The 115343-nt window shown below is 71.1% G+C and carries 100 protein-coding genes and 1 other RNA gene (2 of these 101 cut by a window edge); 51 read left to right on the top strand and 50 right to left on the bottom strand.

The window, feature by feature from the left end:
- The 3 genes in view from ABZ857_RS00735 to ABZ857_RS00725 are tightly spaced (at most 59 nt apart) and all read right to left on the bottom strand, a layout consistent with a single transcriptional unit that may run on beyond the window.
- Positions 1-626, bottom strand: partial view of a response regulator transcription factor gene (locus ABZ857_RS00735; protein WP_357035257.1) — the 5' portion only. Its footprint begins 40 nt before the window's first position; only the first 626 of its 666 coding nucleotides appear in the window; it begins with the start codon at positions 624-626; the stop codon falls past the left edge of the window.
- Positions 623-1849, bottom strand: a complete 1227-nt coding sequence (locus ABZ857_RS00730) for a histidine kinase (RefSeq protein WP_357035254.1) — start codon at positions 1847-1849, stop codon at positions 623-625. The genes ABZ857_RS00735 and ABZ857_RS00730 overlap by 4 nt, the downstream gene beginning before the upstream one ends.
- A 59-nt stretch (positions 1850-1908) precedes the next feature.
- Positions 1909-2241: a MerR family transcriptional regulator gene (locus ABZ857_RS00725; protein WP_357035251.1), complete on the bottom strand. Its 333-nt coding sequence runs from the start codon at positions 2239-2241 to the stop codon at positions 1909-1911.
- Between the two features lie 168 nt (positions 2242-2409).
- On the opposite strand from ABZ857_RS00725, the gene ahcY reads away from it, so the two are divergent.
- Together ahcY and ABZ857_RS00715 are read left to right on the top strand one after the other, a co-directional pair.
- The gene (gene ahcY / locus ABZ857_RS00720) at positions 2410-3837 is read left to right on the top strand and encodes an adenosylhomocysteinase (protein ID WP_357035248.1); all 1428 of its coding nucleotides are present in this window, start codon (positions 2410-2412) and stop codon (positions 3835-3837) included.
- A gap of 75 nt (positions 3838-3912) precedes the next feature.
- The gene (locus ABZ857_RS00715) at positions 3913-5154 is read left to right on the top strand and encodes an adenosylhomocysteinase (RefSeq protein ID WP_357036203.1); all 1242 of its coding nucleotides are present in this window, start codon (positions 3913-3915) and stop codon (positions 5152-5154) included.
- Between the two features lie 14 nt (positions 5155-5168).
- Here ABZ857_RS00715 and ABZ857_RS00710 read toward each other — a convergent pair whose 3' ends face one another.
- Positions 5169-6647 carry a hypothetical protein gene (locus ABZ857_RS00710; RefSeq protein WP_357035246.1) on the bottom strand — a complete coding sequence of 493 codons (1479 nt, stop codon included), beginning with the start codon at positions 6645-6647 and terminating at the stop codon, positions 5169-5171.
- Positions 6648-6732: 85 nt separating this feature from the next.
- On the opposite strand from ABZ857_RS00710, the gene ABZ857_RS00705 reads away from it, so the two are divergent.
- Both ABZ857_RS00705 and ABZ857_RS00700 read left to right on the top strand, forming a co-directional pair.
- Positions 6733-7893: an ATP-binding protein gene (locus ABZ857_RS00705; protein ID WP_357035243.1), complete on the top strand. Its 1161-nt coding sequence runs from the start codon at positions 6733-6735 to the stop codon at positions 7891-7893.
- Positions 7890-8546 (top strand): response regulator transcription factor, encoded by a 657-nt coding sequence (locus ABZ857_RS00700; RefSeq protein ID WP_357035240.1) that lies wholly within the window; start codon positions 7890-7892, stop codon positions 8544-8546. The genes ABZ857_RS00705 and ABZ857_RS00700 overlap by 4 nt, the downstream gene beginning before the upstream one ends.
- 140 nt (positions 8547-8686) lie before the next feature.
- Here ABZ857_RS00700 and ABZ857_RS00695 read toward each other — a convergent pair whose 3' ends face one another.
- Complete coding sequence (locus ABZ857_RS00695) at positions 8687-9598, bottom strand: RDD family protein (RefSeq protein ID WP_357035238.1); 912 nt, start codon at positions 9596-9598, stop codon at positions 8687-8689.
- A 150-nt stretch (positions 9599-9748) separates the two neighbouring features.
- Here ABZ857_RS00695 and ABZ857_RS00690 point away from each other — a divergent pair, with 150 nt between their 5' ends.
- Positions 9749-10741: a stage II sporulation protein M gene (locus tag ABZ857_RS00690; protein ID WP_357035235.1), complete on the top strand. Its 993-nt coding sequence runs from the start codon at positions 9749-9751 to the stop codon at positions 10739-10741.
- Between the two features lie 16 nt (positions 10742-10757).
- Here ABZ857_RS00690 and ABZ857_RS00685 read toward each other — a convergent pair whose 3' ends face one another.
- From ABZ857_RS00685 to ABZ857_RS00665, 5 genes are read right to left on the bottom strand one after another with little or no spacing between them, the layout of a single operon-like run.
- A complete protein-coding gene (locus ABZ857_RS00685) occupies positions 10758-12095 on the bottom strand; it encodes a DUF58 domain-containing protein (protein WP_357035232.1) in 1338 nt (445 codons plus the stop codon).
- A 7-nt stretch (positions 12096-12102) separates the two neighbouring features.
- A complete protein-coding gene (locus ABZ857_RS00680; RefSeq protein ID WP_357035229.1) occupies positions 12103-13068 on the bottom strand; it encodes a MoxR family ATPase in 966 nt (321 codons plus the stop codon).
- Positions 13065-14222: a DUF4350 domain-containing protein gene (locus ABZ857_RS00675; protein WP_357035226.1), complete on the bottom strand. Its 1158-nt coding sequence runs from the start codon at positions 14220-14222 to the stop codon at positions 13065-13067. The genes ABZ857_RS00680 and ABZ857_RS00675 overlap by 4 nt, the downstream gene beginning before the upstream one ends.
- Positions 14219-14857, bottom strand: coding sequence for a DUF4129 domain-containing protein (locus ABZ857_RS00670; protein ID WP_357035222.1), 639 nt, complete (start codon positions 14855-14857; stop codon positions 14219-14221). Before ABZ857_RS00670 ends, ABZ857_RS00675 begins: the two co-directional genes overlap by 4 nt.
- Positions 14854-16176, bottom strand: coding sequence for a glycerophosphoryl diester phosphodiesterase membrane domain-containing protein (locus ABZ857_RS00665; RefSeq protein ID WP_357035219.1), 1323 nt, complete (start codon positions 16174-16176; stop codon positions 14854-14856). The genes ABZ857_RS00670 and ABZ857_RS00665 overlap by 4 nt, the downstream gene beginning before the upstream one ends.
- Before the next feature lie 282 nt (positions 16177-16458).
- Here ABZ857_RS00665 and mtrA point away from each other — a divergent pair, with 282 nt between their 5' ends.
- The 6 genes from mtrA to ABZ857_RS00635 all read left to right on the top strand — a co-directional run bounded on the left by mtrA (position 16459) and on the right by ABZ857_RS00635 (position 23503).
- On the top strand, positions 16459-17136 hold the full coding sequence (mtrA, locus tag ABZ857_RS00660) for an MtrAB system response regulator MtrA (RefSeq protein WP_030509347.1): 678 nt from the start codon (positions 16459-16461) through the stop codon (positions 17134-17136).
- Between the two features lie 16 nt (positions 17137-17152).
- The gene (mtrB, locus tag ABZ857_RS00655; protein ID WP_357035216.1) at positions 17153-18898 is read left to right on the top strand and encodes an MtrAB system histidine kinase MtrB; all 1746 of its coding nucleotides are present in this window, start codon (positions 17153-17155) and stop codon (positions 18896-18898) included.
- Positions 18888-20654 carry an LpqB family beta-propeller domain-containing protein gene (locus ABZ857_RS00650; RefSeq protein ID WP_357035213.1) on the top strand — a complete coding sequence of 589 codons (1767 nt, stop codon included), beginning with the start codon at positions 18888-18890 and terminating at the stop codon, positions 20652-20654. The genes mtrB and ABZ857_RS00650 overlap by 11 nt, the downstream gene beginning before the upstream one ends.
- 53 nt (positions 20655-20707) lie before the next feature.
- Positions 20708-21445, top strand: a complete 738-nt coding sequence (locus tag ABZ857_RS00645; RefSeq protein WP_357035210.1) for a phosphoribosyltransferase family protein — start codon at positions 20708-20710, stop codon at positions 21443-21445.
- A gap of 526 nt (positions 21446-21971) precedes the next feature.
- Positions 21972-22637 (top strand): ribosome-associated translation inhibitor RaiA, encoded by a 666-nt coding sequence (gene raiA / locus ABZ857_RS00640; protein WP_357035207.1) that lies wholly within the window; start codon positions 21972-21974, stop codon positions 22635-22637.
- 161 nt (positions 22638-22798) lie between these two features.
- The gene (locus ABZ857_RS00635; protein WP_142623623.1) at positions 22799-23503 is read left to right on the top strand and encodes a response regulator transcription factor; all 705 of its coding nucleotides are present in this window, start codon (positions 22799-22801) and stop codon (positions 23501-23503) included.
- A 4-nt stretch (positions 23504-23507) separates the two neighbouring features.
- Here the strand turns inward: ABZ857_RS00635 and ABZ857_RS00630 are convergent, their stop codons facing one another.
- On the bottom strand, positions 23508-24719 hold the full coding sequence (locus ABZ857_RS00630) for a crosslink repair DNA glycosylase YcaQ family protein (RefSeq protein ID WP_357035204.1): 1212 nt from the start codon (positions 24717-24719) through the stop codon (positions 23508-23510).
- Positions 24720-24784: 65 nt separating this feature from the next.
- Entirely contained in the window at positions 24785-25057 is a 273-nt protein-coding gene (locus tag ABZ857_RS00625; protein ID WP_357035201.1) for an HGxxPAAW family protein, read from the bottom strand.
- Positions 25058-25275: 218 nt separating this feature from the next.
- Here ABZ857_RS00625 and secA point away from each other — a divergent pair, with 218 nt between their 5' ends.
- Entirely contained in the window at positions 25276-28077 is a 2802-nt protein-coding gene (secA, locus tag ABZ857_RS00620; RefSeq protein WP_357035198.1) for a preprotein translocase subunit SecA, read from the top strand.
- A 52-nt stretch (positions 28078-28129) separates the two neighbouring features.
- On the opposite strand, the gene ABZ857_RS00615 is transcribed toward secA, so the two are convergent.
- The 3 genes from ABZ857_RS00615 to ABZ857_RS00605 form a co-directional block, all read right to left on the bottom strand.
- Positions 28130-28585: an Rv3235 family protein gene (locus ABZ857_RS00615; RefSeq protein WP_357035195.1), complete on the bottom strand. Its 456-nt coding sequence runs from the start codon at positions 28583-28585 to the stop codon at positions 28130-28132.
- Positions 28586-28846: 261 nt separating this feature from the next.
- Complete coding sequence (locus ABZ857_RS00610) at positions 28847-30181, bottom strand: PTS transporter subunit EIIC (protein WP_357035192.1); 1335 nt, start codon at positions 30179-30181, stop codon at positions 28847-28849.
- 42 nt (positions 30182-30223) lie between these two features.
- Entirely contained in the window at positions 30224-30964 is a 741-nt protein-coding gene (locus tag ABZ857_RS00605; RefSeq protein ID WP_193202539.1) for a GntR family transcriptional regulator, read from the bottom strand.
- Between the two features lie 153 nt (positions 30965-31117).
- Here ABZ857_RS00605 and ABZ857_RS00600 point away from each other — a divergent pair, with 153 nt between their 5' ends.
- The 10 genes from ABZ857_RS00600 (at position 31118) to ABZ857_RS00555 (ending at position 38992) form a co-directional block, all read left to right on the top strand.
- Entirely contained in the window at positions 31118-32152 is a 1035-nt protein-coding gene (locus ABZ857_RS00600) for an SIS domain-containing protein (protein WP_357035189.1), read from the top strand.
- A gap of 33 nt (positions 32153-32185) precedes the next feature.
- Positions 32186-32422, top strand: coding sequence for a PTS glucose/sucrose transporter subunit IIB (locus tag ABZ857_RS00595; RefSeq protein WP_079313268.1), 237 nt, complete (start codon positions 32186-32188; stop codon positions 32420-32422).
- 80 nt (positions 32423-32502) lie between these two features.
- Complete coding sequence (locus ABZ857_RS00590) at positions 32503-32949, top strand: PTS glucose transporter subunit IIA (RefSeq protein WP_357035185.1); 447 nt, start codon at positions 32503-32505, stop codon at positions 32947-32949.
- Between the two features lie 9 nt (positions 32950-32958).
- Positions 32959-33594, top strand: coding sequence for an HAD family phosphatase (locus ABZ857_RS00585; protein ID WP_357035182.1), 636 nt, complete (start codon positions 32959-32961; stop codon positions 33592-33594).
- A 24-nt stretch (positions 33595-33618) separates the two neighbouring features.
- Entirely contained in the window at positions 33619-33876 is a 258-nt protein-coding gene (locus tag ABZ857_RS00580) for an HPr family phosphocarrier protein (RefSeq protein WP_357035179.1), read from the top strand.
- An 89-nt stretch (positions 33877-33965) separates the two neighbouring features.
- A complete protein-coding gene (gene ptsP, locus ABZ857_RS00575) occupies positions 33966-35642 on the top strand; it encodes a phosphoenolpyruvate--protein phosphotransferase (protein WP_357036200.1) in 1677 nt (558 codons plus the stop codon).
- A 68-nt stretch (positions 35643-35710) separates the two neighbouring features.
- Positions 35711-37036 carry a glycoside hydrolase family 3 protein gene (locus ABZ857_RS00570; protein ID WP_357035176.1) on the top strand — a complete coding sequence of 442 codons (1326 nt, stop codon included), beginning with the start codon at positions 35711-35713 and terminating at the stop codon, positions 37034-37036.
- A 61-nt stretch (positions 37037-37097) separates the two neighbouring features.
- Positions 37098-37772: an HAD family phosphatase gene (locus ABZ857_RS00565; RefSeq protein ID WP_357035173.1), complete on the top strand. Its 675-nt coding sequence runs from the start codon at positions 37098-37100 to the stop codon at positions 37770-37772.
- 30 nt (positions 37773-37802) lie between these two features.
- Positions 37803-38309 (top strand): hypothetical protein, encoded by a 507-nt coding sequence (locus tag ABZ857_RS00560; RefSeq protein ID WP_357035170.1) that lies wholly within the window; start codon positions 37803-37805, stop codon positions 38307-38309.
- 50 nt (positions 38310-38359) lie between these two features.
- The gene (locus ABZ857_RS00555; RefSeq protein ID WP_357035168.1) at positions 38360-38992 is read left to right on the top strand and encodes an HAD family hydrolase; all 633 of its coding nucleotides are present in this window, start codon (positions 38360-38362) and stop codon (positions 38990-38992) included.
- Here the strand turns inward: ABZ857_RS00555 and ABZ857_RS00550 are convergent, their stop codons facing one another.
- The 3 genes from ABZ857_RS00550 to ABZ857_RS00540 all read right to left on the bottom strand — a co-directional run bounded on the left by ABZ857_RS00550 (position 38993) and on the right by ABZ857_RS00540 (position 49814).
- The gene (locus tag ABZ857_RS00550; RefSeq protein WP_357035165.1) at positions 38993-39415 is read right to left on the bottom strand and encodes a hypothetical protein; all 423 of its coding nucleotides are present in this window, start codon (positions 39413-39415) and stop codon (positions 38993-38995) included.
- Positions 39408-45617 (bottom strand): RHS repeat-associated core domain-containing protein, encoded by a 6210-nt coding sequence (locus ABZ857_RS00545; RefSeq protein WP_357035162.1) that lies wholly within the window; start codon positions 45615-45617, stop codon positions 39408-39410. Before ABZ857_RS00545 ends, ABZ857_RS00550 begins: the two co-directional genes overlap by 8 nt.
- A gap of 66 nt (positions 45618-45683) precedes the next feature.
- A complete protein-coding gene (locus tag ABZ857_RS00540; RefSeq protein ID WP_357035159.1) occupies positions 45684-49814 on the bottom strand; it encodes a LamG-like jellyroll fold domain-containing protein in 4131 nt (1376 codons plus the stop codon).
- A gap of 411 nt (positions 49815-50225) precedes the next feature.
- On the opposite strand from ABZ857_RS00540, the gene ABZ857_RS00535 reads away from it, so the two are divergent.
- Positions 50226-50945 carry a haloacid dehalogenase-like hydrolase gene (locus tag ABZ857_RS00535; protein WP_357036197.1) on the top strand — a complete coding sequence of 240 codons (720 nt, stop codon included), beginning with the start codon at positions 50226-50228 and terminating at the stop codon, positions 50943-50945.
- A 22-nt stretch (positions 50946-50967) separates the two neighbouring features.
- Here the strand turns inward: ABZ857_RS00535 and ABZ857_RS00530 are convergent, their stop codons facing one another.
- Positions 50968-51387, bottom strand: a complete 420-nt coding sequence (locus ABZ857_RS00530; RefSeq protein WP_357035156.1) for a nuclear transport factor 2 family protein — start codon at positions 51385-51387, stop codon at positions 50968-50970.
- Positions 51388-51694: 307 nt separating this feature from the next.
- Here ABZ857_RS00530 and ABZ857_RS00525 point away from each other — a divergent pair, with 307 nt between their 5' ends.
- Positions 51695-54481, top strand: coding sequence for a DUF222 domain-containing protein (locus tag ABZ857_RS00525; protein WP_357035153.1), 2787 nt, complete (start codon positions 51695-51697; stop codon positions 54479-54481).
- Between the two features lie 15 nt (positions 54482-54496).
- Here ABZ857_RS00525 and ABZ857_RS00520 read toward each other — a convergent pair whose 3' ends face one another.
- Complete coding sequence (locus ABZ857_RS00520; RefSeq protein WP_357035150.1) at positions 54497-56044, bottom strand: penicillin-binding transpeptidase domain-containing protein; 1548 nt, start codon at positions 56042-56044, stop codon at positions 54497-54499.
- Between the two features lie 108 nt (positions 56045-56152).
- On the opposite strand from ABZ857_RS00520, the gene ABZ857_RS00515 reads away from it, so the two are divergent.
- From ABZ857_RS00515 to ABZ857_RS00505, 3 genes are all read left to right on the top strand, one after another.
- Positions 56153-57100 (top strand): LysR substrate-binding domain-containing protein, encoded by a 948-nt coding sequence (locus tag ABZ857_RS00515; protein WP_357035147.1) that lies wholly within the window; start codon positions 56153-56155, stop codon positions 57098-57100.
- Complete coding sequence (locus ABZ857_RS00510; RefSeq protein ID WP_357035144.1) at positions 57097-58020, top strand: serine hydrolase; 924 nt, start codon at positions 57097-57099, stop codon at positions 58018-58020. The genes ABZ857_RS00515 and ABZ857_RS00510 overlap by 4 nt, the downstream gene beginning before the upstream one ends.
- A gap of 62 nt (positions 58021-58082) precedes the next feature.
- Positions 58083-60020 (top strand): acetoacetate--CoA ligase, encoded by a 1938-nt coding sequence (locus ABZ857_RS00505; RefSeq protein ID WP_357036194.1) that lies wholly within the window; start codon positions 58083-58085, stop codon positions 60018-60020.
- A 168-nt stretch (positions 60021-60188) separates the two neighbouring features.
- Here the strand turns inward: ABZ857_RS00505 and ABZ857_RS00500 are convergent, their stop codons facing one another.
- A complete protein-coding gene (locus ABZ857_RS00500) occupies positions 60189-60686 on the bottom strand; it encodes a helix-turn-helix domain-containing protein (RefSeq protein ID WP_357035141.1) in 498 nt (165 codons plus the stop codon).
- An 88-nt stretch (positions 60687-60774) separates the two neighbouring features.
- Between ABZ857_RS00500 and ABZ857_RS00495 the strand changes: the two genes are divergently transcribed.
- The 3 genes from ABZ857_RS00495 (at position 60775) to ABZ857_RS00485 (ending at position 65465) form a co-directional block, all read left to right on the top strand.
- Positions 60775-61419, top strand: a complete 645-nt coding sequence (locus tag ABZ857_RS00495; RefSeq protein WP_357035138.1) for a dihydrofolate reductase family protein — start codon at positions 60775-60777, stop codon at positions 61417-61419.
- A 22-nt stretch (positions 61420-61441) separates the two neighbouring features.
- Entirely contained in the window at positions 61442-62233 is a 792-nt protein-coding gene (locus ABZ857_RS00490; RefSeq protein WP_357035135.1) for an alpha/beta hydrolase, read from the top strand.
- A gap of 61 nt (positions 62234-62294) precedes the next feature.
- Positions 62295-65465 (top strand): AAA family ATPase, encoded by a 3171-nt coding sequence (locus ABZ857_RS00485; protein WP_357035131.1) that lies wholly within the window; start codon positions 62295-62297, stop codon positions 65463-65465.
- A 1-nt stretch (position 65466) separates the two neighbouring features.
- Here ABZ857_RS00485 and ABZ857_RS00480 read toward each other — a convergent pair whose 3' ends face one another.
- Both ABZ857_RS00480 and ABZ857_RS00475 read right to left on the bottom strand, forming a co-directional pair.
- Positions 65467-66312 carry an ABC transporter permease gene (locus ABZ857_RS00480; protein ID WP_357035128.1) on the bottom strand — a complete coding sequence of 282 codons (846 nt, stop codon included), beginning with the start codon at positions 66310-66312 and terminating at the stop codon, positions 65467-65469.
- Positions 66309-67295, bottom strand: a complete 987-nt coding sequence (locus ABZ857_RS00475; RefSeq protein WP_357035125.1) for an ATP-binding cassette domain-containing protein — start codon at positions 67293-67295, stop codon at positions 66309-66311. Before ABZ857_RS00475 ends, ABZ857_RS00480 begins: the two co-directional genes overlap by 4 nt.
- 202 nt (positions 67296-67497) lie before the next feature.
- Here ABZ857_RS00475 and ABZ857_RS00470 point away from each other — a divergent pair, with 202 nt between their 5' ends.
- The 4 genes from ABZ857_RS00470 to ABZ857_RS00455 are packed head-to-tail and all read left to right on the top strand — an operon-like array spanning position 67498 to position 70892.
- Positions 67498-68409 (top strand): ABC transporter ATP-binding protein, encoded by a 912-nt coding sequence (locus tag ABZ857_RS00470; RefSeq protein ID WP_357035123.1) that lies wholly within the window; start codon positions 67498-67500, stop codon positions 68407-68409.
- Entirely contained in the window at positions 68406-69119 is a 714-nt protein-coding gene (locus tag ABZ857_RS00465; RefSeq protein WP_357035120.1) for an ABC transporter permease, read from the top strand. Before ABZ857_RS00470 ends, ABZ857_RS00465 begins: the two co-directional genes overlap by 4 nt.
- Positions 69120-69129: 10 nt before the next feature.
- Entirely contained in the window at positions 69130-70290 is a 1161-nt protein-coding gene (locus ABZ857_RS00460) for a histidine kinase (protein ID WP_357035117.1), read from the top strand.
- Complete coding sequence (locus ABZ857_RS00455) at positions 70287-70892, top strand: response regulator transcription factor (RefSeq protein WP_357035114.1); 606 nt, start codon at positions 70287-70289, stop codon at positions 70890-70892. Before ABZ857_RS00460 ends, ABZ857_RS00455 begins: the two co-directional genes overlap by 4 nt.
- 51 nt (positions 70893-70943) lie before the next feature.
- Here ABZ857_RS00455 and ABZ857_RS00450 read toward each other — a convergent pair whose 3' ends face one another.
- Positions 70944-71579 (bottom strand): DUF4328 domain-containing protein, encoded by a 636-nt coding sequence (locus ABZ857_RS00450; protein ID WP_357036191.1) that lies wholly within the window; start codon positions 71577-71579, stop codon positions 70944-70946.
- Between the two features lie 214 nt (positions 71580-71793).
- On the opposite strand from ABZ857_RS00450, the gene ABZ857_RS00445 reads away from it, so the two are divergent.
- Entirely contained in the window at positions 71794-72594 is an 801-nt protein-coding gene (locus ABZ857_RS00445) for an alpha/beta hydrolase (protein ID WP_357035111.1), read from the top strand.
- Between the two features lie 13 nt (positions 72595-72607).
- Here the strand turns inward: ABZ857_RS00445 and ABZ857_RS00440 are convergent, their stop codons facing one another.
- Positions 72608-73132, bottom strand: a complete 525-nt coding sequence (locus ABZ857_RS00440; RefSeq protein ID WP_357035108.1) for a GNAT family protein — start codon at positions 73130-73132, stop codon at positions 72608-72610.
- Between the two features lie 94 nt (positions 73133-73226).
- Here ABZ857_RS00440 and ABZ857_RS00435 point away from each other — a divergent pair, with 94 nt between their 5' ends.
- Entirely contained in the window at positions 73227-73556 is a 330-nt protein-coding gene (locus ABZ857_RS00435; protein ID WP_357035105.1) for a prevent-host-death protein, read from the top strand.
- Between the two features lie 21 nt (positions 73557-73577).
- Here ABZ857_RS00435 and ABZ857_RS00430 read toward each other — a convergent pair whose 3' ends face one another.
- From ABZ857_RS00430 to ABZ857_RS00410, 5 genes are all read right to left on the bottom strand, one after another.
- The gene (locus ABZ857_RS00430; RefSeq protein WP_357035102.1) at positions 73578-73826 is read right to left on the bottom strand and encodes a hypothetical protein; all 249 of its coding nucleotides are present in this window, start codon (positions 73824-73826) and stop codon (positions 73578-73580) included.
- A gap of 53 nt (positions 73827-73879) precedes the next feature.
- Complete coding sequence (locus tag ABZ857_RS00425) at positions 73880-74299, bottom strand: hypothetical protein (protein ID WP_357035098.1); 420 nt, start codon at positions 74297-74299, stop codon at positions 73880-73882.
- Between the two features lie 61 nt (positions 74300-74360).
- The gene (locus tag ABZ857_RS00420; protein ID WP_079315603.1) at positions 74361-74573 is read right to left on the bottom strand and encodes a DUF397 domain-containing protein; all 213 of its coding nucleotides are present in this window, start codon (positions 74571-74573) and stop codon (positions 74361-74363) included.
- Between the two features lie 62 nt (positions 74574-74635).
- Positions 74636-74929: a hypothetical protein gene (locus ABZ857_RS00415; protein ID WP_357035095.1), complete on the bottom strand. Its 294-nt coding sequence runs from the start codon at positions 74927-74929 to the stop codon at positions 74636-74638.
- A gap of 50 nt (positions 74930-74979) precedes the next feature.
- Positions 74980-75201, bottom strand: coding sequence for a hypothetical protein (locus tag ABZ857_RS00410; RefSeq protein ID WP_357035093.1), 222 nt, complete (start codon positions 75199-75201; stop codon positions 74980-74982).
- Between the two features lie 205 nt (positions 75202-75406).
- Between ABZ857_RS00410 and ABZ857_RS00405 the strand changes: the two genes are divergently transcribed.
- A complete protein-coding gene (locus tag ABZ857_RS00405; RefSeq protein WP_357035090.1) occupies positions 75407-76066 on the top strand; it encodes a DUF5919 domain-containing protein in 660 nt (219 codons plus the stop codon).
- Between the two features lie 56 nt (positions 76067-76122).
- On the opposite strand, the gene ABZ857_RS00400 is transcribed toward ABZ857_RS00405, so the two are convergent.
- The gene (locus ABZ857_RS00400) at positions 76123-77028 is read right to left on the bottom strand and encodes a YDG/SRA domain-containing protein (RefSeq protein ID WP_357035087.1); all 906 of its coding nucleotides are present in this window, start codon (positions 77026-77028) and stop codon (positions 76123-76125) included.
- Positions 77029-77301: 273 nt separating this feature from the next.
- Between ABZ857_RS00400 and ABZ857_RS00395 the strand changes: the two genes are divergently transcribed.
- Both ABZ857_RS00395 and ABZ857_RS00390 read left to right on the top strand, forming a co-directional pair.
- Entirely contained in the window at positions 77302-77985 is a 684-nt protein-coding gene (locus tag ABZ857_RS00395; protein WP_357035084.1) for a hypothetical protein, read from the top strand.
- Positions 77982-78659 carry a DUF4166 domain-containing protein gene (locus tag ABZ857_RS00390; RefSeq protein ID WP_357035081.1) on the top strand — a complete coding sequence of 226 codons (678 nt, stop codon included), beginning with the start codon at positions 77982-77984 and terminating at the stop codon, positions 78657-78659. Before ABZ857_RS00395 ends, ABZ857_RS00390 begins: the two co-directional genes overlap by 4 nt.
- A 2-nt stretch (positions 78660-78661) precedes the next feature.
- Here the strand turns inward: ABZ857_RS00390 and ABZ857_RS00385 are convergent, their stop codons facing one another.
- The gene (locus tag ABZ857_RS00385; RefSeq protein WP_357035078.1) at positions 78662-80713 is read right to left on the bottom strand and encodes a glycoside hydrolase family 6 protein; all 2052 of its coding nucleotides are present in this window, start codon (positions 80711-80713) and stop codon (positions 78662-78664) included.
- Between the two features lie 200 nt (positions 80714-80913).
- On the opposite strand from ABZ857_RS00385, the gene ABZ857_RS00380 reads away from it, so the two are divergent.
- Positions 80914-81549 (top strand): TetR/AcrR family transcriptional regulator, encoded by a 636-nt coding sequence (locus ABZ857_RS00380; protein WP_357035075.1) that lies wholly within the window; start codon positions 80914-80916, stop codon positions 81547-81549.
- A 1-nt stretch (position 81550) separates the two neighbouring features.
- On the opposite strand, the gene ABZ857_RS00375 is transcribed toward ABZ857_RS00380, so the two are convergent.
- From ABZ857_RS00375 to ABZ857_RS00360, 4 genes are all read right to left on the bottom strand, one after another.
- Entirely contained in the window at positions 81551-83764 is a 2214-nt protein-coding gene (locus tag ABZ857_RS00375; RefSeq protein ID WP_357035072.1) for a glycoside hydrolase family 6 protein, read from the bottom strand.
- 321 nt (positions 83765-84085) lie between these two features.
- Positions 84086-84577 carry a hypothetical protein gene (locus ABZ857_RS00370; RefSeq protein WP_357035069.1) on the bottom strand — a complete coding sequence of 164 codons (492 nt, stop codon included), beginning with the start codon at positions 84575-84577 and terminating at the stop codon, positions 84086-84088.
- Positions 84578-84828: 251 nt separating this feature from the next.
- Positions 84829-85395, bottom strand: coding sequence for a hypothetical protein (locus tag ABZ857_RS00365; RefSeq protein WP_357035066.1), 567 nt, complete (start codon positions 85393-85395; stop codon positions 84829-84831).
- Positions 85396-85944: 549 nt separating this feature from the next.
- The gene (locus ABZ857_RS00360; protein WP_357035063.1) at positions 85945-86793 is read right to left on the bottom strand and encodes an SDR family oxidoreductase; all 849 of its coding nucleotides are present in this window, start codon (positions 86791-86793) and stop codon (positions 85945-85947) included.
- 85 nt (positions 86794-86878) lie between these two features.
- Between ABZ857_RS00360 and ABZ857_RS00355 the strand changes: the two genes are divergently transcribed.
- Complete coding sequence (locus tag ABZ857_RS00355; RefSeq protein WP_357035059.1) at positions 86879-87601, top strand: TetR/AcrR family transcriptional regulator; 723 nt, start codon at positions 86879-86881, stop codon at positions 87599-87601.
- A 22-nt stretch (positions 87602-87623) separates the two neighbouring features.
- Here ABZ857_RS00355 and ABZ857_RS00350 read toward each other — a convergent pair whose 3' ends face one another.
- The 10 genes from ABZ857_RS00350 to ABZ857_RS00305 form a co-directional block, all read right to left on the bottom strand.
- Positions 87624-89651, bottom strand: a complete 2028-nt coding sequence (locus ABZ857_RS00350) for a polyprenyl synthetase family protein (RefSeq protein WP_357035056.1) — start codon at positions 89649-89651, stop codon at positions 87624-87626.
- Positions 89652-89670: 19 nt separating this feature from the next.
- Positions 89671-90459, bottom strand: coding sequence for an ABC transporter permease (locus ABZ857_RS00345; protein ID WP_357035053.1), 789 nt, complete (start codon positions 90457-90459; stop codon positions 89671-89673).
- Positions 90456-91124 (bottom strand): ABC transporter ATP-binding protein, encoded by a 669-nt coding sequence (locus tag ABZ857_RS00340; protein ID WP_357035050.1) that lies wholly within the window; start codon positions 91122-91124, stop codon positions 90456-90458. Before ABZ857_RS00340 ends, ABZ857_RS00345 begins: the two co-directional genes overlap by 4 nt.
- Before the next feature lie 32 nt (positions 91125-91156).
- Entirely contained in the window at positions 91157-91804 is a 648-nt protein-coding gene (locus tag ABZ857_RS00335; protein WP_357035048.1) for a hypothetical protein, read from the bottom strand.
- Positions 91805-91989: 185 nt separating this feature from the next.
- Entirely contained in the window at positions 91990-92724 is a 735-nt protein-coding gene (locus tag ABZ857_RS00330; protein WP_357035045.1) for a GNAT family N-acetyltransferase, read from the bottom strand.
- Between the two features lie 45 nt (positions 92725-92769).
- Positions 92770-92988, bottom strand: a complete 219-nt coding sequence (locus tag ABZ857_RS00325) for a helix-turn-helix transcriptional regulator (RefSeq protein WP_357035042.1) — start codon at positions 92986-92988, stop codon at positions 92770-92772.
- The gene (locus ABZ857_RS00320) at positions 92988-93485 is read right to left on the bottom strand and encodes a DUF2975 domain-containing protein (protein ID WP_357035039.1); all 498 of its coding nucleotides are present in this window, start codon (positions 93483-93485) and stop codon (positions 92988-92990) included. Before ABZ857_RS00320 ends, ABZ857_RS00325 begins: the two co-directional genes overlap by 1 nt.
- A 95-nt stretch (positions 93486-93580) precedes the next feature.
- Entirely contained in the window at positions 93581-95041 is a 1461-nt protein-coding gene (locus tag ABZ857_RS00315; protein ID WP_357035036.1) for an FAD-binding oxidoreductase, read from the bottom strand.
- 150 nt (positions 95042-95191) lie between these two features.
- Positions 95192-97423 carry a bifunctional polysaccharide deacetylase/glycosyltransferase family 2 protein gene (locus ABZ857_RS00310; RefSeq protein WP_357035033.1) on the bottom strand — a complete coding sequence of 744 codons (2232 nt, stop codon included), beginning with the start codon at positions 97421-97423 and terminating at the stop codon, positions 95192-95194.
- A 7-nt stretch (positions 97424-97430) separates the two neighbouring features.
- A complete protein-coding gene (locus ABZ857_RS00305) occupies positions 97431-98027 on the bottom strand; it encodes a hypothetical protein (protein WP_357035030.1) in 597 nt (198 codons plus the stop codon).
- A 662-nt stretch (positions 98028-98689) separates the two neighbouring features.
- Between ABZ857_RS00305 and ABZ857_RS00300 the strand changes: the two genes are divergently transcribed.
- Together ABZ857_RS00300 and ABZ857_RS00295 are read left to right on the top strand one after the other, a co-directional pair.
- On the top strand, positions 98690-99511 hold the full coding sequence (locus tag ABZ857_RS00300; RefSeq protein WP_357035027.1) for a tryptophan 2,3-dioxygenase family protein: 822 nt from the start codon (positions 98690-98692) through the stop codon (positions 99509-99511).
- Positions 99512-99537: 26 nt separating this feature from the next.
- Entirely contained in the window at positions 99538-104511 is a 4974-nt protein-coding gene (locus ABZ857_RS00295; RefSeq protein ID WP_357035024.1) for an NAD-glutamate dehydrogenase, read from the top strand.
- Between the two features lie 13 nt (positions 104512-104524).
- Here ABZ857_RS00295 and ABZ857_RS00290 read toward each other — a convergent pair whose 3' ends face one another.
- On the bottom strand, positions 104525-105607 hold the full coding sequence (locus ABZ857_RS00290; protein WP_357035021.1) for a hypothetical protein: 1083 nt from the start codon (positions 105605-105607) through the stop codon (positions 104525-104527).
- A gap of 83 nt (positions 105608-105690) precedes the next feature.
- Here ABZ857_RS00290 and prfB point away from each other — a divergent pair, with 83 nt between their 5' ends.
- A complete protein-coding gene (gene prfB, locus ABZ857_RS00285; protein WP_357035018.1) occupies positions 105691-106809 on the top strand; it encodes a peptide chain release factor 2 in 1119 nt (372 codons plus the stop codon).
- Here prfB and ABZ857_RS00280 read toward each other — a convergent pair.
- Complete coding sequence (locus tag ABZ857_RS00280; protein ID WP_030509253.1) at positions 106803-106991, bottom strand: hypothetical protein; 189 nt, start codon at positions 106989-106991, stop codon at positions 106803-106805. The genes prfB and ABZ857_RS00280 overlap by 7 nt on opposite strands.
- A gap of 179 nt (positions 106992-107170) precedes the next feature.
- Here ABZ857_RS00280 and ftsE point away from each other — a divergent pair, with 179 nt between their 5' ends.
- The 6 genes from ftsE to ABZ857_RS00250 all read left to right on the top strand — a co-directional run bounded on the left by ftsE (position 107171) and on the right by ABZ857_RS00250 (position 112696).
- On the top strand, positions 107171-107860 hold the full coding sequence (ftsE, locus tag ABZ857_RS00275) for a cell division ATP-binding protein FtsE (RefSeq protein WP_079315626.1): 690 nt from the start codon (positions 107171-107173) through the stop codon (positions 107858-107860).
- A gap of 14 nt (positions 107861-107874) precedes the next feature.
- On the top strand, positions 107875-108774 hold the full coding sequence (gene ftsX, locus ABZ857_RS00270) for a permease-like cell division protein FtsX (protein ID WP_357035015.1): 900 nt from the start codon (positions 107875-107877) through the stop codon (positions 108772-108774).
- A gap of 57 nt (positions 108775-108831) precedes the next feature.
- Positions 108832-109314: an SsrA-binding protein SmpB gene (gene smpB / locus ABZ857_RS00265; protein ID WP_142562969.1), complete on the top strand. Its 483-nt coding sequence runs from the start codon at positions 108832-108834 to the stop codon at positions 109312-109314.
- Positions 109315-109317: 3 nt separating this feature from the next.
- Complete coding sequence (locus ABZ857_RS00260) at positions 109318-111225, top strand: penicillin-binding transpeptidase domain-containing protein (RefSeq protein WP_357035011.1); 1908 nt, start codon at positions 109318-109320, stop codon at positions 111223-111225.
- 315 nt (positions 111226-111540) lie between these two features.
- Positions 111541-111926: a transfer-messenger RNA gene (ssrA, locus tag ABZ857_RS00255) on the top strand.
- A gap of 215 nt (positions 111927-112141) precedes the next feature.
- Positions 112142-112696 carry a UTRA domain-containing protein gene (locus ABZ857_RS00250; protein ID WP_357035008.1) on the top strand — a complete coding sequence of 185 codons (555 nt, stop codon included), beginning with the start codon at positions 112142-112144 and terminating at the stop codon, positions 112694-112696.
- On the opposite strand, the gene ABZ857_RS00245 is transcribed toward ABZ857_RS00250, so the two are convergent.
- Together ABZ857_RS00245 and ABZ857_RS00240 are read right to left on the bottom strand one after the other, a co-directional pair.
- On the bottom strand, positions 112669-113709 hold the full coding sequence (locus ABZ857_RS00245; protein WP_357035005.1) for an adenosine deaminase: 1041 nt from the start codon (positions 113707-113709) through the stop codon (positions 112669-112671). The two genes, ABZ857_RS00250 and ABZ857_RS00245, sit on opposite strands and share 28 nt — an antisense overlap.
- A 78-nt stretch (positions 113710-113787) precedes the next feature.
- Positions 113788-114870 carry a trypsin-like peptidase domain-containing protein gene (locus tag ABZ857_RS00240; protein ID WP_357035002.1) on the bottom strand — a complete coding sequence of 361 codons (1083 nt, stop codon included), beginning with the start codon at positions 114868-114870 and terminating at the stop codon, positions 113788-113790.
- A 187-nt stretch (positions 114871-115057) separates the two neighbouring features.
- Here ABZ857_RS00240 and ABZ857_RS00235 point away from each other — a divergent pair, with 187 nt between their 5' ends.
- A protein-coding gene (locus ABZ857_RS00235; RefSeq protein WP_357034999.1) for an acyl-CoA dehydrogenase crosses the window boundary here: on the top strand, positions 115058-115343 show its beginning. The gene runs 1922 nt beyond the window's last position; the window shows 286 of its 2208 coding nt (coding positions 1-286); it begins with the start codon at positions 115058-115060; the stop codon falls past the right edge of the window.

The following is a 115343-nucleotide window of genomic DNA, read 5'->3' as shown; positions in this document are numbered from 1 at the left end:
GCGTGGACGACGGCCTGGGTGCGATCGCGCAGGCCGAGCTTCGCGAGCAGCCGGGCGACATGTGTTTTCACCGTGTGTTCTGTCACCACCAGGACCGCCGCGATCTCGGCGTTGGACAGCCCCCGGGCGATGAGCCGCAGCACCTCGGACTCGCGCGCGGTCAGCGGCGCCCGCGCCTGTCGCGGTCCGGCCGGCGGGGGCTCGGCGGCCCGCCGCCGGGTGAACTCCGCGATGATCCGCCGGGTGACCTTGGGGGCGAGCAGGGCGTCACCGCGAGCGATGACCCGTACGGATTCGGCCAGTTCCCCGGCCCGGACGTCCTTCAACAGGAAGCCGCTCGCCCCCGCGAGGAGCGCCTGGTAGACGTACTCGTCCAGGTCGAAGGTAGTGATCATCAGAGCCTTGACGCCGATCTCGGTGACGGCCCGGGCGGCCTCGATGCCGTTGAGCAGCGGCATCCGGATGTCGAGCACGGCGACGTCCGGCCGCTCGGCCCGGGCCAGCCGTACGGCCTCCCGGCCGTCGGCGGCGGCGCCGACGACCTCGATGTCCGGCTGGGCGGCCAGCACGGCGGCGAACCCCCTGAGCACCACCGGCTGGTCGTCGGCCACGAGCACTCTGATCATTCGGTTGGCAGCCCCGCCCGGATGAGGAAGCCGCCGTCCGGGCCCGGCCCGGCGACGAACCACCCGCCCAGGGCCGTGGCGCGCTCGCGCATGCCGATCAGCCCGTGTCCGCCGTTCGCGTCGCCGGACGCCTTTCCCGCCGGTGTCTGCTCCGCCGGTGTCCTCTCCACCGGTGTCCTCTCCGCCGTAGCCGGGCCTGGCCCGTCGTCGGCGATGCGGAGCGCGAGCAGCGCCGGCCGGTAGGCGATCTCGATCGACACGCGGGCGCCCGGCGCGTGCTGCCTGGCGTTCGTCAGGGCCTCCTGGATGATCCGGTACGCCGAGACGTCCACGGCCTGCGGGAGCTCCCGCTCGACCCCGACCATGTCGAGGTCGACCTCGCCGCCGTGCCGCTCGATCAGCTCCGGCAGCCGTGCCAGGCCCGGTTGCGGCGCGGTCTCCGGCGGCGCGTCGGCCCGCAGGACGCCGAGGAGCCGGCGCATCTCGGTGAGCGTGCCGCGGGCCGTCGCGGCGATCTCCGCGAACTCCTTCCTGCCGTCGTCGCCCAGGTCGGCGATGGTGTACGGCGCGGTCTCCGCCTGGACGGCGATCATCGAGATCGAGTGCGCCACGATGTCGTGCATCTCCCTGGCGATGCGGGCCCGCTCCGCCATGGCCGCCTGCTCGCGCAGCGCCTCCAGGTTGTCCACCCGGGCTTCGCGCACCTCGTTCCGGCTCCGCCGCAGGTCGGCGAGGAGCGTCGTCGCGGCCGGCAGCGCCGCCCCGGCCAGGGCGAGGTCGATCCGGTGCGGGCCCAGGTACCAGACGACGAGGAAGGCTCCGGCCGACGAGGCCGCCCCGAGGAGCCAGGCGGTCCTCCGGCCGGCCACGCGGAAGACCGTGTACGCGGACAGCAGCCCCGACACGTACACGGGATAGCCGAGGCCGAAGATGTTCCCGCTGACGCTGCGCTCGAAGAACAGCAGGGTGATCGCACCGATGGCGGTCAGGGTCACCGTCTCGACCGGATGACGGCGGCGCAGGGTGTGCGGCAGCGTCGCGAGCCCGACGGCGAGCATCCCGATGGGACCGAGGTCACCGCGGAACGCGCCGAGCTGGACCAGCGCGAAGAAGAACAGGCCGAGGCCGAGGGCGACGTCGAGGAGCGGGGAGTCGAGGGCTCTGCGGACGTCGAAGGCCGCCACCCGCCGCTCCATCGTTCCGAGCTTCGAAGTGATGTCCACGGGGAGAGTCTGACTCCGATCGGAGGGGAGATCGTCACTCCCAGGAGTGAACTCCCGGTTCACCGACCTCTCAGCAGGCGCAGGGCCTTCTCCTTCTCGAAGTCCAGCGCCCGGCGCGGCGCCTGGATACGCCCGATGCGCACGCCGAGGTCGCGTACGGCCTGGGCCACCGCGGGCTCGGACAGCGCCCGCAGCGCGAAGGCCAGTTCGGCGGGCGAGACGTCGAACCGCCGCTCCAGTTCCATCGCCTGGCGCACCGCCTCCAGCTCGTCGGGCCCGAAGCGCCGATGGGCGCCCTTGTCCCGTACGGGCGGCAGCAGGCCGAGGGCCTCCCGGTAGCGCAGCATCCGGGGGGACATGCCGAGCCGCCTGGCCGCCTCGGTGATGCGCATCGTGCCTCCGGTCCCCGTTCCTGGGGTCCACGCTAGACAGTCCGGCGGCCCTCCGGCACCCGTCGGCGAGCGAATCTCACATTCTTGTGTCAGGTTCGCGAGCCTGCGTATGCGCGCGTGCGTCGGCGACGCCTAAACTCGCACCGACGGACAACGGAGGAGACACTCATGGACTTCAAGGTCGCCGACCTTTCGCTTGCGGAATTCGGCCGCAAAGAGATCCGCCTCGCGGAGCACGAGATGCCGGGCCTCATGGCGACCCGCAAGGAGTACGCCGCGGCGCAGCCGCTGCGCGGCGCGAAGATCATGGGCTCGCTGCACATGACGATTCAGACCGCCGTGCTGATCGAGACGCTGGTCGCGCTCGGCGCCGACGTCCGCTGGGTGAGCTGCAACATCTTCTCCACCCAGGACCACGCGGCCGCCGCGGTCGTCGTCGGCCCGGACGGCACGGTGGACAACCCCTCCGGTGTGCCGGTCTTCGCCTGGAAGGGCGAGACGCTGGAGGAGTACTGGTGGTGCACCGAGCAGGCCCTCCGCTGGCCCGACGGCTCCGGCCCCAACATGATCCTGGACGACGGCGGCGACGCCACGCTGCTCGTGCACAAGGGCGTTGAGTTCGAGAAGGCCGGCGCCGTGCCGGTCGCCGGTGAGGACGACCCCGAGGAGTGGGCGGTCATCCTCGACACGCTCCGCCGTACGGTCTCCGAGGACAAGTGGTGGACCCGCGTGGCCGAGGACATCAAGGGCGTCACCGAGGAGACCACGACCGGCGTGCACCGCCTCTACGAGATGCACAAGTCCGGCACGCTCCTCTTCCCGGCGATCAACGTCAACGACTCGGTGACCAAGTCGAAGTTCGACAACAAGTACGGCTGCCGCCACTCGGTGATCGACGGCCTCAACCGCGCCACCGACGTGCTGATCGGCGGCAAGGTCGCCGTGGTCTGCGGCTACGGAGACGTCGGCAAGGGCTGCGCCGACGCGCTGCGCGGCCAGGGCGCCCGGGTCATCGTCACCGAGATCGACCCGATCTGCGCGCTCCAGGCCGCCATGGACGGCTTCCAGGTCACCACCCTGGAGGAGGTCGTCGGCATCGCGGACATCTTCGTCACCTGCACCGGCAACTACGGCATCATCAGCGCCGAGCACATGGCGCAGATGAAGCACCAGGCGATCGTGTCCAACATCGGCCACTTCGACAACGAGATCGACATGGCCGGCCTGGGCCGCATCCCGGGCATCAAGAAGGTCAACATCAAGCCGCAGGTCGACGAGTGGGTGTTCCCCGACGGGCACTCGATCATCGTGCTCGCCGAGGGCCGCCTGATGAACCTCGGCTGCGCCACCGGCCACCCGTCGTTCGTCATGTCGAACTCGTTCACCAACCAGGTCATCGCCCAGATCGAGCTGTTCACGAAGACCGACGAGTACCCGACCGGCGTGTACGTGCTGCCCAAGCACCTCGACGAGAAGGTCGCCCGCCTCCACCTCGACGCGCTCGGCGTGAAGCTGACCAAGCTCAGCAAGAAGCAGGCGGAGTACATCGGCGTCGACGTCGAGGGCCCGTACAAGCCGGACCACTACCGCTACTGAGGCGGGTCGCACGACAGGGGCGCGGGCCGGGCCCGCGCCCCTCGCCAGGAGGCAGACGGCGTGATTCAGCCGGACATGGCGGCGGACATCGCGGAGGCCGGAGAGCGGCGCATCGGGTGGGCGGCCCGGTCGATGCCGGTCCTCCGGGCGGTCGGCGCCGGTTTCGCCGCCGACCGGCCGCTCGACGGCCTGCGTATCGCCGCCTGCATGCACGTGACCGCCGAGACGGCGGTGCTGATGGGGGCGCTGCGGGAGGGCGGCGCCGAGATCGCCCTGGCCGCGTCCAACCCTCTTTCGACACAGGACGACGTCGCCGAGGCGCTGCGAACGTACGGCATCACCGTGCACGCCCGCGCCGGGGTGGACAAGGCGACCTACTACCGGCACATCCACCAGGCGCTCGACGTCGCGCCGAACGTCGTGCTCGACGACGGGTGCGACCTCGTCAACACCCTGCACACCGAGCGGGTCGAACTCCTCGACGGCGTGATCGGCGGCTGCGAGGAGACCACGACCGGGATCATCCGGCTGCGCCAGATGGCCGCGGAGAACGCGCTGCGCTTCCCGATGGTCGCGGTGAACGACACCCGGACCAAGCGGATGTTCGACAACCGTTACGGCACCGGCCAGTCGACGCTCGACGGCATCATGCGGGCCACCAACGTCCTGCTGGCGGGCCGCACCGTGGTCGTGGCGGGCTTCGGCTTCTGCGGCCGGGGCGTCGCGGAGCGGGCCAAGGGCCTCGGCGCGCGGGTCATCGTCACCGAGATCGACCCGGTCAAGGCCCTCGACGCCGCCCTGCAGGGCTACGACGTACGGCCGATGAGCCTGGCCGCCGAGACCGGCGACGTGTTCGTGACCGTCACCGGCAACCGCGACGTCATCCGCGCCGAGCACCTGGCCGTCATGAAGGACGGCGCGATCCTCGCGAACGCGGGCCACTTCGACGTCGAGATCGACGTACGGGCGCTGGAGGAGATGGCGCGCGAGGTGCGCTTCGGGATCCGGCCCAACACCGACGAGTACGTCCTGGAGGACGGCCGCAGGCTGCTGCTGCTCGCCGAGGGGCGCCTGGTGAACCTGACCGCCGCCGAGGGCCACCCGGCCGCCGTGATGGACATGTCGTTCTCCGCCCAGGCGCTCGCCGTCGCGTGGCTCGTCCGGGAGTCGGCGCGGCTGACGCCCGGCGTGTACGACGTCCCGGCGGGCATCGACACCGAGGTGGCCCGCCTGAAGCTCGACGCCGCCGGGATCTCGATCGACGCGCTCACCGACGAGCAGGAGGAGTATCTCCACTCCTGGCGCCTCGGGTCCTGAGGCCACCGCGGCCGTCACATCGGCTGGTCGCCCTGACCGCGCTTCACGGCCGACCACATGACCGGCAGCGTGTACGCGCACAACACGGCGAAGCCGGCCCAGCCGGGGAGCGGGAAATACCCGGCGGACGGCGCGTAGTGGGCGACCACCTGCGGATATTCCACCGCCGTCTGCTGCACGGCGAAGCCCGCCGCCGGGGTGAGCCGCAGCAGCCATTGCGACACGACGTCGGGCAGGAACGGGAACGCGGTCACCGTGTAGGGCACGGCGACGAGCGACAGCGCGAGAATGACGGCCGCCCAGCCGCGGCGCAGCAGGACGCCCAGCCCATACGCCAGGACGGCGCAGAGGGCGAGCACCGTCGCGGTCCCGACGACGACCCTGCCGCCGGTCAGCGGGGAAACCGGCTGCACGGGGACCCCGTTGCCGCTCAGGATCGCGACGCCGACCGGCAGGACCACGCCGACGGCGGCGAGCCCGGTCACGAAGGTCGCGGCGCCGACCACCACGGCTCGGGCGGCCAGAGCCCGGTGAGACACCGCCGGGTCCGGCCGGGCGCCGAATCGGGAGGCCAGGACGATGACGATGATCAGCATGATCACCAGACCGGGCAGCGTCCTCTCGACGGTGACGGCGCCCTCGCTTCCGCTCGGGCCGATGTCGCCGGTGCCGCTCACGGTGACGACGCCGTCCTTCTCGACCGCGCCGGAGGGGTTGTGGTTCTTCTCCCAGTCGGTGTGGTTCATCTCGCCGACGGCCTCGCTGCGCCACGCGCCGGCGGCCGCCCCCACCACGGCGACGTGGTCGAAGACACCGGTGGCCTGAGTGAAGCGGCTCTCCTCGACCGCTCCGCCGAGTCCGACCTTCCGTAGTGTGAGGTCGCCGGGGGATGTGGCGAACAGCCCGACCTGCGCCGTTGCCGGGAGACCGGCCAGTCTCACCGTCCCGACGGTGTTCCAGCGCCGGCCGTCGGCCGACTCGGAACCGGTGACGGTGTCGCCGGACCGGGTCAGGCGCAACCAGCGCGGGAACCGCGGCGTCAGGCCGCCCTCACTCGCGGCGATGTCGTGCCGGTAGTCGTACTGCATCCGCACTCCGCGGCCGCCGGTCATCATGAGCGCCGCGTAGGAGGAGCCCTGCCGGACGCCGTCCTTGATGATGATCCCGGCCTTGGCCCACGGCACCACGCCGGAGACGATCTGGTCGTGGCCGGGCGGAGGATAGGTGATCGTGCCGGTCATCGAGGTCATCCGCACGGTGATGGCGCCCTCGGGGCCGAGGTCACGGTGCAGGAACCAGAACCGGTCGCTGACGATCGAGCCGTCCGCGGCGGTCGGATCGGCCGGGCAGGGCCCCTGGCAGGACACCCGGCTTCCGAAGGCGTAGAGCAGGCCGGCGGCGATCACGACGAGGGCCGCCGTGGCCAGGGCGATCAGCCGGGCGGGACGGCGGAAGGCCGTCCATTCCCGGTGAAGGAGTTCTCCGGTGTGCATGCCGTCGTTCTACGGGCGCGGGCCCAACACCGCCCGAACCGCCCCTGTCACCCTGTTGTTAGGTCCGGCCGGGCATCCTGGAGGCGTGATCAGGCTGCGCAACGGGACCGTGGGGCTCCGGTTCACGATCTTGTACGCCGGAGTGTTCCTCCTGTCCGGAATCGGGCTGCTGGCTCTCACCTTCCTGCTCGCCGGCGGGGGAAGTTCCAGCGCCCCCGCGGGCGGGCGACCATCCGCCGACGGCGACCCCGACGGGATACACCAGCAGGTTCGCCATCTGCGGGAGCAACTGGCCGAGGTGAACGCGCAGCACTCCCGGCAGCTGCTGATCGGCTCCCTGCTCGCGCTGACGGTGATGGCGGTCGTCTCCGTGCTGGCCGGCAGGGTGCTCGCCCGCCGGGTGCTGCGCCCGCTGCGGGTGATCACCGCGGCGACCCGGCGTATCTCCGCCGACAACCTGGACCAGCGGCTCGCCGTCAGTGGCCCGGTGGACGAGGTGAAGGACCTGGCCGACACCATCGACGGCCTGTTGGAGCGGCTGGAGGCGTCCTTCGCCGCCCAGCGCCGGTTCGTCGCCAACGCCTCGCACGAGCTGCGGACCCCGTTGGCGACCATGCGGGCGTCACTGGACGTCGCGGTGGCCAAGCCCGGCGTGGCGCCGCAGACGCTCGCCCTGGGCGACCGGCTGCGTACGCAGCTGGACCGCGTGGATCAGCTGCTCGACGGCTTCCTCGTGCTGGCCCGCGCGCAGCACGGCACGCTCGGCGCCGCCGAGGTCGACGTGGCCAGGCTGGCCGCGCAGGCGGTGAGCGACCGCGGCGCCGGGATCGCGGCGAAACGGCTGAGCGTGACAGAGGATCTGCGGACCGGCACGCTCACCAGGGGCGATACCGCCCTGCTCTTCCGGATGGTGGAGAACGTGGTCGACAACGCCGTGGCGCACAACGAGGAGGACGGCTGGATCCAGGTGGAGACCTTCCGGGAGGGCGCCGAGGTCCGGCTCGTCGTGCAGACCGGCGGACGCGTCCTCGACCAGCGGGACGTGGACCGGCTCGCGCGGCCCTTCGAGCGGCTCGGCGCGGATCGAACCGGATCCGAGAACGGCTCCGGTCTCGGGCTGTCCATCGTGGCGGCGATCGCGGCGGCTCACGGCGGGCGGCTCGAACTGCTCGCTCGGCCGGGGGGCGGCCTGCGAGTGTCGATCGCGCTGCCGTACGTCCCGGTCCCGGCCGAGGTGCGGCCGTGAGGATCCTGGTCGTCGAGGACGAGCGGTCGCTCGCCGAGGTCGTCGCCGAGGGCCTGCGCGACCAGGGGATGGCCGTCGACATCAGTCACGACGGGCTGTCCGCCACCGCCAAACTCGACCTCACGGCGTACGACGTGGTGGTCCTGGACCGCGACCTGCCCGGCCTGCACGGCGACACGCTGTGCCAGATGATCACCGAGCGGCCGGACCGCCCGATGGTGCTGATGCTGACCGCGGCCGGGACACCCGACGACCGCGTCAGCGGCCTGACCCTGGGCGCGGACGACTACCTCGCCAAGCCGTTCCACTTCCCGGAGTTGATCCTGCGTATCCAGGCGCTGGCCCGCCGCAAGCCGAACGCGCGTCCGCGGACCCTGCGCGCCGCCGGGATCGAGCTGGACCCGGTGCGCCGGACCGCGGTGCGCGACGGCCGGCAGCTGAACCTCTCCGTGAAGGAGTTCGCCCTGCTGGAGGCGCTGATGCGGGCGAGTCCCGGCTTCCTCAGCACCGAGGCTCTGCTGGAGCAGGTTTGGGACGAGAACGCGGATCCGTTCACCAACACGGTGACCGTGACGATGGGGCGGTTGCGCCGCAAGCTCGGCGAGCCACCGGTCGTCACGACGACACCGGGCGTGGGATACCGGCTCGCCTGAGCCTTGTACAGACAGAAGGAGGCGGGCATCTCCGGTGCGGCCTCTCCCTCAACGCGCCGGCGATGCCCGCCTCAACCCCACTGCAGGTATGCCCCATGACCTGCAATGGCCACAAGTGCCCCGCAAATCGGGGTCTACACCTAAACCGGCGGAACAAATCCTCCCGATGTCGTCGGAGCCTCTCCACGCGGCGGTTCCGCCTCCCTCGGCGGGGGCGGCGCCGGCACGCCGTACCCCTGCGGGCCGTGTTCCCGCGGGCTCGGGCCCTGCGGCCTGTACCCCTGCGGGCCGTAGGGCGGGGGCGTGGAGCGGGCCCGGGCGAGCCGCATCTCCTCCCGGCGCCTGCGTTCGGCCAGTACGGCGGCCAGATAGGCGTACGGCGGAACGCCGGGCGGGGGCGGCGGCGCCACCTGCGCGCCGATCTGCCCGGCGATGCGCAGCCCCATCTCGTCCCGCATCCGCGGGCTGAGCTGCTGCCACCGGGACAGATACTGCCGGGCGGTGTTGGCCAGGTCGTCGGACAGCCCGGACAGCTCCAGCGTCGCGGCCCACGACGCGAGCGGCGGGGGCATCTCCGGCGGCGGGGCCTGGTGCGGCGAACGCTCCCCGATGACGGTCGTCCCGGCGAACACGTCCCCGAGCCGTTTACCACGCTGGTTGAGCAGCGACGTGATGAGCGCGGGGGCGCCGAGGAACGTCCAGAACTCCAGGAACCCGGCGAGCCCGCGGAACAGCGCCTGCCGGAAGCGCTCCGGCCCGCCGTCGTCGCTCACCACGCGCAGGCCGAGGGCGAGCTTGCCCAGCGAGCGGCCCCTGCTGATCGTCTCGAACGCGACCGGGTAGCCCACCGTGACCAGCACGACGAACAGGATGAGCAGACCGGTGGCCAGCGACTCGTCGGTCACCAGGGACGCCTGCGCGACCAGCACGGCGGCCAGGATGATCACGGCCCACTGGACGGCCCAGTCGATGAGGAAGGCCAGGGCGCGGCTGGGGAGCTGGGCGACGCGAACCTCTACGACGACCGCCTCGCCGGTCACGACTTCGGACACACTGCGCACCCTACTGTGTTTGATCGCCGTGCCTCCGGCGCGGCGGCTCGGGCGCCTGCGGGCCCCGAGGTCGTGCCGAAGCGCGCGCGATGCGTGCTTCCCTCGGTCGCGGCCGTGCACCTCGCGGCTGCCGCCGATAGGGTCCGGTCCGTGGACATCGATGCGTTCGTCGCCGCGAGCAAGCCGTCCTGGGACCGGTTGGACGATCTCGTGCGGCGGCAGCGCAGGCTGCGCGGCGCGGAGGTCGACGAGCTGGTCGAGCTCTACCAGCGGACGGCGACCCACCTGTCCATCGTGCGGTCGGGGTCGTCCGACGCCCTTCTCGTCGGACGCCTGTCGTCGCTGGTGGCGAGGGCGCGCTCGGCCGTCACGGGCGCGCACAGCCCGGCCTGGCGGGAGGTCGCCCGGTTCTTCACGGTGTCGTTCCCCGTGGTGGCCTACCGGGCGCGCCGGTGGTGGATCGGCGTCACGGTGGCCTCACTCGCGGTCGCGTACGTCGTGGGCGTGTGGGTGGCGCGCGATCCCGCCGTGCAGAGCCTCCTCGGCACGCCCGAGGAGATCCGGCAGATCGTCGAGCACGATTTCGCCGACTACTACTCCGAGAACCCGGCGGTGTCGTTCGCCGGTCACGTGTGGCTGAACAACGCCTGGCTGTCCGTGCAGGTCGTGGTCTCGGCGATCCTGCTCGGCCTGCCCATCCCGTGGATCCTGTTCCAGAACGCGGCCAACGTGGGCCTGCTGGGCGGCCTGATGCACTCGCACGGCAGGGCGGACGTGTTCTGGGGCATGATCCTTCCGCACGGGATGCTGGAGCTGACCGCGGTCTTCCTGGCGGCGGCCGTGGGGTTGCGGCTGGGCTGGACCGTCGTCGACCCCGGCCCGAGGCGGCGCGCGGAGGCGCTGGCCGAGCAGGGCAGGGCCGTGATGAGCGTCGCGCTCGGCCTGGTCGTGGTGCTGCTCGTCTCCGGGCTCATCGAGGCGGGGGTCACCCCGTCGGGCCTGCCGACCTGGGCGCGCATCTCGATCGGCGCGCTCGCGGAGGTGCTCTTCCTCGCGTACGTGACCGTCTTCGGCCGCCGGGCGGAGCGCGCCAACGAGACGGGGGACATCGAGCACGCCCCCGACCTCGCCCCGACCGCCTGAGACCACCGCATAAGACTCAGAGCCGGCCGGCGGCCTTCAAGGCGAGATACGCGTCGGCGAGCGCCGGGGCGACGTCCTCGGGCAGGGCGTCCACGACCTCCACTCCGTGGCGGCGCAGCACCGCGGTGATCTCGCGCCGCTCGCCGCGCAGCCGCTCGGCCGCGGCGGCGTCGTAGACGGCCTCGGCGGTGCCGCGCCCGGCCGCCATGCCCGCCACCCGGGGATCGGCGACCGAGGCCACCAGGACCATGTGCCGGGACGACAGGCTGGGCAGCACGGGCAGCAGGCCCTCCTCCATGGCCGCCGCGTTCAGGTCGGTCAGCAGCACCACCAGGCAGCGCCGCCTGGCCCTGGACAGCACGGCCGCCACCATCCCGGCGGCGTCGGCCTCGACCAGCTCCGCCTCGATCGACGCCATCACCTCCACCAGCGACGACAGCAGCTCGGTCCGCGACGCGCCGGACACCTGGGCCCGTACGGCCCGGTCGTAGGCGAGGAAGTCGACGCGGTCGCCGGCCCGCGCGGCGAGCGCGGCGAGCAGCAGCGCGGCGTCCATCGACCAGTCCAGCCGGGGCCAGCCGGAGGGCCCGTCACCCTGCGCGCCGGATGGGACCGGGGCCACGCCGACCCGGCCCGCCGAGGTGCGGCCCGTGTCGAGCACGATCAGCACGCGGCGGTCGCGCTCGGGCCGCCAGGTGCGCACGACGACGTCGCTGCGCCGGGCGCTCGCCCGCCAGTCGATCGAGCGGACGTCGTCGCCCACGACGTACTCGCGCAGCGAGTCGAACTCGGTGCCCTGGCCGCGCACCAGCGCGGGATGCCGTCCGTCGAGCTCGCGCAGCCGGGCCAGCCGCGACGGCAGATGCCTGCGGCTGAGGAACGGCGGCAGCACCCGGACGGTCCACGGCACGTGGAACGTCCGCTGCCGCGCCGCCAGGCCCAACGGCCCGACCGAGCGGACCGTCACGGCGACGGCCTCCCGGTCGCCCCTGCGGGCGGGGGTCAGGGTCGTGACCAGCCGCCGCCGCTCGCGGGACGGCACGTCGAGCGTCACCCGCCGCGGAGTCGCCCCGGCCGAGGGCTGCCAGGCGTCGCGCAGCACGCCCCGGACCCGCCGCCGGCCCGGGTTGTCCACGACGAGGCCGATCGCGGCCGACTGCCCGAGCCGCACCCGCCGTTCGCCGTCGCGCTGGAACCGCAGCCCGCGTACGGCGCCCGCGAGCAGCAGGTCGGCCGTCACGAGCACGGCGAGCACGAGCGCGGCGGCCAGCACGACCAGGCCGGGCTCGGGGGCGAGGAGCACGACGACCGCGGCGAGGGCGGCGAGCAGTCCCGCGCGTCCGGTCAGCGCCACGAGGCCCTCACCGGGGAACGGGGACGGCGGCCAGGATGCCCTCCAGGATGCCGTCGGGAGTGGCGCCCTCCAGTTCGGCCTCCGGGCGCAGCCCCACCCGGTGGCGCAGGGCGGGCCGCGCCAGGGCCTTCACGTCGTCCGGCGTGACGTACGACCGTCCCGACAGCCACGCCCACGCCCGCGCGGCGGCCAGCAGCGCGGTGGCCCCGCGGGGCGAGACGCCGAGCTGGAGCGAGGGCGACTGCCGGGTGGCCCGTGCGACGTCCACGATGTAGCCGAGCACCTCGGAACCCACGTGGACCTGCGCGACCGCCCGGCGTCCCGCCGCGAGGTCGGCCGCGGACGCCACGGGCTTGATCTCCGTCAGGTCGCGGGGGTCGAAGCCGAGCGCGTGCCGTTCGAGGACGGCGATCTCCTGCTCGCGCGGCGGCAGCGGCACGGTCAGCTTGAGCAGGAACCGGTCGAGCTGCGCCTCGGGAAGCTGGTAGGTGCCCTCGTACTCCACGGGGTTCTGCGTCGCCACGACGATGAACGGGTCGGGCAGCGGGCGGGCCGCTCCCTCGACGCTGACCTGCCGCTCCTCCATGGCCTCCAGCAGGGCGGCCTGCGTCTTCGGCGGCGTGCGGTTGACCTCGTCGGCGAGCAGCAGGTTGGTGAAGACCGGCCCCTCGCGGAACTCGAACTCCGCCGTCCTGGCGTCGTAGACCAGCGACCCCGTGACGTCGCCCGGCATCAGGTCGGGGGTGAACTGCACCCGCTTGAAGTCCAGCGCGAGCGTGGCCGACAGCGTGCGTACGAGCAGGGTCTTGGCCACGCCGGGCACGCCTTCGAGCAGCACGTGACCCCGGCACAGCAGCGCGATGACCAGGCCGGTGACGACCGGGTCCTGGCCCACGACCGCCTTGGCCACCTCCGCCCGCAGCGCCGCGAGCGCCTCGCGGGCGGCGTCCGCGTCCGATTCAGGTGTGGTCACGAGTCACGTACCTGCCTTTCGAGTGTGTCCAGGTGGGCGGCGAGGGTCACCAGCGCGGTGTCGTCCCCGGGCGGTGGGCCGCACAGCAGCGCCAGCACCGGCTCCGGGTTCTGGCCGGTGCGCGCGGCCGCGGCGACGGCGACCTCCTCCGGGGTCGCGGTGCGGGGCAGTCCGAGGCGGGGAGCGAGCCGGTCGGCCGCGGCGGCCCGCAGCGCGAGGGCGGCCCTGTCCCTGGCCCGGCGGGACCGGTACAGGCGTCCACGCCCCTCCACGGTCTCCGCGGCCCGCACGACCACGGGCAGGCGCTCGACCACGACGGGCCCGAGCCTGCGTCCCCGCCAGAGGGCGGCCAGGGCCACCGCGACGGCGAGTTGGAGGACCGCCCACTTCACGCCGCCGGGGACGAGGTCGCCGAGCGAGCGGGCCTCCCCGTCCGTCCCGGCGCCGGGGCCGCCCGCCTCGGCTGCCTCGTCGGGGTCGTCGGGCTCGGCGAGCCAGACCAGTTTCTGCCGTGCCCCGGCCAGGTTCAGCGCGAGGGCCGCGTTGCCGTCCTCGGCGAGACGCAGGTTGGTCATGAACGACGCGTCGCCCAGCACGGTCACCGTGTGCCCGTCCGCGGTGTAGCGGACCAGAGAGCGCCCGTCGCCGGCCGGGTAGCAGCCCGTGGACCCCGGCGGCCCCGTGAAGGACGTGCCGCCGGTGTAGGCGTCGCCCGCCCGCACCGCCTCCCGCAGCGCGCACTCCGGGGCCCGGGACCGGGTGCGCACGGGGCCCTGGGAGCGTACGCCCGAGGCGAGCACGTCGAGGTGCGGCACGGCGCCCGCCAGGAGCCGGTCTCCGGGGGCCTCGGCGATGCGGCGGGCGGCGTCGCGGTTCAGGAAGCTCGCCTCGGTGACCAGCAGCAGGGTCTGCGGCCCGGCGGCGGCCACCGCCGCGCCGGGAGTCTCCACCCGGACCACCTCCACCCCGTGCGCCTCCAGCAGCCGGGCGAGTGCGGCGCTGCCGTTCAGCGAGGTGTCGGCGGGATCGAGGGCGCGGCCGCCGGTCCTTCCCCCCGTCAGCAGCAGGGGCAGCACCGCCGTGACCAGCACGAGCACCACCAGCGACGTGACCCAGGCCGCCTGCCGCACGCGCCCCGGCGTCCTGGCGGTCATGCGGTCACGCCCGTGCGGGCCGACCGCAGCCGCTCGTCCAGGGCGGTGAGCGTCAGGTAGCCCTCCCGGGTGCCGCCCGCCCCGCCGTAGGTCACGTCGTCGAACAGGCGTGCCGCCGCGCGCAGGTCCGCCGCGTGGGGTCGCAGCGCCTGCCCGGCGACCTCGGCCAGTTCCACGGCGGTGCGGCCCGGCATGGGGCTGACGACGGCGCGTTCCTCCAGTTCGCGGGCTATCGCGCGCAGCCGCTCCTGGATGGCCCCCGCCCAGCCGCCCTCGGCCGCCAGGCGTTCGGCCTCGGCGCGATGCTCGGCCGCCGTCCGCTCGCTCTGCCCGAACACCACACCGCTTTCCGTACGCCGGCCGCCGGAGAAACGGCGCAGGGCCCACAGGAGCAGCACGGCCAGGACGGCGAGGACGACGGCGATCACGACGAGCGACGCCACGCCGCCCCCGCCCGACCCGCCGCCGTTCATGAGGTCGCCGAGGAACTGGGAGATCTCCCGCTGCAGCCGGTCGAGCAGCGGCTCGTGCTGGTAGCCCGCCCCGGACAGCTCGCGTGCGGCCTCCCGCGCGGCCTGGTCGCGGCCGACGTCGGCGGGCGAGGCCAGCAGCAGCGCCGCCCGCGCGGTCGTCACGCCTGCGGGCCGTACGGTCCGTACGGCCCGTGCGGCGGAGCCCCGTGGTAGGGCGCGGAGCCCGGTCCCGTCCCGGCGGCGTAGCTCGGGTGCCACAGGTCGTCGACCCCGGCGTGGACCCAGCCCTGCGACTGGTTCTGCGCCGCCGCCGTCTGCAGCACGAGGTCGAACGCCTCGGCCCGCATCCGCCGGTCGGCGTACAGCAGCCCGGTCACGCCCGCCTGGAAGGGGTAAGCGATCATGGCGGCGAGGGCCTGGCCGACCGCCAGGAGGAGCGCCGCGATCGTGGTCCCACCGGCGGTGCCGCCGCTCAGCATCCCGAGAATCGAGCCGCCGAACGTGAACGGGATCGCCAGCACGCTGCTGATGATGGCCGCGAGTATGGCGGTGAGCAGCAGGATGCCGAGCACCCGCCAGCTGTCGCCCTTCACCAGCCGCCACGACCGGCTCATGGCGTCGGTGACCCCGCGGCCCTCCAGTACGATCGCGGGGGCCGCCAGCGACAGGCGCGTGTAGAAGAACAGCAGGTATGGGACGTAGGCCACGAGGAACAGCAGAACGACGAGGACCAGGGCCCCCGCGGTGGTGTCGCCCGCGCCGCCGAACGCGTCGGCCGCCGCGAGGCTCACGAACACCGCGAGAAGCGCCAGCAGCGGCAGCATGAGGATGAGCGCCTGCAGCAGCACCAGCCCGAACAACGCGGGCAGCCGCGACCGCGCCAGGCGCCACGCCTCGCCCACGGTGATGCGCCCGCCGAACACCGCGCGGCCGAGCACCCGGGTGAGGACCCCCGTGAGGACCGTCGTGCCCACGAACGTCATGACGTAGCCGATGATCGAGCCGATGAGCTGTGCGGCCTCTCCGGCGAGGGACGCGTCCGCGGTGTAGGCGTACGGGTCGGCCATGATCTCGCCGAGAGAGCCGAAGGAGAGGGCCTGTCCGACGGCGGTCGGGATCGCGGTGATCGCCGCCACGATCGCCGACAGGCCGAGCGTGGCCTTGGGGTTCGACCGGATCAGCTTGATCGTGCCGTCGAGGATGTCGCCGAGCGTCAACGGGCGCAGCGGGATGATGCCCGGCCGCGGCGCGTCCGGCGGCCGGTATCCGTACGGCCCGCCCGCGTACGGCCCGCCCGCGTACGGCCCGCCCGCGTAGGGCGGCGGCGGAACGGGCGGAACGGGGGGCACCGTGGGACCTCCCGGCGCGCCGGGGGAGGCCCAGGAGGATCCGCTTGCCCCGGTGGCCCCGCCGTACGGGGGAGGTTGCTCGGCCGCCCAGCCGGAGGGCATGTCGGGGGTGGAGCCGGGGCCGTCTGTCATGTCCCAATCCTGGCATGATGTACGCGCGCGCCGCGCGGTCGTACAGGAGGGCTCTGGGGGATGGCCGGAACGGGGGGTGCGGGCGCACACTTGGAACGTGACCGCACCACGGGATTCCCGCCGGTGTGACCGCATCTGGTCAGATAATCGCGCGCTTCGTCTGCTGCGCCTAAACTCCATCCACTGTCATGGTCGTGTAACACCAAAGCGGTGGCCACGGTAGCCTGCGGGGGAACCTGTGACAAACGCCCAAATCTCCCATACGCGTACGAATGAGGGGCCATGAAAGGACGCGTGCTGGTCGTCGACGACGACGCCGCTCTCGCCGAGATGCTCGGCATCGTCTTGCGCGGGGAGGGTTTTGAGCCGTCGTTCGTGTCCGATGGCGACAAGGCGCTCGACGCCTTCAGGGACACCCGGCCGGACCTCGTCCTGCTCGACCTGATGCTCCCCGGCGCCGACGGCATCGACGTCTGCCGCCGCATCCGCGCCGAGTCCGGGGTCCCGATCGTGATGCTCACGGCCAAGAGCGACACCATCGACGTGGTGCTCGGCCTGGAGTCCGGTGCCGACGACTACATCGTCAAGCCGTTCAAGCCCAAGGAGCTCGTCGCCCGTGTGCGCGCCCGCCTGCGCCGCACCGACGAGCCCACGCCCGAGATCCTGCAGATCGGCGACATCACCATCGACGTGGCCGGCCACTCGGTCAAGCGCGGCGAGGAGACCATCAACCTCACGCCGCTGGAGTTCGACCTGCTGGTCGCGCTGGCCCGCAAGCCCCGCCAGGTCTTCACCCGCGAGGTGCTGCTGGAGCAGGTCTGGGGCTACCGGCACGCCGCGGACACCCGCCTGGTGAACGTCCACGTCCAGCGCCTGCGCGCGAAGATCGAGAAGGACCCCGAGCACCCGGAGATCGTCGTCACCGTCCGGGGTGTGGGCTACAAGGCCGGCCCGGCGTAAGCCGCATATCACCGCCATGCCGGTCTCCGCGAGGAAACCCCGTCGCCGGACCCCGGGCCAGATCGCCCGTGGGGTCCGCAGACGCGCGCGCCGCCTCGCGGGCCGGCTGCGGCACGCCTGGCGGCGCTCGCTCCAGCTTCGCGTCGTTACCAGCACGCTGGTGCTGTCGATGGCCGTCGTGGTCGTCCTCGGCGTCTTCCTGATGCAGTCGATCAGCACGTCGGTGCTGACCTCCAGCGAGGTGGCCGCGGTCGAGGAGTCGCGGGCGAACGTCGCGACCGCGAGCGGCTACCTCACGCAGCCCGCGGACGTGACCGACATCGCCCAGGGCGCCACGGCTCAGGGGCAGACGGTCAACCCCGTCGACGCGGCGGCCAGGGCCCTGACCGAGCGCTCCGGCGGCCGCTACGACGTCGTCATCTTCAACGAGAGCTCGGTCGGCGAGGGCCGGGCCTCCGGGCAGGTCGACTGGACGAGCATCCCCGAGTCCCTGCGGGCGAAGGTCCAGAGCACCGAGGAGCAGTCGCTCTACAAGGAGATCGCGACGATCAGGTACATCGGCGCCAAGCAGCCCGAGAGCGGCCTGGTGGTCGGTGCCCGCGTGAACGGCGCCTACGAGATCTACCACGTCTTCCCGCTCGGCGACGAGGAGAAGACGCTGCTCACGGTCCAGCAGATGGTCTTCGGGGCGGGAGCCGCGCTCGTGCTGCTGCTCGCCGGAGTCGCCTCGCTGGTCACCCGGCAGGTGGTCACCCCCGTACGGCTCGCCCGCCAGGCGGCGGAGCGGCTCGCCGCCGGCCGGCTGGAGGAGCGGCTCAAGGTGCGCGGGGAGGACGACCTCGCCCGGCTGGCGACCTCGTTCAACGAGATGGCGTCCAACCTCGCCGTGAAGATCCACCAGTTGGAGGAGCTCTCCCAGGTGCAGCGGCAGTTCGTCTCCGACGTCTCGCACGAGCTGCGCACGCCGCTGACGACCGTCCGCATGGCCGCCGACCTGCTGTACGAGGGCCGCGAGGACTTCGACCCCGCCTCGGCCCGGGCGGCCGAGCTCATGCAGAACCAGCTCGAACGCTTCGAGTCGATGCTCGCCGACCTGCTGGAGATCAGCCGGTACGACGCGGGGGCGGCCACCCTCGACCTGGAGCCCGTCGACATGCGCGACGTGGTCCTGCGCGCGGTGGGCGACTCGGAGACGCTCGCCGAGCGGCAGGCCACCCGGTTCGAGCTGCGCCTGCCCAACGAGCCGTGCATGGCCGAGGTGGACAGCCGCAGGGTCGAGCGCATCCTGCGCAACCTGCTCTTCAACGCCATCGAGCACGGCGAGGGCGAGGACATCGTCGTCACGCTCGGCGCCGACCGCGACGCGGTGGCCGTGGCCGTACGCGACCACGGGGTCGGCCTCAAGCCGGGCGAGGAGACGATGGTGTTCGACCGCTTCTGGCGGGCCGACCCCTCGCGCGCCCGGACCATCGGCGGCACCGGGCTCGGCCTGGCGATCTCGCGGGAGGACGCCATGCTGCACGGCGGCTGGCTCCAGGCCTGGGGCGCGCCGGGCGAGGGCAGCCAGTTCCGCCTGTCGCTCCCGCGCGTGGCGGGCGCCCCGCTGCGCGGGTCGCCGCTTCCGCTCGTGCCGCCGGAGGTCGAGATGCGGCGCACGTGGCGCGGTCACGCCACACCGGTCCTGACCCCGGCAACCGGAATCGTGCCGGAGGCGCCGCGGGCGCGGGAGAACGTGGACGCGGGGGCCTTCGATGCGGAGTGAGCGGCTCGGCGCCCGCCGTCTCACCGCGGCCGCGGGCGCGGCGCTCGTCCTGGTGTCCGGCGGGGCGGGGTGCGCCACCGTGCCCACGAGCAGCAGCCCCCGCCCGGCCCAGGAGGACCACGGCAAGGACACGCTCAGCCAGCCGTACGTGCGGCTCATCGCGACCCCGCCGAGGAAGGGGGCCCCGCCCGAGGACATCGTGAAGGGCTTCCAGGCCGCCATGGCGGCCTTCGACGACCGCGAGCTGCACGTCGCCCGTCAGTACCTCACCCCGGACGCGGCCAGTCGCTGGAACCCGTGGCGGCAGACCCGGATCTACGAGGGCAAGATCGAGTCGGACCACACGCAGAACCTCCAGGAGGCCACGCGGACGACGGTGACGCTGAAGGGCACGGCGGTCGCCGCGATCGACCCGGAGGGCAGGTCCACCCCGGCCTCGGGCAACCTCGTCGAGCCGTTCACCCTGGTCAAGCTGAACGGCGAGTGGCGGGTCGACGTGACGCCCGACGGCCGTCTGCTGTCGTACGACGACCTGTGGCGCGCCTACCGCAAGGTGGACCTGTACTACCCGCCCGCCACCCGGGAGACCGGCCTCGTGGCCGACCGGGTGTGGGTGCCGATCGAGCCCGGCAGGGGCGTGCCCGAGACCCTGGTCCGCCGCCTGCTCGCCGGGCCGACCTCGTCCATCAGGAACGCCGTGAGCAGCGCGTTCCCGCCGGGCACCGAGCTCCACCGGATCACCGTCGAGGGCGACACGGTCGTGCTCGACTTCTCCTCGGAGCTGGAGTCGGTGCCCTCCGACCGCCTCGACGCGCTGAAGGCCCAGCTCGTGTGGACGCTCGGCGAGCTGGTCACCGGCCGGACCGTCGAGATCCGCGTGAACGGCGGCTCCGGAGTGCGGTTCCGGCCCGCCGACTACGCCAGGTACGACCCGAACGTGCTGGCCGGCTCCGCGCAGGCGTACTACGTGCAGGGCGGCAGGCTGCTGCAGCTCAAGGAGAAGGGCGACGGCACGCCGGTGCCCGGCGCGGCCGGCGAGCAGGCCGTGAAGTTCTCCCAGCCGGCCGTCTCCAACGTCAACGAGTTCCCGCCCCTCGTGGCCGCACTGGTCAACGGCGACGGCGTCTACGTCGCGCCGATGACCCCGGGAAGCCAGTGGCAGCGGTGGATCGCGGGCCGGGACATGAGCCCGCCCTCCTGGGACCGCTACGGGGCCGTCTGGTCGGCGGAGACGGTGAACGTGCACGAGAGCCGGGTCTGGACGGCCGAGAACGGCCGGGCCCGCCGCGTGGACGTCGGCGACGAGCTGTCGTACGGGCGGATCGTCAAGCTGCGGGTCTCCCGCGACGGGGCCAGGATCGCCGCGATCACCGACGACGGCCTCGGCACCTCCGTGAAGATCGGGACGATCGTCCGCAACGGCCAGCAGACGCGGATCGAGTCCGTACGGACGCTCATCGACCCGCGCGACGCGCAGAAGATCAAGGACATCGCCTGGCAGGACGCCGCCGATCTGCTCGTGCTGTCGGAGGGCAAGAGCGGCCAGGAACTGGCCACCTGGTCGGTGATGGAGGGCGTGGTCCCCAACGACGGCCCCATCAAGCTCGACTCGAAGATCAAGTCGGTCGCCGCCGTACCCGACCACGTCCTCGCGGCGGCCGACGAGGGCCAGGTGCTCACCTACAGCGTGGACAAGCACGCCTGGACTCCGCGCGCCGACAACGGCGCCACCAACCCCGTCTATCCCCTCGGCTGAGCCGGCCGGAGCGACCGGGGTGAACTGTCGGTGGCGGGCGGCATGCTGAGGGCGTGCCGCCCGCCCTGCTCGACCTGATCCTCCCGCCCCGCTGCGCCGGATGCGGCGCACCGGGCGCTCCGGCCTGCCCGTCCTGTACGGCGGAGTTGCTGCGGGAGCCGGCTCCCCGGCCGCCGGACCCGCCGCCACCGGGCCTGCCCGACTGCTGGTCGGCCACCGCCTACGACGGCGCGGCCCGCAGGATGATCCTCGCCTGCAAGGAACGCGGCCGTACGGCCCTGGTGCCGGTCCTGGCGGCCTCGGTGAGCGCCTGTGTGGCCGCATGGGCGGCCGGTCGGCCGGCGGGCGGGGGAGCGCGCCGCGAGGAGGTGTGGCTGGTGCCGGTTCCGAGCGCTCGTGCCGCGTCCCGTCGCCGGGGGCACGACCCCGTCCGCGCCGTCGCCGCGGCGGCCGCCCGCGAGCTGTGCCGGCGAGGCCGGCCCGCCGCCCTCGCGCCCCTGCTGCGGCAGGGCCGGCGCGTGGCCGACCAGGCGGGGCTGGGATCGGCGGAGCGGGCCGTCAACCTGTCCGGGGCGTTCGAGGTCGTGCCGGGCTCGGCGGCGCGGCTACGGCCGTCTGGCCGCGGTCCGGGGGCCGTCGCCGTGGTCCTGGTGGACGACGTCGTCACGACCGGGACGACGCTGGCGGAGGCCGCCAGGGCGCTGCGCGCCGCGGGCGCGGAGCCCTCCGCGGCCGTGACGGTCGCCGCGACACGCCGGAGACGCCGGATTGGTGATTATCACGGACAGTAAAGACTTGGGTAAGCGCGGGGCTTGCCGCCGGGGAGCGACCGCCCGCCGACTTCTCGACGACTTCCCTGCTCAATGCAGGTGTGGACGCCGCGGTTGCGGGGATTTCCAGAATATGACCGCGAATTTTCCGACGGCGAGACGGCAACCGGGATCACGCAAAGTGATCGTTTAGCCGATCTCCTGGCTGACATTCGAGGCGGTAGCGACTAGCGTTCAGTCATGGCACCCGTTCGGGTCCGTGGTTGCGCCGGGCCGACCCCCTCGCGGGGTCCGGCCTGGCTAGCCGATGCCAGCCGCAGGCGAAACGGCCCACGTAAGGCGACTCTTGGTCGACCGATCACGGTGCGGCTTAGAGGTAAGTCCTGCCCTCCCGGGGGTCCAGATGTCCCCCGTAAGAGGAGAAGGGCAGTAGTGGCGAGTGAGCTGCGAACCCCTCAGCAGGCGGATGTGGGGACGAAGACCAGGTCGGCCGGACGGGTGTCCAGGAGCGCGTGCACCACCGTCGATGTGCGAAGGGGGGCTTTGCGTGGAAATCATCGTCAAGGGACGGCACACCACTGTGGGTGACCGGTTCCGCGATCAAGTGACGTCCAAGCTGGCCAGAATCCAGAAGCTCAACAACAAGCTGATCCAGATCGACGTAGAGGTCTCAAAGGAACCCAACCACCGGCAGAGCGGGCAGCGTGAACGGGTGGAGCTGACGATCCACTCGCGGGGCCCCGCCATCCGCGCGGAGGCCTGCGCGGACGACCGGTTCTCGGCGTTGGACATCGCCATCGGCAAGCTGGAGGAGCGGCTGAGGCGGCTCGCCGACCGCCGCAAGATCCATCACGGGAAGAACTGCCCTCCCTCGATGGCAGAGCTCACCGCGGTGACGGAGAACGCGCAGGGGGTGGTCACGACCGTCCGGGAGGAGCCGGAGCCGGTCGCCGAGATCCCGGCGGAGACCGCGGGAGGGCGGACCGAGAGTTCCGAGCCCATCGTGCCCATCGAGATGGACGGCGAGGGACCGCTGATCGTACGCGAGAAGTTCCACAAGGCCGACCCCATGACGATCGACCAGGCGCTCCTGGAAATGGAGCTCGTGGGTCACGACTTCTACCTCTTCCGCGACAAGGAGGGGGGCCAGCCGAGCGTCGTCTATCGGCGGCGCGGCTACGACTACGGAGTCCTCAGGCTCGTAGAGAGCTAGCCCTCTCGGCGCCCCGGCCCGGACACTCCGGGCCGGGGCGCCGCACGATCCGGTAGGAACCGGGAGGAGATGGACGGGCCGGCGCGACGAAGATCCCTAACCACCCTGGAACCCGTGTAATGATGGCGATCCAGCGTCCTTGGCCCCCGCAAGGAGGTTCCGTGACCCGACCCGACGAGGCGGCCCGAGCAGCCGGTCGAAGCGAGCCGATCCGTGTGCTGATCGTCGACGATCACGCGCTGATCCGCCGCAGCCTGGAGCTCGCGCTGGCCGCGGAGGCGGACATCGAGGTGGTAGGCGAGGCGAGCGACGGCCAGGAGGCCGTCGAGCTCGCGGACCGGCTGATGCCGGACGTGGTCCTGATGGACGTCCGCATGCCGAGGCTGGACGGCATCGGGGCGACCCGGAAGATCAAGGAGTCGGTGCCGAGCACCCGGATCATCATGCTGACCGTCAGCGACGAGGAGGAGGACCTCTTCGAAGCGATCAAGGCGGGTGCGACGGGTTACCTGCTCAAGGACGTCCAGATCGACGAGGTGCCCGACGCCGTGCGCGGCGTCCACGAGGGACAGTCGCTCATCAACCCCGCCATGGCCGCCAAGTTGATCAGCGAGTTCGCGAACATGAGCCGCAAGGAGGCCGAGCGGCCCCCCCAGCTCCCGGTTCCCCGCCTGACCGACCGGGAGATGGAGGTCCTGCGCCTCGTCGCGAAGGGCATGAACAACCGCGAGATCGCCAAGGACCTGTTCATCTCCGAGAACACGGTGAAGAACCACGTCCGCAACATCCTGGAGAAGCTCCAGCTCCACTCGCGCATGGAGGCCGTGGTCTACGCCGTGCGCGAGCGGCTGCTGGAGATCACCTAGGTCGTTACGAACGAGGGCCGCGGGCCACCGCGGCGCGTAACTGGGCCTCCAGGTCCGGCGCGCCGACGCGCTCCACCCGCACGTCGGCGCAGCCGACCCAGCTCGCGGCCTCCCACAGGGCGTCGCTCATCGCCTCCACGGCCTTGGCACGGCCGCCGCCCGGCTCGAATCCGACCTGCCGGGCGACCAGCGTGGCGCCCTCGCGGGCCGGGTCGACCCGGCCGATGATCCGCCCGCCGGCGAGCACCGGCATCGCGAAGTAGCCGTGCACCCGCTTGTCCTTCGGGACGTACGCCTCCAGGCGGTGGTTGAGGCCGAACACGCGCTCGGCCCGCGCCCGCTCCCAGATGAGCGAGTCGAACGGCGACAGCGGCGTGGTGCGGTGCCGCCCGCGCGGCTCGCTCTCCAGCGCGGCGGGGTCCGCCCAGGCGTTCGGCCCGTCCGCGTCCGCGCCGCGCCGCGCGGGCCAGCCCGACACGCGTACGGGCACGAGGCCGGCGGCGCCGCTCAGCAGCGCCTCGTCGAGCATGGCGGCGTGCGCGCCCTTGACCCGGGTGAAGTCGACCAGGTCCGCCCTGGTCGCCACGCCGAGCGACCGCCCGGCGATCGCGGTCAGCCGGGTCACGCACTCGTCGTCGGGCAGGTCCTGGGCGAGCAGGTCCGCCGGGACCGCGCGCTCGGCGAGCTCGTAGACGCGCCGCCAGCCGACGCGGCGGGTGCAGACGACCTCACCGATGTCGAGCAGGAACTCGATGGCGATCTTGGTGTCCGACCAGTCCCACCACGGGCCTCCATTCTTGGCGCCGCCGATGTCGGCCGTGGTGAGCGGGCCGTCCGAGCGCACCTGCTCCAGGACCTTGTCGACCACGGGCGGCACCTCGTGCCAGCGGTAGCGCCGCTCCCGATAGGCGCGGCGGCGGAAGGCGTACAGCGGCCACTGCTCGATGGGCAGGACGCAGGCGGCGTGGCACCAGTACTCGAAGGCGCGGGCGGGGTCGTCCCAGTAGGCCCGCTCGACCACGGAGCGGCCGACCGGCCCGAGCCGCGCGTACGCGACGAGCTCGTGGGAGCGGGCGAGGACGGAGATGGTGTCGAGCTGGACGGCGCCGACGCGCCGCAGCATGGCGGGGACGCCGCCGCCGCGGGCGGTGGCGCCGAGGAAACCCTGGGCCCGGAGGATGATCCTGCGGGCCTCGTCGGCGGTCAGGTCGGTCACAGCCGGAGATGCTAGACGCTGTGACCGACAAAACGCTTACGGTGGTTCGGGCGCGGGCCCGGATCTCAGGAGCTGATGGACCGGTGCTCGAACGGCGAGTGGTGCTCCTGGACCGGAACCTGCCGGGGGGCGTCCACGATCACGTCCGAGAAGATGTCGAACGCGAGCGCGAGCAGCCCGCCGACCGCGCAGATGCCCACGCCGATCCAGACGAAGAGCCAGTTCGGGCCGAGGGTCAGCGCCACACCCCCGAACGTGAAGCCGATGAGGATGACGATGACGGCAAGCCAAGATTTGGCGCTTCCCGCGTGGCTGCCCTGGTGTCCGCTCTGTGCCATACCCCGTTTTCTACCTGATGGCAGAGGTGGTCGGAACATCGGGGGAACCTTGGCGCCGGTTTTCCCTTATGAGATATGCGATTGTGCCGCGGCGCTCCGTCGATTGCAGGTGGGTGTGTCTGGTACGGGAACCGCCTACGATGGCTAGCGGGGAAGTATGTCTCGTCCTCACACCCCGGTGATCGGCCGGGGTAGACCTGCGAGGAGCTTTACTAAAAGTGCCAGCCATTCTCGACAAGATCCTTCGCGCCGGCGAAGGCAAGACTCTGCGGAAGCTCAAGCGCATCGCCGAGCAGGTCAACTCCATCGAAGAGGACTTCAAGAGCCTGTCCGACGCCGAGCTCCGCGCGCTGACCGCCGAGTACAAGCAGCGTCACGCCGAGGGTGAGTCCCTTGACGACCTGCTGCCGGAGGCGTTCGCGACCGTCCGCGAGGCCGCCCGCAGGGTCCTCGGGCAGCGCCACTTCGACGTGCAGCTCATGGGTGGCGCCAACCTGCACATGGGCAACATCTCCGAGATGCGCACCGGTGAGGGCAAGACGCTCACCTGTACGCTTCCCGCCTACCTCAACGCGATCTCGGGCAAGGGCGTCCACGTCGTCACGGTCAACGACTACCTGGCCAAGCGCGACGCCGAGACCATGGGCCGCGTCCACCGCTTCCTCGGCCTGGAGGTCGGGGTCATCCTGGCGAACATGTCGCCGGAGGAGCGCCGCAAGCAGTACAACGCCGATATCACGTACGGCACGAACAACGAGTTCGGCTTCGACTACCTCCGCGACAACATGGCGTGGTCGATCGAGGAGTGCGTCCAGCGCGGCCACAACTTCGCCATCGTGGACGAGGTCGACTCGATCCTGATCGACGAGGCCAGGACCCCGCTCATCATCTCCGGCCCGGGCGAGCAGTCGGGCAAGTGGTACCAGGAGTTCGCCAAGATCGTGCCGAGGCTGCGGCGCGGCACCGAGGGCAAGGACGGCGAGGAGAGCACCGGCGACTACGTCGTCGACGAGAAGAAGCGCACCGTGGGCATCCTCGAGGCGGGCGTGGAGAAGGTCGAGGACTGGCTCGGCATCGACAACCTCTACAAGCCCGAGCACACCCACCTCGTGCAGTTCCTCAACAACGCCCTCAAGGCCAAGGAACTGTTCAAGAAGGACAAGGACTACATCGTCGTCGACGGCGAGGTCCTGATCGTCGACGAGTTCACCGGGCGCGTGCTGCACGGCCGCCGCTACAACGAGGGCATGCACCAGGCCATCGAGGCCAAGGAAGGCGTGAAGATCAAGGACGAGAACCAGACTCTCGCCACGATCACCCTGCAGAACTACTTCCGCCTCTACGAGAAGCTCGCCGGCATGACCGGTACGGCCGCCACGGAGGCCAACGAGTTCCACCAGACGTACAAGCTGGGCGTCGTCCCGATCCCGACCAACCGGCCGATGATCCGCAAGGACCAGGCCGACGTCGTCTACAAGACCGAGGACGCCAAGTTCCAGGCGTGCGTCGAGGACATCAAGGAGCGCTACGAGAAGGGCCAGCCGGTCCTCGTCGGCACCACCAGCGTCGAGAAGTCCGAGAAGCTGTCGCGGATGCTCAAGCGCCAGGGCGTACCGCACGAGGTGCTGAACGCGAAGAACCACGCCCGTGAGGCCGCGATCGTCGCCGAGGCGGGCCGCAAGGGCGCGGTCACCGTGGCGACCAACATGGCCGGTCGAGGCACCGACATCATGCTCGGCGGCAACCCCGAGTTCCGTGCCGACCTGGAGCTGCAGCAGCGCGGCCTGTCGCCGTCCGAGACTCCGGAGGAGTACGAGAAGGCCTACCCGGAGGCGCTGGAGAAGGCCAAGGAGGCCGTCAAGGCCGAGCACGAGGAGGTCACCGAGCTCGGCGGGCTCTACGTGCTGGGCACCGAGCGGCACGAGTCGCGGCGTATCGACAACCAGCTCCGCGGTCGTTCCGGCCGTCAGGGCGACCCCGGCGAGTCGCGCTTCTACCTCTCGCTCGAGGACGACCTCATGCGGCTGTTCAACTCGGCCAGGGTCGAGATGATCATGACGCGGCTCAACATCCCGGACGACGTGCCGATCGAGTCGGGCATGGTGTCCAAGGCCATCGCGTCCGCGCAGCACCAGGTCGAGCAGCAGAACTTCGAGATCCGTAAGAACGTCCTGAAGTACGACGAGGTGATGAACCGCCAGCGCACGGTGATCTACGCCGAGCGGCGGCGGGTGCTGGAGGGCGCCGACCTGCACGAGCAGGTGCGCGGCTTCGTCGGCGACGTCGTCGACGACTACGTGAAGGGCGCCACCGCCGAGGGCTTCGCCGAGGAGTGGGACCTCGACAAGCTGTGGAAGGCGTTCGGCCAGCTCTACCCGATCTCCTTCACCGTCGACGAGCTCATCGAGCAGGTCGGCGGCGACCGGGAGGAGCTGACGGCGGAGCTCATCGCCGAGAAGGTCAAGGAGGACGCGTTCGCGGCCTACGACCGCCGCGAGGAGGAGCTCGGCTCCGAGGCGATGCGCGAGCTGGAGCGCCGGGTCATCCTCTCGGTGCTCGACCGCAAGTGGCGCGAGCACCTGTACGAGATGGACTACCTCCAGGAGGGCATCGGGATGCGCGCCTATGCCCAGAAGGACCCGCTGATCGAGTACCAGCGCGAGGGCTACGAGATGTTCTCCGCGATGCTCGACGGCATCAAGGAGGAGTCGGTCGGCTACCTGTTCAACCTCGAGGTCGAGGTGCAGGCCAACCCGATCGTCGAGGAGAACGCCGAGGAGGACACGGCGCTCGCCGAGACCGGCTCGATCATCGCCAGGGCGCTGCGGCAGCCGTCGCGGCCGACCGAGATGGTCTACACCGCGCCGGGCGAGAGCGGCGACGTGGAGGTCAGCCGGGTGCGGTCGACCCCCGAGCAGCGCGCCGCGTACGGCGACACCGAGCGCAACGCGCCCTGCCCCTGCGGCTCGGGCAAGAAGTACAAGCGCTGCCACGGTGACCCGCGCAACCAGCAGGCGTGAGATGACCTGAGACGGACCCCGCCGGGCCAGGCCCGGCGGGGTCCGTCGCGTATCACGCGGTCTCGAACTCGGTGACCAGCCACTGCACGCCCTGCCGCTCCAGCCGTACGGCGAGCACGCGGCTGCGCGGCCCGCAGTGGACGAGCAGGCACATCTCGATCACCCCGTCGCAGGGCCGTTGCACGTGGGGAAGGCCCGTCAGGGGCGGCCGCTCGGCGTCGATCATCTTCCCGGCCCGGACCAGTTCGCGGTAGGCCCGCTCGGTGAGCCGGTCCTGCACGGTCTCCGGCGGTCTGCGGCCCGCCAGGATCTCCGCGAGCGCCTGGCCGAGCCCCCGCAGGCGGCGCTCGTCCGTGGGCGTCCCCGTACGGCGCGGGCTGGGGGCCAGGGCGAGCGCGCCGTACGTGCCGGGACGTGTTGTGACATGGCCGCCGCCGTCACGCTCGTCGTAGGGAGGATCGGCAGGGGGGACGGACGCGAGCCGTGGCAGGGGGACGGGCTTGGGCATCGGGGACTCCGCTCTCGTTCGGGACCTGACGCCTAATAGAGGTTGCGGTCACCAGTCCTGATACGGGAAACGCCAACTTTGCCGAGTCGCGAGCCTTTGTGCCGCCGTTCGTCCGGGAAGATTCCTTCGGGTTGGCGTGACCAGCCGCGAATTCGCGCACGGGCTGATCGGCAATTAGCGGCATCCGCAATGGCGGGAAACACAACAGGGGCGCCCGGGATCACCGGGCGCCCCTGCTCCCTGAGAGGGGGACCTGACGCGTCAGGCGCGAGCACGCGCCGTGTCGGCGCTCTCCCCGGAGTCCACGTCGGGCTCCGGTTCGCGACCGGGCGTCATGATGTTCAGCTTCTTGATGAGGAAGCTGAAGACCACGTAGTACAGGAAGAAGTAGACGACGCCGATCAGCATGATCAGCCAGAAGTTGTGCGTGTTGTCCTTCGTCGCGTTCAGGGCGGCGTCGATCGCACCCGCGGAGAACCCGAAGCCGAGGCGTCCGTCGAGGGCCGCGACCACGGCCATCGAGACGCCGGTGAGCAGCGCGTGCGCCGCGAACAGGACCGGGGCCACGAAGATGAACGCGAACTCGATCGGCTCGGTGATGCCGGTGACGAACGAGATCAGGGCCGTGGAGATCATGATGCTGCCGATGGCGGCGCGGCGGTTCGGCGGCGCCGCCCGCCACATGGCGATCGCGGCGGCCGGCAGGCCGAACATCATGACGGGGAAGAAGCCCGCCATGAACGCGCCGGCGCCGTCCTGCCCGGCGAAGTAGCAGTTCAGGTCGCCCGTGGCGTGGGTCGCGCCGACGGTGCACTCCGGCACGGTGAACCAGACGATCGAGTTGACGAAGTGGTGCAGGCCGAAGGGAATGAGACCGCGGTTGACGATGCCGTAGATGCCCGCGCCGACCGTGGAGTTGCTGGCGAGCCAGTCGCCGAAGTTGGTCAGGCCCTGCCCGATCGGCTGCCAGACCAGGCCGAAGACGACGCCGAGGACGAGCCCGGCCAGCGCGGTGAGGATCGGCACGAAGCGGCGGCCGCCGAAGAAGGCTAGGTAGGCGGGCAGCTTCGTCCGGTAGTACCGCTGCCACAGGACGGCCGCGACGAGACCCATGAGGATACCGCCGAGCACTCCGGTCGGGTTGGCCGCCGCGAGGTTGAGCGCCTCCGCCGGCTTGCCGTCCGCCCCCACGAGCGTCTGGGCCACCTTCTTGTGCACCGCCGCGTCCGCGGAGGCGTCGAAGAACATCAGGTGCGTGACCCGGTCCCAGACGAGGTAGCCGACCACGGCCGCCAGTGCGGTCGAGCCGTCGGCCCGCCGGGCGAAGCCGACCGCGACGCCGATCGCGAACAGCAGCGGCAGCGCGTCGAACAGGGCGCCGCCCGCGCCACCGACGACCTGTGCGATCTTGTCGAGTGTCGCGTTGTCCGTACGGCCGAGCAGGTCGTCCTGGCCGATCCGGAGAAGGAGGGCCGCGGCGGGCAGCGCCGCGATCGGGAGCATCAGGGAACGGCCGATGCGGGACAGCGCGGTCATCACCGCGTTCTGGTTAGAGGGTGCGGCGGGCAGGCCCGCGTCGGCGGAGGTGGAACTCATCGGGTGTTCCTCCAGGGGGGTGGGGGAGAACAGGGAGGAGTGTCAGAGTCTTCTGGCCGGGGCTCCGAGGAGCGTCCGGAGCTGGTAGCGGTCGGCGCGATAGGTGGAGACGCCGAGTTCGGCGCACACCCCGCCGGCGAAGGACCGGCGCTGCAGCAGCAGCACGGCCCCGCCCCGGGGCAGTTTGAGCAGGTCGGCGTCGCTCGGATCGGCGAGCCCGCCGTCGATGGTCAGCTCCCCGGCGTCCATCACGAGCCCGTAGCGCGACTCGAGCAGGGCGTACAGGGATCGTCCGGTCAGGTCGTAGGCATCGAGATCGGGTGCGAGCGCGACCGGGATGTGGGCGCGCTCGATGCTCAGCGGTTCCCCGTCCGCCGTGCGCAGCCGCTCGATGAAGTGGACGGCGTCTCCCGGCTGGATGCCGAGCTGCCGTGCGAGGTGGGCACTGGCCCGGACCACCCGCCGGTCCAGGTCGCGGGAGCCCGGCTCCATGCCGCGCGCCCGCATGTCGTCGGTGAAGGAGGTGAGTTGGAGTGCCAGCTCGATCTTCGGGCGGGCCACGAACGTGCCCTTGCCGGGGACCCGGTGCAACCGGCCCTCGGACACCAGGTGGTCGACGGCCTGCCGTACCGTCATACGGGACAGGTCGAAGCGCTGGCTCAGGTCACGTTCGGAGGGGATCGCCGCGCCGATCGGCAGCTCGTTGTTCTCGATGAGGTCGAGCAGGATTTCCCGTAGCTGGAAGTACTTGGGCACCGGGCTGGCCGGATCGATCTGGGCCACTGATCCCTCCCCTCTCGCTCTGGATCGTCCGAATAAGTTAAGGTTCTTACTGGTCTAGTCCGGACTAGACCACAGCCGGGAAATGTGTGTCAATGTATGGGCCGGCGACGGATCGATAACGGACAAATCTCGCCAAGCAGAGGATGATCATCGATGACGACCAGGATGCGCGGTGAGATCGCCGAGCAGCCCGCGGCGATCCGGGCGACGCTGGACGCCCTCCTTCCGAGGACGGGCGAAGTCGAGGCGGTCGCGCGCGGCACCCGCCACCTGCTGTTCGTCGCCCGCGGGACCTCGGACAACGCGGCGGTCTACGGCCGCTACCTGATCGAGGCGCGCGCGGGCCGGATGGCGGCGATGGGCGCCCCCTCGGTCGCCACCACCTACCGCTGCAGGCTCGACCTCGACGGGGTGCTGGCCGTGGGCCTGTCCCAGTCCGGCCGTACGGAGGAGATCGTCGAGACCCTCCAGTGGGCGAAGGACTGCGGGGCGAAGACCGTCGCGATCACCAACGGCGGCGAGGAGTCGCCGCTGGCCCAGGCCGCCGACCTCGCGCTGTGCACGCTCGCCGGCGAGGAGAAGGCCGTCCCGGCCACGAAGACCTACACGACGCAGCTCGCCGCGCTGGCCGTGCTCGCCATCGGCCTCGGCGCCGACGTGGACCCCGACGACCTGCGCAGGGTGCCGGACGCGGTGGAGAAGCTGATCTCCGACCCCGGCGACCTGGACGCCGTGGTCGAGGGCCTGGCCGACAAGCCCGGCGTCGTCGTGTCCGGCCGCGGCCTGGCGTTCTCGACCGCGCTGGAGCTCGCGCTCAAGCTCAAGGAGGCGTGCTACCTGCACGCCATGGGCCTGTCGTACGCCGACCTGCTGCACGGCCCGATCGCGGTCGTGGACGCCGAGACCCCGGCGATCCTGGTGGCGGCGGGTCAGGGCCCGACCCTGGCGGGCACGGTCGCGCTGGCCGAACGCGTCACCGGCGCGGGCGCCGCCGCCTTCGGCGTCGGGGGCGGCGAACGGCTCGCCTCCGCCTCGACCGCCGCCCTGAACGGTCCGGACCTGCCCGAGTGGGTGGCTCCGCTGGGACTCATCGTCCCCGGGCAGTTGCTCACCGAGGCGCTCGCGCGCAGGCTCGGTATCGACCCCGATTCCCCCCGCGGTCTGAAGAAGGTCACGCAGACCGACTGAACGACAGACCGGCTCAACTACAGGAGGACCCCCATGGCTGCAGACGCCGAGGCGATCATCGCCGGGCTCGGTGGCGCCGACAACATCATCGAAGTGGAGCCGTGCATCACCCGGCTGCGTACCGAGGTGCACGACGCCTCGAAGGTGGACCAGGCCGCGCTCAGGGCGGCGGGCGCTCACGGAGTGATGGCGGCGGGCAACGTCGTCCAGGTCGTGGTGGGCCCGGAGGCCGACACCATCGCCAGCGACATCGAGGACATCATCGGCTGAACCGGGAGGTCGCCGCGGGTCCGCCGCTCTCGGGCGGACCTGTGACGACGCCTGCCCGGATCTCAGGGAAGGGCTCTTCATTGACGACTGTTCTCGCGCCGGTCGCGGGGGCGGCCATCGGCCTGGCCGCCGTGCCGGACCCCGTGTTCTCACAGGCGATGGTCGGCCCGGGGACCGCGATCGATCCCCTCAGGGAGCCCGTCGAGGCCCTGGCCCCGATCAGCGGCACGATCGTGAAGCTGCACCCGCACGCGTACGTCGTGGTGGGGGACGACGGCAGGGGCGTGCTGGTGCATCTCGGCATCGACACCGTGCAGCTCAAGGGCGAGGGCTTCCGCCTGCTCGCGGCCGAGGGGGACCGCGTGAGCGCCGGGCAGCCCGTCGTGGGCTGGGACCCGGCGGCGGTCGAGGCCGGCGGGCGATCGCCGGTCTGCCCGGTGGTGGCGCTCGACGCCGTGGCCGGCTCGGTGGGCGAGGTCGCCGAGGGCGGCGTGCACGCCGGCGACCCGCTGTTCGAGTGGTCGTGAGCTCAGGTGATGGAGGCCGCGCTCTTCGACCTCGACGGCACCCTGGTCAACACCGAGATCCGCAGCCGCGCCCTGTGGCGGATGTTCCTGGACGACCACGGCATCACCTACGACGAGACGCTGTTGCGCCGCGTCATGGGCCGCCGCGGGGTGGACGTCATCCCCGAGGTGCTGCCCGGCATGGATCCTGAGGTCGTGATGGAGGAGATCCGCTCCTACTACGACCATCCGGACCTGCCCGACATCGTGCCGGTCCCGGGGGCGGCAGAGCTGGTGTCTCAGGTCGCGGAGCAGGGGGCTCCGCTGGCCCTGGTCACCTCGGCCCAGCGATGGTGGGCGGTGGAGCGGCTCACCGAGATCGGCGTCGTGGAGGTGGTACGGACCATCGTCTCCGCGGAGGACGTGGCCGTCGGGAAGCCCGACCCGTCCGGCTATCTCATGGCGGCCGGCCTGCTCGCGGTGGACCCTGCCAAGTGCGTGGTGTTCGAGGACTCGCTCGCCGGGATAGCGGCGGCTCGGGCCGCGGGTATGACCTGCGTTGCGGTGGCCACCACACATCATCCGGATGAACTGTCGCACGCGGATCTGGTAATACCCGATATGTCGGGTATTGACTGGCCCTTGACGGAACTACCGGCGGTCTAGACCACCGCCGCAGGAGGAGGAAACGTGGCCGAACGCACAGTCAGCGTCGCGTCCGAGGTCGGGCTGCACGCCCGCCCGGCGGCGACGTTCGTGCAGACCGCGGCGAAGGCGCCCTTCGACGTCACCATCGCGAAGGCGGGCGGCTCGCCGGTGAGCGCGAAGAGCATCCTGTCGGTTCTGGCGCTCGACGTACGGCAGGGGGAGTCGATCGTCATCAGCGCGGAGGGCGAGGGCGCCGAAGAGCTGCTCGACGAGCTCGCCCAGATCGCCTCGGCCTCCTGACGCCAGTGGACGGGCAGGAGAAGACGGGGACGACGGCGGGGGACGACAACGGCGCGCGGTCGCTGGCGGGCACTGTGCTTGCCGGTACTGTGCTTGCCGGTACTGGGGTCAGCCCCGGCGCCGGGTACGGCCCCGCCCATGTGCTCGCGGGTGAGATCCCCGAGCCCGACAAGGAGGCGCGCCACGACGGCGACGCCGCCGCCGAACGGGCCCGCGCCGAGCGGGCGGTCGAGGAGGTGGCGGCCGACCTGGAGGCGCGCGGCGCCAGGGCGGGCGGCGAGGCCCGGGAGGTGCTCGGCGCGCAGGCGCTGATGGCCCGCGACCCCAGCCTGGCCGTGGAGGTCGGCGAGCTCATCGACCGGGGCGTGGCCGCGCCGCGCGCCGTCTTCGACGCCTTCGGCAAGTATCGGGACCTGCTCGCGGCGGCCGGCGGTTACCTGGCCGAACGCGTGGCGGACCTCGACGACATCCGCGACCGGGTGATCGCCGTGCTCACCGGCCTGCCCATGCCCGGCGTGCCGGCCAGCGCCGCCGAGCCGTTCGTGCTCGTCGCCAAGGACCTCGCCCCGGCCGACACCGCGCTGCTGTCGAAGGACGTGGTCGCCGCGTTCGTCACCGAGCAGGGCGGGCCGACCAGCCACACGGCGATCCTCGCCCGCTCGATGGGCGTGCCCGCCGTCGTCGGCTGCGCCGGCGCGACAGCGATCGCCCCCGGCACCCCCGTGCTGGTCGACGGCGCGTCCGGGCAGGTGCTGCTCGCGCCGGACCCGGCCCGCGTGGCCGAGGCGCGCGCCGCCGACGAGGCGCGGCGGGCGGTGCTGTCGGCGGCCACCGGCCCCGGCGCGACCGCCGACGGCCACCCCGTTCCCCTGCTCGCCAACGTCGGCGGGCCCCGCGACCTGGAGAGCGCGCTGGCCAACGGCGCCGAGGGCGTCGGCCTCTATCGCACCGAGTTCCTCTTCCTCGACCGCGAGACCGCGCCGTCGGGAAGCGAGCAGGAGGAGGCCTACCGGGCGGTGTTCGAGGCGTTCCCGGAGGGCCGCGTGGTGGTACGCACGCTCGACTCCGGAGCCGACAAGCCGCTGGCGTTCCTGCCGCCGCCGGAGGAGGAGCCGAACCCGGCGCTCGGAGAGCGCGGCCTGCGCATGTTCCGTCGCTATCCGGAGATCATGACGGCCCAGCTGGGCGCGCTGGCCCGGGCCGCCGCGGGCGTGCCGGCCAAGGTCCAGGTCATGGCGCCGATGGTGGCCACCGTCGAGGAGGCCGAGTGGTTCGCCGAGGCCTGCCGTACGGCGGGGCTCGACGGCGCGGGGATCATGATCGAGGTGCCGTCGGCGGCGCTGCGGGCGGCGGACCTCATCCGGGCCGTCGACTTCTTCTCGATCGGGACCAACGACCTCACGCAGTATGCCCTCGCGGCCGACCGCCAGGTCAGCGCCGTCGCCGGGCTGCAGGACCCGTGGCATCCGGCCGTGCTCGACCTGATCGCGATGGCGGCCTCGGCCGCCTCCGGGGCGGGCAAGGGCTGCGGGGTCTGCGGCGAGGCCGCGGCCGACCCGGTGCTCGCCTGCGTGCTCGTCGGCATGGGGGTCACCTCGCTGTCCATGGGCGCCCCCGCGCTGCCCTGGGTGCGCGCCGCCCTGTCGCGGCACACGCTCGCGCAGTGCCGCGCGGCCGCCGCCGCGGCGCGCTCGGTCACCTCGGCGAACGCCGCGAAGGCCGCCGCCCGCGCGGAACTGCCGGGCCTGGACGCGCTCGCGCTCTGACAGCGCACAGCAGGGCCGTGACCGGGTTCCTGGCCCGGTCACGGCTGGGCACGGTTACGGTAAAGAACGTGCCACGAATCAGACACGGTGCCGTCATGCTGGCCCTCCTCGTGACCGGATGCTCGTCCGGCATCGGTGCCGAGAGCCCGGCGCCCTCGCCGCGCGCGTCCGCGCCGGCGTCTCCAGTGGCGTCCCCGTCCCTGCCCCTGTCGCCGTCCCCGTCGCCGCCGCCGTCGGCCCGGCCCTCCGGTGGCCAGGCCGAGCGGACGCTCGCGGCGATGAGCCTGCGCGACAAGGTCGCGCAGCTCTTCACCATCGTGGTGTGGGGCCAGAAGGCCGGGGCGGCGAGCAACGAGAACGAGGCGCGGTACGGCGTGGGGACGCCGGCGCAGGTCGTGGAGAAGTTCCGCCCCGGCGGGGTGATCCTGTTCGACTGGGCGGGCAACGTCTCCGGCGCGGACCAGGTGGCCGCGCTCACCACCGGCCTGCGCGAGGCGGCGGCCAGGTCCGGCGAGGCGCCGCTCATGATCGGCGTGGACCAGGAGAACGGCCTCGTCTCCCGGCTCAAGCCTCTCGTCACCAGGTTTCCCGGCGCGTCGCAGATCGGCGCGACCGGCAAGACGGCGAACGCGCGCGACGTCGCCAGGGCGACCGGTGAGGAACTGCGCGACCTCGGCATCTCGCTCGACTTCGCGCCGGTCGCAGACGTCAACATCAACCCCCGCAACCCCGTGATCGGCCCCCGCGCGTACGGCTCCGACCCGGGGAAGGTGGCCGAGATGGTCGGGGCGGCCGTCGACGGCTTCCACGCGGCGGGCGTGGCCTCCGTCGCCAAGCACTTCCCCGGCCACGGAGACACCTCGGTCGACAGCCACACGGGCCTGCCGGTCATCACGCACTCGAAGACGCAGTGGCGGGAGCTGGACGCGCCGCCGTTCCGCGCGGCGATCGAGCACGGCGTGGACGCGATCATGTCGGCCCACGTGGTGATGCCGAGGCTCGACCCCTCGGGCGACCCCGCGACGCTGTCCCACCGCATCCTCACCGGCCTGCTCCGCGAGGAGCTCGGCTTCGACGGCGTGATCAGCACCGACGCGCTCGACATGGCCGGGGTGCGGAAGAAGTACGGCGACGCCGAGGTCGCCGTGCGGGCCGTCCTCGCCGGGGCCGACATGCTCCTCATGCCGCCGAACCTGCCCAAGGCGTACGACGCCGTCCTCGACGCGGTGAAGTCGGGCCGGATCACCGAACGCAGGATCGACGAGTCGGTGCTGCGGATCCTGCGGCTGAAGGACAAGCGCGGCCTCTTCGGGCCGATCAGCACCGACCCCGGCGCGCTGAAGTCCGCCGCGCACCTCAAGGTCGCGGAGCGCGTCTTCGCCGCGGTCAGGTGAGGCGCGGCGGGCCGGACGGGCCGGGCGGCCTATATTTGAGGCACGTCGGCTGGGAGGCGCGGTGCTCAAGGGTGTGCTGATCGACTGGGGCGGGGTTCTGACGACGAGCCTGGCCGAGTCCGTCGCGGAGTGGATCGAGGCGGACCGGATCGACCCCCGGCACTACCGCGAGGTCATGCGCGCTCTGGTCACGCAGGCGTACCGGGCGGGCGCCGAGCCCGGCGCGGAGAACCCGATCCACGCGCTGGAGCGGGGTGAGATCCCGGTCTTCGAGTTCGAGCGCGCCCTGGCGGCCCGGCTGGTGACCCTCGACGGCGGACCGCCGGAGGCGGACGGCCTGCTGGCCCGGATGTTCGCCGGTTTCCGGCCGGTCGAGGAGATGAACGAGATGCTGCGCCTGGCCCGCGCGGCCGGTTTCGGCACCTGCCTGGTGTCCAACTCGTGGGGCGACCACTACTCGCGTGAGGGCTGGGAGGTCCTCTTCGACGCGGTCGTCATCTCGGGCGAGGTCGGCATGCGCAAGCCCGAGGAGCGGATTTTCCGGCACGCGCTCGGCCTGCTGGGGCTGGAGCCGGGGCAGTGCGTGTTCGTCGACGACATCGAGGCGAACATCCTGGCGGCCCGCACGCTCGGCCTGGTCGGCGTGCACCACACCGGCCCCTCGGAGACCATCGCCGAGATGGAGCGCCTGTTGGGCCTGTCTTTCCGCGAGCCCGGCGCCGCCGCCCGTCTGTAGCCTGAACCAGAGATCGAAGTCGAGGAACGCATGCGCGTGTATCTGCCGTCCACGATTCCCGCGCTGGCGCGCGTCGTCGCCGCAGGGGAGCTGGGCCCGGCCCCGCTGACCGGCTTCGCGGTCACCCCCGCGTTGATCGAGTGGTATGTCTCGGGTGACACCGAGGAGCTGGAGTACGTCGCGCTGACCGAGGCCGCCCGGGCCTCCCTGCGCATGCTCGCCGCCGACCGCGAGGACGGCGTCGAGGTGGCCGCCCGGCGGGTCGTGATCGCGGCCGAGGTGCCCGACGAGACCGTGAAGACCGGCGCCGACCTGGAGGAGCGCGCCCGCGTGCGGGTGCTTGAGCCGATCCCCATGCGGCTGGTCGCCGCGGTCCACGTGGACGACGACGGCGCCGCGCCCGACGTGGAGGCGGCGATCGCCGCGCTGCCCGCCGCCGACGGCGGTGACGACGACGCGCGGTTCGTCGTGGACGGCGCGGAGGACCACGAACTGCTGTGGTACGCCACGCAGGAGATCCCGGATCTGCTCACCTGACCCGCGGAGTTCATGGAGTTGTCACGCCCGGCGTCTAAGCTGGAGGCGAGATGACACACATTGTTTGGGACTGGAACGGGACGCTCTTCCACGACATCGACGCCGTCGTCGGCGCGACCAACGAGCTCTTCCAGCCGTACGGCCTGGGGCCGTACGACGCGGAGGGCTTCCGCGAGGTGTACACCCGCCCCATCTGGGTGGCGTACGAGCGGATGCTCGGCCGGCCGCTCAGGGAGGGCGAATGGGAACTGCTCGACGCGGGCTTCCACGAGCACTACCACCGGCTGATGGAGGCGTGCAGCCTCGCCGAGGGGGCGCTGTCGAGCCTGCGGGCCTGGGACGAGTCGGGCCGCACGCAGTCGCTGCTGTCCATGTGGGGCCACGAACGGCTGGTCCGCAAGACCGGCGAGTTCGGCATCGACGGCCACTTCACCCGGATCGACGGCTCGCGATCGGCGACCGGCGGCCACAAGGCCGAGCACATGGTGGAGCACCTGCGCGCGCTCGGCCTCGACTCGGCGAAGGTCGTCGTCATCGGTGACAGCGTGGACGACGCCCACGCGGCCCAGCACGTCGGCGCCCGCGCCATCCTCTACACCGGCGGCATGACCAGGCGGGCGGAGCTGGAGGGCGTCGGGGTCCCGGTGGTGGACTCGCTGGCCGACGCCCTCGACCTCGTCTGATCAGCGGGCCTGGCGTTCCTCCTCCTCGCGTTCCATCTCCCGCAGCCACCGGGGCTTGGCCCTGCGCGGCGGCCGGTAGAGCCGCTTGACCGCCACAGCCCCGAAGACGAACGACGCGAAGAGGAACAGGCCCATGATCGCGTCCCAGGTCTCCTGGCCGGAGACCCGGGTGTAGGCGAGCATCACGGCCCACATCGCGAGCATGACGGCCCCGGGGAGCTGCGCGAACGGCAGGTTGCGCAGTTCCTTCGGGCTGTCGGTGTCGAAGTAGCGTGCCGCCCAGGTGCCGCCTGGCCCGCTGCGTACGAACCTGACGTGGTTGACGAAGCCGAGGATCGCGAGCAGGGCGGTGGCGAGCACCGCCCACACCGGCGCGTGCGGGTAGCCCACGACCTCGGCCGCGTAGGTCACGGCACTAGCCAAAGAGACTCTTCCATCCCTTCTTGATACCCGACCCGATCGACTTGACGGTGTTCACCACCGGCTTGCGCATGTGGTCGTACGCGGCGATCGCGGTGTCGCCGACGACGCCGCCGACCATACCGCCGATGTACGCGCCCGCGGCACCGCAGACGGCGGCGAGCACGACGCCGGGGCTGCACGCCGCCGCGCCGATCGTGGCGCCCGCGTAGGCGCCGCCCGCCACGGCCGCGCCGCGGATGCCCGCCCGCGCGACCTTCTCACCGGTGTTGATGTCCTTGCCCGCGTCGTTGTTCCACTGGGTGAGCGCGCCGTCGGCGAAGGTGGCGACGACCCCGAACCTGCCGACGAACTTGCCCGCCTTGCCGAGCCGGCCGCCCCACTTGATGCCGCGCGCCTCGACCCGGTTGGCCTTGGCGTCGTACCACTTGCCGAGCCCCTGCCACAGCCACTTGGTCAGCCAGTTGCCCTCCGGATAACTGACCGACTTGAGCTTGTAGATGCCGGCCATGACGCGGCGGCTCTCCTTGAAGTTCTCACCCCAGGTCGTGAGCATGTCGGCGGGGCCGCCCAGTCCGTACGCCAGCCAGCCCAGGGCGGTGAACTTGCGTGGGTCGACGCTGGCCAAAGTGTTGCTCTTGACCGTGGAGCCGAAGCTCGGGCCTGAGCGGTGCGGAGCGCCGCCACCACCGCCACCGCCACCGCCGCCACCACCGGTGTAGCCGCCGCCACCGCCGTGGCTCCCGCCGCCGCCGTGGTTGAGGATGGCCAGCAGGGCCCGCAGGAGCGCCAGCAGGATCGCCAGCCAGCTGCCCCAGAACTTGCCGTCGGGGTCGGTGAACGTGACGGGGTTGTTGCCTGCGTAGGCGTAGCCGTTCATCTGCTGCGGGTCGTGCGGGTCGATGATCGGGTCGACGCTGACGAACCTGCCGGTGGCGGGGTCGTACTCGCGGGCCCCGAGATGGGTGAGCCCGGTCGACTCGTCCACGGTGCCGCCGACGAAGCCCTTCTCGCCCGGCCAGGAGCCGGGGGGCGATCCCCGCAGCTGGCCGAAGGGCTTGTACCTGCGTTGCGTCAGCGACTGGTTCGCCGCGTCGATCGCCAGCTCCGCCGTGCCGTTCTGGTCGGCGGCCAGGAACTTCACGCCCGAGGTGGTGCGCACCGCGACCGTCACGGTGTCGTGGGTGTAGTACCTGGTCGCCTGCACCTTGGCGGTGGCCTTGTCCAGGCGCAGCTCCATGCCCGGGAGGTAGAGCGTGGTGCCGCCGGGGTCGCGCCTGATGAGCCGGTTGCCGTCGGCGTCGTACAGGTAGGAGGTGACCTTCGTGCCCTCGGTGACCTTGGCCAGGTGGCCCTCGACGTCCCACTCCAGACTCTGGGCCGTGGCACCGATCGTGCGGCCGGTCGTGTTGCCGGTGTCGTCGTAGGCGTAGGACTCGGTGCGGGCGCCCGCACCGCCGGTCTGGGTCACGCCGGACAGCGCGTGCGGGTGCGGCGAGCCGGGGGCCGGGTAGTCGTAGGTCCGCGTCGTGTCGGCCGCGCCGCCGACGCCGTGCTCGACCTCCTTCGTACGGTTGCCGGTCACGTCGTATCCGAACGACTGCCAGTAGGGCGCCACGCCGCCGATGACGCTCGCGCTCGGCGACCCCGCGCACGACTGGGTGCCCTGCGTCCAGGCCTCGGTGAGACGGCGTAGGTAGTCGTAGGCGAAGCACTGGGTGTCGGTGCCGCTGCGGGACACGTCGGAGATCGAGACGACGTTGCCCACCGCGTCGTAGGTGTAGGTGGCGTTGCGGTCCACGCCCGCCACGTCCTCGCGGTCCACTCGCGACGACCGCAGGCGCTGGGTGCCGTACTCGTAGGAGTAGGTGAACCACGTCTTCTTGCCGCCGGTCGACAGCTCGTACTGCTCGGGCTTGCCGGTGAGGCTGTGGATCGAGTCGGTGACGTACGGCGACAGGCCCGACATGGTGGTGGGCCGGCGCAGGTCGTCGTAGGAGTAGACGACGGTCTCGGCCGGCAGGCCGCCCGCGTCGGGGTAGGTGGCCGACTGGACGGTGCCGTCCAGCTTGTAGCGCGTGTCGAACACGTAGCTGCCCGCGAGCGCGCCCTCGGCGGACGGGATCGTCACGGTCGTGCGGATGGCCCGGTAGAGGTTGTCGTAGGCGTTGAACGTGGTCGTGTACGCCTGGCCGTCGGCGTACCTGGTGGCGCTGGACGCCTGTCCCTTGCGCACGGTGTCGTAGGTCCACGACGCCAGCAGCGGGCCGGTCGCGGAGCCCTCCCGGGTCTCCGTCCTGCGGCCCATCGGGTCGTACACGTTGAAGATCGTCTTGCCGCGTGCGTCGGTGGTGGTCAGCACGTGGTCGAGGTCGTCGTACGTCGTCTTCGTCGTCCCCTTGTCGGGGTCGCGCACCTCGATCTCCCGGCCGCGCAGGTCGTAGAAGTGCGCCCAGACGTTGCCCGCCGGGTCCTTGACGGTCGAGAGCTTGCCGGCGGGCGTGTAGGTGTAGGTCGTCCTGTCGTAGTCGCCGGTGGGGGAGTCGCCCCTGTACTGGCGCAGTTCGACGATCTGGTCGCGCGCGTCGGTCAGCGTCGTCACCGGCGTGTCACCGGTCGGCGGGTCCACGGTGACCCTGCCGCCGCCGTAGCTCGTGACCGTGCGCCACTTCTCCTTGGTCTCGCCGTTGCCGACGAGGAACCGTTCGAGTGTCACCCGGTTGCGGCCGTCGTAGTCGAACACCTTCTGCGACTCGACGTCGCCCTCGTACGCGCCGAACAGCTTCGTCGAGGGGGCCTCGGTCGAGTAGTACTGGCCGTACTCGCGGGCCACGTTGCCGCGGGAGTCATAGAACTTGTCGCTGACCAGCCGGCCGCCGTCCGGCCCCGGCTCCTGGGTCTGGCGCAGCCGCAGCCGCCCGTCGTACAGCTCGTACGTCGGCGGGGTCTGGCCGCCCTCGGCGTCCAGCTTCTTCGTGCCGATGGCGACGATCTGGCCGTCCACGACGCGGTAGCTGAACTCCAGGTTCGGCGTCTGGCCCGCCGCCTTCGACCGGTCGGGCATCCACACCTTCATGAGGCGGCCGAGCGCGTCGTACTCCAGGTCGGTGCGCTTGCCGTTGGCGTCGATCTTCACGGTCTCGAACCCGTACGCCGGGTCCTTCTCCTGGCTGGTGACGTGGGCCGTCGAGGCGTCGCCGGGGACCACCGGCGGGCCGGTGACCTTCACGCCCGTGTTCAGCCCGCCGGTGTCGGTGTAGGCCGTGGTCGTGACGTGGCCGGCCGCGTTCCTGGTGGTCAGCTCGCGGCCGTAGGCGTCGTACGTCGAGACCTCCTTGGCGACGTACGTCGCGGTGGTGCCGTCGTGCGCGGCGATCGTCTCGACGCGGGTGATGTCGCCCTTGGTGGGCGCGGCCCCGAAGGCGCCGTTGTCGTAGAAGGTGCGGTCGTCCTCGACGACCTGCTTGGACCGGTCGGGGGTGGCCGAGCACGCCACCGCGACGGTCTCCACCCTGGACGGATATTTCAGCATCCAGGCCTTGGTGTTCTGGGCGTAGGTGGTGCGGGTGCACCGGTCGTCGGCGGCGGTGGACAGGTCGCCCTTGTCGTCCACCTGGGTGGTGAGGCCGGCGACGGGCTCGTACTTCGTGCCGCTCTCGGTCTCCCGCCAGCCGCCGCCGTCCATCGCGGTCCAGGTGTGCGTCTTGGCGACGTTGACGATGTTCGCGGTGACGGTGCCCCAGCTCCGGGTGCGCTTGGCCGTCTCCTGGTACCAGGGCGAGTTGACGGTCTTGACCGCGACCGCGCCGTCCACGCCCTCGTATTCGGTCCGCTTGAGCTCGAACCCCTGCAGCGGGTCCTCGTCGACCACGCTGCCGCCCTCGCCGTCGGAGACCGTGACCTTCTTCGTGCCGCCGCTCGGCCCGGCCCGGTCGCCGTTCATCCCGCGCAGGTAGCGCGTCTCGACCTGGGACCGCAGGTCGTTCCAGCCGCCGGTCCGCACGCGTACGCGGCCGTAGCCGCGCCACTGCGACCAGGTCTTGTACTTCTCCTTGGTCATGCCGTCGTCGTCGTCATAGTGCCAGGCGGCGCCGTCGAGGTACTCGTACGTCGTCAGCGCGTCGGGGGACCCGCCGGTGCGGTCGGTCTGCACGACCTGGGTGACGACGTACTTGTGGAACCAGTCGGTGATCGGGTCGTCATATCCGGCGGGCGTCCACTTGACGGGGAAACAGCGCCGGGTGTTGGTCTCCGGCGTGGGCAGCGAGCCGAGCGCGCAGTCGGCGTCGGAGTAGTTGACGTCGATCTGCCCGCCCGACTCGTCGTAGATCGCCCCGAGGCGGTACTTGACGAACGGCGCGATGTCGTCGCCCTGCTTGTCCACCCGGTTGGGCAGCTGCACGTGGTTGAAGGTCACCGAGGGCAGCGCCACCGGGCTGCCGGTCGCACGACCGGTGTGCGTGATCGACTTCACCAGCAGGGCCTGGTCGATGTCCGCGTCGCCCCACAGGTGGTCGATCGCCCAGTTGTCGACGTCGCGGTAGGTGCCGTCGGCCTTGATCACCTGTGTGGTGACGCCGGTGAGCCGCTTGCGCGACCAGAACGTGGGCGCGAGCGTGCCGTGCGTCGCCTTGCACTCGGTGCCGGCGTTGCAGTTCAGGTCGTACGGCACGTCCGGCCACTTCGTGGGGTTCGAACCGATCTTGCTCGGGTCGCAGTCGAAGGCGTCGGTCTTCAGGCACCGCTCGGAGACGCCGAACACCACGCGCGCCGGGGCCTTGGCGGTGAACAGCGTGTCGGAGCGCTGGCCGTACTCGATGCGGTCGAGCCAGCCGCCGCGCACGTACGGCGTCTCGTCCTCGGGCTTGAGGTTGCGGCCGTAGTGGTTGCCCTCCTGCTGGTAGTAGTACGTGATGGCGTTGCCGCGCGGGTCCACGACGTAGTCGAGGTTCCACTGGTAGGCCTGCTGGCACCACGAGGCGGCGAAGGTGGAGGCGTGGCACGGCTCGTTCGCGTCGTTGCCGAACACGGGGTGCGTCCAGGCCGACTTCGTCTCCGGCTTGCCGCTGCTCCACCCGGGCAGCCGGTTGAGCCCGAAGAAGAACTGCACGCCGTCGGGGGTGGTGAGCTTCCAGTACTCCCCGTCGTCGTCCCCGTTGGCCTTGGCCGTGTCCTTGAGGCGTTCGACGCGGGTGCCGTCGTCGTTCTTCATCCGCCACGTGCCGTCGGAGGCCTGGATCAGCTCGCCGCCGCGCCCGTTCCAGCTGATGACGGCGTTGTCGTACGCCCAGCACTGGTCACCGGGCGGGGTGCCCCACTGGTCCTTCGGCGCCCCGTCGTCCGCGCAGGGCTTGTAGGCGCGCTTGATATAGCCGGGCCAGTAGTCGAAGCCCTCGCCCACCCACGACGGCTGGTTGTTGGTGTTGGACGTGCGGCCGTCCACCGCGCCGGAGGAGTAGCCGATCTCCACCTTGGGCGTCAGCTCGCCGGGGACCGGCGGCACCCGCAGGGGATACGACCAGGAGAAGTCACCCGACTGCTCGGCCACGGTCCAGGTGGCCGACGGCGACAGCTTGGTGGCCTTGTAGTCGCCCTTGTCGCCGGAGTCGCCGGACACGGCCGCCAGCACCGTCGCCCGCGCCGTCGCCCGCGCCGTCTCCTGTGCCGGGATCGAGGCGGTGAGCGTACGGTTCGCCGCGTCGTTGCGCGCGCGGACCGGTGTCTCCGTACGGCAGGCGGGCTGGTCGGGGGTGGTCAACGCGCAGGCGGGCAGGCGGACCAGGCGCAGCCGGCTGCCGTACGCGCCGCCGAAGTCGTCGGCGAGGGCCGAGTAGTCGACGGTGACACTCGACGCCCTGTCTCCGGCGGCCTCGACCGTGAACAGGGCGCCGTCGACGCCCGCGCGCTCGGCGGCGGCGCGGTCCATCATCCGTACGGCGGACGTGGGCCGCCGTTTGGCGGGGGTGCCCGCCGCGTCAAGCCCCGCCGGGTCGGGGCGGCGGGGCTTGACGCCCAGCGTCTCGCCCCGGACCACGCGCTCGGCGCTCTTCACCTCGGGGCGTCCCGCGTCGGGGGCCGCCGCCTGCGCGGGCGGGGCGACCAGGGACGCGGCGACGGTGGCAAGCGCCGTGACCGCGGCGACCCTGCGTCTGAACCGCTGCCTGAACCGCTGCCTGAACCTTTTCGGGTGGGGGAACCCGTTCATGCGCAACCTCCCGCCCGGCCGCCGCGCGGCGGCCGGGACTGGTTCTGAGTTCGAGTCGCCGGTTCTCTACAGGCCGGTATCCGTGGCCAGCTCGGTGCCGCCGGCCAGCAGCTGGATCTGTTCCTCGGTCGCGATCCCCTGGAAGGCCCACACGTCGTCGATCACGCCGGGCCAGTACTCGCTCCATGCGCCGTCCGCCTTGGTGCGGCCGAGCTGGAGCCCCTTGCCCGCGTTGAAGCCGATCACGTTGTGGCGCCAGGACACCGTGTCCTCGACCTGCTCCAACTCGCCGTTCACGTAGAGCCGCATCTCGTCCTGGAAGGCGTCGTACACGATCGCCACGTGGTCCCAGTCGAAGCCGGACTGGAAGGCCGAATGCTCGGCGGTCGGCCGGGCCGCGCCGGTCGCGTCCTTGTCCGGCATCTCGATCTGGTAGCCGCCCGCGTTGGCCGGGTCGGACGGGTCGGGCCGGTAGCGCAGGGTGAAGGCGCTGTTGACGGAGCCCTCCTGGCTGAAGACCGCCGCGGCCCTGGACGGACGCCCCGCGGTGGTCACCCAGCCGGCGATCGTGAAGCTCTCGTCGGTGCGGACGACCGGGACGGCGGTGGCGGCGTAGTCGCCGTCGCCGTCGAGCACCAGGCCGCCCGGCGGGGTGCCGACCCAGCCGGCTCCCTGGTCGATCCTGGCGTTGCCGTTCAGCGTGACGTGCCGTCCGGATGGGCCGTCGTCGGCGGCGATGGTCAGCGAGGCGCCGGAGGCCAGCGTCGCGATCTCCGAGTCGCTGATGATCTGGTCGTACAGCCGCACGTCGTCGATCTCGCCGGGGAAGAAGGACTTCAGCGTGCCGTACCAGCCGGCGCCGATCTGCACCGGGCCGGTGGCCTTCCACGGCGTGGTGAAGGCCGTCGTCGAGTTGAGCTTGCCGTTGACGTAGAGCCTGATCTGCTTGTTCGCCGCGTCGTACACGCCGGCCAGGTGGGTCCAGACGCCGCCCTCGGGCACGGCCGTGGACTGGGCCCGGGTGATCACGTCGTCGTCGTCGTCGTTGTTGTAGCGGTTGAAGATCCACCGGTCGTAGCTGGAGGAGTAGTACAGCTCGAAGCCGCTGCGCCGGGAGCCCGCCTGCGTCGCGATGATCGCGGCGTGGGTCGGTTTGGTCGCCGGGAGCTTCGCCCACGCCGCCACCGAGAAGCTCTTGGTGGTGTCGGGCAGGACCGGCCCTGTGGTCTTGAGATAGCCGGTGGTGCCGTCGAGGTGCACGGCCTTGCCGAACCGCCCGGCCGCGCCGAACGTGACGCCGCCCTGCGGACCGGCCGGGTAGGCGCCGCCCGCCTCCTCGGCGCGCGGGGCCCCGGCCGCCTCGTCCATCTTCCAGTAGGCCGTGGCGGCCCGTACGGCGGAGGCGGAGTCGTTCAGCTTCCAGCGCGCGGCCACCACCGGGTGCTGGGTGAACAGGTTGCCGACCTCCTCGGGCGTGACGATGCGGTCGAACAGCCGCACGTCGTCGATCTCGCCGGGGAAGAAGGCGTCGAGCTTGCCGTACCAGCCCGCGCCGATCTGCACCGGGCCGGTGGCGTTCCACGGGGTCGTGTAGGCCGTCGTCGCCTGGAGCCGGCCGTTGACGTACAGCGTGATGTTCTTGGCCACCGCGTCGTACACGCCGACCAGATGGGTCCATTCGCTGCCCTGCGGCGAGGCCGTGCCGATGGCCCGGGTGATCGTGCCGTCGGTCGTGTCGTTGTTGTAGCGGTTGAAGATCCACCGGTCGTAGCCGGAGGAGTAGTACAGCTCGAACCCGCTGCGGACGCTCCCGATCTGGGTCGCGATGATCCCGGCGTGGGTGGGCTTGGTCGCGGGGAGCCGTGCCCAGGCCGACACCGCGAAGCCGTTGCGCGTGTCGAGCACCGGCCCGGCGGTCCTGGCGTAGCCGGTGGTGCCGTTGGTCTGCATGGCGGTCTTCGAGACACCGTCCACCCCGAGCGTCACCCCGCCGTACACGGTCGCCGGGTACGCGCCCGAGGCGTCGGCCACCTGCGTGGAGTCGATCGGCTCGTCCAGCGCCCACTGGGCCTTCGCCGGGGAGCCCGCCTTCACACGGAACACGTAGCGCCCGATCTCGCTGGAGTTGCCGGCCGCGTCGAACGCCTTCACCGTGAGGTAGTTCGGCCCGGCGTGGTCGGGGGCGATGTCGATGGTCACCGCCCCGCCCGGACTGGACGGCTTGCGCTCGTTGGCCGAGGTGGGGTTGGAGTTGACGCCGAACCAGTACTTGACCACGTCGGCCGAGGACGACGCCGCGGTGAAACGGCCGTAGCGGCCCACGCCGTCATACCAGGGATCGGCCTCGTTCTCCGGGTCCGACTGCGGATACGCCGTCGACGACAGCGTGGGAGCCGCCGGCACGCTCTTGTCATAGGTGAAGTAGCACGCGGTGGCGTCGCCCGCGTAGCTCCACGGGCTGTACTGGTAGCCGTCCCAGGTGCGGACGTACCAGTTGATGGTCTTCTTCTCGGGAATCGAGGACGGCAGCGTGACCTGGAAGGTCGAGCCGGTGGTCTTCGGGCCGATCTTGCCCGACGACCACTTCTGCGCGCCGTCCCAGGTCGCGCCGAACTCGGCGTACACCTTCTTGGCGTCGGCGGAGTCGGGGTCGTACAGGACCGCCGAGACCGTCGGGGGCACGCGCACGGCGGGGGCGGGGGAGTAGACGCATTTGCCGCCGGGGTTCATCGACAGGTCCGACATCTTCGGCTGCGGCGGCGGCGTGTTGTAGTTGACCCGCAGGTAGGCGTCGTCGGCGAAGCGCTTCCAGCCGTAGGCGTCGGTCTCGTAACCCGCGCGCAGGCCGAACGTCGTGGTCGACCACTTGCCGGCCGAGGCGTCCTTGACGGCCTTCGTCGCGTCGAACTCGACGTCGCCCGCCGGACAACTGGACGACCAGCCCTTGGCCACGTCACGGGTGTCGAGGTGCTCCAGCCAGTTGTCCTTCGTGGAGTTCCACGTGGAGCTCTCGACGAACCCCTTCGTCCGCCACAGCTGCACCGTGCGGCCGTCGCAGGAGTACGACCAGGTCTCCTTGGCGACGAAATCGGCCGAGATGATGTACTTGCCGGCGTACGCGCTGGTCGGCATGCGGTAGAAGATGCGCTTGACGTCGGACGGCGCGCACTTGGAGTCGCCCGAGCACAGGCCCAGGCCCGAGTCGGCCTTGCCGCCGAACTTGTAGTACGACGTGCTGGGGTAGGTGCGCGACACGTACGCCCAGGCCGACGCCTTGACCGTCTTCCATACGGGGTCGATGTAGACGGGATAGCGGGTGTCGGGCGCGTCGAGCAGCGCCCGGTCGGGGGTGAGGGTGAGGTTCCCACCCTCCACGGTTGCGTTCAGACCGGCGACCTTCGAGGTGTCGGAGGGGCCGCGCTCCAGCGGGGCCGAGGTCGCTGCCTTCAGCGCGGGGGCGGGGGCGCCGGAGTCCCACATGACCGCCGCGGGCGCCTCGAACAGCGCCCCGCCGCCCGCGGCGTCGACCGCCTCGACGGCGCCGCCCTCCTTCGTCCGCACGCCGACGCCCGCGCCGCCCAGTCCGAGGGTGAGCCGGGCCAGCGCGTTGTTCGCGGCCGCCTCCCTGGTCTTGACCACGAGGGTGTGGGAGAAGCCGTCCACGTCGGCTCGTACGACGAGGTCCACGTCCTTCATGACGTCGTGGTAGACGGCTGAGTCCCCCCGCAGTTCGGGTTCCGGCAGGCCTCCGGGCCACTTCAGCGACATCTCGCGGCCGGCCCTGGCGACGCGGGCCAGCGGTGCGTCGCCGCCGCCGGACAGCGACAGCCCGACCGTGCTCGCGCGTGGCCCGATCGAACCGTCCGGCCGCCTGACCAGCGTGGTGTCGGGCGCGACCCAGCCGTCGCCCTGCCGCACGCGCACCGGACGCAGATGTTCGATGGTGGTGAAGGTGCCGTCGGGGTTGGCGTACGTCTCCCGGTCCTCGCCGCGTTTGGCCAGCACCTCGACCGGGCGGCCGGTCTCGCGGGCGGCCCGTCCGGCCGCCTCGTCGGTCGGCGCTCCCTCTTCCGGCGCCTGAGGATCGGCCTGGGCGGCGCGGGGGGCCGCGTACGCCGCGCTCCCGTCCTCGGCGGTTACGGTCAGGCCGGTCGCGAGGACCGCGGCCAGCACTGTAGAACCCAGCTTTCGGTACACGACGTCCGCCTCATTCTGGACAGGGTGGGACGAGAGCTAAGAACCGCGCGGAAAGTGCAAAAAACGTTTACTGATCATCAAGAGAACCGCTGGTGACATGTCTTGTCAAGATCTTGTCTGCACTGCCGTGGACGGTTACGATCCCGGGCCGTGAGTGGCGGGATGGAGGGTTCGGGCCGGTCCCGCGGCGGATTGCGGACTGTCCACGCGCCATGCGGTCCGGGTTCCGGCCACGGGCGCCGCGAGATAACGGGCGCCGGAGGGAGCGCCAGGGCGGATTTCGGCGGCGCCTCGTTCTCCGGCGCGTGCGAGCCCTGTGGTGGGACATATCGGTGCCGTGTGGATGCGTCGTATGCCCCGCGTGGGTCGTACGCTGGGCACGATCCACACCGCACCCCCACGGAGGCCGCGATCAACCGCCTTGTTCTCTGGAACATCGACCTCACGCTCGTCGACGTCGCCATCGTCACCCGCGACGCCTACGCGGACGCGTTCCGGATGGTGACAGGGCGGCCGCTGGTGAAACTCGCACCCGCGCTGGGCCGCCCCGACTCGGAGATCATCTTCGAGACCCTGGCCGTCAACGGCATCGCCGTCGAGGACCACCACCTGCCGAGGTTCCTCGACGCGCTGGCCGTCTCCTTCGCGGAGCGGCGCGACCGGCTGGCCAAGGACGGCCGCGCGATGCCCGGCGCCAAGGACGCGCTCAAGGCCGTGTCCCGCCTCGACGGCGTCGTGCAGTCGGTGCTCACCGGCACCATCAAGAGCAACGCCGTCCACAAGCTCAAGGCGTTCGGGCTGGACAAGTGGATCGACGTCGAGGTGGGCGGCTACGGCGAGGAGGTGTATCCCAAGGCCACCCTGCTGCAGGTGGCCCAGGGACGAGCCAAGGCCGGGTACGGCGCCGTCTTCACCGCCGGAAACACCGTCCTGATCGGCGACTCCACGCGGGACGTGCAGGCGGCGAAGATCGGCGGCGCGGTGATGATCGCCGTCGCCTCCGGCAGGTCCACGGCAGCCGAGTTGCACGAGGCGGGCGCCGACATCGTGCTGCCCGACCTGTCCAACCCCTCCGAGGTCGTCGCCGCCGTCGCCCGCCTCACCACCCCGGCCGACCGCGCGGCGCACTGAGCAGGCACTGAACAGGCGCTGATCAGGCGGGGGTCAGGGCCCGCGCGACCGTCAGGCTGTCCTCATAGATGTGGTAGCGGGTGACGAGCCCGTCTTCCACCGTGAGGTGGAGCGCGAACGGCGAGGCGTACGCGGCGCCGCCGTCGCGTACCGTCTGCGCGATCTCGCCGAGCACGACGGCGTCCGCCCCGTCCACCAGGATCCGCGCCACCGAGGTGCCGTTCAGTTCGGGCACGTGATGGGCCTCCAGCGACCGGAAGTGGTCGGCCACGTCGGCCCGGCTCGACCGGGACCGGATCCACGGCACCGCCGGATGCCCCTCGGCGGGCCAGCTGAGCCGCCAGTCGACCGGCTCGGCGAACAGCTCCGCCGTACGGTCGTGGTCGCCCTCGGCGAGCCGGCGCAGCAGTTCTTCCACGACTTCGCGGGTCTCATCACTCATGACGGAAAGCCTCCCCGGTCGGGCGCGGCGGGTCGATTACCGCACGGGTAATCACAGGGCCTTGAGGAAGCGGGCCGCGACGGGGGGAGCATCGGAGCGGCGGCGTGTACGTCTCACCCCGCATACGTCTCACCCCGTAGCGGAATCCGCGCCGGCGACTTCGCGCAGGACGTGCTCGCCCGGGGCACCTGACGAGCGCTTCACTCCGGCTCACCTGCGACTCCAACTAATCCGTTCGGCCGATTGCTTCCGCTGGAGAAGGGGTGGAAGAATTCATACAAGTTTTCGAATTCGATGAGGAGGTGCCATGGATCTGTTCGGCTCTGATCCTGGGCACCATCATGATTCGAACAGCGCCAACAGCGCCAACAACGGCGACCAGGCCAACAGCGGCAACAGGGGCAACGGCGGCAACAGCGCTAACGGGGGCACCGGCGGCGACGGCGAGTGGTGGGACCGGCTGACCGCCGGTTCGCCGTTGTGGTCGTCCGAGGGCTCGCTCGCCCGCGAGTACTTTCCGATCATCGACCCCGAGCCGGGGCAGCACGCGAGCCACACCGGCAGCAGGATCCCAGACAGTGAGGCCCCAGACGGTGAGGCCCCAGATGGTGGGGTCACAGACGGTGAGGCCACCAGCGACGGCGCGACCGGTGCCGGGAGGGCCGGGAGGGCCGGCAGTGCCGGTGATGGTGCCGGTCGGGGCAGGGGCCGGTCGTCGTGGGTGCTGGTGGGTTCTCTTCGGGAAACGGCGCAGGCGTTGGCGTTGGCGCCGCTTCCGGAGGATGTGGACGTCTGTCTGGGTGAGGCTGAGGAGTTGATGTTCGCGCGGGATCGGATCTCGTGTGCTCTTGCGGAGCGGGTGGGGCGGGTGCATCGGGCGGGGCAGGCCAGGCGGCATGGGCATGCCTCTACCCGTAGTTGGTTGCGTACGGCCGGGGGGATGAGTGGGGCGGGGGCGGGGCGCCTGCTGACTCTGGGGGTGGAGCTGGCCCGCTTGCCGGGGGTGCGGGAGGCGTTCGCGGCCGGGAGATTGTCCGCGGGGGTGGTGGAGGCGATCTGCACCGCCACCGCCAACCTGACTGATGAGCAGGCCGGGTTGGTTGAGCCGATTTTGCTGGAGTTGGCGGGCAGGGCGGGTCCGGCGGAGGTGGCCAAAGCCGGGCGTTATCTGCGTGCGGTGCTGGACCCGGATGGGGAGGAACGCGATGAGCAGGCCGATTACGGGCGGCGGTTTTTGAGGGTCCGCCCGGGCAAGGGGGGTGGGCTGGAGGGGGAGTTCTACCTGCCCCGTGAGGCGGCCGCCCGGTTGCGTGCGCTGTTGGATGCCTATGCCAAACCCAGGGCCGAGGGGGATGACCGTTCGTTGCAGGTCCGCCAGGCCGACGCGCTGATCGCGCTGCTGGAGCAGAAGATCGCCGCCGAGCTTCTGGTGCTGGTCAACGCCGAGTCCCTCCCCGCCGATCCCGAGGACGTCACTCCCGCCGACAGCACCCACGCCGACGACACCAGCGACCCCGACACCAGCGCCCCCGGCGACACCGGTGCCAGCGAGGACAGCGGTGCCAGCGACCCCCGCGACACGGAAAGCGCCGCCGACCCCTGCGACATCAAGGACCCGGGCGACACCGGTGCCAGCGAGGACAGCGGTGCCAGCGACCCCGAAGACACCAGTGCCAGCGACTCCCACGACACCGGTGACTGCACCCCCGAAGACACCGGTGACTGCGACCTCCGCGACACCGGAAGCGCCGACGACCCGGGCGGTGCCGGTGCAGAGGCCGGGGCCGGTGTGGCTGTGGACGCCGCTGCCGAGAGTGCCGACCTTGCTGCCACCGGCCCCTGCGGTGAGGAGGCCGGCGGCTTCGGGGCCGGTCAGCAGCGGGCCGGTGGGCGCGGGCCGCGCGACACCGCGAGTGCCGCCTCTGCCGAGGGCGGCGACACCGCACCCGTCAAGGGCGAGGACTGCGCCCGTGCCGAGGGGCAGAACCGGGCCCCCGCGACGGGGAACGACCGCGCCCTCGCGACAGGGGACGATGGCGCCCTTGCGACGGGGGACGACGGCGCCCTCGCCGAGGCGGAGGACAGCGTCGCCGGTGAGGCGGAAGCCACCGGCCCTGGGTGTCCTGACCCGACGGCCGACGCCGAGTTTCCCCGGGGCGGTGGCGCGCGTCCGCAGGCAGCGCCTCCGCAGGCAGCGCCTCCGCAGCCAGCGCCTCCGCATGCAGTGCAGCCGGATCCTCCTCCCGAGGACGCCGCTGTGCGTCACGCCCACGCCGGGCATCGGCCTGCGGGGGACTGCCGGCATGCGCAGGACACGCCTGAGGACCACGGCGACCTGCGCTGCGGGCACTGCCGCCATGAGCCGGGCCACCATGAGCCGGGCCGCGAGGGGCCGGGCCGCGAGGGGCCGTGCGGCGGCCAGGCGCGGTGCTCGTCCGCAGCGGCGGGAACACCGGGAACACCGGGAACACCGGGAACGCCACCTGAGCGGCCGACGGAGGCACTGTCGGCAGGGACGGCACTGGGGACGGCACAGGGAGCAGCGTCACAGGGGGCGGCACAGGGAGCAGCGTCACCAGGATCGGCACCAGGATCGGCATCGGAGACGGCGCCGGGATCGGCAGCGGGGGCGGCACGGGAGGCGCTGCTGGGGGCGGCGGGGACGCTGTCGGGGGCGTTGTTGGGGACGGTGCCGGGGTTGTTGTTGGCGACTGGGCAGGTGCTGCCGGTCTCCGGCGTGCACCGCCTGGCCCGCACCAGCGCCCTGGTGCGCCTGGTGATGGACGCCGACGGGCAGGTGCTGGACATGGGCCGCAAGGTCCGCCTGGCCACCCCGGCCCAGCGGCGGGCGATCTTCGCCCGCTACGCCACCTGCTGGATCGACGGCTGCCCGCTCCCGGCCACGATGTGCCAGATCGACCACGCCGACAACTGGAGCACCGGCGGTCTCACCGACCTGAAACTGCTCGGCCCCGCCTGCCAGTTCCACAACCGCGACCGCTACCGCCACCCCGGCCGCTACACCCGCCGAAAGGAAGGCACCGACCGCTGGGCCTTCACCTACCACCGACTCCCAGGAGCCCGGAGGCTATGAGGCTGACGCGAGGAATCACAGTGCTTTGAGGAAGCGGGCCGCGACGGGGGCGGCCACCTGCGCTCCGGTGCCGCCGCCCTCGACCACGACGGCGAAGGCCAGGTCGCCCTTGTAGCCGATGAACCACGAGTGCGTGGGCGGGTTCTCCCCGTTCTCGGCCGAGCCGTACTCGGCAGTGCCGGTCTTGCCGGCCGTGCCGTCGGGGAAGGAGACGCCGCTCGCGGTGCCCTCGCTGACCACGGCGGGCATGAGGCGGCGCAGCGCCGACACCACCGCGGGCTCCAGCGTGCGCGGGGAAGTGCCACCGTCCGGGACGAGCGAGGCCGGGACCAGCCGGGGCTGCCGCCAGGTGCCGGCGGCGATGGCGCCCGCGACCGCGGCCATGTTCAGCGGGCTGGCCAGGACGCGCCCCTGGCCGATGGCGGCGGACGCGAGGTCGGTGTCGTCACGCGGCGCGGGGAAGGCGGCGTCCACGGCCGGCACGCCGATCTTGATGCTGGCGCCGAAACCGAAGTCGGCGGCCACCTTGGACAGGCGGTCGGCGCCGAGGCGTCGCACCGCCATGTCGCCGAACGTCGTGTTGCACGAGTGGGCGAAGGCGTCGACGAAGGGCAGCGTGCCGTAGTCGTGGAATTCGGCGTTGTGGAACGGGAAGCCGCCGATCGTCTTCTCGGCCGGGCACTCGACGGTCTGGCCGGGCGTGACGCCACCGGCGACCAGGGCCGAGGCGGTCACGATCTTGAAGGTCGAGCCGGGTGGGTAGGCGCCGAGCAGGGCCCGGTTGTAGCCGCCCGGCTTGTTGACCACCGCGAGGACCTCGCCCGTGGACGGGCGCAGCGCGACGAGCGAGGCGGGCTTGTCCACACCCTCCAGAGCCTGCGCCCCCGCCCGGTGCACCCGCAGGTCGAGGGTCGTCCGCAGCGGCTTGCCCGGCTTCGCTCCGCCCTCGGCGAGCGTGGCGATCCTCGAGCCTGTCTGGGAGTCGACCAGGTCAGCCCGGGCGGAGGCGGTGCCGGTCAGACGGGGGCCGTACTGCTCCCGCAGCCCCTCCACGATCTGCTGTACGGAGCCGGGGACGTCCGGCGTGTCGATGCGGGTGCCGTCGGCGGCGGTGATCGGGGCGCGTTCGGCGGGCACGGTGGTGAGCTTGGCCCGAATGCCGTCGGTCAGCCGAGGGTGGACGGCCGTCGGGGTCCAGGCCACCTTCCAGGCGCGGTCGCGCTCGACCAGCCGCAGCCTCCCGTCGTACGCGATGGGCAGTGGGCCGGTCAGCCGGGCCCGGAACCGTACGGTGTCGTCCTGGACGCCGGTCACCTGGAATCGCTGCCCGGTGAGCTTCAGGTCGTCGTGGAAACGGCGGTAGGTGCTGTCGAAGCCGGCCGGCGGGTCGGCGACGAGCGTGCGCATCGCCGCGTAGTCCGAGCGCGACCAGGCCGCGAGGAAGTCCCGTGCGGTCTCCTCGGGTGAGCCCTTCGTGCGCAGCGCCCAGATGGCCGCCCCCGCGGCCACCACCGGCACGAGCACCGCCGCCGTGACATACGGCCAGCGCCTTCGCTCTCGCATGTGTCCCCCTTCGAGTCGAGTGCACGCCAAGAGCAGCAGACCGGCCGGGAGTATGTCCAATATGGATATCAACGCGCTTCATGTTCGATTCGGATATGCTCCCAGCTCGTGGACCTGGTCCGGCATCTCGGCTACTTCCTGGTTGTGACGGAAGAGCTGCATTTCGGGAACGCGGCCGCGCGGCTGGGGATGGCCCAGCCGCCGCTGAGCCAGCGCATCAGGCGTCTGGAGGAGGAGCTGGGTGTGCGCCTGTTCGAGCGGTCGAGCCGCCGGGTGGCGCTGACCGAGGCGGGACGGCTGCTGGTGCCCGAGGCCCGCGAGATCGTCGCCAGGGTCGAGCGGATGCGCGACCTCATGTCCGACCTGGCGCGCGGCGACGCGGCGGTCGTGCGGGCGGGCGTCCCCGCCGACCTCGGCGCCGCCGTGCTCGCCGCGCTCATCGCGGGGTTTCGCGACCGCCGCCCCGACGTACGGCTGTCGCTGACCGAGATGGGCACGGCCGCGCAGGTCGCGGCGTTGCTGGAGGGCAGGCTCGACGTCGGGCTGCTGCGCCATCCGGTCGCCGCGAACGGGCTCGCCTACGGGCCGGTGCTCGTCCGGCACCCGGGCGTCCTGCTGGCCGAGGGCGACGAGCTGACCGAATGGGCGACGGTGCACCTCGGCGACCTGGCCGGGCGAGACCTGGTGCTGTTCCCCCGGGACGCCGAGCCCGGCCTGTACGACGACACGCTGGCCTCCTGCCGCCGCGGCGGCTTCGTCCCCACCGAGATCATCTGCACGGAGCGCGCGGAGTTCGCCCTCGGTCTGGTCCTGTCGGGCACGGCCGTCGCGTTCGGCGTCCCCGCGGAGATGCCGGGCGTGGTGTGGCGTCCCCTCGCGGGTGCGCCCCTGGCCTGGCGCTGTTCCCCGGCCTGGCGCGCCGAGCCGGGGCCGTACGTGCGAGACTTCACCGCCGTGGCCGTACAGGTGCTGAAAGAGAGCGCCGGCATGACGGACGAAGGCGTGCCGCCCGCGCCGCGGGTGGCGCCGCGCCCGGCGACCGGGTTCCTCGCATGAACACCGGCATGAACACCGGCATGAACACCGGCATGAACACCGGCATGAACCCTGTGGAGCGGGTGTTCCGCAACGCTGGCGTCACCGGGTGGCTGCATGCCGTCGACATCGACGACGGACGAGAGGTGGGCCTGCGGGCCGACGAGCCGGTGGTGCTCGCGTCGGTCTTCAAGGTGCCCCTGCTGCTGGAACTGCACCGCCAGGCCGAGCGCGGGCTGCTCGACCTCACCGAACGCGTCCGGGTGCCGGCGGCGGACCGTACGGGCGGGGGCACCGGGCTGGCGGCGATGCTGGACGACGCCACGCTGTCGCTGCGCGACCTGGCGTACCTGATGATGGCGGTGAGCGACAACACCGCGGCCGACGTGCTGCTCGCCCGGGTGGGCCTGGAGGCGGTCAACACGCTGCTCGACGGCCTCGGGCTGGGGGCGACGCGGGTGGTGCAGGACTGCCGCGAGATGCTCACCAGCCTGTGGGTGGACGCGGGCGTGGCGGACCAGTCCGATGTGAGTCAGGCGTGCACCGACCCCGAGGTGGTGGCGCGGCTGCGTGCGCTCGACCCGATGAAGGGCAATCGGAGCACGCCGCGTGAGATGACCCGGCTGCTGGCCATGATCTGGCGCGACGAGGCGGCGGGAGAGGCCTCCTGCGCGGCGATCCGCCGCCTCATGGCCCTGCAGGTGTGGCCGCACCGGCTGGCCTCGGGTTTCCCGTTCGACGACGTCGCGGTGAGCGGCAAGACGGGCACGCTGCCCACGCTCCGCAACGAGGTCGGGGTGGTCGAGTATCCCGACGGCGGGCGCTACGCCGTGGCCGTGTTCACCCGGTCGCTCAGCACGGCGCAGAACCAGCCTCGGGCCGACGCCGCGATCGGAGCCGCCGCCCGGATGGCGATCGACCAGCTCAAAACCCACATATGACAGACCCTTTCTATGTGGGCGGGGAGGGTGACATGCGGCTCAAGCGTGGCAAAGATGGGAGCATGGTCGAGGAAGGCGCTCTGCTCTGGGAACCCACGCCCGACGTCGTACGTGCGGCCCGGATCACCCGTTACATGGAACGACTGGGCCGTACGGGGGACTACGAGGACGTGTGGAAGTGGTCGGTCGAGTCTCCGGCCGACTTCTGGACGTCTATATGGGACTACTTCGGTGTGGTCGGTACGCGTGGCGACGGGCCCGTCATCCAGGGAACGATGCCGGACGCCGAATGGTTCGCGGGATCGGCCCTGAATTACGCCGAGAACGCACTGCGCGGCCACCCCGGCCGGACGGCGGTGATTTTCCGCAACGAATCGGGTAGCCGTTGGCAGTACTCCCTCGGTGAGCTCCGCGAGGAGGTCGCCCGCGTCAGGGCGGGGCTCGTGCGGCTGGGCGTCGGGCGGGGCGACCGGGTCGCCGCCTACGTCCCGAACATCCCCGAGGCCCTCATCGCCTTCCTGGCCACCGCCTCGCTCGGGGCGATCTGGTCCTCCTGCTCGCCCGACTTCGGCGCGCCCAGCGTGACCGACCGGTTCGCGCAGATCGAGCCGAAGGTGCTGGTCGCGGTGGACGGTTACCGCTACGGCGGCAAGGCGTACGACCGGTCGGAGGTGGTGCGCGAGATCGCCGGGAAGCTGCCGTCGCTGCAGGCCACCGTCTGGATCCCCGCGCTCGGCGCCGAGGCGCCCGATGACGCCCCCGATACCACCCCCGAAACCACGCTGAGCTGGGACGACCTGCGTGCCGAGACCGCGCCGCTGGAGTTCGAGCGGGTGCCGTTCGGCCATCCGCTGTGGGTGCTGTACTCGTCGGGCACCACCGGCCTGCCCAAGCCCATCGTCCACGGTCACGGCGGGATCGTGCTGGAGCACCTCAAGTCGCTGTCCTTCCACCAGGACCTCGGCGAGGGCGATGTGTTCTTCTGGTACACCACCACCGGCTGGATGATGTGGAACTACCTCATCGGTGGCCTGCTGGTGGGGGCTGCCGTCCTGCTGTACGACGGTAGCGCGGCCCACCCCGACACCGGCGCTCTGTGGCGGCTCGCCGCCGAGGAGGGCGTGACGTACTTCGGCACCGGCGCGCCGTACATCATGGCGTCGATGAAGGCCGGGGTGAAGCCGCGGGGACTCGACCGGCTGCGTGGCATCGGCTCGACCGGCTCGCCGCTGCCCCCCGAGGGGTTCGCCTGGGTCTACTCCGACGTGAAGCCCGACGTGCAGCTCGGCTCGTTCTCCGGCGGCACCGACGTGTGCACCGGGTTCGTCGGCGCGGTGCCGCTGCTGCCGATCCGGGCCGGCGTCATCCCGTGCCGCTGCCTCGGCGCGTCCGTCGAGTCCTTCGACCCCGCGGGAGCCTCGGTCGTGGGCGAGGTGGGGGAGCTCGTCATCACCCGGCCCATGCCGTCCATGCCGGTCATGTTCTGGAACGACCCTTCAGGCGATCGCTACCGGGAGTCGTACTTCGCCGACTATCCGGGCATCTGGCGGCACGGCGACTGGATCAAGATCCTCCCCGACGGCGGCTGCGTCATCTACGGCCGCTCCGACTCCACCCTGAACCGCGGCGGCGTGCGGATGGGCACCAGCGAGTTCTACCGCGTCGTGGAGCGCTTCGAGGAGATCGCCGACAGCCTGGTGATCGACACCGGGCAGCTCGGCCAGGAGGGCAGGCTGCTGCTGTTCGTCACACTCGCCGACGGCGCGTCGCTGTCCGACGAACTGGTGTCCCGCCTGCGTACGGCCCTGCGCACCGAGCTGTCGCCCCGGCACGTGCCCGACGAGATCCAGGTGGTCCCCGGCATCCCGAGGACGCTGTCGGGCAAGAAGCTGGAGGTCCCCGTACGGAAGATCCTGCTCGGCACTCCGGTCGAGAAGGCCGCCAACCCCGACGCCATGGCCAACCCCGAGGTCCTCACTCATTTCGCGCCGCAGCAGTAGGACGTCGGTGTGTATAAGTGCACTTCTCAGAAGTCGACTTCCAAGAAGTGCACTTATCCCGGCCCGGCGGCGACGTCTCCGTCCCGGGATGCGTATTTGGGAATTCGGCCGTCTCCGGTGACCAAGGAGAGTCCTTGTTCCGGTCCGCGCATGTGCTCGCCGCACAGGTCAGGATGACGTAGCCAGGACGCGTTCGTACGCCTCCTGGAGCAGCTGGGACGCGCGCGGGCGACCGTGGTCCGGGCGGGGGATGCCCAGATGCGCCTCGCGCAGCTCGTCCATCAGGTCTTCCCAAAGGGGTGGACCGCCCTCCTCCAGCAGCCGTGCCCGGATGCTCAGCTCCGGTGTCGTCGGTCGATGGCGCAGGCCCCAGGATCCGAGTGCGACCATGACCGGAACCGTCTGGATGCCCGCCTCGGTGAGGCTGTAGGTCCCCCGTCGTCCCCGCCCCGCGTCCTCGTGGGTCAGGAGACCTCCGGCGACGAGGGCCTTGAGGCGGCTGCTGAGGATGTTCGAGGCGATGCCCTCCTCGGAGTTGGCGAGCAGATCGCGGAAGTGCCGGCGCCCTCCGAAGATCACGTCACGCAGCACGATGAGGCTCCACCTGTCTCCGAGCGCCTCCACCGCCGCGTTGATCGCACACCCCGACCGCGGCTCGTCTCGCATGGCCGACCTCCAACTGATTGCATTTTGCCATCACCTACTCTACGCTCCCGTCTAGTGATTGCAACCCGCAACCAGTAGGAGTTCGCGCATGTCTCGTGTCAGGGTGCACAACTTCGCCGTCTCCCTGGACGGCTTCGCCACCGGCGAGGGACAGAGCCTCGACGAGCCGTTCGGCCACGCGGGTGGACGGCTCCACGAGTGGTTCTTCACGACCCGGACCTTCCACGCCATGCAGGGGAAGACCGGCGGGAGCGCCGGGGTCGACGACGCCGTCACCGGTACGTGGGACGCGGGCATCGGCGCGGAGATCATGGGCCGCAACAAGTTCGGGCCGCAGCGAGGCCCGTGGGAGAACCACGACTGGACCGGATGGTGGGGGCCGAACCCGCCGTTCCACACGCCGGTCTTCGTCCTGACCCACCACCCCCGGCCCTCGGTCGAGATGGAGGGCGGCACCACGTTCCACTTCGTCGACGCCACCCCGGAAGAGGCGCTGCGTCAGGCCCGTGAGGCCGCGGGCGGTCTCGACGTGCGGATCGGCGGCGGCCCGAGCACCGTCCGCCAGTTCCTGGCCGCCGACCTGATCGACCACATGCACGTCGCCGTCGTCCCGATCGTCCTGGGCCGTGGCGAACGCCTCTGGGACGGGCTCGAAGGACTCGAGAAGCGCTTCCGGATCGAGTCCGTGACGACCCCGAGCGGCGTCACCCACATGACCTTCACGCGACGGTAGACACCCTGAAAGGCTGACAGACATGACCGAGAACATCACTTCCAAGGACGGCACGACCCTCGCCGTCGACACCATCGGCCAGGGCGCGCCGGTGATCCTCGTCGGAGGCGCGTTCAACGACCGCTCGACCGTGGCCGGGCTCGGTGCCGAACTCGCGTCGGCGTTCACCGTGGTGACCTACGACCGGCGCGGCCGGGGGGCCAGCGACGACAGGAGCGACGACTACTCGGTCGCCAACGAGGCCGACGACCTGGCGGCCGTCATCGAGCACGTGGGCGGCCGGGCCTCGGTGTTCGGCCACTCCTCCGGCGCCGTCCTCGTGCTGGAGGGGGCCATGCGTGGGCTGCCGATCGACCGGGTCGCCGTCTATGAGCCGCCGTACTGCGCCGACGAGAACCAGCCGAGGCCGGCGGCCGACCTCTACGACCGGCTCAAGGCCCTGGTCGCCGCCGGTGACCGCGACGGCGCGGTGGAGCTGTTCCTCCACGAGGCGGTCGGGGTCCCGGCCGAGGCGATCGCCGGGATGAAGGCCGGGGAGGAGTGGGCGTTCCTGGCCGACAAGGCGCCCAGCCTGCCGTACGACGTGCTCGTCAGCGCGCCCTGGCAGATGATGCCGTACGACCGGCTCGCGGGGATCGGCGTGCCGGTGCTGGCGGTCTACGGCGACCAGACCTCGCCGGGCCTCGCGGAGGGAACGAAGGCCGTCGCGGCGACCGTGCCCGGCGCCGAACTGCAGGTGATGCCCGGAGAGGACCACGGGGTGCTGCACCGGCCGGCGGCGCTGGCGCAGATCCTCACGAAGTTCTTCGGCTGACGCACGTGCCCGCGCCGGACGGCCCGAAATTGTCGGAGCAGGCGGATACCTTCGAGTCGGCATGCGAATCGACGGCGCGACCACTGGGTTGATCGGCACTGAGCTGATCGGCACTGAGCTGATCGGCAGGGAGCATCCTGCCGCGATACTGCGCGCCGAGATCGCACGGGCGGTCGGCAGCCACGGCGGCCTGACGCTGGTCGCCGGCGAGGCCGGCATCGGCAAGACCACGCTCGTCACCAGTGCGGCGGAGGAGGCCAGACGGCTGGGGGCGCTGGTCCTCAGCGGATCGTGCTGGGACTCCGACAGCGCCCCGGGTTACTGGCCGTGGGTGCAGGTCCTGCGCGGGCTGGGGCGGGGCGCCGCGCCGGGGGAGTGGGCGGCGGCCGAGGAGGCGGCGGGCGCGGAACTGGCCGCGCTGCTGGGCGAGTCGCCGAGCGCCGACGCGGCCGAGGGCTTCCGGCTGTACGACGCGGTGACGAGCGCCCTGGTGGCGGTGTCCCAGAGCCGTCCCCTGGTGGTCGTGCTCGAAGACCTGCACTGGGCGGACGTCGCGTCGCTCAGGCTGCTGGAGTTCGCGGCCCGGCACACCTGGTTCGAGCGGGTGCTGCTGGTGGGCACCTACCGCGACGTTGAGGTGGAGGCGGCGGACCATCCGCTGCGGCCCCTCGTGCTGCCGCTGGCCGCGCGGGCGACCACGGTCACCCTGACCGGGCTCGAACGGGAGGAGGTCGGCGCGCTGATGACCCGCGCCGCCGGCCTGAACCCGTCCGCAGACCTCGTCGCCGAGGTGCACAGGCGCACCGGAGGCAACCCTTTCTTCGTGGAGCAGACGGCACGGTTGTGGCGCAGCGGCGGTTCCGTCACCACGATCGCTCCCGGTGTGCGCGACACCCTGCTGCGCCGGCTGTCCCTGCTGCCCGCGCCGGTCGTGGACCTTCTCGCCACCGCCGCGGTGCTCGGGCGCGAGTTCCATCGCCAGGTGCTGGCCGCCGTCGCCGCCACTTCCGTTCTCCAGGTGGAACGGCTGCTCGACCAGGCGGTGGCCGCCCGGCTGGTCGTCGCGAGGGGCGGGGAGGCGTTCGCCTTCGCGCACGACCTGGTCCGCCAGACGCTCTACGAGTCCCTCGACGAGAAGGCGGCGCCTGTCCGGCACGCCGCGGTCGTCCACGCCGTCGACCGGTCGCCCGGCCTCGCCGAGCATGTGCTTCCCGCCGACGTGGCCCGGCACGCCTACCTCGCCGGCGACCACGTCGAGCCGGCCCACGCGGTTGAGCGGCTGCTGGCCGCGGCCCGTGACGCCGCCGGCCGCCTGGCCGCCGAGGAGGCGCTCGGGCACTACCGCAGGGCGCTCGAACTGGCCGCCGTCGCCGGTGAGCCGCGGCGGCATGTCGTGATCGCACTGGCACTCGGCCGCGAGCTCTACCACGGGGACGACCGCGACGGCGGCCGGCGGGCGTTCGAGGAGGCGGCCGCCGTCGCGCGGCAGACCGGCGACCACGAGCTGGTCGCCCGGGTCGCGCTGTCCGTCCACGCGGCCTGCGGCGGCGACAGCGGACCGCTCGGCGCCGACCTGCTGCGGGAGGCGCACGGCGATCTGGTCCGGGACGGCCGGACCTCCGGCGACGGGCTCTCCCCGGACCGTCTCGCCCGGGACCTGGCCATCCACGTCGCCGTGCTCGCCCGGCGTGGCGAGGACGACGAGGCGCTGGCCTTCAGCCTGTGGGCCTACCACGACACCATCTGGGGCCTGGGCACCGCACCGGAGAGGGTGGCGCTCACCGGTGAGCTGCTGACCCTGGCTCGCCGCGCGGGCGACGTGGAGATGGAGAGCGTCGCCGCCGCGTTGCGCTGGGTGGCGCTGCTGGAGCAGGGCGACCCCGCCTATCTCGGCCAGTTCCGCGAGTTCGTCGCGCTCGGCGGCCGCACCGACCTGCCGCGCATCGACATGGCCACGGCCAGCGACCGCAGCATCATCGCCGCTCTCATGGGCGACTTCGACCAGGCGGAGACCCTGCTCGACGAGCTCGCCGGGTTCGAGCACGGGCACGACCACTTCGCGTACATGCTGGACCACCACCGCTGGGCGGTGCGGATGCTCCAGGGCCGCTACGACGACCTTGACGAGATCCACCGTGCGCTGCGCAGGAGCCGGCACCCCTGTCCGAGCCTGCTGGAGGCCATGACCGCGCTGCGGAGAGGCGACGGCGGCACCGCGCTGCGCCACCTCCGCGACACCATGGCCAGGGGTGAGCCGCGGCGTTCGATTCAGCCCCTGTGGCTGCGGTTCCGGGCCATGGTCGCCGCGTGGTCGCGCGACCCGGAGCTGTGCGAGAAGGCACGGGCCGAGCTCGACCCCTACCTCGGCAACTGGGCGGTCTCCATGTACGGCTGGGACATCGGGGGCCCGGTGATCCTCCAGCGCGCCCTCGTCGACGCGGCGCAGGAACGCTGGGACGAGGCGGTCGACGGGTTCACCGCCGCCTGGCACTCCGCCGATCTGCTCCTCGCCCGCCCGTGGTCCGTCGAGGCGCGGGCCCATCTCGGCGAGGCGCTGCTGCGGCGGGGCCGCCCGGGCGACGCGGACGAGGCGGGAAAGCTGCTGGAGGACGTGGCGGGCGAAGCGGCCCGGCTCGGCATGGGCCACATCGTGGAGCGCGTCCGCAGGAGCCGTACGCCCGGCCCCGGAGCCGAGTTCCGGCGGGACGGCGCCGTCTGGACCCTGGGGTTCGGCGGCCACACCGTTCACCTGCCCGACGCCAAGGGCCTGCGCGACCTCCACCGCCTGCTGGGCCATCCCGGGGCCGACCTGCCCGCCGTACGGCTGCTCGACCCGGAGGGCGGGGAGCTCGTCGTCGCCGCCCGGGGGATGGGCGGCGACGCGGTCCTCGACGAGGAGGCCAAGGCGCGATACCGGCGCCGGCTCGCCCTGCTGGACGAGGAGATCGACCGCGCGGCCGAGCGGGGAGACGACGGCCGGGCGGCGGAGTTCGACAGGGAACGGGCGGCCCTGCTGGCCGAGCTGCGCTCCGCCTCCGGGCTCGGCGGGCGCGACCGCCGCCTCGGCGACGAGACCGAGCGCGCCCGCAAGGCCGTCACCGCCCGGATCCGCGACGTGCTGCGCAAGCTCGACCGGCTCCATCCCGAGATGGCCGCCCATCTGCGCGCCGCCGTCTCCACCGGCGCCACCTGCCGCTACCAGCCCGAGCGTGAGATCGCCTGGCGTCTGTGACCTATTTGCGGTTGTAGAGGCGCATGGTCAGCGCGCCGAAGACCACGATCGACACCGCGCCGCAGGCCAGCACCCAGGTGATCTCCCCGGTGTCCGGGCTGCCCGCCATCAGCGAACGCGCCGCGGTGACCAGGTGGGAGATGGGGTTCACGCCGACGAACGCCTGCAGCCAGCCCGGCATGGTCCGTGGGTCCACGTAGACGTTGCTGAGGAAGGTGAGCGGGAACAGCACCAGCATGCTGATGCCCATCACCGACTTCTCGCTGCGCAGCAGCAGCCCGAACATCGTCCAGATCCACGAGAACGCGAACGAGAAGGCCACCAGCAGCGCGATCGCGGCCACCACGCCGGCGACCCCGCCCTGCGGACGGAAGCCCAGCACCAGGCCGACCACGAGGATGACCGTCGCCGCCATCGTGTAGCGGAACGCGTCGCCGAGCAGGTAGCCGACCATGGTGGACGGCCGCCAGATCGGCAGCGTACGGAAGCGGTCGAAGACGCCCTTCTCGATGTCCTTGTTGACCTCGACCCCGGTGTACATCGTGATCATCACGACGCTCGTCACCATGATGCCCGGCAGCAGGAACTGCAGATACTCCGTCGGCGAGCCCGCCAGCGCGCCGCCGAACAGGTAGGTGAACATCAACGTCATCATGATCGGGAACGCGGTGACGTCGAAGAGCTGCTCCGGCACGTGCTTGATCTTCAGCATCGCCCGCCAGCCGAACGTCAGCGAGGCCGACAGGGCGCTCGGACGCGGCGGGCGGGCCCCGGGCGCCAGGACCGCCCCCAGCGTCTCGGCCGCGGGGACGAAGGACGGCCCGGTCTCGGTGGTCGTGGCGCTCATGCCGCGGTCTCCTCCATTTCCTTGTCCGTGAGAGCTCTGTCGGTGAGTGCGAGGAAGGCTTCGTCGAGGCTGGGCTGGCCGAGGGAAAAGTCGTCCACGACGATGCCGGACGCGGCCAGCGCCGCGAGGGCGCGCGAGGCACGCTCCGCGCCGGCGTCCGCGTCCTCACCGGGGATGCGGGCGGTCAGGGCCACGGGATCGGCCTCCGGGTGGACCTGGGTGTTCAGCTCCCTGGCCAGCACCCGCTCCGCTTCCGGCCGCTGCGCGGCGTCCCGCAGCCGCACGTGCACCGACCCCGAGCCGACCGACGACTTGAGCTCGCCCGGCGTGCCCTCGGCGATGACCCTGCCGTGGTCGATGACCGCGATGCGCCCGGCCAGCCGGTCGGCCTCGTCCAGATACTGGGTGGTGAGCAGCACGGTCGTGCCGTGGGCGACCACGATCCGCACGATGTCCCAGACCTGGTTGCGGCTGCGCGGGTCGAGGCCGGTCGTGGGCTCGTCCAGGAACAGCAGGTCGGGCGTGTTGAGGATGCTGGCCGCGATGTCCAGCCTCCTGCGCATGCCGCCGGAGTAGGTCTTGACCTGCCGCCCGGCTGCCTCGGTCAGCCCGAACGCCTCCAGCAGCGCCATGGCCCTGTCCCTGGCGGCGGGTTTCCTGTGGCCCAGCAGCCTGCCGAGCAGGACCAGGTTCTCCATCCCGGTCATCTCCTCGTCCACCGAGGCGTACTGGCCCGTCAGGCTCACCCGGCTGCGTACGGCGTCGGGCTCGCGCAGCACGTCGTGGCCGAACACCCTGGCCTCGCCGCCGTCCGGGCGCAGCAGCGTCGCCAGCATCTTGACCGCGGTGGTCTTCCCCGCCCCGTTGGGGCCGAGCACGCCGTACACCGTGCCCGCGGGCACCGTGAGGTCGAGCCCGTCCACCGCGCGGTTCTCGCCGAACGTCTTGACCAGGCCCGATGTCTCTATCGCCAGGTCCCTCATGATCTTTTGTCTCCGTTCCGTCCAACCCTTCACGGAAGAGGCGCCAGATCCGGGGCCGGCGCCCGCTAGATCCGATCTAGCGGGAGACACAGCCGACAAACGGCGCGCTGGCGGGCTCGCCGACGTCACCGTGACATCTGTCGTGGGCGGGTCGTGACAGACGGCGGAGGTCCTCACCGGGGCGGCGGCGGAGGCTTGCCGTATGAACCTTCATGACGGCGCCCCCGCCCTGTCCGTGGCGGGGCTGCGCAAGACGTACGGCGAGACCCGCGCGGTCGACGGGATCGACCTGGCCGTGGGCCGGGGAGAGGTGGTGGCAGTGCTCGGGCCCAACGGCGCGGGCAAGTCCACCACGATCGACATGGTCGTCGGGCTCGTCCGTCCGGACGCCGGGGAGATCGCCGTGTTCGGCGCGTCCCCCCGTGAGGCGGTGCGAAGCGGCGTGATCGGCGTGATGCCGCAGGAGGGCGCGCTGCTCGACGACGTGACCGTAGGGGAGACCGTGACGCTGATCGCGTCACTGCACCGAACGTCGCTTTCCGTAGAGGAGGCGCTGCGCCGGGCCGGGGTGGCCGACCTCGCCGACCGGCGGGCGGCCCGGCTGTCCGGCGGCCAGAAGCAGCGGGTGCGGTTCGCCATGGCGCTGGTGTCCGGCCCCGACCTGCTGGTGCTCGACGAGCCGACGGCGGCGATGGACGTGACGGCCCGGCGCGAGTTCTGGCAGTCGATGCACGCCTTCGCCGAGACCGGCCGCACCGTGCTGTTCTCCACTCACTATCTGGAGGAGGCCGAGGCGTACGCGGACCGGGTCGTGCTGATGCACGCGGGCCGGATCGTGGCCGACGGCCCGGTGGCGGCGGTCATGGCCGAGGTGTCCGGCCGTACGGTCAGCGCGACCGTGCCCGGCGCCCGCGCCGAGGACCTGGCCGCGCTGCCGGGCGTGACGACGGCGCACGTCGGCGAGGGCAGGGCCGAACTGCGCTGCACCGACTCCGACCTGGCCGTACGGGAACTGCTGACGCGTCATCCCGACGCCCGGGACATCGAGGTCGGCGCGCTGGGCCTGGAGGACGCGTTCCTGCGCCTCACCGGAGCTTCGGAGGCCGTGCGATGACCGGATATCTCGCGTTCGAGATCAGGCGGACACTGCGGGACTCGAAGTTCCTGCTCTTCGCGGTCGCCCTGCCGGTGGGGCTGTATCTGGTGATGGCCGACCGCTTCGCCGACCTGGGCCTCCCGGCGCCCTACGTCATGGGCAGCGTGGCGGCGTTCGGGGCGTTGAAGGCGGCGCTCGACACGGGCGCGCGTACGGCCGTGGAACGCGCGATCGGCTGGCAGCGTCAGTTGCGCCTGACCCCGCTCAGCGGCCTCGGCTACCTGCTGGCGAAGGTGTCGGTGGCCATGGTGGTGGCGCTGCCGCCCGTGGCCGCGGTGTCGCTGACGGCCGGGCTCGTCAGCGGAGTGGACCTGCCCGCGGGCGCCTGGGTCGCGGCCGTGCTCGGCGTGTGGGCGGGCACGGTGCCGTTCGCGCTGCTCGGCCTGCTGATCGGCCAGTTCGCCACCGCCCAGAACCTGCAGGCGTACCAGGGGGCCGTGGTGCTGGTGCTCAGCTTCGTCGGCGGGCTGTTCATCCCGGTCGAGACGTTCCCGGGGACGCTCGCGGCGGTGGCCAAGGTCCTGCCGAGCTACTGGCTCGCGCAGGTCGGGCACGCCGCCGCGCCCGGCGGCAGCGCCGGGCAGGCCACGCTGGTCCTGGCGCTGTACGCGCTCGTGCTGGGCGCCGTCGTGGCCGTCCGCTATCGCCTCGAAACGGCTCGGGCCTAGGGTGAACGGCGTGGGCGATCAGGGCGTGTGGGGGCGTTCCGCCTGGCCCGTGTGGAACCAGGCGCGACCGGGCTCCCGCGCGGCTCACATCCGCGGCGTCGTCGTGCTGTCACTTCTCTTGCTCTGGCCGCTGTGGGAGGCGCTGCGACCGGACGGGGAGTGGCCGGAGCCGACGGCGGTGCGGATCGCGATCGGAGCCGCCACGGTCCTGTACGCGGCGGGCTGGCTCGGCGCCATGATCGCCGGGGTTCGCCTGCCGCCCCGGCGGCGGATCCTGCTCGTCGGGGCGATGTTCGCGCTGGCGGCGGTGGCGGCCCTGCTGCGCAACGGCCCGCTCTACCTCGGCCACGCCGGCGCGTTCAGCTTCGTGCTCGCGGTGGCGGCCTGGCTGCTCCCCGCGCGCTGGGGGGTGCTGCTCGGGCTCGGGACCTGGGCGGTTCAGGCGCTCGCGCGCTGGACGGCCCCGGGTCCCGTTCACTGGGAGGACGTGGGCGGGCTCGTCCCCGGGATCGTGATCCCGGTGGCCGTGACGCTGCTGATCCGGCTCGTCGTCCAGCTCGGCCAGGCCCGCGAGGAGATCGAGGTGCTGGCCGCGGCGGCGGAGCGCGACCGGCTCGCCAGGGACCTCCACGACGTGCTCGGGCACAGCCTCACCACGATCACCGTGAAGGCCGGCCTGGCCCGCCGGGTGCTGGAGAGCGGCGGCGATCCGGAACAGGCGCTGGCCGAGTTGCGCGACGTCGAGCGGTTGTCCCGGCAGGCGCACACCGAGGTGCGCCTGACCGTGTCCGGCCGCCGCCGGCCGTCCCTCGCAGCCGAGCTGGCGGGGGCGCGCGCCGCGCTGCGGGCCGCCGGGATCAGCGCCGTCCTGCCGCCGTCCGCGGACCACGTCCCGGCCGAACTGGCCGAGCCCTTCGCGTACGTCCTGAGGGAGGGGGTCACCAACGTGATCCAGCACAGCGGCGCGACGCGGTGCGAGGTGCTGCTCGGAGACGACTGGCTGGAGGTGCGCGACAACGGCCCCGGCCCCGGGCCCGGCCCCCGGCAGGACGCGGCGAGGCCGGGCAACGGGCTCTGCGGGTTGGCCGAACGGCTGCGCGCCGTCGGCGGACGGATCGAGGCGGGCCCGCTGCCCGCCGGTGGCTTCCGGCTGCGGGCGAGCCGCGCATGATCAGGGTGTTGCTCGCGGACGACCAGGCGCTCGTACGCGGCGCGCTGGCGGCGATGCTCGCGCTGGAGCCCGACATCGAGGTGGTGGCCCAGGTCGGCTCGGGCGAGGAGGTGCTTGAGGCCGCGCGGCGGACTGTTCCCGATGTGGCGTTGCTGGACGTGCAGATGCCGGGCAGGGACGGGCTGGAGGTCACCGCCGACCTGCGCGCCGCGCTCCCGTCCTGCCGGGTGGTGATCTGCACGACCTTCGGGCGGCCGGGCTACTTCGCCCGCGCCATGCAGAACGGCGCCTCCGGCTTCGTCGTGAAGGACGCCCCGCCCGAGCATCTGGTCGACACGGTGCGCCGGGTGCACGCGGGCCTGCGCGTGGTCGATCCCGCCCTGGCCGCCGAGTCGCTCGCCAGCGGATCGAGCCCGCTGACCGCGCGGGAGCGCGACGTGCTGCGGGCGGCCCGGCGGGGCGGGACCGTGGCGGAGATCGCTCGGAGCCTGCACCTGTCCGCCGGGACCGTACGCAACCACCTGTCGGCGGCGATCGGCAAGACGGGGGCCGGCACCCGCGCCGAAGCCGCCCGGATCGCCGACGAGCACGGCTGGCTCTAGGCACGCGCGATGGGCCGATGGGACGATGTGGCACGCTCGCGGTGCTGACCTTTACGCTGCGTGAATCCACCCCCATGCCGCGCTTTGGCGGCGTTCCTCCTGGAAGCGAGTGATCGCCAGGACGACCGCGATGGCCAGGACGGCCGTGCCGATGGTCAGGACGTTGCCGACGATGTCGAAAACGGCGGCATCCCGAATGTCCGGCAGTTCCTCGGCATTCGCGTACCTCCGGTTCACCACTCTGGTCGCCAATGTAGTGACCAACCACGCCAGCCACCAGGCCCAGACCAGGCCGGAACGCCGGGCGGTCGCGAGATTTCCGGTCTCTTCGATCGCGCCGGGCTTGGAGGATGTCCAAATGTCGTCGACGATTTGTTTCGGAAACCAGAAGCTGACGATCGGCACGATCCACCCGAAGATCAACCAGGGCCTGGCGCGCCGGTGCGGCCACGGGCTCAGCGTCTCGGCGTTCGCGCGGGCCCGGAACAGCCAGACCAGGAACATGACGGCGGTGGCGACGTAGACGACGGTCTCCACCAGCCCGGACAGGCCGTACAGCGCGTCACTGGTCTCGAGATCGCCGATGGGGACGGAGTCCGTGTCGGCCAAGAACCTGTCGACGAGCGCGGCCCGCTGCGCGTCGATGGCGGAGGCGAACACGCACACCGCGGAATCGACGGCCAGCATCACGACGGCGGCCGTCCCCAGACTCCGTATCGGACGCAGAGGCATAGGCGGTGGTGTGGGGTACACGAAAGACTCCTCGAAATAGGGTGACGAGTCATTGTCCGAGGCTTATGTGGACTTTATTCTCCGTGTTTCTCATCTGGAATGGTTTTGTGATCGCGTTGGGATCGGTGATTCCGTGCCGGGCGAATTCGTTACCCGCTAGGTTGTCGGCGTGGAAGCACAGGTTCACGGCGGATCGGTGCATTACGTCGAGTGCGGCAGCGGAACCCCCGTGGTGGCGTTGCACGGAGCGGGGGTCGACCATCGGGAGATGGTCGGCGCCTTGGAGCCGGTGTTCCGTGACCGGCCTGGTTGCCGGCGCGTCTACCCGGATCTGCCCGGCATGGGGCGCACTCCGGTGCCGGACTGGTTCCGTGGCTGCGAGGATGTCCTCGATCTCTTACTGGGCCTGGTCGACGCTGTCGTCTGCGACGAGGAGTTCGCGGTCGTCGGCCACTCCTTCGGCGCGTACCTGGCCAGGGCCGTCGCCGACCGGCGCCCGGCTCAGGTCGCGGGGCTGGCGCTGATCTGTCCCCTCGGCGAGGAGGCGCGGGACGTGCCCCCACACGCGGTGCTGCACGCCTCGGTCGACGTGGCCGATGTTCTGGACCCGGCCGAGCAGGCCCAGTTCCGGGACTACTTCGTGGTGCAGACGCCTGACACGCTCAGGCGGTTCCAGGAGCACGTGGCTCCGGCCCTGCCCCTCGTCGACCGGGACGGCCTCGGGCGGATGTTCGAGAGGTGGCGGCTGAGCAGCACTTCCGCGTACACGGGCCCGACTCTGATCGTCGCCGGGCGCCAGGACGCCACCGTGGGGTACGCCGGTGCGTGGGAGCTGGTGGGGCGGTATCCGCGCGCCACGTTCGCCGTCCTGGACCGGGCCGGCCACGCGCTGCCGCACGAACAGCCCGGCCTGTTCCGCGCGCTCGTCGCCGAATGGCTCGACCGGGTGGACGAGCATCGCGCCGCATGAGCACGCGGGCGGCTCACGGATTCGGCGGGTACGGATCGCTGCGCAGCCTGCTGTACATCCAGCCGTCGCGCCACTGACCGGCGCGGAACTCCACCGCGCGCAGGACGCCCTCCAGCCTGAATCCGGCCTTCTCCAGCGACTTCTGCTCCGCGATGTTCTCCGGATGGGTGGCCGCCTGGATGCGCTCGACCGGCGTGTGGGTGAACAGGTAGTCGCACAGCATCGCCTGAGCGCGCCAGCCGATGCCGCGCCCACGCCAGTCCGGCAGCAGAGCGATCCCTGTCTCCCAGTATCGGGAGACCCCGAACCCTCGGGCCGACCAGCTCACCAAGCCCGCGGCCGTGCCGTCGACCTCGACGATGAGCCTGCTGTCGTCCTCGCCCAGGTAGCCGTCCTTGGCGAAGCGACGTGCCGGTGCCTGGGCGTCGCGAAACCCGGCCCAGTCCAGGCCGATCAATCCCGGTTCCGTGGCGAAACGCCGGAACATGGCGAGATCGCCCTCCGTCACCGGCCGCAGCCGCACCTCAAGCGCACTCACCGCGCCACCTCCTCCTTTTGCCCGTCAAGATCGTGTCATCACTCCGGCTCCCATGTCTGCCGAGATAGGGGCCGGCCCTTCTCCGACGGTCGTCGTGACGGCCAGCGCCAAGCTCAAGGAGCTCCTCGACGCGGCCGAGCGGGGTCGAAGTGCGGCCGTTCGTCATGGTGTCCAAAGTGCTGTAGTGGTCGACGGCGAGCGCCTTCGCCGCATCCTGGCCAGAGGATGCCCGTCCAACGCCCAGGTGGTGGCTGAGGATGGAGGGTGGTCGGTCTTCATTCCCGGATTGCCGGTCGCCGCGGACGGGCGGACGTTCGACGAGGCCATCGACGAGATGATCGACACACTTCGGGAGTATGCCGCGGACTGGCAGGATCACCTGTTGGACGCGGCCAGGGGCCCGGCAGCGGTAGTCGCCGCTTAGGTTCTGCGGGCACAGGATCCTTCAGCTCAGGGGGTGTGCGGCCAAGAACGCGACTGCATCTTCATTGGTCGCGAGCCACTCGTCGCAGGCGGCCCACTCTTTGCGTTCGGTTCTCGCGTCCGAGAGTGCGACGTACGCGACGGCCGGGCGGCTGCAGGAGTCTTTACCGTGTGCGCTGCATTTGCCTTGCGCACCATCAGTGGACGGATTCCGGAACAGACGCGCATCCCACCGCTGGATGTCGAGGATTTTTGAGGTCATTCGCGGCATGCCGCCCAGTTTGATCAATCCGGGGGACGGCGAGCAAGGGTTTTCCGACTGGATCAGGCAGCGGGGCAGCGGTAGGCGGCGTGGCGGTTGGGGGAGCAGCAGACCACGCCGCAGGTGAGGAATCGGCCGCCGGTGAGCCAGATGCCCCACTGCACGTCCACGCCGTTGGTGAGCGCCTCGCGGGCGGTCTCCAGCCGCAGGTCCAGGCCGATCCGGGCTTCGTCGGCCGGGTGGAGAAAGGAGCCCTCGGCCGTACGGTAGCGGTCGGCCAGCCACGCGAGCGCGTCGTCGAGCGAGGCCGGAGAGGCATCGATCCGGCGGGCCGGCTTCAGCAGCCAGTCGCACGTTCGCATCGGCGGCAGCGGGGAGCTCGTGAACGGACCGGGGTCGGCGGGCGGCAGCGGCGGTCGCCGCTCGGCCTCGTTGCGCAGCTCTTCCCCGATCCCGCTCCACACGTAGCAGTGCAGGTGCATGACGCTCCGTACAGTGGGGGTGGCCCCTGCCTGGTGCGAGCGGGCAGGGGCCACCGTGCTCCTACAGTGTGGTCAGGCCGGCCGCGCGAAGCTCGGCACCGGTGAACCGGAGAGTCCCGGCATCCGGGTTCTTGCTGTCACGCAGGGCGAACGCGTCGGCCTCGCCCGGAATCGGGGCCAGCTCGACGCAGGACTCCATGTCCTCTTCTTGCTGGTTGCCGCCGCACAGCCGCCGGAAGCGCACTCCGGCGAGGTCGCGGTCGTACAGGTCCATCGCGTTCCTTCCTGTTGGTGATCCCGCCTCGGACGGTTCGCCGGGCGGGCGTCTTGCGGGCTTCAGCGAGCGCGGCCGAGCAGCAGGTCCAGCCACATCCGGCGCGCCCGTGCGTCGGGCAGGCGCTCGGTCTCCCGGACCTCCGGCGTGTTGGCGGTTCTGTCCGTACGGCGGACGAACAGCAGCCCGCCGGACGCGCACAGCTCGTAGGCCAGTGGCGAGCAGTGGTCGCAGGTGTGGGCGACGACCCGGGCCCGGACACTGCGCCGGGTCTCGCGCATCCACCGGATCGCGACGTGCCCCGGCCGCTCCGGAGCCACATGCAACCCGGGACAGGCGGACTCGGGCTGGGTCACAGCTTCGAGCGCCCGGAGCGCGGACGCTCGGAGGCCAGATACGCCACCACTCACTGGGGCAAGAACCCTGCGGCGAGATCCTCCTGGTCGCGGAGCTGCGCAACGAGTTGGTCGGCGTCGTCAGCGTCGATGGTGTGGCTCAGCCCGTGACTCAACTGCGCGTCAGTGAGCCGCTGATTGCGCGTGGCCCATAGGCGGTTCGCTGAGCTCCGCCAGATCGTCCAGCGAGGGAACGCTGCCTGCAGATCCTCAAAGGTTGTCGTCGTGGACATGGCGACAGGGTGACGTACTGTGTCAGGGCGTTTACACTGCGTTCTCGGGACGTGCGGGACGTTTCGCGTTACCGTCTGGATACGTCCTCAACGTCCTCCCGATTGGAGGTCGCCGATGACCAATCACTCTCTACGCCAGGCCATGTCCAGTGCGAGACTTACCGAAAGGGATCTCGCGCTGCGGTGTGAGGTGGACGTTAAGACGGTGTCCCGCTGGCTGGCTGACGAGGCACGCGTGCCGCACCCACGTCATCGGTGGGCCGCTGCCGAAGCGTTGGGAGTGGATGAGTCCGTGTTATGGCCTGAGGCGATAAGGAACACGGTCAAGACTGGACCCGATCGGGAAGTCGTGTCGGTCTACCCCTACCGGTCAGCCTGCCCGAAGAGCGTATGGCGGGCGCTGATCACCGACGCGAAGTCGACAATCACGCTGGCCGGATACACGAACTACTTCCTCTGGTTGGAGCACCCCAATCTGGCGAAGGTGCTCAAGCGCAAGGCTGAGCAGGGATGCCGCATCCGCTTCCTGATCGGCGACCCCGACAGCGAGGTAACCCGCCGACGCGAGGAAACAGAAGCGGTCCCGCTCACGGTGTCCACTCGCATCCGGATCACGCTGGCCGAACTCGACCAGCTCAAGGACGTGCCCGGCATCGAGGCGCGTTTCGGTGACGAGCACATCGCCCTGTCGGCGTTCCAGTTCGACGACGAGATGCTCGTCACCCCGCACCTGGCCAAGCTGGTCGGCCACGACTCGCCGCTGTTGCACCTCAAGCGCCAGCAGGACGACGGCCTCTACGACCGCTTCGCGTACCACGTCAACGAACTGTGGTCAGCCGGCCGAGAAATATGGCGGCAGATGTAGCGCGATACGTTCCCCTGCTTGTCGCTAATCGCATGACCGTGGAGAACTGGCTACATCTAGTCCTTGGTCCAGCACTCTCGATGGTAAGCAACGTGCCTAAGATCAATTTTGTGGTTCTTGTGCACGCGCAGCTGACTTACTGCTTGGCCAGTTAATGCATCCATAACATGTAGATCGTCCGTAAGGTAGATGGCGCCGTTATCGAAGCGTACATGGTCGTTCGGGCATAGGCAGAGGAGATTTTCCGGTACATCGGGACCATGGTGAGGCTGCCCCAGGCCGCGTATGTGAGCACCTTCGCTATACAGGCCTCCCTCTACTTGTATGGCAAGTCCGCAGACCTGGCATTCATGGGAGTACCAGGACTTAACGATGTGCGCGATCATGCTATTTCGCACGATGCGCTGTATGACCGAGGTAGTTACCGGAGCGGGCCCGACGGCATACTGATCAATCGACGCAGGACTGGTGAATTCTGGTGTCGATATTTCCCCATCTTCGAGCTTGACCAGGCGGAACTGCCAGACGCGAAAGCCGTCCACCCCCATCTTGGCCCAATGGCTTTCCACTCGATAGAGTCCGTCGTATCGATAGCCCGAACTTGGTGCGAATGGCGACTGGTGATGCCGCTTGTTGTGACGTCCTCGTATGACGCGTACCGGCAGTCCCTCTAATTCACTGCGAACGAGAGCGGCATTTCCTGAGTCGGTTAACTCTTGATCTCGAATCTGGCGCCCAGTATTTGGGTCGCGTCCCCCATGTCCAGTGTAAATAATGATTTCCCCGTAGTCCGCATCGTCTATGTATCCGCCAGATACTACGATTGCGTCCGCTCCGGTTTTGGCGTTGCCGGATATGCCTGCCATGTTCTGCGAGTGCAGGCCGGCAATTCGAAGTTCTTCTCTGTTCTTGAATGGTGAGCCTGTGGGGTAACCCGCGATGTGTCCGAACTGTACTGCCATGCTGCAACATGATGGCATATGGAGTAACTACAAGAGTGCCTTAGCCCGATTTGTGGTCATATAGGCATATATGAGCGCAACGCCTATTGGTTGGAGTGCTTCCGCGGGAACGTCGGGCAGGTGCCGGTATGAGCTCCTCGTCCCGAAACTAGGGCGTCAGGTGGTGAGGGCTGTCACCTGAACATCCATCTCCAGTCGAGTGCTACTTGAGCGGTCGCTTAAATCGGCCTACCCTCCATTTTGAGCAACCGCTCAAGACGGCGGAGGGTGCGTGTGGGTCGGTTCGTGTACGTCGAGGGCTTGATTCGGGCTGACATGGATGCCCTTTGGGGGCTCACACAGCGGCCTGAGCTGCATCAACGTTGGGATCTGCGGTTCACGGAGATCGACTACTTGCCGCGTGCCGACGATGAGCCGCAGCGGTTCCGGTACGCCTTTCGGCTGCTGCCCGGGCTGGTCATCACCGGCACTGGTGTCACAACAGGGGATCGTCACGACACTGACGACAGGACGTCGGCGCTGCGCTTCGCCTCGGGACACCCGCTCTCGCTGATCCGCTCAGGCTCCGGCTACTGGCGGTACGTCCCCACGAGCGACGGTGTTCGCTTCATCACCCGGTACGGCTATCGCCCGGGCTGGGGCAAGGCCGTCGACCTCGTGTTCCGGCCGCTTATCGGCTGGGCGACGGCCTGGTCCTTCGACCGGCTCCGCCTCTGGTTGGAGACCGGCCAAACGCCCGAGCGATCCCTCTGGCAGGCCCTCGCCGAACTCTCCCTGCGCACCCTCGTCACCGCCACGGCCGTCGCGGCGGCCCCGCCGACAGCCGCCGTCCTGGTCGCGGCGCTGGCGGTCCTTCTGCCGCCGCTCCCGTCAACCCCTGCGGCCCGCCGCTGCCTGCGCCGCCCGCCCAACAGCCAGGCGACAAAAGCCCCGCACACCCTGATGGAGACACCATGACCTCGATCTTCGAACGCGCACTCGGCGCCGACTTCGCCCGGCTGCACCCGCAACTGCAACGACGCTTCGGCGTCAGCGTCACCGACGGGCGGGCCTGCGTCGGCACGGGGGTGATGGAGCACATCTGGCACGCGGGCTTCACCCGGCCGTTCCTCGCCCTCGGCGGAACCCGCAACATCCTGGTTCCCGAGCAGGGCCGGCAGGTGCCGTTCACCATCGAGAACTACCCGTACGTCGACTCGTACGGGCGGGAGACGGTCACCTTCGTCCGGACCTTCGACCTGCACGGCCACCGCAGACGCTTCGACGCCCAGATGGTGTACGACCTCGAAAGAGACGGCATCGTCGACTACCTGGGCTCGCACCAGCATCTGGCCGTGGACCTGCACTTCCACGTGGACGAGCGCGGGGGCCTGGTCATCCGCTCGGACGGGTTCCGCCTGCACGAGGGCTGGCTCTCGTGCAGACTGCCAAAAGTGGTCACGGGAACGGCCGTCGTCAGGGAGTCGTACGACGACGAGGCGGGGGAGTTCCGCGTCGGGGTCACGGTCTCTCACCACAGGCTGGGGCCCATGTTCGGCTATTGGGGCGCATTCAACGCCCGGTACGTCGACGTCACCGAGCACGGCGTGCCCGCCACCCTGAAGCCGCGGCGCGAAGAGGCACGCCTGTGAAATCAGCGCAACGGGGGGACGGCGTTGCGAGCGCGTTCGAGAGCCAGGGCGGGCCACCAGGTGCCGCCGACGGGGTCCACCTGGTGATGCACGGGATCCTCCGGCCCGGGGCCGCCCCGGAGGCACCGGCCGCTGGACTGGCCGGGATCGCGGATCCACAGGAAGGCGTCGGCCAGCTCGTTTCCCGTGTCGGTGGTCGGGCGGGGGCCGACGCCGCGGCCAGGAGGATTGCACCACAACTGGGGGTCGGCGTACTTGCCCTCGGGAGCCTTCCACACGCCCCTGCCGTTGCGGCTGGTGTCGATGACGAAGTGCGTCAGCGGTGCGTCGGCCGGCACGGCGTCGATGTCGGCACCCGCACACGTGCTTCCACCCTTGGCAGTGACGAGGTAGACGCAGCGGGAGAGCTTCTCCCCATACCGGAGGAGGCTGTCGGTGTGCTGGAAGTCCGAGCTGTTCAGATAGAAGCCGTCGGCCCGCCCTACCGCGGCCTTGACGAGCCGATCGGCGATGTCGGCGACGGACTCGGGCCAGCCCTGGATGCCGCCATCGAGGTACACGGCCGTGTGCGGCAGCGCCCCCAGGCGGTCCACGGCGTAGCCGAGTTCGCGGTAGCGCTCGGCGGTCCCCGCCGTGCCGCCTGCCTCGCAGTTGTCGGTGCCGGGCACTTTGGTCAGGCTGTTCGGTTCGAGTACGACCACCGCCCGGCCCGTGCCGATGCCGGCCGCGACCTGGTCGATCCAGTCCTTGTACGTCCGCTCGTTCGGCGCCCCGCGATCGGAGCAGTCTGTCAGGGGGATGTAATCCGTGAGGAACACCGGTGTGGCATCGTGGGCCGCGGCGAGCCGCATCGTGGACCTGACCGTGTCCTCGACCTCGGTGGCCGGTCCGCTCAGGTTCACCGAGTGTGGCACCGCGGCAAGGGCGCGCATCAGCGCGGCGTCGGCCTTCCTGCCCTGCGTGTCCCAGGCGTCCGCCTGGCGCTGCGGGTCGGGCTCCTGCTTGTACGCGAACCGTACGCCGGGCTCGCGCAACGGATTGCCACCCGTGTCGGCGGGGGAAGTCGACGGAAGAGCGGCGGCCAGGGTGGCCGTTGAGGGGGCCGCCGACGTGGCCCCCGATGTGGCGGACGAGCCGGACGAGGGCGAGCCCGACGAGGTGCCGAGCCAGGCGGCGGCCACCACCGCGACCACGGCCAGCGCGCCCGCCCCGGTCCCGATCATCAGGCTGCGGCGGCGTCTCCCACCACTCCCGGGCAGAGTGGCGACGGACGGTGCCGTGGAACCGGTGAGCGTGTCGAGAATGTCCTGCACGGTCGGCCGTTCGGCCGGGTTCTTGGCCAGAGCGCGGGCGACCAGCGTGCCGAGTGGTCCGTCGAGGCCGGTCAGGTCGGGCGCCCCGTTGACGACCCGGTTGAGCACGACGGGGAGCGATCCGTGCCCGAAGGGGGCGTGGCCCGTGCCGGCGTAGGTGATCGTGCTCGCCCAGGCGAAGACGTCCGAGGCGGGTGTGAGCGGGCCGCCCTCGAACTGCTCGGGCGACATGAACGAGGGTGTCCCGACGACCGCGCTGCTCATGTGTCCGGCCATGTCGGTCAGGTGGGCGACGCCGAAGTCGATGACTTTGGGGCCGATGGGGGACAGCAGGACGTTGCCGGGTTTGAGGTCGCGGTGGATGATGCCGGCGGCGTGGATGGCCCGCAGGGCGGTCGCGATGCTGACGGCGAGCCCGTCCAGGCTGGAGCCGCGTAGCGGGCCGTCGCGTTCGACGGCCTCCCTCAAGGTCGGCCCGGGGACGTACTCGGTGACCAGATAGACCGTTTCGCCGTCCACCGCGTCATCCACCTGGGCGTCCAGGACGGCGGCGGTGCAGAAGCGGGCGACTCGTTTGGCGGCCTCCACCTCGCGGCGGAATCGGCGGCGGAAGTCGGGGTCGGCGGCGATCGTGTGGTGGAGCAGTTTGACCGCCACGCGCGTGCCGTCGGGTGCCTCGCCCAGGTAGACGGTGCCCATGCCGCCCTCGCCCAGCCTGCGCACCAGCCGGTACGGCCCCACCTGGTGCGGGTCACCTGCCCGCAGGCCTGACTCAGGCTGCCCGGGTAAGCCCCCCGCCTCGCTGCCGCCGTTCACATCGCCCCCGTTGGGATGTCCGGAAGGTCAGGTCACTACGGATCTTATTGACCGCCACCGGGCGGGGCCATTGCAGAACACGTGCCACTACGGTGAAGCGGCGAAGAGGAACGAAGGGGGAGACGATGGGCGACACCCGTACGCGGCTGCTTGAAGGCGCCCTGGAGACGCTGCGGACCCAGGGCATCGCGGGGGCCTCGGCGCGGGCGATCGCCACCGCCGCCGGGGTGAACCAGGCGCTTGTCTTCTATCACTTCGGCACGGTCGACGACCTCCTCGCCGCGGCCCTGCGGCACGGGTCGGAACAGCGGGTGGCCGTCTACCGGGCCCGGTTCGCGGCCGTGAACACCCTGAGGGAACTGCTCGACCTCGGCCGTTCGCTGCACGCCGACGAGCGCGAGGCGAGGAACCTCGCCGTGCTCGCCCAGATGCTCGCGGGCAGTCAGATGGACGACAAACTCGCCCCCGCCACCGCGGCCGGCCTCGGCATGTGGGTCATCGAGATCGAGGAGGTCCTCAACCGGGTCTTGGCCGGCACCCCGCTGGCGGAGTTCGTGGACGTGGCCGGGCTTGCCCGCGCCACCGCCGCCGCCTTCGTCGGCCTCGAACTGTACGAGGGCGTCGACCCGGACGGCGCGGAGCGCGCGTTCGACAGCCTGGAGCAGCTCGCCGGCCTGGTCGCCGTTCTCGATGACATGGGCCCGCTCGTCCGGCGTACCGTACGCGCCCGCCTCCGCAAGGCCGACTCCGGCGAGAAGTGAGTCAGCGCAGCGGGGGGACGGCGTTGCGAGCGCGGTCGAGAGCCAAGGTGGCCCACCAGGTGCCGCCTTGGGGGTCGACCTGGTGATAGACGGGGTCCTCGGGACCGTGGCCACCCCGGGTGCACTGGCCGTTGGACTCCTCGGGGGCGCGGAGCCACAGGAACGCGTCGGCCAGCTCGCTGCCCGTGTCGGTGGTCGGGCGAGGGCCGACGCCCCGGCCCGGAGGGTTGCACCAGATCTGCGGGTCGGCGTACTTGCCCTCCGGCGGGATCCATCCGCCCTTGCCGTTGCGGCTGGTGTCGATGACGAAGTGAGTCAGCGGCGCCCCGGCGGGCACCGCGTCGATCTCGGCGCCGGTGCAGGTGCTCCCGCTGTCGTTCATCTTCAGGTAGAGGCAATGGGAGAGGCTTTCCCCATACCTGAGAAGCTCGTCGGTCTCCTGGAAGTCCGGGACGTTCAGGTAGAAGCCGTCGGCTCGCCGCACCCCGGCCTTCACGAGCCGGTCGGCGATCTCGACCAGGCTGGGCCAGCCCTTGATGCCGCCGTCGAGATACACGGCCGTGTGCCGGAGCTTCCCCAGGCGGTTCACCGCGTACGAGAGCTCACGGTAGCGCTCGGCCGCGCCCGCCTTGCTCCCCTGTGAGCAGCTGTTCGAGCCGGGAAGCCTGGTCAGGCTGTTCGGTTCCAGCACGACCACCGCCCGCGCCGAGCCGATCGCCTTCGCCACACGGTCGATCCAGTCACGGTAGGACCGCTCGTCCGGCTCTCCCCACTGAGAGCAGTCCTTCATCGGCACGTGATCGGTCACGAACACGGGAACGGCGTGACGGGCGGAGGCCACCCGTACGGTGGACGCGACCGTGCGCCCGGCCTCGGCGGCAGGCAGGTTCAGGTTCACGGAATGCGGCACCGCGGCCAGGGCGCGCATCAGCGCCGCGTCCGCCTCCTTGCCCTGCGCGCTCCAGACGCTCGCCTGGCGCTGCGCGTCGGGATCCCGCCGGTACGCGAGCCGTACGCCGGGCTCCCGAAGCGGGTTGCCGCCGCTGCCCGTCGGAGCCGGGGACGTGGCCGGGGCGGTAGGCGTACCGGTCGAGGCCGGCCCACCAGTGGCCACCACAGCGGAGTGCGTGGAGGTGGCAGAGGAGGTCGCGAACGCCGAGGCACGCGTGTCGCCGTCGGTGGGCCACAGGGCGACCACCGTCGCGATCACCGCCAGCCCGGCGAATCCGGCCCCGGCCCCGGTCAGCAGCCTCCGGCGGCGTTTCCCGCCTCCCGGCAGCGTCGTGGCCGACGACTCCACCACCGATGACTCCACGGCCGGGGACGAGCCGGTGAGGGTGTCCAGGATGTCTTGTACGGTCGGGCGTTCGGCGGGGTTCTTGGTCAGGGCGCGGGCGACCAGCGTGCCGAGTGGCCCGTCGAGGCCGGTCAGGTCGGGTTCTCCGTTGATGACCCGGTTGATGACGACGGGGAGCGGGCCGTTGCCGAAGGGGGCGCGGCCGGTGCCGGCGTACGCGACCGTGCCAGCCCAGGCGAAGACGTCCGAGGCGGGTGTGAGGGGGCCGCCTTCGAACTGTTCGGGGGACATGAACGAGGGTGTGCCGACGACGGCGCTGCTGTGGGTGGCGGTGTCGGTCAGGTGGGCGACGCCGAAGTCGATGACTTTGGGGCCGATGGGGGACAGCAGGACGTTGCCGGGTTTGAGGTCGCGGTGGATGATGCCGGCGGCGTGGATGGCGCGCAGGGCGGTGGCGATGCTGACGGCGAGGCCGTCGAGGCTGGAGCCGCGTAGCGGCCCGTCGCGTTCGACGGCCTCCTTGAGGTTCGGCCCGGGGACGTACTCGGTGACCAGATAGACCGTCTCGCCGTCCACCGCGTCATCCACCTGGGCGTCCAGGACGGCGGCGGTGCAGAAGCGGGCGACCCGTTTGGCGGCCTCCACCTCGCGACGGAATCGGCGGCGGAAGTCGGGGTCGGCGGCGATCGTGTGGTGGAGCAGCTTGACCGCCACGCGCGTGCCGTCGGGTGCCTCGCCCAGGTAGACGGTGCCCATGCCGCCCTCGCCCAGCCTGCGCACCAGCCGGTACGGCCCCACCTGGTGCGGGTCACCGGTACGCAGGTCGGCGGGGTGCCACGGCGGGCCGGACTCGTGCCCGTCGCCGAAACCGCGTAAGCCTCCCGCCCCGCTGCCGCCGTTCGCCCCAGAATGCGACATCACTCGCCCCCGCTGGAATGCCCTCGACAGATCAGTAAGGATCCTATTGACCACCGCCGGGCGCGGCCATCGGCCAGCACGGGGGGCCGCTCAGCGGTCGCGGCGGCCGTTCTCCCGGTCGGCGTCGTCCTTCCCGCCGTGGTCGAGGCCGAGTCCAGCCCCACATGATCCAGGCCACCGGGATCGTGGCCGCGCCCCAGGCCCCGAGCCGCAGCGAAGCACGGACGACCGCTCTCAATCGGGCGGTGGGCGAGAGCCGCCGGCTCTCATAGTCGGCCCACTGCCGGTCCCGCAGAGCGGAGGCGGAGTCCAGCACGGTCGTCATCCGCTGGTTCTGCCGTCGACTGCCGCCTGGTGACGCTGCTGTTCCGCCTGGGCCGCGGCGAAAGCGGTGAAGTCGGCGCGAACGAGCCATCCGATAGGGGTATCCGAGCCGCCATCCCGCGCGCGCAACCAGTCGTACCACTCGATCTCACCGGTGGGGGGTGGCGCCGCACGCTCGCAGCCGGCGCGCAACCACGTCCTGCTCTCCGAGTAGGGCAGAAGGGCCGCCAACAGCAGCCCGCGCGCCCCGCTCTCGGCCCATTCCCGAACTTCGGGCGGCAGTCCGGGAGCCTGAGCGGCCAACTGCCGCCACGAATCCCAGACCTGGTCCCAGGCCCGTTGCGTTCCTCGCAGCGCGCTCAGCACCGTGAACCCGGAGAGGGCGTCCAATAAGCCGCCCTCGCAGAGGTCGCGGTAGAGCTCCCATTCGGGGCCGCTTTCTCGCAGACGACCGATCCTGAGTGCCTCGGAAAGCGACTCCCGCGTCACAACCGTTCCTCGCCATACGGCTTCTCCCTCCGGATCGAGCCAGCCCAGCAGGTGAAGCAGCTTCAGGTCAGCCGGGAGTCTGTCGTCTCGGAGCCGATGGTCGACGAGTTCGATCTGGGCGGTCAGGTCGTCGGCGGTGAGACCGTCGAGCTCGTGCAGCCAGACGAGAAGGCCGAGCCAACCATCGGAAGGTGCGCCCGTTGTGGCCTCGGATCGCCGACGGCGCCGCGCCCCGCGATCACTGAGAGGCGCTACTGGACGCAGAGAGCGGACACGGTCACATCGTAGATGTACCAGCTTCCAGTAGGAGTTACGTACACGTAGTTCACGCCGGTCGTCTGGTAGCCGGTGCAGTCGGCTCCGGCCGCGAGAATGGCGGCGCGGGCCGCTGCCGCGCCGTTCTGCGTCGCCGCTGTGGACGTGCTGCCTTCACCGCGAGCCGTCGCGGTGCGCGACACGGTGTAGGAAGGCGGTGGCGGCGCGGGAGCGCACAGGCCGGTCGCGGTTCCGCTGTACTGGTAACCACCTCCGCTTGGTACGACGTACACGAGGGTGGCCGACGAGGTCACGTTCGTGCAGACCTCCCCCAGCTGAGCGGCCATATTGGCGAGAGCGGTACGGGCGCTCGCCTGGGCCGCCGCCGAAGCCGTGGCCTGCGTCTGGCCCCATGCCGTGGAGGTCGCCGTCCGCCAGGTGTCGGCGTGGGCCGCCGCCGGGCTGAGGCCGATCCCCGCCGCGACGAGCGCCACCAGGATCATCAATCGGCCGGCGAACGAAATACGCCGGGATATTCCGTACGGTTCATCGTGCTGAGCCATTCGCGCCTCCTATGAGCGCCTGATGAATAGCGACAGTGCAGGATGTGCTCTGGTCACCGCCTATGGGCACGATCTCGGGGCGCGCGAAGTCATCGTAGATTTGCCGTTTCCCGGCGGCCATCCTCGGCGGCGTGAGCGGCATGGACGTGCTGGTGGGCGCTCTCGGCCGATGAAAGTTTCCGCGCCCTCGTCCCGAGTCCGAAGTCCACGTTCCGGGTTTCCGCCCGCTCGACCGCCAAGCGCTCCAGCTCGCGACGAGCCACCAGCAGGTACGCCGCCAGGACGCGAGACGCCTTCGACAGGCCATACTCGGCGGACAGATCACGGTCGACCTCGTCCCAGTGGGTGCCGACCCCCGCCCCAGCTCCAGCGCGTCCAGCCTGCCCGACATCGGTTCCTCGCGGACCGGAAGGATGTCGTGAAGCCACCCCGCGCCGGTCTCGTTCAGGTTGAACAGTTTGTGTAGTGACGACGTTCGTTCCGGTACTCGCGCCTGCCCATGCCTGCACTCCCTGGGAACGCTCCGACGGAATCAGGCGCAAAAGGGCATCAGCTCGTGAGCGTGTCCGCCAGCAGCTCGCGCAACGCGATCGGCTTACGGCCGAGCAGCTCTCCGAGGGCCGGGCCGACCTCGGCGAACTCTCCCCGGCGGCTGGCCTCGAACATGCCAAGCAGGAACCGGGCCTGCTGCTCGGGAACGCCGCGCGCCACCATGTCCGCGACCCACTCGTCGTCCGGGACCGTCACGCGGGTGATCTCGCGTCCCGTCAGGTCGGAGGCGATCGCGGCGACGTCCGCGAGGTCGAGCGCCTCGGGGCCGGTCAACGGCGGGGTGATCCCGTCGAGCCTGCCCTCCTCGGTCAGCGCGGCGGCGGTCACCTCGGCGAGGTCCGCGTGGGCGGTCCAGGAGACCGGGCCGTCCTTCGGCGCGGCGAGCGTGCCGGTCTCGAGCGCCTGACTCACGAGCTGGATCGCGGTGGTGGCGTAGAAGCCGTTGCGCAGCGCGGTGAACGCGACCCCGGATGCGCGCAGGTCCTGCTCCGTCTCGGCGTGGGACGGCATCGGGAGGAAGGGGGAGGCCGGGTTCGCGCCCATGTGGCTGGTGTAGAGGATCCGCTCGGCGCCCGCGGCCGCGGCGGCCTCGATCGCCGTACGGTGCGGGCGGGCGTCCGCCGGACCGGAGACGATCAACACCTGTGACGCGCCCTCGAACGCGTAGGCCAGGCTCGCGGGGTCGTCGAAGTCGCCCTGCCGGACGCGTACGCCGCGGTCCACGAGGTCTCCGGCTCTCGAAATGTCGCGGACGCTGACGCCGATCCGGTCGGCGGGAACGCGGGCGAGCAGGTGCGCGACGACGCCGCTGCCGAGCTGACCGGTCGCTCCGGTGACGATGATCACGATCCATCTCCTTGCTATCGCTGATAACGGATCAAAGCTAACAGTGAAAATTCGTCGATAGCAAATCGCTGGTATCGTTGGAAACATGAGTGATCCGGAGAGCGAGACCGCCAGTGGCCGTGACAGGACACGGGCGCACATCGTGTCGGTCGCGGCGCGGCTGCTCGCGACCGGCGGCCGTGACGCCCTCTCGACCAGAGCGGTGGCCGCCGCGGCGGGGACGCAGGCGCCGACGATCTACCGCCTGTTCGGCGACAAGGAGGGCCTGCTCGACGCGGTCGCCGAGTATGGCTTCAGTTCATATCTGCAGGACAAGAAGGCGAGCCCGCCCGCCGCCGACCCGGTCGAGGCCTTGCGGGCCGGATGGGACCTGCACGTCGGCTTCGGGCTGGCGAACCCCGCCTTGTTCTCGCTCATGTACGGCGATCCCACGCCGGGACGGCAGTCACCCGCCGCGGCCGCCGCCTTCCGCATGCTGGGAGAGCGCATCCGCGCCATCGCCGCCGCAGGCCGGCTGAAGGTCGGAGAGCGCCTGGCGGCGGACCTCCTGCACGCCGCGGGCTCCGGCACGGTCTTCACGTTGCTCGCCCTCCCCGAGGACCAGCGTGACCCGCGCCTGTCGGAGGTGGCCCGCGACGCGGCGATAGCCGCCATCACCACCGACGCCCCCGTGGTCGAAACCCCCGGACCCGCCGCGGCGGCGATGGCACTGCGCGCCGCGCTGCCGGACGCCGCGGCTCTCACCGACGGGGAACGCCACGTGCTCGGCGAATGGCTCGACCGCCTCGCCGCCGACGGATCCGGCTGAGGCATCGGCGGACAGGCCGGGGTCAGCGGGCCGCGCCGGTCTCGGCGTACTCGACCAGGAGTTCCCGCCGCAGCCGGGTCAGGTACGTCTCGCTGCCGGCGGACGAGCGGCTGTAGCGGTCGATGTCGTGGAGGGTGCGCCAGCCGGGCAGCCGCTTTTGGGTAAGACGCAGGAGACCCATCCCGGCCACGGAGCCGGCGCCGCCGTCGGCGGACCGCAGGATGGCGGGCGCGGAGGCGAGTATGGCGTCCACCTGGGCGAAGCCGTCCTCGACCTGGCGGGTCACCTCGTCTATCGCCTCCTGCCTGGTGCAGCCGGTCTCGTGGCGGAGCACCCTGACCAGGTTGTAGGGAGCGCCGACGGCCTCGTCCTCGTCCAGGGTCCGCAGGTCGTTCTCCGCGAGAGCCGCGGCCGTGGCGACGTCAATCAGTCGCCGGAAGAGCGGATGGTCGCGCACCGCCGGCTCGAACTCCCTGCCGTACGTGATCTCGACGCTGTCCAGGAAGACGGGCGCCCCGGAGCTCCCCAGGCGCAGCGCGAACTGGTCCCGCAGGCTGGGGATGAACCCGCTGAGCCGGTGGCATGCCTCGCGCTCGGCCGCCTCCAGCCATTCCTCGAAGTGACCGAGGGCGCGCGTCCGCCATGAGGGCGGCTGGATGAGGCGGATCCGCTCCCATGCCTGGGCCATGGCCGTGGCGACCGCTCCACCGGCCGGCGGGGTGTCGTCGAGCCCGCGGACGAGGAGGGTGAGCCGGTGCCGCAGCCGGACGATCTCGCCAGGGTCGGCGAGGCCCGGCTCGTCGAAGAGGTCGTCGACGACGGCGATCACCAGCATCCACCGGGCCAGCGTCTCGGCCTGCTCGTCGTCGGCGTCCGGCCAGAACCGCGCGGCGGTCGAGGCCATGGCGTTCCATCGCGGGTGGCGGGCCTCCTCAGGCGTGGCGGCCAGCCCGGTGTCCAGCAACCAGGCGTCCAATCGCTCCTGCACGCGCTCCTTTGCGAGAGCGGGAACGGGAGAGGATGCGGGGGAGGGGGCGGGCACGGTGACGGGTGCCGGGGCGGCCCTTCCGCCGGAACTCATGACCGACCGTACGTAGCCGGCCAGCCCCTCACGTGATCGCGGATCGGCGAGGCCCCGGAGCTGCAGGAGATCGAGCCGCCGGAGAGCCGTCTCCATCTGGGCGTCGGCGACCTGCCGGGCTTCCTCCACGGCTCCGCAGGACAGGACCAACTGCCGCGCGCGCTCGGCATCGGCCGACGTCAGACCGCGGCGCAGCAGCCGGGCGAGCGCGGGTTCGCGGCCCAGGGCCCTGATCACGGGGAGCGTGTAGACGCCTTCCACGATGTCGGAGTTGGCCGGTTTGCCGAGCTCACCGGTCGTCGCGGTCAGGTCGAGGATGTCGTCGCGCACCTGGTAGGCCAGGCCGAGATGCCAGCCGAACCGCGCCAGGTCCTCCTCAGCCTCGGGGTCCCTCCCAGCCTGCATGGCACCCAGCCTGCAGGCCACGGACAGTAACTCGGCCGTCTTGGCGCCGGTCACCTCCAGATAGGCCTCCTCGGTGCGGGAGAGCAGGAAGCGGTCGGCGGTCTCGGCGATCATTCCCGAGCAGGTGCGCTGGGCGGTCTCGGCGACCATCAGGGCCTCACGCCGGCCCAGCTCGGAGAGGATCCGGCTGGCGCTGATGAACAGGAGGTCGCCGGCCAGAACCGCCAGGCGCGCGCCCCACACGATGTTGACGCTCGGCCTGCCTCTGCGCTGCCGCGCGTCGTCGATGACGTCGTCGTGGTAGAGCGATGCCATGTGCAGCAGTTCGACGGCCGCCGCGGCCTTGACGGCGCGGACGTCGGCGGCCCGCCCCGGCCCGGCGAGCACGTAGTACGACAGCAGGGCCAGGGTGGGCCGGATCAGGTGGCGGTGACCGGCCGGCTGCCTGGTCAGCGGGGCCAGCTCGGAGCGGCTCGGCACGTCCGCCATGCCGACGATCTCCCGCACCCGATCCAGGTCGGACTCCAGGGCGGGGAAGGCGCGGGAAACGCTTTCAGGGGTCATGGATGCTCCTGACGGGGACTCATGAATGCGCCGTCACCGGCTCGCCGACCGGCCCATGCACGCGCGTACGGCCGGCGAACGCGGAGACGCCGAGGACGACCGTGCCCAGCGCCCAGCACACGGCCGGGCCGACGGCGTTCCAGGGCACCGTGTCCATGGCCACGGCCGCGACCGCTGCCTGCATCGGCCCGTAGTCGGGCAGGTAACGCACCAGGACGCTGGCCGCGGCAGGGGTGGCGAGCGGGCTCTGCAGGGCCAGGTCGATCGAGCAGATCACGGTGACGAGGACCAGGCCGGCCAGGTCGCTGGTCAGCACGGCGGCGAGCGCGATGCCGATTCCCCCGTAGATCAGCGCCCCGCCGCCGAGGGCGGTGGCGAGCAGCAGGGGCTGCGCGGTCGGATGGGTCAGGCAGATCAGGCCGGTCGCGTAGAGCGCGACGCAGAGCGCGACCACCACCAGGGCGGTGAGCTTCGCCGCGATCAGGCACAGCTGGGGGAAACCGGATCGCACCAGCCGGCGGTCGAAGGACGCCGAGTTCATCGTGGTCACGAACATCATGAACCCGGTGATCAACGCCAGGATCTGCAGCGCCCCGCCGAGCTGGTTGAGGACGTTGGCCGGCATCGTGACGGTCCGGTCGGCGGCACGGACGTAGAACGGGAGGGGGATCTCCAGGGACAGGGCGTAGATGAGGATCGCCCACACCGGGATGAAGACCACGATGATCACCAGTGCCAGCCGGTTGCGCAGATGCTCCACGAACGTCATGCGTACGGCCGTGGCGTAACAGCCCCAGTGGCGTCTCACGGCGCACCCGCCCGGTCCGCGGCCCCCTCGTAAACGGCCCCGGCGTCCACGCGCTCCTGCTCACGCAGCACGCCGCCCTCCAGCCGATGGAGCGTGTCGAGCCGTGCGGCGTCGTAGGCGAGGTGGGAGACCACCAGCACCGAACGGCCACGCGCGCGCAGTTCCTCGGCCAGGTCCCAGAACCGCACGTACGTCTCCCAGTCGAAGCCCTGGTAGGGCTCGTCGAGCAGGAGCACGTCCGGGTCGTGCATCAGGGCCAGGACGAGGTTGAGCTTCTGGCGGGTGCCGCCGCTCAAGGTGGCGGGGCGGGCCCGGCGGGAGCCGGAGAACCGCAGCGCCTCCATCAGCTCCTCGGCCCTGCGCAGGCTGTCCAGGCCATAGGCGACCTGGAAGAACCGCAGTTGCTGCTCGACCGTGAACGCGTCGTGCAGCACCGTCTCCTGAGGACAGTGACCGATGCGCCCGCCGTGGCGCACCGACCCGCCGTCCGGCCGCAGGTCGCCCGCGAGGACGCGCAGCAGCGTGGTCTTGCCCGCGCCGTTCTCCCCGACGATCCCCACCACCCGGCCGGGCGGCAGATCGAGATTCACTCCACGCAGCACCGGGCCGCCCCGGTAGCCCTTCCGTACGTCCCGCACCCGCAGCACGGGCTCATCCGACGGCATGTGGCCCCCATCCCCACCCGGTCCCGCTTCGGCTACTTCGGTGTGTCGACGGCGATGAAGGCGACCGTGCCGCTGCCCTGGGCGCTGCTCACGCCCTTGCTGGAGCACTGGCTGATGTCCGAGGTGGGAGCGGCCTTCCCGGCGATCCGCTTGCCTTTCAGCTTCCCTTCGGTGACCTCGCCGACCAGCATCATGTCGCCCGGGTTGTACGAGGCGATTCCGTCCATGTTGGGGCGGACCGTGGAGGTGCCCAATGTCTGACCCTGGGCGTCCTTCCAGGTGACGGTGCCCGTGCCGGCGACGTTCTGGACGCCCGTGCAGGACGCCTGGCCGGTGCCCTTGAAGGTGGCCGTCCCGGAGCGGATGTTGGGGAAGCTCCCGTCGGGAGAGGAACAGTTGCTGAGCGTCACGGCGCCTGTGGCGGTCACCGTGCGGGCCTCCTTGCCCACCGCCGGGTCGGCGGTGATCGGCTGGCCGTTGGTGCTCACCGCGCACGTCAGCACGGTGTGGCCGCCCGGCTGCTTCGGCGAGGGGTCGGCGACCGGCCTGATGCTCGTGCTGGTGCCGCCCGACGCGCCTTCGGCGACCGACGGGACGACCGTCAGGGCCAGGCCCAGCAGGCCCGCCGCGGCGGCGCCGATGCCGCAGGTCAGGTAGGCGCGAGATCGAGAAACGTTCATGAACATCCCCCCGAGTGATTGCTGTCGGCAATCTATCTATCACAATCAGTAACGGGAGGGCCGCTGACTCGGCAAGGGGCACGTGGAAGAGGACCGGGATGGCGAAGCGCGTGTGGGATGAGCCGCGGACTGGCCGGCCTTCGAGGGCAGTGGCGAGCCGGTCACCACGGCCGAGGGAGCTGCTGTCAGATCATGACGGTCATCGCCTCGTCGACCACGCGGAAACCGAGCCGCTCGTACACGCGGCGGGCGGGGTTGCCCTCGGTGACCACCAGGCCGATGCCGGTCAGACCGCCCTCGGAGGCCCGGACCAGGGCGGCCGACAGCATCAGCGCGCCGAGACCTCGCGGCGACCGGTCCGGATGCCGGAAGACGTCCGCGACCCACGGTCCCCGGTTCGAGTCGTTGACGAAAACGCCGCCCACCACCTCGCCCCTCCCGGGAGAGCCGTCCCGTACGGCGAGGACGCTGCACGGAAGCAGCGGCCCGATCTCCTCGCCGGTGAGGAGCGGAACGAGCTCCTCCTCCAGGGCCTTCTCGCCGTCCCGGGGACGGTAGTCGGGATGGCCGGGCGGGTAGGCCGCGAACCACGCGGGGAAGATCTCGGCGGGCGGCCGGTCGCAGGGGACCATCCGGAAGCCGTCCGGAGCGGCGCCCGCGACGGGCCGGGCGATCGGCAGATCGCACAGCATCACGTTCATGTGCCGCAGCAGCCGCGCGCCTCGGTTCAGCAGGGCTCGACCGAGCTCGACCGGCGCGGAGACCACCCAGCCCGGCATTCGCGACGCGACCGCGTCGGCGGCTCCCGGGCCGATCTCCTCGATCGCGTAGGCCCAGGGGCTGCCGTCGCGCACGCCTTCCAGGTAGCTCATCACCGGCACGCCGTCGGCCCCGGTCAGACTGTGCCGCTCCTCACCCATACCGCGAGGCTCGCGCAATCCGCTTCGCTCGGCAACTGGGTCAGGTCACGCGCCGGCGTCCTCGGCCTCCCAGCGCAGCAGGTCTCCCGGCTGGCACTCGAGCGCCTCGCAGAGCGCGGCGAGCGTCGAGAAGCGCACCGCCTTGGCACGGCCGTTCTTGAGCACCGCCAGGTTGGCGGGCGTGATGCCGACGCGGTCCGCGAGCTCGCCCACGGACATCTTCCGCTTGGCCAGCATGACGTCGATCTCGACGACGATCGGCATCAGATCACCTCGTCCAGCTCGGCCTGCATCCGCGCCGCCTCGATGTCGCGCGCGACGGCCTGGGCGAGCAGCATCCGCAGCACGAGCACGATGAGCGCGACCCCCAGGGCCGCCACGCCGGCCCCGCCTGTCAGGAGGACCACGCCAGGCGGGACGGGCTCGCCCGGCGCCAGGACGGCCGCGAGCGCGAATATCAGGAGGGCGGCCGCCACGACCGCGCCGATCACGACGTCCACCCACCGGAAGGCCGCGTGGGTGAACACCGTTCCGCGCCGCACCATGGTCACCAGCCGCCACACACAGACCAGGACGACCTCCACCGTCACGAAGCCCAGGACCGTGATCGCGACGATCGGGAAGCGCAGGTACGCGTACTCCGGGTCGAGCTCCTCCAGGTCGGAGGCGAGCAGAGGCACCATCACCGTCTGCACGAACACCGAGCCGGCGAACAGCGCCACGAGCACGGCCCGTAGCGCGAGCACTGTCAGCTGTCTCATAGCCTCTCCCTCGATCGAACGACGATAGAAATCTATCGAAACTCGATAGGAAGAGGCAAGGCCTGCTCCACGCGGCCGATGCTCGCGGGCGCTTCCTAGACGCCCTGGGGGAGGCGGAACAGGCGGTTCGGGTCGTACGCCGCCTTGACCTGGGCCAGCCGGGCGGCGTTGGCGCCGTAGTACTGCTGCCGCCAGTTCTTCAGCTCGGGGTCGATGTAGTTCACGTACGCGTGGTCGCCGAAGTACGGCCGCATGGCGGCGTGGGCGGCCCGGGCCCAGCCGGCGCCGCCGCCGAAGTGGGAGTAGTACTGCACGCTGAACAGCGCCTTGCGGTGCGGGAAGGCGGTGGCGTCGGGGCGGACCCGGCCGATGGCGCCGCCGAGCGCGTCGAGCATCACCGAATGCCGTCCCGGCGCGGTGACCTGGGCCAGCAGCGCCTTGATCCCCGCGGACGACAGCGGCGTGTAGGCGAAGTGCGACTTGGCCGAGAACGAGTCGCGGACGAGCTTCCCGCTCGGATTCTGCCCGGGCAGGGTGCCGGGACGGTGGCACTGGGCCACGGACATCGACGCGCACCCCGCCTCCACCATCATCGCGTGGTCGTACGCGGACGTCGCCACGTAGCGGGTCGAAGGGCCCGAGCCGATGTGGTCGACGAGCTTCTGCAGCAGGTTCTCGCACGCCGTTCTGCCGCCGAGGTAGAGGCCGCCGACCATCACGTCGAGCGAGGGATCACGGTCGAGATGGCAGTTCGACCACATCGCGTCGGGCGCGGAGGGCGCCCACGCCTGCCATGCCTTCAGCACGGCCGCGGCCTTCGACCATGGCCAGTGCAGGAAGAACAGGGTCACGGAACGCGTCGGGTGAGTCCGGAACGTGAACGACGTCGCCACGCCGAAGTTGCCGCCGCCGCCTCCCCGGGACGCCCAGTAGAGGTCCGGGTGCGAACTCGGCGAGCAGGTCAGCAGCTTCCCGTCCGCCGTGACGACCTTCAAGGACTCCAGCACGTCGCAGGTCAGGCCGTACTGCCGCGACACGACGCCGATGCCGCCGCCCAGCGTGAGCCCGGCCACCCCGACCGTCGGGCAGGAACCCGCCGGGATGCTGACGCCGTGCGCGGCCAGCTTGGCGTAGACGTCGACCAGGCGCGCCCCGGCGCCGACCGTGGCGTGGCCGCCGGAATACGACACGCCGCTCATCGGCGACACGTCGATGACGAGCCCGCTGCCGGTGGACCAGCCCGCGTAGCTGTGGCCGCCCGACCGGGAGGTCACCGGCACGCCGTACCGCCGGGCGAACGCCAGGGACTCCGACACGTCCGCCGCCGTCGTGCAGTAGACCACTCCAGCCGGCCGTACGGAGTCGAAGGCCGAGTTGAACACGCGGCGCGCGTTGTCGTACGACGCGTCGCCGGGACGGACCAGCTTGCCGTCCAGCCCCCGCCCGAGCGCGGACCAGTCGGCGGGACGGGGACCCGCGGCGCTGAAAGCCGTGCCGGAGAAAGCGGCGGCCCCGGCCAGGGCCGAGACGCGAAGGAAGCTCCGTCTGTCGATCATGGTCGTACTCCCGAGGTGGTGATCTACCTCGTTGAGACGCCTGTGGATCCGGTCCGGTTGGTTACAGTGCTATCACTTCGTCCCTGTCCGCAGGGCCGCGCGGGGCACAACCGCTGGAGGCGCAGGAGCCGCCCGGCATGCTCGACGCCGTCAAGGACGGCTCCGTCTCCTCGGAGCGCTCCCACCCCTGACCGGCCTGCGCCGGCGGCCCGCGACGGACGGTTCGGGGACGGGCGGCCCCGCCAGGGTGAACGTGCCCTCCCTGCGAACGGTGTGCCAGCGCAGCCGGGCCCCCAGGACCGCGGTGGCCACGGACTGGATGACGACCAGGTACATGAGCTGCCGGTAAACGAACTGCTGCAGCGGCAGCACCCACAGCACCGAGGCCCGTTCGCCGTCGAGGCGCAACGCGTACCAGCCGGTGAGCGCCTGCACCGCGACGAAGCCGGCCCACACCGCGACCACGGGCAGGGGATCGCCGACGAACAGCCCGTAGAGGGCCATGACGTCGACGACGGGGGCCAGCAACGGCAGGATCACCTGGAAGAGGGTGAGATATCCGATGCATCGGCGGCCGAAGGGCCGGCGCTCCACGACCGCCCCGCGATGCTTCCAGATCGCCTGCAACGTGCCGTAGCACCACCGGTAGCGCTGCCTCCACAGCTGGCCGAGCGAGCCGGGCGCCTCGGTCCACGCGCGCGCCCGCTCCTCGTAGACGACCCGCCAGCCCCTGCGGCTGATCGCCATGGTCAGGTCGGTGTCCTCGGCGAGCGTGTCCGCGCTGACGCCGCCGGCCGAGGCCACCGCCTCGCGGCGGAACGCGCCGATCGCCCCCGGCACCGTCGCGATGCAGCCGAGAAGGTCGAACGCGCGGCGGTCCAGGTTGAACCCGACGACGTACTCGATGTGCTGCCAGCGGCCGATGATCCCGCGCCGGTTGCCGACCTTGGTGTTGCCGCTGACCGCGCCGACCGTGCGGTCGGCGAGCGGCCGTACGAGGTTCCCGATGGTCGAGGGTTCGAAGACGGTGTCGCCGTCCACCAGGACCAGGATGTCGTGGGCGGCATGGGCGATCCCGGTGGTCAGCGCGGCGGGTTTCCCCGCGTTCGGCTGCCGGATCACCCGGACCCCGGGCAGCCCGAGCGAGGCGGCGATCCGTCCCGTCTCGTCGGCCGAGCCGTCGTCCACGACGACGACCTCGACCGGGCCGGGATAGTCGGTCTCCGCGAGTGACCGGACCGTCGCCTCGATCCCCGCCGCCTCGTTGTACGCGGGCACGATCACCGAGACCGGCGGCGGGGCCGCCCACTGCGGAACGCCGGTGTTCGCGGGTGTGCCGCGCGTCCTGCGTGCGTGCGCCCACGCCAGCGCGACGAAGAGGGTCATCCGGAGCAGGGTGAGCACGCCGGCCGCGGCGAGGAACCAGCCGAGCGCCTCGACGAGGGCGAACGATGCGCGCTGGGCGAATCCCACGACCGTGCCGAGGACGCGCTCGTCGGCGGAGGCGGCGGTGTGCGCCGTGGGGAGCCCGACGGCGTCCGTGAGCGTGGTGGCGGTGTATCCCTTCTTCTCCAGCCGGGTGAGCAGCCGGTCGACGGCGGCTAGCGTCCGGGTGCGGTCGCCTCCCGAGTCGTGGAACATGATCACCGCGCCCTCGCCCTCGACCGTGCGCGCGAGGGACGCGAGGACCATCTCGTCCACGGGTGGGCGGCTCCAGTCCTGGGTGTCCACGTCGGTGAACGTCACGAGGTATCCCTCGTCCCCGAGCAGCCGCATCGCGGCGAGCTGCCCGTACCCGACCGCTCCCGGGCCGGAGGAGTACGGAATGCGGGCGAGGCGGGTGTGGATCCCGGCCGCCGCGGCCAGCGTCTTCTGCGTCAGGGACATCTCCACGCGGGCCCGCCAGGCGGGTACGGCGCCCAGGTCGGCGTGGGTGTAGGTGTGGTTGCCGATCTCGTGCCCCTCGGCGACCACGCGGCGGGTGAGCTCGGGGTGCTCGGCGACGTGGGCCCCCAGGACGAAGAAGGTCGCCTTGGCGTGGTGCTCGCGGAGCAGGTCGAGCAGCCGGGGCGTCCACCGCGGATCGGGACCGTCGTCGAAGGTGAGCGCCACCCGGCGCGGCTTGGGCCGCGCGCTGAGCGGCTCGGATCCCGAGACGTTGACCAGAGGGCCGCCGGAGCGGATGTGCTCCAGCTCCGCGGAGTCGCCGAAGTCCCCCGGCGGCGGCTGGGTCTCGCCGACCACGTTGTGCGCGTACGCGTTGAGCAGCAGCGCTCCGGCCATGAGCAGCGCGGCGATCGCGACGAGGAACCAGTGGCCGCGCGGCTCGGGAGGTCTGCGCTGGGTTGGTTTGCGTCGGGCCGGTCTGCGCTGTCGTCTCATCGACGCCTCATCGGGCGGTCCCGGGCGCCTGGCCGGGCTGCTGGGGAGGCGTCTGGACGGTACTGGTCTCGGGCGCGGCGGTCCGTGTGGCCTCTTCGTCCGGCGCCGTGGTCCGGGTGGCCTCCGGAGCCGACGACGGCGCCGACGACGGAGCCGACGACGGCGCGGGCCTGGCCTCGTCGGCCGAGGAGACGTTCACCTCCGGCTCGGGGACCGCCGAAGGTGTCGTGCTCGGCTTCAGGCTCTTCCTGGCGGAAGGAGAGGCGGAGGGCGCTCTGCTCGGCAGCCTGCGGGCGGAGGGAGTCCGCCGCACCGCGGCCGCCGTCGCGCGTGGCGTGCCGCTCGCCCGCAGGGCACGCCTGCGCTCGGACCTGCGGGACGGGATGGGGGAGCCCGTGGGGGAGCGTTCCACGACCTGCTGCCCCTGCGTGCCGAGCCATCCCATCGGGGGGAGCTCGGGACCGGCCAGTGCTCCGCTCACCAGGGTGAGCGTCAGCGCGAGGACGACGATCGCCCCGCCGACCGCGGCGGCTGTCAAGATCTTGGCCCGGCGCCCGCTCTGGTCCACGAAGACGGCCGGACGTTCCGGCCGATGATCTTCCACGACGCATGATCGTACGCGAATCGAAAGCAGCTTCGAGAAGTTCGAGCCATTTTGTGATCAGGCATCCGCGATTTCCCGATGCCCTGCGGCCGGTACGACCCACTTCAACGGCATCGCTTCCTGTATATGACCTGATTTGTTGGCTTCCGCCCGATAGCGGAAAGGTGGTCGTCGCGCTGTTCGCCGCAGACAAGGCCCGTTTGGGAGATCTGTTCTACAACAGCGTCGCCGCCCGTGCCGATCCACTGATCGACCCATCGTGGTCACCGTGCGGGGGCGGCGGATAGAACTGGACCTGAGTCGGTTGCGGCACCCGCACATCCGGCTTGAGCGGCAGCGGTCAGCCTGAGGGCGGAAGTCGGAGGAGAAGGCGTGCTTCTCCGCTTGGTCGCAGGACAACTCGACTGTGCCGCAGTCGCCTGTGGGCGGCTTCGCGGACGCGCGAGCTCCCGTCGGCGGGCGATCGTCTCCGGCGGCGGTATGCGCATGAGAGCCCCCGGCGCGGGTGGGGCTGGTTAAATGGGGCAAGGTCGAGCCCCTGGTCGTGAGCGGCCGGACGAAGTTGACGTTTGTGCCGTTATGGGGTGATATCGGGGGCGGTGGTGCCGGGCTTTCGATCAATGGGGATCGGAAGGGACGCGCCCATCGTGGAGGAGTGGCGCATGCCTGCGACGCCGTACGGCCGGGCCGGGTCAGGGGACGTGCTGCCCCCGCCCCGCAGCTTCGGCGAGGAGGGTGGGCGCCTGTCCTATGGCGGCTATCTCCGCCTGCCCGAGCTGCTCGCCCAGCAGGAGCAGCGGTCCGGGGCCAGCGACGAGCTGCTGTTCATCACCGTCCATCAGGTCTACGAGCTGTGGTTCAAGCTCCTCCTGCACGAGCTGGAGCGGATCAGGGACGCGATGATCGAGGGCGCGCTGTGGCGCGCCAGGCACCTGTTCCGCCGGGTGCACGCGGTGGAGAAGGTCCTGGTCGACCAGGTCCAGGTGCTGGAGACCATGACACCGCAGGACTTCCTGGAGTTCCGGTCGGTCCTCGCCCCCGCGAGCGGCTTCCAGTCGGTGCAGTTCCGTGAGCTCGAGTTCCTCTCGGGCGCCAAGGACCCGTCGTACCTCGGCCGGCTGAGGGACGCGAGCGAGGCCGAACTCGCCAGGCTCCGGCGGCGGCTCGCCGAGCCCACGCTGTGGGATGCTTACCTCACCGCCCTCTCCCAGCGCGGCCTGCCGGTCTCCGACGAGGAGATCATGGAATCCCTGCTGGCCGTGGCCCGCGACCGGGGGTCGTACGACGACCTGTGGGACCTGGCCGAGGATCTCCTCACCCACGACGAGACCACCGCGCTCTGGCGAATGAGACACGTGCAGATGGTGGAGCGCCAGATCGGCACGAAATCCGGTACGGGAGGCTCGTCCGGGGCACCGTACTTGAGGGGAAGGACAGGTTTGCACTTCTTTCCCCTGCTTTGGGAACTCCGGGCCTGGCTTTGAATCCTCACAAGGGAGTGAGTAGCGACATGCCTCTCGAAACGGCGCTAAACCGGCAGGAATCGGATGAAGCGCTGGATGAGCTTCTCCGCATCGCCGCCGAGAGGTGCGCGCACGCGCCGGGAGCGCTGCAGGTGGAGGGCGAGGACCCCCTGGCCTTCCTGAGGCGGTACTACCGCAACGTGCCGGCCGAGGACCTGGCCGACCGCGACCCGGTGGACGTGTACGGCCCCGCGATGGCCCACCGCCACCTGGCCCAGCACCGGCCGCAGGGCCGCGCGCTGGTCCGCGTCTACACCCCCACCCTTGAGGAGTGCGGCTGGGACCCGGGCCGCACGGTGGTCCAGATCGTCACCGACGACATGCCGTTCCTCGTCGACTCGGTGACGACCGAGCTGGACCGGCACGAGATCGGCACCCACCTGATCGTCCACCCCCAGATGCGGGTGCGCAGGGACATGACCGGCGAGCTGCTCGGCCCCGACAGGGAGGACGTGACCGGGCAGGTCATCCGCGAGTCGTGGATGCACATCGAGGTCGACCGGCAGGCCGATCACGCCGTGCTCAAGGAGCTGGAGAGCGACCTGCAGCGGGTGCTGCTCGACGTGCGCTGCGCGGTCGAGGACTTCGCCAAGATGCGGGCCCTGGCCGTGCAGACCGCCGAGGACCTGGCGGTCAACCCGCCGCCGCTCGACCCCGCGCAGGTCGAGGACAGCATGGAGCTGCTGCGCTGGCTGGCCGACGGCCACTTCACGTTCCTCGGCTACCGCGAGTACCGGCTCGAGGACACCGACGGCGGCGCCGCGCTGCGCGGCCTGCCCGGCACCGGGCTCGGCATCCTGCGGGCCGACAAGGCCGGATCGGCCAGCTTCGCGGCCCTGCCGCCGAAGGTCCGCGCGAAGGCGCGGGAGAAGCAGCTGCTGATCGTCACCAAGGCCAACAGCCGGGCCACCGTCTACAAGCCCCACTACCTGGACTACGTCGGGATCAAGGTCTTCTCGCCGGAGGGCGAGGTGATCGGCGAGCGGCGGTTCCTCGGGCTGTTCACCCACGTGGCGTACAACGAGTCGATCTCCCGCATCCCGGTCCTGCGGCGCAAGCTCGCCGAGGTGCTGGAACGTGCCGGGCTGTCGCCCGACAGCCACGACGGCAAGGATCTGATGGAGATCCTGGAGACCTACCCGCGCACCGAGCTCTTCCAGATGCCCGTGGACGAGCTGCTGCCCATCGCGCTCGGCGTGCTGCGGCTGCGCGAGCGCAAGCAGGTCAAGCTGTTCCTGCGCCGCGACGACTACGGCCGCTACATCTCCTGCCTGATCTTCCTGCCGCGTGACCGCTACACCACCAAGGTCCGCCTGCACATGCAGCGGATCCTGATGAAGGCGCTCGGCGGCACCTCGCTCGACTACAGCACGATGATCGGCGAGTCGGCGCTGGCCCGGCTGCACGTTGTGATCCGCGGCGAGCGCGGCAAGCCGCTCGGCGAGACGCCGGTCGACGTCGAGGAACTGGAGGCGCGGCTGGCCGCCACCACCCGCACGTGGGAGGACGACCTCGCCGCCGCGATCCACGAGCTGTGCCCGGAGGAGGACGCGGCCCCGCTGCTGCGCCGCTACGGCACCGCCTTCCCCGAGGGCTACAAGGCCGACTTCCCCGCCCGTACGGCCGTCGCCGACCTCAAGCGGCTGGAGGCGCTCGGCGAGGACCCGAACGCCATCGGCATGAACCTCTACGAGCCGTACGGCGCGGCCGAGGGGGAGCGGCGCTTCAAGCTCTACCGGCTGGGCGCGCCGATCTCGCTGTCGCGGGTGCTTCCGCTGCTCACGCGGATGGGCGTCGAGGTGGTGGACGAGCGGCCGTACGAGATCGACCGCGACCACGACCCCGACACCAGGGACGCCTGGATCTACGACTTCGGCCTGCGGTACACCCCGTCGGAGGACGTGCACCGCGACGAGTTCAAGAGGTTGTTCCAGGACGCGTTCGGCGTGCTGTGGCGCGGCGAGGTGGAGAACGACGGCTTCAACGCGCTCGTGCTGGCCGGCGGGCTCACCTGGGAGCAGGCCGAGATCCTCAGGGCGTACGCCAAGTATCTGCGGCAGGCCGGGACGACGTTCAGCCAGTCGTACATCGAGAGGGTGCTGCGCGGCAACGTGCGGCTGGCCCGGCTGCTGGTGCGGCTGTTCGAGGCCAGGCTCGACCCGCGGCGGCCGGACGACGGCAGGCCGGAGGTCTGCGACGCGCTGACCGAGGAGATCCTCGCCTCGCTGGACGAGGTGGCCTCGCTCGACGAGGACCGCATCCTGCGGGCCTACCTGGAGATGATCCAGGCGACGCTGCGCACCAACGTCTTCCAGGCGGCGCCCTCAGGAAAAGACGCGGCGGACGGGCGCGACGCCGGGGACGCGGGCAGCCAGTTCGTCACCGGCAGGCGCAAGCCGTACATCTCGCTGAAGGTCGATCCGCAGGCGATCAGCGTGCTGCCGCTGCCCCGGCCGAAGTACGAGATCTTCGTGTACTCGCCGCGGGTCGAGGGCGTGCACCTGCGCTTCGGCAAGGTCGCCCGCGGCGGCCTGCGCTGGTCGGACCGCATGGAGGACTTCCGCACGGAGATCCTCGGCCTGGTCAAGGCGCAGATGGTCAAGAACACCGTCATCGTGCCGACCGGCTCGAAGGGCGGCTTCGTCGTCAAGCAGCCGCCTGTGCTCAAAAACGGCGGGGGCGGGCGCGATGAGTTCCTGGCCGAGGGCGTGGCCTGCTACCGCCAGTTCATCTCCGGCCTGCTCGACCTCACCGACAACCTGGTCGCGGGGGAGGTCGTGCCGCCGCCGGACGTCGTGCGGCACGACGGCGACGACACCTATCTCGTGGTGGCCGCCGACAAGGGCACCGCGACGTTCTCCGACATCGCCAACGAGGTGGCCAAGGAGTACGGCTACTGGCTCGGCGACGCCTTCGCCTCCGGCGGGTCGGTGGGCTACGACCACAAGGCCATGGGCATCACCGCCAGGGGCGCCTGGGAGTCGGTCAAGTACCACTTCCGCACGCTCGGCGTGGACGTGCAGAGCACCGACTTCACCGTGGTCGGCGTCGGCGACATGTCCGGCGACGTGTTCGGCAACGGCATGCTCCTGTCGGAGCACATCCGGCTCGTGGCGGCCTTCGACCACCGGCACGTGTTCATCGACCCCGACCCGGACGCCGCGCGCGGCTTCGCCGAGCGGCGGCGGCTGTTCGAGCTGCCCAGAAGCTCCTGGGACGACTACGACAGGTCGCTCATCTCCGCGGGCGGCGGCGTGTGGCCGCGCACCGCGAAGTCGATCCCGGTCTCGCCGCAGGCGCGCCACGCGCTCGGCCTGCCGCACGGCGTCACCGCGCTGGCGCCGAACGACCTGATCAGCGCGATCCTGCGGGCCCCCGTCGACCTGCTGTGGAACGGCGGCATCGGCACGTACGTCAAGGCGTCGTCGGAGACCCACGCCGACGTGGGGGACAAGGCCAACGACGCGCTGCGGATCAACGCGGCCGACCTGCGCTGCAAGGTCGTGGGCGAGGGCGGCAACCTCGGCTTCACCCAGCGCGCCCGGATCGAGTTCGCGCTGAACGGCGGGCTGATCAACACCGACTTCATCGACAACTCGGCCGGTGTGGACACCTCCGACCACGAGGTGAACATCAAGATCCTGCTCGACCAGGTCGTCCGCGACGGCGACATGACCGACAAGCAGCGCAACCAGCTCTTCCTCGACATGACCGACGAGGTGGGCAGGCTGGTGCTGGAGGACAACTACGCCCAGAACGTCGTGCTCGCGGCGGCCCGCGCGCAGGCGCCGGAGATGCTGCACATCCACGCCCGCTACCTGCGGAGGCTGGAGCGCGAGGGGCTGGTCAACCGGGAGCTGGAGTTCCTGCCGTCGGACAAGGTGCTCGCCGAGCGGCGCCAGGCCGGGCTCGGGCTCACCAACCCCGAGTTCGCGGTGCTGCTCGCCTACACCAAGCTCGTGGTGGACGCCGAGCTGCTGCAGTCGGACATCCCCGACGACCCCTCGCTGGCGTCGTGGCTGGTGTCCTACTTCCCCTCGGCCCTGCGCGACCGCCTCCGGACGTACATGGACTCCCACCCGCTGCGCCGGGAGATCATCACCACCCGGATCGTCAACGACCTGGTGAACTTCGGCGGGACGAGCTTCGTCTACCGGTTCGGCGAGGAGACCGGCGCCTCGACGCCCGACATCGTGCGGGCCTACCTGGTGACGCGGGAGGTCTTCGACCTGCCATCGTTCGTGCGCCAGATCGAGGAGCTGGACAACGAGGTGGACACCGCCACCCAGCTCGCCATGCTGCTGGAGGGCCGCAAGCTGTCCGAGCGCGGCACCCGCTGGCTGCTCGGCAACCGCCGCCCCCCGCTCGACCTCGCCTCCACGGCCCGCTACTTCATCGAGGGCGCCGGCGGCCTGCTGCCCCACCTGCCCAAGCTGCTGACCGGCCCCGACCTGGCGGCGTACGAGGAGCGCAGGGACTCCTTCGTGGCCAGGGGCGTGCCCGGCGAGCTGGCCGAGCGGGTTGCGGCGATGGTGCCGGCCTACTCCACCTTCGACCTCGTGGAGATCGCGGCGTACACCGGCCGGCCGGTGAGCGAGGTGGCCGAGGTCTACTTCGACCTGGCCGACCGGCTCCAGCTCGCCCGGCTGCGGGAGCGGGTGATCGCGCTGCCGCGCGACAGCCGGTGGAACTCGATGGCCAGGTCGGCCCTGCGCGACGACCTGTACGCCGCCCACGCGACGCTCACCAGGGACGTGCTGATCCACAGCCGGCCGGGCCTGTCGCCGGAGGAGCGGCTGGCGAGCTGGACGGAGGCCAACCAGGCCGCGGTGACGCGGTCGCGGCAGACGCTGTCGGAGATCTGGGAGAGCGACACCTTCGACCTGGCGACGCTGTCGGTCGCGCTGCGGGCGGTGCGGACGCTGGTCTCCACCAGCAACCTCCCCCACACGGAGGCCTGACCGTGTCCGGCGATCAGCGGTTGGAGCCGCCGGTGACGATGCCCTCGTAGCCGACGACGTGCGCGGGCGCGGTGGACGCCTTGGGCGGCACCGCGCTCACGTACTGCTGGGTCTCGACGATCTGCCGCTTCTGCCGGATGAACAGGTCCTTGACGGGGCTCAGCAGCCAGCGGGCCGCCGCGGGGACCGCCACCGGGCGTCCCTCGCCGCACTTGAGCCCCTGGGGGTTGGGGGTCCACGAGGACGTGCGGATCAGCGTGTACAGCATCATCGCGCCGCCGTCGCGCGTGCGCAGCGCGAAGATCGGATAGTTGGGGGCCGAGGCGAAGATCGACTCGTAGTTCATGCAGTCGTCGGCCTTCGCCGTCTCCTTGGTCTTGCTGATCTCGTCGTAGAAGCCCGTCGTCTGGGGGCCGGGGGCGATCAGCCCGGAGGCGTAGCCCTTGGGGCCCTCCTCGGCGACCGTGGCGTGCAGCGGGCCCATCAGGTTGGGGCTGATCGCCACCGAGGCGTCGCGCGACTCCAGCGCCGTCGCGTACCCGTCCGCGTCGAGGGCGACCGAGGGCGGCTTCTCGCCGGGGTAGAGCAGCGACGCGAAGCTGTTGCGCCACGGGCCGTCCTCGCCCTGCCGTACGAACGTGAACACGGCGGTGCGGACCTCGCCGGACGCGTCGCGCCGCCGGGCGGTGGCCGCGAACCAGACGGTCGAGCGGCCGCTCTGCCGGGGCACGAGCACGGTGCGGTGATCCCACGCGTAGCGGGCGGGCCTGCCCTCGCGGGAGTGGATCTCGGCGATCGTGATGGGCCGCTGGCCGTCCTGGGTGAGCAGGAGCGCCCACCGGCCGGCCCCGGCCTGCCGCAGCACGTCGTCGGTGTCCAGGAACGCGTCGAGCGCCCGGGATGCCTCCTCCAGCGTCACGGCGGGCGGGCTGGGCGACGGCGACGGGCTCGGGCCGCGTCCCTCGCCGGGACTCTGCAGGGCGGAGGTGGCCGCCGCGGGGCTGGCCGTCGGCCGGGCCGGCTCCCCGCCGGAGCAGGCGGCGGCCGTACAGGTGATCAGGGCAAGGGCCAGCGCACTCCGAACGACCCCGTTCACGCCAGCCTCCCCATGCAATCGATCCACATGCTACCGACGCGTGCTGCCTGACCGGGTCCCCGATTCGCGTACCCTTTACAGACGTGGCAGTCATCGATCCAGCCGAAGAGATCAACGAGCTTAGCGGCACGCTGAAGGGCATTCAGGACGTGCTCGACCTCGACGCCCTGCGCAAGCAGATCGCCGAGTTGGAGGAGCAGGCTGCCGCGCCCGACCTGTGGAACGACCCGGAGCAGGCCCAGCGCGTCACCAGCCGGCTCTCCCACCTCCAGGCCGAGGTGAACCGCGTGGACGGCCTGAGCCGCCGCCTGGAGGACCTCCCGGTCCTGTTCGAGCTGGCGGCCGAGGAGGGCGACGAGGACGCGCTGGCCGAGGCCGACAAGGAGCTCGCCGCGCTCAGGTCCGAGGTCGGCGCGCTGGAGGTGCGCACGCTCCTGTCGGGCGAGTACGACGCCCGCGAGGCCCTGGTGACCATCAACTCCCAGGCGGGCGGCGTCGACGCGGCCGACTGGGCCCAGATGCTGCTGCGGATGTACCTGCGGTGGGCCGAGCGCAAGGGCTACCCGGCGGAGGTCTACGAGACCTCCTACGCCGAGGAGGCCGGCATCAAGTCGGCCACCTTCACGGTCAAGGCCCCCTACGCGTACGGCACGCTCAGGGGCGAGCACGGCACCCACCGGCTGGTGCGGATCAGCCCGTTCGACAACCAGGGCCGCCGGCAGACCTCATTCGCGGGCGTGGACGTGGTGCCCGTGGTCGAGCAGACCGACCACATCGACATCAACGAGGACGACCTGCGCATCGACGTCTACCGGTCGTCCGGGCCGGGCGGCCAGGGCGTGAACACGACCGACTCGGCCGTGCGGATCACCCACCTCCCGACCGGGATCGTGGTCTCCTGCCAGAACGAGCGGTCGCAGCTGCAGAACCGCGCGACGGCGATGGCCGTCCTCCAGGCCAAGCTGCTGGAGCGCAAGCGCCAGGAGGAGGCCGCGGCGATGAACGAGCTGCGCGGCGAGGCGACGACCTCATGGGGCACGCAGATCCGCAACTACGTGCTGCACCCGTACCAGATCGTCAAGGACCTGCGTACGGGCGTGGAGGCGGGCAACCCCTCCGCCGTGCTGGACGGCGACCTCGACGAGTTCATCGAGGGCGAGATCCGCTGGATGCGCCGCCAGGAATCGGGTGACGGTCAGTAGCCGCTCACGTGGGTGAGCGCGACCAGTGCCACGACCAGTAGCACGATCAGCGCGATGACCAGGGGCGACAGCCCCATGAACCCGTGGTGGTGAACCTTGGCGCGGCCCTCCCGGCATACGGGGCAGCGCCCCTCCACCACGGGGCCCGCGCACGCGGCGCAGATCAGATGTTCGCAGCTCATAGCAGCTTTACCGCCCCATCGCCCAAGGGCTAATCGTTTTGTTTCCGTTATGGACGTTCCATGCCAGTGTTACCCCTAGACTGGCCTCTGGCCAAACGGAACGTCGATCCAGAGCAAAGTGACCGGCGACCCCCGGACCGGCCGTCCCACCCCCTAGACTGGCTAGCCGTGATGCGCCCGTGATCCATTTCGATAATGTCACCAAGGTCTACGCGAACCAAAACCGGCCCGCCCTCGACCACGTGAGCGTGGATGTCGACAAGGGCGAGTTCGTGTTCCTGGTCGGTCCTTCAGGGTCGGGGAAGTCCACCTTCCTCCGGCTGGTCCTGAAGGAGGAGCGGCCCAACAGCGGCTCCATCCACGTGGCCGGCAAGGACCTGTCGAAGCTGTCCAACTTCAAGGTGCCGCACCTGCGCCGCCGCATCGGCTGCGTGTTCCAGGACTTCCGGCTGCTGCCGAACAAGAACGTCTACGAGAACGTGGCGTTCGCCCTGGAGGTCATCGGCAAGCCGCGCCGCTTCATCCGCAAGGTCGTGCCCGAGGTCATCGAGCTCGTGGGCCTCGAGGGCAAGGCGCACCGCATGCCGGAGGAGCTGTCCGGTGGCGAGCAGCAGCGGGTCGCCATGGCCCGCGCGTTCGTCAACCGGCCGATGATCCTGCTCGCCGACGAGCCCACGGGAAACATCGACCCCGCCACGAGCATCGGCATCATGAAGGTGCTCGACCGAATCAACAGGACCGGCACGACCGTCCTCATGGCGACGCACGACGCCGCGATCGTCGACTCCATGCGCAAGCGCGTGGTCGAGCTCGAGGACGGCAAGATCGTCCGCGACCAGTCGCGCGGCGTGTACGGCCAGGCGTATTAGGAGTAACTGGGACCATGCGGGCCAACTTCATCTTCTCCGAGGTCTGGATCGGCCTTCGGCGCAACCTCACGATGACCATCGCGGTGATCGTGACCGTGGCGGTCGGCATGGCGCTGCTCGGCGTCGGACTGATGATCAACTCCCAGGTCTCGAAGCTGACCGGCTTCTGGAGCGACAAGGTCGAGCTGTCGGTCTACCTGTGCACCAAGGGCTCGCCCTTCGAACCCTGTAAGAACAGGGGCGCGGTCACCCAGGAGGAGAAGGGCACCCTGGAGCAGACGATCAAGGCGCTCCCGGATGTCGAGCGGGTGGAGTTCGAGACCCAGGCCCAGGCGTTCAAGAACTTCCAGAGCAGCGAGAACAACACGCTGCTGCTCTCGGTGACCAAGCCGGAGGACATGCCGGAGTCGTTCCGGGTCAAGCTGAAGGACCCGGAGAAGGCGGCGGCCGTGCAGAGCAGCCTCAAGGGGCAGCCGGGCGTGTCCAACGTCGTCAACGAACGCGACCTGCTCCAGTCGGTCTTCGGCTTCATGGACACGCTGCGCAACGTGGCGCTCGGCATCGCGATCCTCATGGTGATCGCGGCCACCCTCCTGATCGGCAACACGGTCCGGCTGTCGGCGTACAACCGCCGCAGGGAGACCGGCATCATGCGGCTGGTCGGCGCCTCCAACATCTACATCCAGCTTCCGTTCGTGCTGGAGGGCCTGATCGCCGGTCTCATCGGCGGCGTTCTGTCCGGTGTGATCCTGATCATCGTCAAGGTCTTCATCTTCGAGTCGATCCAGACGTACATGGCCGCGCCCCTCGGCTGGGACACGGTCGCCGGTGTGATCACCGGCACCATGGCCATCGGCGTGCTGATCTGTGTGCTCGCCTCGTTCGTCACCCTGCGCCGCTACCTGCGGGTGTGATCCCGCACCGGCCGCGCAGCTCGTTTCCGCCCTTCGCGGCGACGGTAGGCTCCCCTTATGCCACGTGAGACCGGGCGCAAGCTGATCGCCCAGAACAAGCGTGCCAGGCACGACTTCTTCATCGAGGACACCTACGAGGCCGGGCTCGTCCTGACCGGCACCGAGGTCAAGTCCCTGCGGGCGGGAAAGGCCAACCTGACCGACGGCTACGCCTCGGTCGAGGGCGGCGAGGTCTGGCTGATCAACGTGTACATCCCGGAGTACAGCCAGGGCACCTGGACCAACCACGCCGCCCGGCGCACGCGCAAGCTGCTGCTGAACCGCAAGGAGATCGGCAAGCTCGACGCGACGCTGAAGGAGAAGGGCCTCACGCTGATCCCGCTGTCGATGTACTTCAAGGACGGCCGGGCGAAGATCGAAATCGGTATCGCCCGAGGCAAGAAGGACTACGACAAGCGGCAGACGCTCATGGAGAAGCAGGCCAGCCGGGAGATGGCGCGGGCCATGTCGAACGCGGTCCGCCGCCGGGGGGGCCGTTAGGCCGTGTCCTTCCGATCATTCGGGGTCGTCCGGGCGAGAGCCGTACGGGCCGCGCTCGCGCTGGGGCTGGCCGCGCCCCTGCTGACCGGCTGCTTCGAGGAGCCGTCGCCGCACGAGGCGGTGCGTGACTTCCTCGTCGGCTGGCAGACGGGGGACTACGCGGCCGCCGCGCGGCGGGCCGACGGCGACCAGGCGGCGGTGCGCAAGGCGCTGGAGGACGCCCGCCTGCAACTGGACGCCGCCTCGATCCGCTTCTCCCTGCGGGGGATCAACCAGGACGGCGACGCCGCGCAGGCCGGCTACCACGCCGAGGTGGACCTGGGCGAGAACAACCCTCTCTGGCAGTACGACGGCAACCTGCCCCTCCACCTGGTCGGCGGCCAGTGGAAGGTGCGGTGGTCGCCGAGCGTCATCCACCCCGACCTGCACCCCGGGCAGCGGCTCGCGGTCGCCACCGTCCCCAAGGGCCGCAAGCCCATCCTGGACCGCAACGGCAACGCGCTGCAGGACGAGACCGTCCTGCACGTCGCCGGGGTCACCCCCGCCAAGGTCAAGGACCCCGGCCGGCTCTGCGACCAGCTGTCGAAGGTCACCGGTTTCGCCCAGGACCGCCTGCTGAGCCGCATCCTGTCGTCGCCCCCGCAGGACTTCGTCCCCCTCGCGACCTTCGGGCGGACGAAGTTCGCCCAGATCAGGTCCAAGCTGGAGGCCATCCAAGGCCTGGAGTTCGAGGTCGACAACCCGCCGGTCGCCCCCAAGTCGCCCACCCAGATCGTCGGCGTGGTCACGGCCATCACCCCGGAGGCGGAGCAGCGGCTCGGCGGGCCGCAGCGGGCCGGCGACACGCTCGGCCGGGACGGCCTGCAGAAGGCCTACCAGGACCAGCTCACCGGCTCGACCGAGACCCGGGTCGTCATCCTCGACAACGCCACCGGGCGACTGGTCAAGGAGCTCAAGGCGTGGCTGGGGCGGGAGAACTCGTCGGTCCAGACCACGATCGACAGCCGCCTGCAGAGCGTGGGGGACGCCGCGGTGGCGGGGGCCCGCCCGGCCGCGCTCGTCGCGGTGCAGGCCTCCACCGGCGAGGTGCTGGCCGTCTCCACCAACCAGTTGCACCAGGAGAAGGACGCGCTGGCCGGCAGGTTCGCGGCGGGCACCGCCTTCTCGGTCGTCGCCGCGGAGGGACTGCTCCAGTCGGGCCTCGACCCCAGGCAGAAGGTGCCGTGCAGCGCCGACCGCACCGTGGGCGGCGCCCGCTTCCAGCAGCCCGGCGTCAACGGCGTGACGACGCCCACCTTCCAGACCGACTTCGCGCAGGGCTGCGTGACCGCCCTGGCGTCGCTGGCCCGGCGGATCAGCGGGCAGCGGCTCGCCGCCAGCGCGAGCCAGTTCGGCATCGGCGGCGACTGGAAGCTGCCGCTGAAGACCTTCAGCGGGTCGATGGCCGCCCCCGACGGCGACGCGGCGATCGCGAAGATCCTCGCAGGCCAGGGTGCCCGCGTGAGCCCGCTGACGATGGCCCTCGTCGCCGCGGCGGTCAAGTCCGGCACGTGGCGGCCGCCGGTGCTGGTGACCTCGCCCACCGCTCCCGACCCGGGGGCCGGGGACGGCGCCACGGCGGCCACCGTGCAGCCCGTGGCGCTCGACCCCGCGATCATCGCGAAGCTGCGCACGCTCATGCGGGCCGGTGTGACGTCCGGCGCGGCCTCCGCCGCCTCCGCCTCCGGCGATCCCGTGTACGGCGTGGCCGCCGAGGTCACCCAGACGGAGAAGAAGGAGCGCACCAAGCTCTCGTGGTTCGTGGGCTGGCAGGGGGACGTCGCGGTCGCCGTACTGGCGCAGAGCGGCGATGTGGCGGCCGCTCCGGCGATGGCCGGGAGTTTCTTCCGCGACTCCCAGCCCCAGACCTGAAAAACGCGCGGGAGCGAGCAACCATCGGGCCGTCGATCGGCGTCTTTCTAGGTGACTGGGACCCGCTTGGGGGGTTGCGGGCCCAGTCGCCGTGATGAGGACAGGGCTCCATCTCGGGGGGAGCCCTGCCGTCCGGACCGGCTCGACCCTGCCGGTCGGCCCCCGGGGCGCGCGCCAGAGGCCGCGTCCCCGGGGGCTTCGGCGTCTCGCAGGATCGCCCTGCCGCCGGCGGGGAGGAATTCGAGTCGCGTCACCGGTGTTGTCATGAGTAAGCTTGTGATGCCAGGCCCTCGGGTCTGGATTGACAACTCCACAGGGGGTGACCGGTTTCGACTTCGACATTGCAAGTCAGGGGAAGCGGGTCGGGGACGGCGGACATAACCCCGTTAACACTGTGACCGCGAACAAATAAGTGCCAATAAGAAGAGCACTGAGGTCAGCCAGGCTTCCCTGGCTCTCGCCGCCTAAGCAGCGAGAAACCTCTGTCAGCCCGGGAGTGCCTTCGGCCCGGAACTGACATCGCTAGAAGGCTCAACCGTCCGGCCCGGTCACGGGGCCGTCCGGGAAACCAAACAGTGACTGAGCCCGTCGGCGACTCGCCTGTGAGATCGCCGGGGCCGAGAAAAGCGCAACAGGCTGCACCCGGAGAAGCCCTGTCTTGGTGTTGAAGGACGCGGGTTCGATTCCCGCCACCTCCACATCTCCGCAGAAGGGCGGGGAGGAAGCGTTCGCTTCCTCCCCGCCCTTCTGCTGTCTGCCGGACTTCAGATCGGACGTGTCACCGGGACGACGGTGAGCAGGTGGTCGAGGCCTTTGAACACTCTAAATACTGATGCTACGTCGTGCCACCTTGTAGCACGCGGCTGCGCGATCGCCGGGAAGTACTGTCGGGGCGATACGTGGGAGGAGGCTTGCCGTGGGAGAGCCCAGAATCGTGGTGCGGCGGTCGCTGCCGTCGGAGCCGGCCGTACGGGGGTCGGCCTCGTTGTTCCTGACGGAGGCGCAACGCCAGGGAGTGCGGGCCGGGCGCAGGATGCTGTACGTCGGCCCGGAGCCCGCGCCCGAGCACGTGGCCGCCGGGCTGCGGGTCGAGCCCGGCACGCCGGTGCTGGCCCGGCGCAAGCTGCTGCTCGCCGGAGACGTGCCGGTGCGGGTGGCCACGAGCTTCCTGCGGCTCGACCTCTTCGCGGACACGCCGCTGTGCGAGCCGGGCTTCCTGGCGCCGAGCCTGCAGGCGCGCATCGAGGAGCTCGGCCACCGGTTCGGGCGGGCGGAGGAGCACCTGGTCGCCCGGCCGCCCCGGGGCGACGAGGCGGCCACGCTGGAAGTAGACCGCGGAGAGTGGGTGGTCCAGATCGTGCGGGCGGCCTACTCGGCCGACGACCTGCCGATCCACGTGCTGGAGACGGTCTGCGCCGCCTCCCGGCACGTCTTCGACATCGCTCAGGTGAGCGGCGCCGACGAGTTCTGACCGGCGTAGGCGTCGATCTCCGCGAGCAGGGCAGACTTGCCCTCGGCGCCGAGGAAGGACGCCTCCACCGCGGCGCGGGCCAGGTCGGCGACGCCCTTCTCGTCGAGGGAGAGCAGCCCGGCCGCCACGGCGTACTCCTGGTTCAGGTCGGTGCCGAACATCGGCGGGTCGTCGGTGTTCACCGTGATCGGCACGCCGGCCGCGACCAGCGCGGGCAGCGGGTGCTCGGCCAGGCTGGGCACGGCCCGCGTGCGGACGTTGGAGGTGGGGCAGACCTCCAGCGGGATCCCGTGCTCGGCCAGATGCTCCAGCAACGCCGGGTCCTCCACGCCGCGGATGCCGTGCGCGATCCGCTCGGCGCCGAGATCGCGTACGGCCTGCCAGACGTGCTCGGCGCCGGCGACCTCGCCGGCGTGCGGCACCGAGTGGAGCCCGGCGGCGCGGGCCGCGGCGAAGTGCGGGGCGAACTGCGACCGGGGCACCCCCGCTTCCGGGCCGCCGAGACCGAGGCTGACCAATCCGTCCGGCCGTTGGTCGAGCGCGATGGACAGCGTCTGGTCCGCGGGCGGGCCCGGGACGCCGGGGATGTCGAAGCACCAGCGCAGGACGGTGCCGAAGTCCGCCTCGACCCTGCGGCGGGCGTCCTCGATCACCTCGCAGAACTCCTCCGGGGAGAAGCCCCGGGCCAGGTGGGGCTGCGGCGTGACGGTGAGCTCGGCGTACCTCACCTGCTGGGCGGCCAGGTCGCCGCCCACGCCGTGGATCAGCGTCCACAGGTCCTCTGGCGTCCTGACCAGGTCCACGATCTGGGGGTAGACCTGGAGGAAATGGGAGAAGTCGCGAAAGTCGTAGAACGCCTCGACCTGTGCGGGGTCGGCGGGCACGGCCGTCGTCCCCTCGTAACGCGCGGCGAGTTCGGCGACGATGTGCGGTGACGCCGCGCCGATGTGGTGCACGTGCAGTTCCGCCTTGGGCAGCCCGGCGATGAACCGGGTGAGTTCCGGGGAGATCACGGACAGAACGTAACAACCAGGTAGGAGCCGCCACCAAGCGATTCCGCGGTATCTCACACCACTTTGTCAGGATCGGGCTCATCCTCCGGCCGGCAGTTCGCTGAGCACGACGGTGACCGTCCTCCTGGTGCCGTCCGGCTGCATCAGCTCGACCTGGGCCTTGTCACCCGGTTTGAGCGTCACCAGGATCTGCGACAGGGCGCTGGCGGTGGGCGTGGGCGTGCCGTTGACCTTCACGATCACGTCGCCGGGGCGGATGCCGGCCTTGTCCGCGCCGCCGCCGGGGGACACCGAGCCGACGGCCACGCCGATCGGGTCGCCGTCCGCGTCGACCGCGGTGCCGACCCGTACGCCGAGGGCCGCCCGATGGCTGTTGACGACCCGGCCGTACTGGATGATCTGGCGGGCGATGTCGGTCGCGGTGTCGCTCGGGATCGCGAAGCCCAGGCCGGGCGCGGCGCCCAGGTTGGGATCGACGGCGGCCAGCGTCGGGATGCCGATGACCTGGCCGGACAGGTCCACCAGTGCGCCGCCGCTGTTGCCGGGGTTGATGGGCGCGGAGGTCTGGATGGCGTTGGCGATGGTCGCGGCCCCGCCGCCGGCGTGCCTTTCGCCCGTCACGGTGCGGCCCAGGGCCGACACGATGCCCTGGGTCACGCTGCCGGAGAAGCCGAGCGGGTTGCCCATCGCGAGCACGATCTGCCCGACCTTGAGATTCGCGGAGCGGCCGAAGGTCGCGGGCGTCAGCCCGTTCTTGTTCTCGACCTGGATGATCGCCAGGTCACCGGGGGGATAGGAGCTCACCAGCCTGGCCCTCCTCGGCTTGCCGCCGGTCGCCAGCGTGACCTGGAACTCCCTGGCCGCGCCCACCACGTGGGCGTTCGTCAGGATGTGGCCGTCGGTGTCGTAGACGATGCCCGAGCCCAGCGCCTGCCCGGTGGTGATCTGCACGATCGACGGAAGGACCCTCTTGATGACCTGCTCGTAGGTCGTCTCGAGCTCGATCGGGCGGGTCGGGACGGGCACGGCCGTCCCCGTCTTCGGAGGGGCCGTCGGAGAGGCGGTCTCGCCCGGGGTGGTTCCCGCCGCGCATCCCCCCGCGACCAGCGCGGCCACGGCCGGGGCGGCGACCGTGCGGAGGACCTTCCGTGAGAGCTGCATAGTCCCCTGTCTACCTGCGAGAACGGTCGTCGCAAGGCGGCACGCCGGGACAGGCGCAGGTCATGACGGGTGCCCGGGACAGCCGATACCCGGGTGCGCTGAAGTACGCCCGGCGCTCGGCCACGGCCTAGTCAGCGAATATTCCTCTAGAATATGGTTCTACAAGGACCTAGCGCTGGAGGATCTTATGGCGATCGGGCTGAGCGAGGAGCACGAGGCGCTTCGCGAGTCGGTGACCGGGTGGGCCGAGCGGTCCGTGCCCGCCGACGTCGTGCGGAGCACGGTGGGCGTCCTCGCCGATCCGGGAACGGAGGAGCGCCCGGCCTTCTGGCCCGCTCTCGCCGGCCAGGGACTGCTCGGGCTGCACGTCCCGGAGGAGTTCGGCGGCTCCGGCTACGGCCTCCTGGAGGCGGCCGTGGCGATCGAGGCGCTGTCGGAGCGGGTGACGCCCGGTCCGATGGTGCCGACCGTGC

This window comes from Microbispora sp. NPDC046933 (assembly GCF_040644635.1).
GTDB lineage: Bacteria > Actinomycetota > Actinomycetes > Streptosporangiales > Streptosporangiaceae > Microbispora.
The sequence above is the reverse complement of the archived record's forward strand: the minus strand, read 5'-3'. Positions and strand labels throughout refer to the sequence as shown.

Excerpts from the sequence above, each read along its gene's own strand:
- ABZ857_RS00375 (WP_357035072.1), bottom strand. The coding sequence starts at position 83,764 with ATGTCGCATTCTGGGGCGAACGGCGGCAGCGGGGCGGGAGGCTTACGC.
- ABZ857_RS00610 (WP_357035192.1), bottom strand. The coding sequence starts at position 30,181 with ATGAGTTCCACCTCCGCCGACGCGGGCCTGCCCGCCGCACCCTCTAAC.
- mtrA (WP_030509347.1), top strand. The coding sequence starts at position 16,459 with ATGAAAGGACGCGTGCTGGTCGTCGACGACGACGCCGCTCTCGCCGAG.
- ABZ857_RS00495 (WP_357035138.1), top strand. The coding sequence starts at position 60,775 with ATGTCTCGTGTCAGGGTGCACAACTTCGCCGTCTCCCTGGACGGCTTC.
- ABZ857_RS00325 (WP_357035042.1), bottom strand. The coding sequence starts at position 92,988 with ATGCCGATCGTCGTCGAGATCGACGTCATGCTGGCCAAGCGGAAGATG.
- ABZ857_RS00485 (WP_357035131.1), top strand. The coding sequence starts at position 62,295 with ATGCGAATCGACGGCGCGACCACTGGGTTGATCGGCACTGAGCTGATC.
- ABZ857_RS00410 (WP_357035093.1), bottom strand. The coding sequence starts at position 75,201 with ATGTCCACGACGACAACCTTTGAGGATCTGCAGGCAGCGTTCCCTCGC.
- ABZ857_RS00320 (WP_357035039.1), bottom strand. The coding sequence starts at position 93,485 with ATGAGACAGCTGACAGTGCTCGCGCTACGGGCCGTGCTCGTGGCGCTG.
- ABZ857_RS00240 (WP_357035002.1), bottom strand. The coding sequence starts at position 114,870 with ATGCAGCTCTCACGGAAGGTCCTCCGCACGGTCGCCGCCCCGGCCGTG.
- ftsX (WP_357035015.1), top strand. The coding sequence starts at position 107,875 with ATGCGGGCCAACTTCATCTTCTCCGAGGTCTGGATCGGCCTTCGGCGC.
- ABZ857_RS00625 (WP_357035201.1), bottom strand. The coding sequence starts at position 25,057 with ATGGCACAGAGCGGACACCAGGGCAGCCACGCGGGAAGCGCCAAATCT.
- ABZ857_RS00475 (WP_357035125.1), bottom strand. The coding sequence starts at position 67,295 with ATGAGGGACCTGGCGATAGAGACATCGGGCCTGGTCAAGACGTTCGGC.
- ABZ857_RS00365 (WP_357035066.1), bottom strand. The coding sequence starts at position 85,395 with ATGGCTCAGCACGATGAACCGTACGGAATATCCCGGCGTATTTCGTTC.
- ABZ857_RS00560 (WP_357035170.1), top strand. The coding sequence starts at position 37,803 with ATGCGCGTGTATCTGCCGTCCACGATTCCCGCGCTGGCGCGCGTCGTC.
- ABZ857_RS00650 (WP_357035213.1), top strand. The coding sequence starts at position 18,888 with ATGCGGAGTGAGCGGCTCGGCGCCCGCCGTCTCACCGCGGCCGCGGGC.
- ABZ857_RS00505 (WP_357036194.1), top strand. The coding sequence starts at position 58,083 with ATGGTCGAGGAAGGCGCTCTGCTCTGGGAACCCACGCCCGACGTCGTA.
- ABZ857_RS00400 (WP_357035087.1), bottom strand. The coding sequence starts at position 77,028 with ATGGCAGTACAGTTCGGACACATCGCGGGTTACCCCACAGGCTCACCA.
- ABZ857_RS00525 (WP_357035153.1), top strand. The coding sequence starts at position 51,695 with ATGGATCTGTTCGGCTCTGATCCTGGGCACCATCATGATTCGAACAGC.
- ABZ857_RS00555 (WP_357035168.1), top strand. The coding sequence starts at position 38,360 with ATGACACACATTGTTTGGGACTGGAACGGGACGCTCTTCCACGACATC.
- ABZ857_RS00510 (WP_357035144.1), top strand. The coding sequence starts at position 57,097 with ATGAACACCGGCATGAACACCGGCATGAACACCGGCATGAACACCGGC.
- ABZ857_RS00490 (WP_357035135.1), top strand. The coding sequence starts at position 61,442 with ATGACCGAGAACATCACTTCCAAGGACGGCACGACCCTCGCCGTCGAC.
- ABZ857_RS00430 (WP_357035102.1), bottom strand. The coding sequence starts at position 73,826 with ATGCCGCGAATGACCTCAAAAATCCTCGACATCCAGCGGTGGGATGCG.
- ABZ857_RS00390 (WP_357035081.1), top strand. The coding sequence starts at position 77,982 with ATGACCTCGATCTTCGAACGCGCACTCGGCGCCGACTTCGCCCGGCTG.
- ABZ857_RS00520 (WP_357035150.1), bottom strand. The coding sequence starts at position 56,044 with ATGCGAGAGCGAAGGCGCTGGCCGTATGTCACGGCGGCGGTGCTCGTG.
- ABZ857_RS00675 (WP_357035226.1), bottom strand. The coding sequence starts at position 14,222 with ATGACCGCCAGGACGCCGGGGCGCGTGCGGCAGGCGGCCTGGGTCACG.
- ABZ857_RS00455 (WP_357035114.1), top strand. The coding sequence starts at position 70,287 with ATGATCAGGGTGTTGCTCGCGGACGACCAGGCGCTCGTACGCGGCGCG.
- ABZ857_RS00480 (WP_357035128.1), bottom strand. The coding sequence starts at position 66,312 with ATGAGCGCCACGACCACCGAGACCGGGCCGTCCTTCGTCCCCGCGGCC.
- ABZ857_RS00600 (WP_357035189.1), top strand. The coding sequence starts at position 31,118 with ATGACGACCAGGATGCGCGGTGAGATCGCCGAGCAGCCCGCGGCGATC.
- smpB (WP_142562969.1), top strand. The coding sequence starts at position 108,832 with ATGCCACGTGAGACCGGGCGCAAGCTGATCGCCCAGAACAAGCGTGCC.
- ABZ857_RS00380 (WP_357035075.1), top strand. The coding sequence starts at position 80,914 with ATGGGCGACACCCGTACGCGGCTGCTTGAAGGCGCCCTGGAGACGCTG.
- ABZ857_RS00530 (WP_357035156.1), bottom strand. The coding sequence starts at position 51,387 with ATGAGTGATGAGACCCGCGAAGTCGTGGAAGAACTGCTGCGCCGGCTC.
- ABZ857_RS00335 (WP_357035048.1), bottom strand. The coding sequence starts at position 91,804 with ATGAACGTTTCTCGATCTCGCGCCTACCTGACCTGCGGCATCGGCGCC.
- ABZ857_RS00295 (WP_357035024.1), top strand. The coding sequence starts at position 99,538 with ATGCCTCTCGAAACGGCGCTAAACCGGCAGGAATCGGATGAAGCGCTG.
- ABZ857_RS00710 (WP_357035246.1), bottom strand. The coding sequence starts at position 6,647 with ATGCACACCGGAGAACTCCTTCACCGGGAATGGACGGCCTTCCGCCGT.
- ABZ857_RS00355 (WP_357035059.1), top strand. The coding sequence starts at position 86,879 with ATGAGTGATCCGGAGAGCGAGACCGCCAGTGGCCGTGACAGGACACGG.
- ABZ857_RS00470 (WP_357035123.1), top strand. The coding sequence starts at position 67,498 with ATGAACCTTCATGACGGCGCCCCCGCCCTGTCCGTGGCGGGGCTGCGC.
- ABZ857_RS00280 (WP_030509253.1), bottom strand. The coding sequence starts at position 106,991 with ATGAGCTGCGAACATCTGATCTGCGCCGCGTGCGCGGGCCCCGTGGTG.
- ABZ857_RS00545 (WP_357035162.1), bottom strand. The coding sequence starts at position 45,617 with ATGAACGGGTTCCCCCACCCGAAAAGGTTCAGGCAGCGGTTCAGGCAG.
- mtrB (WP_357035216.1), top strand. The coding sequence starts at position 17,153 with ATGCCGGTCTCCGCGAGGAAACCCCGTCGCCGGACCCCGGGCCAGATC.
- ABZ857_RS00310 (WP_357035033.1), bottom strand. The coding sequence starts at position 97,423 with ATGAGACGACAGCGCAGACCGGCCCGACGCAAACCAACCCAGCGCAGA.
- ABZ857_RS00425 (WP_357035098.1), bottom strand. The coding sequence starts at position 74,299 with ATGCACCTGCACTGCTACGTGTGGAGCGGGATCGGGGAAGAGCTGCGC.
- ABZ857_RS00350 (WP_357035056.1), bottom strand. The coding sequence starts at position 89,651 with ATGACCCCTGAAAGCGTTTCCCGCGCCTTCCCCGCCCTGGAGTCCGAC.
- ABZ857_RS00665 (WP_357035219.1), bottom strand. The coding sequence starts at position 16,176 with ATGACAGACGGCCCCGGCTCCACCCCCGACATGCCCTCCGGCTGGGCG.
- ABZ857_RS00615 (WP_357035195.1), bottom strand. The coding sequence starts at position 28,585 with ATGCCCAAGCCCGTCCCCCTGCCACGGCTCGCGTCCGTCCCCCCTGCC.
- ABZ857_RS00595 (WP_079313268.1), top strand. The coding sequence starts at position 32,186 with ATGGCTGCAGACGCCGAGGCGATCATCGCCGGGCTCGGTGGCGCCGAC.
- ABZ857_RS00450 (WP_357036191.1), bottom strand. The coding sequence starts at position 71,579 with ATGCTGGCCGTCGATTCCGCGGTGTGCGTGTTCGCCTCCGCCATCGAC.
- ABZ857_RS00420 (WP_079315603.1), bottom strand. The coding sequence starts at position 74,573 with ATGGACCTGTACGACCGCGACCTCGCCGGAGTGCGCTTCCGGCGGCTG.
- ABZ857_RS00340 (WP_357035050.1), bottom strand. The coding sequence starts at position 91,124 with ATGCCGTCGGATGAGCCCGTGCTGCGGGTGCGGGACGTACGGAAGGGC.
- ABZ857_RS00330 (WP_357035045.1), bottom strand. The coding sequence starts at position 92,724 with ATGGGTGAGGAGCGGCACAGTCTGACCGGGGCCGACGGCGTGCCGGTG.
- ABZ857_RS00500 (WP_357035141.1), bottom strand. The coding sequence starts at position 60,686 with ATGCGAGACGAGCCGCGGTCGGGGTGTGCGATCAACGCGGCGGTGGAG.
- ABZ857_RS00725 (WP_357035251.1), bottom strand. The coding sequence starts at position 2,241 with ATGCGCATCACCGAGGCGGCCAGGCGGCTCGGCATGTCCCCCCGGATG.
- ABZ857_RS00585 (WP_357035182.1), top strand. The coding sequence starts at position 32,959 with ATGGAGGCCGCGCTCTTCGACCTCGACGGCACCCTGGTCAACACCGAG.
- ahcY (WP_357035248.1), top strand. The coding sequence starts at position 2,410 with ATGGACTTCAAGGTCGCCGACCTTTCGCTTGCGGAATTCGGCCGCAAA.
- ABZ857_RS00715 (WP_357036203.1), top strand. The coding sequence starts at position 3,913 with ATGGCGGCGGACATCGCGGAGGCCGGAGAGCGGCGCATCGGGTGGGCG.
- ABZ857_RS00300 (WP_357035027.1), top strand. The coding sequence starts at position 98,690 with ATGCCTGCGACGCCGTACGGCCGGGCCGGGTCAGGGGACGTGCTGCCC.
- ABZ857_RS00465 (WP_357035120.1), top strand. The coding sequence starts at position 68,406 with ATGACCGGATATCTCGCGTTCGAGATCAGGCGGACACTGCGGGACTCG.
- ABZ857_RS00315 (WP_357035036.1), bottom strand. The coding sequence starts at position 95,041 with ATGATCGACAGACGGAGCTTCCTTCGCGTCTCGGCCCTGGCCGGGGCC.